Here is a 111,543-nt window from a genome sequence, read left to right as displayed (position 1 = left end):
CCGGATTCTGGCTCTCGAGCTTGAAATAGAGTTCGCAGGGGCCCGCGTCGAGGCGGCGCGCACGCACGATGGGCGTGTCGGCGATCAGGTCGAGAACGGAGTCGGCGATCGGCATTGCGGGTCCGGGTTGCAACGAGACAGGCGATGATTATCGCATCCGCGGACAACATCCGCGGGCGATGGCGACCGACGAGGATAGCCGCCACCGCCCGCGACAGCCGGAACCTAGTGTTTCTGCATCTGGTCGTACATCTGGGTCAGGCGATCCTTGGCCGCGAGCTTCTCGCGCTTCATCTGCGACAGCGTGGTCTCATCGACGGCGAGCACGCCGAGCTCCGCGTTCAGCACTTTCTTGTCCAGCTCCTTGTGCCGGTAGTAGAGCTGCCGGAACTCGACGTTTCCTTTCATGATCTCTTCGAGTTCGGTCTGCGATTGCGCTTCGAACATGGAATCCTCCTGACTGGAAATACGAACGCCCCGACCGGCGACGGACGGGGCGCTACGTGGGCTGCATCCAGGGACGCGGCGCGGACAATCCGATCAGCTCTCCGTCGCCATCGTATGGACGGACTGCGGGGACCTGTCGCGGGATCATCTCGGTCATCGGCCTGGCTCAGTGACCGGATGGCGGAAGGAATCGGTGCCACCCGGATCACCGACCCTACTCCTCGGCCCGGAGGCCTACAAGCGCCGCCACTCCGAACACGGCATGCGGCACGGAAACGCTTACAAACCAGACGGCCGCAAACCGCGCAGCAGCGCGGCCGGGACGATCAAAATCGGATAAGCAATTGATTTCAAATGGGTTCAGCCTGACGAAAAACTAACAGACCGTCTCAGGCGAGCACGCTGCCACGCGAACTGGCGTGTAACCCCGGCAGGCCGACCACCGCCGGCCCGCCACCGTCACGGCTGCTCGAGGCTCTTGAGCAGCTCGGCCTCCCGGCGGCGCAATTCGGCGTCGCGCTGGCGTGCGGCGCGCAGCTTGGCCGCTTCACCGCTGGCCACGCCCTGCAGCACCGTCTCTGCCTGTTGGCGCGCGGCGCCCTCTTCCTCGGCAGCCAGACGCAGACGCGCGGCCTCCTCGGTCTGGATCTGGGCCTGGATGCGCAGGCGCTCGGCTTCCTGACGGGCGCGCACGGCGTCCTGCCGACTGGCTTCCACGATCAATGCGCTGCGCTCGCGCTCGAGCTGGGTCAGCTCCCGGCGCGTCGCTTCCGTGCGCGCGGCGAGCTCGGCCGTCTCGACACGCCACTGGGCGATTTGCAGCGCGGCGGCCCGCTGGTTGCTGCGGGCAGTCGCGAGCGCTGCCAGCGACTGGCGCGCCTGCAGACGCTCGTAGGCCGCGGTGCCGGCCGTGTCCGGATTCGCATCGATCGCCTGCAGCCGCTGCTGGAGGATCGCCGGCTCACCCTCGGGCCCGCTCTGGGCAGCGGCCGCGAACGGGACCAGCAGGGCCAGGATCAGGCCATACGTCATCTTCGATTGCATCGTGCTCATTCCTCCGCCTGCAGGCGTTGGCGCAGATTGGTGATCTCGGCCCGGCGGGCGGCCAGCTCGGATTCGGTCTCCGCCTGCCGCGCACGGGCATGAGCGAGATCGGCGAGCGCGCTGGCCGACAAGGCCAGCGTACGGGCCTCGTCCGCGCGGCCCGTGCCCATCGCGGCCTGGGCCTGCGACAGCGCGCGGCGGGCCTGCTCGATGTCGCCGGGTGCGTACTGGTCCGCGTCTGCATCGCCCGCGCGGGCGATCGACAACTGCGCGGCCGCGAGCTCTTCGGTGGGCGGCGGCGTGGTCGCGCAACCAGCGAGACCCAAAGTGCCTGCAAGGGCGAGCCCGTACAGGATTGGACGGATGTATGCGAAGCTTGTGTTCATCGAAAATCGTGCCCGGACGCCTGATCGGGTCATTGTGGTCAGCCGCCACCGGATGCGCAACGCAGACCGGTCGCACCTGGGGAGTTCGTACATGGATATCGGCTACTTCCTGAAGCTGATGACCGACAAGAATGCGTCCGACATGTTCCTGAGCACCGGCGCGCCGGTGTACATCAAGGTCGAAGGCACGCTCTACCCGCTCGGCAGTACGGGCCTGCCGCCGGGCATGGTCCGCAAGATCGCCTATTCGCTGATGGATGAGAGCCAGATCCAGCAGTTCGAGCGCGATTTCGAGCTCAACATGGCCTACTCGCTGCAGGACGCCGGGCGCTTTCGCGTCAATGTGTTCAAACAGCGCGGCGAGACCGGCATGGTCATCCGCGCGATCCGCAGCAATATTCCGAGCATCGAGGAACTGCAGCTGCCGCAGGTGCTCAAGGACATCATCATGGCGCCGCGCGGCCTGGTGCTGATCGTCGGCTCCACGGGTTCGGGCAAGTCGACCACGCTGGCCTCGATGATCGACCACCGCAACGCGAACACCTCGGGCCACATCCTCACCATCGAGGATCCCATCGAATACCTGCACCGGCACAAGAAGTCGCTGGTCAACCAGCGCGAGGTCGGGCTCGACACGCTGACCTTCCACAACGCGCTCAAGAACGCGATGCGTGAGGCGCCTGACGTCATCCTGATCGGCGAGATTCTGGACGCGACGACCATGGAAGCGGCGATCTCCTTCGCCGAGACCGGCCACATCTGCCTGGCGACGCTGCACTCCAACAACGCCGACCAGACGATTGAGCGCATCCTCAACTTCTTCCCCGAGGCCGCGCACAAGAACGTGCTGATGAATCTCGCGCTGAACCTGCGCGCGGTGGTCTCGCAGCGCCTGGTCGCCGGCAATGACGGTCGCCGCATGCCGGCGACCGAGGTCCTGCTCAACACGCCGATGATCCGCGACCTGCTGCGCCGCGGTCAGGTGCACGAGATCAAGCAGGCGATGGAGGATTCGCTGGAGGACGGCATGGAGACCTTCGACCAGTGTCTGTTCCGGCTGTACAAGGAGGGCCGGATCGAGCGCGAGACCGCGTTGCGGGCGGCAGATTCGCGCGATGGCCTGGACCTGAAGTTCCGTCTGTCGGAAGGCGGCTCCGGTAGTCACGACCCCTACGCTGACGTGTTCGCCACCGACCACTGACGCGCGTCAGGCGGGCGGCGCGTCTGCCTGCCGTTCTGGCGCCGCCGCATCGAAAGCGGGTAACGCGGCGCAGGCCGTCTCGATGCGACGGATCGTCGGATACGGCGCCAGATCGATGCCGAAGCGACGCGCATTGTAGAGCTGTGGCAAGAGTGCACAGTCGGCGATCGTCGGCGCATCGCCGACGCAAAATTCGCCCTGGCCGTACTGCACAAGCAGGGCCTCGAACGCCTCCAGTCCATCCTGCACCCAGCGCGCGACCCAGCGCGTGCGCGCGTCCTGCGGCACCTGCAGCGCATGCTCGAGATACTGCAGCACGCGCAGGTTGCCGAGCGGATGGATGTCGCACGCCACCAACTGCGCGAGGGCGCGGGCACGCTGACGCAACAGCGCGTCGCGCGGCAGCAATGGCACGTCCGGAAACACCTCATCGAGGTATTCGATGATCGCCAGCGACTGGGTCAGCACCGCATCCCCGTGCTGCAGCGTCGGCACCAGCTTCTGCGGATTACGCACGGCGAATGACGGCAACCGCTGCTCGCCGCCGCCCTGCACCAGATGCACCGGCACGCTGTCGAAGGCCAGTCCCTTGAGATGCAGGGCGATGCGCACGCGATAGGCCGCGCTGGAGCGCCAGTAGGTGTGCAGCGTCAGCGCGACCGTCATCGGCTTACTCCGGCAGTGCCTGGCGTTCGATCACCTGCTCGATCGCACCGAAGATGCTCGCGCCATTGGCGTCGAGCATCTCGATGCGAACGGTGTCGCCGAACGCCATGAACGGCGTCTTCGGTGCGCCCTGCTCCAGCGTCTCGACGGTGCGCTTCTCGGCAAAGCACGAGGCGCCCTTCGACGTATCCTCGTTGGCGATCGTGCCCGAGCCAACGATCGTGCCGGCGACCAGCGGTCGCGTCTTCGCCGCATGCGCGACCAGCTGCGAGAAGTCGAACTGCATGTCGACACCCGCTTCCGGCGCGCCGAACCATTCGCCGTTGATGTGCGTGAGCAGCGGCAGGTGCAGTTTGTTGCCCCGCCAGGCATCGCCCAGCTCGTCCGGCGTGACGAACACCGGGCTCAGCGCAGAACGCGGCTTGGCCTGCAGGAAGCCGAAGCCCTTGGCCAGCTCGCCTGGAATCAGGTTGCGCAGGCTGACGTCGTTGACCAGACCGATCAACTGGATATGTCCCGCGGCCTGCTCGGACGTGACCGCCATCGGCACGTCATCGGTGATCACGACGATCTCGGCCTCGAGATCGATCCCGTGATCTTCGCTGGTCACCTTGACGGTGTCGCGCGGGCCGTAGAATCCGGCGCTGGTCGCCTGGTACATCAGCGGATCGGTGTAGAAGCTCTCCGGCACTTCGGCGCCACGCGCGCGGCGCACGCGCTCGACGTGCGGCAGATAGGCGCTGCCGTCGACGAACTCATAGGCCCGGGGCAGTGGCGCGGCCAGGCGCGCCACATCCAGATCGAACACGCCGTCGGCGTCGCCGGCATTGAGCGATTCGTACAGCGCGTTGAGACGCGGCGCGGCGTTCGACCAGTCGTCGAGCGCCTGCTGCAGCGTCGCGGCGATGCCGGTCGCGCGCACCGCGCGGCCCAGGTCGCGCGAGACAACGATCAGGGTGCCGTCGCGGCCGCCCTCCTTCAAAGAACCCAGCTTCATGGCAACTCCGGTTGGCGTCGGCTATCTGTTGCGATTGTAACGAACCCGGGCGCGGCGACGCGTCAGTCTTCGCCCTGGAACGCGCCAGCGCGATAAGTCAGCACCAGCGTGTCGCGGTGACCCGCGTCGTCGGCCGGCTGGATGGGCGTGGATTCGTGGATCACGCGATGGTCGTCCAACAGCAGCACCGCCCAGGGCTCGGTCAGCGTGAATCGTTGGCCCGCGGGGCCGTCGGCTTCGAACACGCGCGTCTCGCCACCCTTGATGCCGGCGCGCCCGACCAGCAGCACTGCGACGAAGTCGACGCCGTCGCGATGCGCGCCCTCGGGGGTCGGTCTGCCGATGCCATCGGTCGTGTCGATGCGGAACTGGTGCGCCTCGACATGCCAGTCACCATCGCCGCGCACGCTCGCGAACACGCGTCCGAGTCCGGCAAGGAGTCGGGACCAGGCCGGATCCACGACCAACTCCGGCGCCAGCGGCTCGAACCAGCGATGCATGCCGCCGTGCAGCGCGTTGTAGTCCTCGGACTGCCAGTGCGCGCGATGCGCGACCTGCGCGAGCGCATCCTCACGTTGCACGAAGCAGCCATGACGGCGCCGACGATAGCGTCCACCGTCCTTGAGATAGGCGTCGGGCGGCAGATCGTCCCACCCGGCCCGCCAGGCTTCGAGATCGTCGATGCGTACACCGCACAGGGCGGCGAGCGTCGACGGCGCGAGCACCGCGCAGCCGTGGGTGCGCAGAGCGTCGATCACGGCGTCGGGAGCGGTATACGGCGGCGGGAATGCGTTCATCGCGGAATTCTAGAGCCGCATCGATGCGCGTGCATGGTGTGGCCGTGCGCACGCGTGGAATGCAGTCGCCCTACCGGACGCGCAGCGCCCACACGGCCAACCTTGGTGTCGCGAGCTGCGGCGCCCTGATGCAACGCGACGACGCGCTGGGCGGCAGCAGTCGAAGCGGGCCATGCGCGCTGAGGGAGCGCGATCACGGGCGTCGCATCTGAAGCCAATGGCGCCGCCTGCATCATGGATGCACCTGACCACCGCACGGCGCGATGCTCTGACGGCAAAAAGCGGCGAGTTGTCCATGTGGCCATGGACGCCGCCCACAAAAAAACCCACCTTTCGGCGGGCTTTTTCGTTTTCAATGTGGCAGCCCCGGAAGGATTCGAACCTCCGAATGCCTGAGTCAGAGTCAGGTGCCTTACCGCTTGGCGACGGGGCTATGAACATATTGTAACGCCGAAACCGCGATGCTCCGCAAGCTTCGGCAACACCGGATCCACGCATTCGCGCGGATCCGGCACAGCGCGATCAGCGCTTCGAGAACTGCGTGGCGCGGCGTGCCTTGTGCAGGCCGACCTTCTTGCGCTCGACTTCGCGTGCGTCGCGGGTCATGAAGCCCGCCTTGCGCAGCTCGACCTTCAGCGTCTCGTCGTATTCGACCAGCGCGCGCGAGATGCCGAGGCGGATCGCACCGGCCTGGCCGGTCGTGCCGCCACCGCTGGTGGTCACCAGGATGTCGAACGTTTCGGTGTTCTGGGTCAGCTCGAGCGGCTGGCGCACGATCATGCGCGCGGTCTCACGGCCGAAGAACTCGTCGAGCGGACGATCGTTGACGGTGATCTTGCCGCTGCCCTTGCGCAGGAACACGCGGGCGACGGAGGACTTGCGACGGCCGGTGCCGTAATTCTGGGTAATTGCCATGACTTAGAGTTCCAGGGGCTGCGGCTGCTGTGCGGCGTGCGGGTGCTCGGCACCCTTGTAGACCTTGAGCTTGCGGTACATGGCGCGGCCGAGGGTGTTCTTCGGCAGCATGCCCTTGACGGCGATCTCGATCACGCGCTCCGGGTGGCGCTCAAGCGCCTGGCCCAGGGTCTCGGTCTTCAGGTTGCCGATGTAGCCCGTGAAACGGTGGTAGAGCTTGTCCGTCATCTTCTTGCCGGTCACGGCGATCTTCTCGGCATTGACCACAATGATGTAGTCGCCGGTGTCGACGTGCGGGGTGTAGACGGGCTTGTGCTTGCCGCGCAGACGGTGGGCGATTTCCGCGCTCAGGCGGCCCAGGGTCTTGCCGGAAGCGTCGACGAGGTACCAGTCGCGCTGGACGGTCTCGTTCTTGGCAATAAAGGTCTTCATGGGAATACTCGGTGGGTGACTGGTCGGGCTGGTTGCGCCGGAAGCCGGCGGAACGTCACCTCGCGTTGTAGAGCGTGCAACACAGAAGCGGAATGATAGCCGCCTGCCCATCCCCACGCAAGCTGGCGGGGGAAGCGCGCTGCCGGACGCTGGCGTGGCACGGGGCTAGCGCCGAGAATGATACGGGACGCGGCCCGCCTGCCGCGCTGCAGGAATCCAACCGATGCCCCTCCCCCGGCCCCGCTTCAATCCCGTCGACCAGCTGCTGGTCGAAACCCAGCGCGCGCTCGACACGGTATTCGGCAATCCGCCGGCCACTCGCCCCAATCCCGCCGTCGAGACGCCCGATGTCGTGCTCAACGGTGCCGAACGCCGCCACGCCGCCGGCCTGATGCGAATCAACCACGTTGGCGAGGTCTGCGCCCAAGGCCTGTACTTCGGCCAGGCCGCAGTGGCCCGCGAGGCCGACACGCGGGCGCACCTACTTGAAGCAGCGCAGGAGGAAACCGACCACCTGGCCTGGTGCGCGCAGCGACTGCGCGAACTCGACAGCCGGCCCAGCGTGTTCAACCCGCTTTGGTACGGCGGCAGTTATGCGCTGGGGGTGGTCGCCGGACTGCGCGGCGATGGCTGGAATCTGGGCTTCGTCGTGGAGACCGAGCGCCAGGTCGAGGCGCACCTCGACGAGCATCTGCAGACCCTGCCCGAAGCCGACCAGCGCAGCCGGGAAATCCTCAAGCAGATGAAGGAAGACGAGGCCCGCCATGCCGAACACGCCGAGCAGGCCGGCGCGCGCGTGCTGCCGTGGCCGGTGCCGTCGCTGATGGCGACCGCGTCGAGCCTGATGAAGGCGGTGGCGTACAGGCTGTGAATGCAGGCCCTGGATTCGTCACGGGTGATGTGATTGCGCAGAGCAAAAACAGCCACCTGCGATGACCCGCCCGCGCATCACCCGCTCAATGAAAACGGCCCCGCTTCAAGCGGGGCCGTTCTTTTTGCATGATCCGCCCAGGCCAAGCACGCATCACGGATGACCCGTCACGCCCGGTCAGTCGACCAGATTGCGGCCGTGATAGAGCTCTTCGATCTCGCGGCGCAGGCGCGCTTCGATCTTCATGCGCTCCTTGAACGAAAGATTGCGGGCCTTCTCTTCGAACAGGTACTGGTCGAGATCGAACTCCTTCAGGTGCATCTTCGTGTGGAAGATATTCTCCTGATAGACGTTCACATCGAGGGCGTCGTAGCGCGACTTGATGTTCTTCGCCAGGTAGTCCTGGATCGAATTGATCTTGTGATCGATGTAGTGCTTCTTGCCCTTGATGTCGCGGGTGAATCCGCGCACGCGATAATCCATCACCACGATGTCCGACTCGAGGCTTTCGATCAGGTAGTTCAACGCCTTCAGCGGCGAGATCACGCCGCAGGTCGCCACGTCGATGTCGGCGCGGAAGGTCGCGATGCCGTTGTCCGGGTGCGTTTCCGGATAGGTGTGCACCGTGATGTGCGACTTGTCGAGGTGGGCGACGACGGCGTCGGAAATCACGCCCTTGGCCTGCGCCTTGTCGATCACCGGTTCCTCTGAAATGAGGATGGTCACCGACGCGCCCTGCGGCTCGTAGTCCTGGCGGGCGACGTTGAGGATGTTCGCGCCGATGATCTCGGCCACATCGGTCAGGATCTGGGTCAGCCTGTCGGCGTTGTAGACCTCGTCGATGTACGCGATATAGCGCTGGCGCTCATCCTCGGACGCGGCGTAGCACACGTCATAGATGTTGAACGACAGCGCCTTGGTCAGGTTGTTGAAACCCTGGAGCTTCAGGCGCGGGAGCGGTTTGACCACAGCGGTCGACCCTCGGGGGTTGGGCGAAACGACGATTATGCGGCAAAGCACCCGCGCGCCGCGACCTCGGGGGCAAGCGGGTTTGCCCCGGGCAGCAGGAGCGCCTACTCTGCGCCATTCCCCCGATCCGAAGCCCATGACTCCGACACCTGTGGCCCTGATCAATCCCCATGCCCGCCCGCCGCATCCGATGGCGCCCACGCCTGCCGCCATCGAGCGTTTTCTGGCGCACTGTCATCGCCGCCGCTATCCGCCGCGCAGCGAAGTCTTCCGCCCCGGGGATCCGGCCGGCACGCTGTACTACGTCGTCAGCGGATCGGTCAGCATCATCACCGAGGAAGACGACGGTCGCGAACTGATCCTGGGATACTTCGGCAACGGTGAACTGGTCGGCGAGATGGGTCTGTTCATAGAATCCGACGTGCGCGAAGTCATCCTGCGCACCCGCACCCAGTGTGAGCTGGCCGAAATCAGCTACGAGCGGCTTTACCAGCTGTTCGACGGCGTGCTGGCCAATGACGCCACTTCGATCATGTACGCGATCGGTGCGCAGCTCTCCCGTCGCCTGCTCGACACCAGCCGCAAGGCCGGGCGTCTCGCGTTTCTCGACGTCACCGACCGCATCATCCGCACGCTGCACGACCTGACCCGCGAGCCGGAGGCGATGAGCCATCCGCAGGGCACCCAGCTGCGGATCTCGCGGCAGGAGCTGGCGCGCCTGGTCGGCTGCTCGCGCGAGATGGCCGGCCGCGTGCTCAAGAAGCTGCAGGCCGAGAACAAGCTCACCGCACGCGGCAAGACCGTCGTGCTGTTCGGCACCCGCTAGGACCGGCCGCGTGAGCCTCGGACACTTCGGCCCGCGGGGTGACCTGCCCGACGCCGACCTGCGCAGCGCGTCGCTGATCGATGCCGACGACGTGGCCGCGCTGCTGTCCGAAATGGGCTATCCGTGCACCGAGCACGAGGCCCGCGAGCGCATCCGCCTGATCAGCGACAACGACCGCCAGGCGCTGGTGGTCGCGCGCAGCGGCGGCCGGGTCTGCGGCCTGATCGCCCTCGACTTCATGTATTACCTGCCGCTGGGCTCGACGACCTGCCGCATCACCGCGCTGGTCGTGACCAGCGATTCCCAGGGCAAGGGACTCGGGCGGGAACTGCTGAAGGAAGCCGACCGCAGGGCCCGTTTCGCCGGCGCCGCGCGCCTCGAACTGGTCAGTGGCTCGCAGCGCGCCGACGCACACGCCTTCTACAAGGCCTGCGGCTTCTCCGACGGCACCTTGCGCTTCATCAAGCGGCTCGGCGACGCCTGAAGCCGCGCGCCGGTGGCGGCACACGCCCCGGTCACGCATCCACTGCACACTGCGCTGGCCTTCGGAGCCTCCGGCATGGAACTCGGCGATCAATTCCTGTTCTTCGTGCTAGTCGGACTGGCCGCGCAGCTGGTCGACGGCGCGCTCGGCATGGCCTTCGGGCTGGTGTCGTCGTCGGTGCTGCTGAGCATGGGCGTGCCGCCGGCGGCGGTCAGTGCCAGCGTGCATACCGCCGAGGTGTTCACGACCGGCGCTTCGGGCGCCTCGCACCTGGCGATGCGCAATGTCGACAAGCGCCTGTTTCTGCAGTTGGCCCTGCCCGGCATGGTGGGCGGTGCGATCGGCGCCTACGTGCTGACCCGGCTTCCGGGTGACGTGATCCGACCCTTCATCTATGCCTATCTGCTGATTCTGTCGATCGTGATCCTGCTGCGCGCGGCCGGCCGGCTGAGGCCGAAAAAGGAAGTCCGCCGGGTGTCACTGCTCGGTTTCTTCGCCGGTCTCCTCGATGCCAGCGGCGGTGGCGGCTGGGGGCCGGTCGCCACGTCCACCCTGCTGGCCCGTGGCGGCGCCGCGCGCACCACGATCGGCACGGTCAACGCCGCCGAATTCCTGGTCACCGTCTCGATCTCGGTGACGTTCTTCCTGACGATGGGCCTGCAGCACCTGGACGTGATCCTCGGCCTCCTGGTCGGCGGCATGATCGCCGCGCCGCTGGCCGCGCTGTTCGTCCGGCACGTCCGCGAGCGCTGGGTGCTGCTCGCGGTGGGCGTGCTGGTGATGGCGATCAGCCTCTACCAGATCGGCCGCACGCTGCTGGCTTGAGGCCGGGGCGCGACTCGGGCCTGCGCATGGTCGACATCTGTAGGAGCGCGCTGGCGCGCGATGCGGCTTGACCGGGAAAGCCGCATCGCGCGCAAGCGCGCTCCTACACAGGGCCGGAGCGCTTCCCCCTGACCGTTGTCTAAGGCGCGGCGACCGGATCGCCGCCGCGGTCGGCACAGCCCCAGTTGAGCACCGGTGTGCCCGGCGGCAGCGCGCGGCGGAACATGTCGACATTGGACGCCTTCGGGTTCACCACCACCGGCGCCTTCGCGGCCCTGAGCAGCGGCAGGTCGGCGGAGGAATCGGAATAGGCGATGTCGATCTCGTCATAGCCCCGCTCGCGCAGCATGCGCATCTTCTCTTCGGCGTGGCAGTGGCGGGTGGCAACGACCGCACCAAATCGCGGCCCGACCGCAGTACCGATCACCGGCACCGCCTCGTACGCAACGAACGCGAGAATCGCGCGGGCAAGCTCCGGCGGCGCGCCGGTCGCGATGACCACGTTGTCGCCGGCCACGCGATGCGCGTGCAGCACGTCGAGCGCGATCGGCAGCAGTTTGGGCTTGATCTGCGCCGCGTTGTCGGCGACGTAGCGGTCGATCAACCGGTCCAGCACGCCGCGGCTGTGCAGGCCGACAGTGCCGATCCAGACGAAACCGGAGATGCCGTAGCGGCGCGTAGGCAGGCACGCGATCATCGGGCCGAGCACCGGCGCGGCCAGACACGCCAACGCGGTGCGCCAGACGCTGCGGGTGATCAGCCAGCGGAACAGGTGGGTACCGGAGTCGCCGTCGTAGAGCGTGTGGTCGAAATCGAAGACGACAGTGCGCACCGTGTCGTTCGCCGCCGTGTCCTTGAGCAGCTGGGCCACGACCGGCGTGCCCGAGTCGGCGCTGGCGGTGTCCGTTTCCACGGGCGCCGGCGTGGTCGCCGCGGCGATCGCGATCGCGGAGATGTCAGCATGCGGCGCGCGTTCGGGCGCCTGCGCGCCCGGTACCGCGAACAGTGTGCGCAGCGCGGCGCCCGGATCGGGCTCGCGCATGAAAGCTTCGCCGACGAGAAATGCATCGATCCCCGCCTCGCGCATGCGCGCGACATCGGCGGCGGTGTGGATGCCGCTCTCGGTGACCAGGCGGCGATCACGCGGCACCGCGCTGCGCAGTTCCAGCGTGGTGTCGAGCGAGACCTCGAACGAACGCAAGCTGCGGTTGTTGATGCCCAGCAACGGCGCCGGCACCTGCAGCGCACGCTCGAGTTCATCAATGTCGTGCACTTCCACCAGCACGTCGAGATCGATCGACATCGCCAGTTCCGCGATCTCGACCAGCTGGCGGTCGTCGAGCGCGGCGACGATCAGCAGCACGCAGTCCGCGCCCAACGCACGCGCCTCGTACACCTGCCAGGGATCGACAATGAAATCCTTGCGCAGCACCGGCAGCGCACAGGCTTCGCGCGCCTGCACGAGATAGTCGTCAGCGCCCTGGAAGAAATCGATGTCGGTCAGCACCGACAGGCAGGCCGCGCCGCCGGCTGCATAACTGCGCGCGATCTCGGCGGGCTGGAAGTCGGCGCGGATCACGCCCTTCGACGGGCTGGCCTTCTTGACCTCGGCGATGACCGCGGCCTGACCGGCGGCGATCTTCGCCTCGATTGCGGCCGCGAACCCGCGCACCGGCGGCGCGGACGCCGCGCGCGCGGCGATGTCGGCCAATGGCCGCGCGGCACGACGCGCCGCGACTTCTTCGTGTTTGCGCGCAAGGATGCGCTGCAGGACGTCGTTCAAGATCTGCACCATGGGCCAGCGCAGGCGCCGGTCTGGAAAGGCCGCACACGATAACGCAGGCGACGGCGCGCCGGACCCTCAGCCGGGCAACACGGCGTCCGGGGCCTCCGCGGTTTCGTCGCGTGCCCAGTCATACGCGCGTTCGACGCGGGCGACCTGCACCGCGTACTGGTCGTACCAGCCGCGCTGGCTCTTGTCGGATGTCGCGCCCTGTGCGCTGTGCGCACGCCAGGCGCGAAGCGAGGCTTCGTCGGTCCAGTAACTCAGGGTCACACCCTCGCCGCCAGTGTCCTCGATCGATTCGACGCCGAGACAACCGGGCTGGCGTGTCGCCATCTCCAGCAGATCCCGACGCGATTCCACAAAGCCGGCCGCGTCCTCGCCGTTGCGGCGATAGCGGAAAATCGCAACGTGATACGGCGGGCGGAGCAACACGGGAGAGGGCATGCAGGGATCGCTTCTTGAATCACGAAAGGTCAGCATCCTTGCACCGCATTCAGCATACCTGCGCACTCCATTGCAGGGAACCCGGATGTGCCGTCAGGACGTCGAACGCTGCGTCTGCGTGACGAAGGTCTCCAAACGGCGCAACGCCTCGCCTGAAGCGATGGCATCGCGCGCGCGCTCGACACCCGCACCGATCGAAGCCGCTACACCGGCAACGTACAGCGCCGCGCCCGCATTGAGGCTCACGATGTCCTGGGCCAGACCCGGCGTGCCGTCGAGCGCCTGTCGCACCAGCGCCTTCGACTCGTCGGCGTTTTCGACACGCAGATTGCGGCTGGCCGCCATCGCGATGCCGAAATCCTCGGGGTGGATCTCGTACTCGCGCACCTCGCCGTCGCGCAGCTCGCCGACCAGCGTGCCCGCGCCGAGCGAGATCTCGTCCATGCCGTCGCGGCCCCAGACGACCAGGGCCCGCTGCGCGCCGAGCTCGCGCAGCACACGCACCTGGATACCGACGAGATCGGGATGGAATACGCCCATCAGGATGTTCGGCGCACCGGCCGGGTTGGTCAGCGGTCCCAAGATGTTGAAGATCGTGCGCACGCCCATTTCGCGTCGCACCGGTGCGACCGCCTGCATCGCCGGGTGATGCACCGGCGCGAACATGAAGCCGATGCCGGTTTCGGCGATGCACCGCGCCACCGCGTCCGGCTGCAGATCGATGCGCGCGCCGAGCGCTTCGAGCACATCCGCGCTGCCCGACTTCGACGACACGCTGCGGTTGCCGTGCTTGGCCACTTTCGCGCCGGCCGCGGCGACGACGAACATGCTCGCCGTCGAGATGTTGAAGGTGTGGGCGCCATCGCCGCCGGTGCCGACGATGTCCACCAGATGCGCGCGATCCGCGTCTGCGACCGGCACCGGCAGCGCGAACTCGCGCATCACCTGCGCGGCGCCGGCGATCTCGTCGACCGTTTCCTTTTTGACCCGCAGGCCGGAGAGGATGGCCGCGGTCATCAGCGGCGACACCTCGCCACGCATGATCTGGCGCATCAGTTCGACCATCTCGTCGCGAAAGATTTCGCGGTGCTCGATGGTGCGTTGCAGGGCTTCGTGGGGCGTGATGGGCATTGGGGTGGCCGGTAGTTCGTGAGAGGTCATGCGTTGTTCTCGTCATCCCGGCATTCGCCGGGATGACGGCGCTTGCGCGGTACCGGCGTCAGCGCTCGAGAAAATTCTTCAGCAATGCATGTCCGTGCTCGGTCAGGATCGACTCGGGATGGAACTGCACGCCTTCGACCGGGTGCGTGCGATGACGCAGGCCCATGATCTCCTCGCGGCTGCCGTCGTCGTTCTCGGTCCACGCCGTGACTTCGAGGCACTCGGGCAACGAGGACTGCTCGACCACCAGCGAGTGGTAGCGCGTGGCCTCGTACCCGTCCGGCAAACCAGCGAATACACCGCGGCCTGCGTGGCGGATTGCCGAGGTCTTCCCATGCATGATGCGCTGCGCGCGGACGACCTTGCCGCCGTAGGCTTGGCCGATGCCCTGATGACCCAGGCACACGCCGAGGATCGGCGTCGTCGCGCCGAGGCGTTCGATCAGTTCCAGCGACACGCCTGCTTCGTTCGGCGTGCACGGACCGGGTGAGATCACGATGCGCTCGGGTGCGAGCTTCTGGATCTCGTCGACCGACAGCGCATCGTTGCGCTCCACCCGCACCTCGGCGCCCAGCGCCTGCAGGTACTGCACGAGGTTCCAGGTGAAGCTGTCGTAGTTGTCGAGCATCAACAGCATGGGGTGGTTCCGGCGGAGCGAACTGCTAAGGAGGAATCGGCGCGATGCATCACAAACCCTTCGCCGCTTGCGCGACCGCGCGGAACAATGCGCGACCCTTGTTCATGGTCTCGGCCCATTCCATTTCCGGATCCGAGTCGTAGACGATGCCGGCGCCGGCCTGTACGTAGAGGCGGCCGTCTTGGATCACCGCGGTGCGGATCGCGATCGCGGTGTCGGCGTCGCCGTGCCAGCCGATGTAGCCGACCGCGCCCGAATAGACGTTGCGCTTGACCGGCTCGAGGCTGCGGATGATCTCCAGCGCGCGCACCTTCGGTGCGCCGCTGACGGTGCCGGCCGGGAACGTCGCGCGCAGCACGTCGGCGTAGCTCAGGCCGTCCTTCAGCCGGCCGGTCACTTCGCTGACGATGTGCATGACGTGGCTGTAGCGCTCGATGACGAAGCGCTCGCCCAGTTCGACCGTGCCCGGCGCCGAGACGTGGCCCACGTCGTTGCGGCCGAGGTCGATCAGCATCAGGTGCTCGGCACGCTCCTTGGGATCGGCCAGCAGCTCGGCTTCGAGCGCCTGGTCCTGCGCCGGCGTCGCGCCGCGCGGCCGCGTGCCGGCGATCGGGCGCACGGTGACTTCGCCATCCTTCAGTCGCACCAGGATTTCGGGCGAGGAACCGACGACCTGGGTGCCGCCGACGTCGAGAAAATACATGTACGGCGACGGGTTCAACGCGCGCAGTGCACGGTAGACGTCGACCGGTCGTGCATTGAACGGCACCGACATGCGCTGCGACAGCACGACCTGGAAGGCGTCGCCTGCGGCGATGAATTCCTTCGTCTTCGCGACTGCGTCGAGAAAACCCTCGCGGGTGAAGCCGGACACGAAATCGGATTCGTCGAGCGCGGCCGGCTGCAACGTTTCCGGGTACCCGGCGCCGCCCTGGCGCAGGCGATGGGTCAGCGCATCGAGCCGGCGGTTCGCGCGCAGCCAGGCCTGCGGTTCGCCCGTGTAGGCGTGGACCACGAGATACAGCCGGCCCTTGAGGTTGTCGAACACCGCGACCTCGGTGCTCAGCATCAGCAGGATGTCGGGCGTACCGAGCTCGTCGCGCACGTCGACGCGCCGGGCGTCACGCAGGCGCGGTTCGATGTACTCGACGCATTCGAAGCCGAACCAGCCGACGAGGCCGCCGGTGAAGTCCGGCAGGCCGTCGATCTGCGGCACCGAATGCGCGGTGCGCAGACGCTCGACCTCGGCGAACGGGTCTTCGACCTCGCGCGTCTCGATGACCTCGCCGTGCTCGCGCACCGTCAGCGTGTGGCCGTGGAATGCGTACACACGTTCGGCCGGCAGACCGATGATCGAGTAGCGGCCGAAGCGTTCGCCGCCTTCCACCGATTCGAACAGATAGGTATGCGGACCGTCGGCGAGTTTGAGGTAGACCGAGAGCGGCGTATCGAGATCGCTCAGGACCTCGCGGACCACGGGAACGTGGGTGTGGCCGTCAGCGGCGTAGTGCTGGAACTCGGTGTGCGTGATCACGCGGCATTTCCTGGTCAGTCGGACGAACGGGGGCAACGGAGGCGGTACGCCACCATCGCCAGCCGGCGTCGGGCAAACGGAAATGCGGGAGTGCGGACGCGTGCATGGCGGCTACTGTAGCGGCTCGGCCGGAAACGCGCGACAGCTTCAGGCCGTGGTACCGCGCGGGGACCCGACGAGCAGCGGGCAGTCGTCCGGCAGGTGCAGCCGCAGACGTCCGGGCTTGCAGGTGATCGCGAACCGCCGCGCGCGTGCGGGTTCGCCATCGAGATTGAGCACCAGCGGCGTGTCGGACTCGACGACGAGTTCGGTCAGCTGCGCGCGGACGGCGACCTGGTCGAGCGCGGCGACCTTGCCCTCGGTCAATGCGGTGCGCAAGGTGTTGACCAGTTCGCCTTCGAGTTCGGGAACGATGGTGACGTCGATCAGGCCATCGTCGATGCAGGCATCGGGACACAACGCCTGCCCGCCGCCGGCCTGACGGCCGTTGCCGATGCCCAGTGCGATGAAATCGCCCGCCCAAGCGAAATCCGGCCCGGTGATCCGCGCCTGCAGCGGCTCGATCCGGCCGAGGCGCGACAGGCCGGTGATGAAGTACGCGAGTCCGCCGAGCACCTTCTTCAAGCCGGCATGCGTCTCCACGGTCACCTGCGTGCCGAAGCCGCCGGACCCGAGATTCGCGCACCAGTGCACGCCGTCCTCGGTTTCGATGCGCAACACGTCGACCGGCACGGCCGGCCTGTCGAGCGCGAGCGCCAGTGCCTCTTCCGGCAGTTCGGGCAGTTCGGCAGCGGTCGCGAAATCGTTGGCGGTGCCGAGCGGCAGCAGCGCCAGCGAAGGCAGGTCGCCGGCATCGGCAGACTGCGCCGCGAGCACCGAGACCACGGCATTGAGCGTGCCGTCGCCGCCGGCCGCGATGATCGTGTCCACCGATTCCGCCAGCGCCTCGGCGGCGTAACGCTCCGCGTCGCCGGCTTCCCAGGTCACCCGGACGTCGATGTGGACCCCGCGCGCGCGAAGGGCCGTCACAGCCGTGCGCACGGCCTCGTCGCCCGCGGATTTGCCATTGAGGATCAGGCGCCAAAGCGGGTCAGGCATGCGGAGGGTCGTGCGGGTGGTGGAGGTGGCGCGGAGCGTAGCGGAAGCCCGGGGCATCGCTGTTAACCGGCCCTCACGCGTGTCATCGGCACGTCATCGAACGCCCGGAGCATGGAAGGCCATCGCAGGGACGACGGGCGGAGGCAGGATCAGCCTCCAGCGAGAACGCGCTTCCGCGCAGCGGAAGCCGCCGAGGCCCCTCTCCCGCGTGTGCGGGAGAGGGGGAACCGTCCGCAGCGCGGACGGTGGGGTGAGGACCGAACCCGGCAACGCCCCGATGCTCGAACAACGCGCAGACGCGCAGCCTCAGCCCAGCGGCCGATCCGCGACCAGCACGCCATCCGCATCCGCGGCCAGCCAGTCCCCGGGCCGGATCGTCACGCCGCCAAAGGTCACCGGCACATCGCGCACACCCTGGCCGCGCTTCTCGGTCTTCAGCGGCACCGTGCCCAGCGCCTTGACGCCCAGATCGAGCTGGCCGATCGCGACGCTGTCGCGGATCGCGCCATGCACCAGCACACCGGCCCAGCCGTTGGCGACCGCCTGTTCGGCCAGCAGGTCGCCGAGCATCGAGCGCCGCGTCGAACCACCCCCGTCGATCACCAGCACGCGGCCCGCGCCGGCTTCCGCCACCGCCTCACGCACGCGCGAGTTGTCTTCCAGCGCGCACACGGTGCTGACGATACCGGAGAAGGCGCGACGCCCGCCGAAATCGCGCAGCGGCAGATCGAGCACGCGCACCACATCCGGGTGCGCGTCGCAGAGGTCGCAGGTGACGACGTCCGCGTTCACGCGCGCAGCGAAGTGGCGCGTGCGATCTCGGCGCGCATCGCCTCGACCACCGCGCGATAGTCCGGCTTGCCGAAGATCGCCGAGCCGGCGACGAAGGTGTCGGCGCCCGCCGCGGCGATCTCGCCGATGTTGTCGGGCTTGACCCCGCCATCGATCTCCAGCCGGATCGGCTTGCCGCACGCGTCGATGCGCGCGCGCACCTGGCGCAGCTTGTCGAGCGTCGAGGGAATGAACGCCTGGCCGCCGAAGCCGGGGTTGACCGACATCAGCAGCACCATGTCGAGATCCTCCAGCACGTAGTCGAGCACTTCGAGCGGCGTCGCCGGATTGAGCACCAGACCGGCCTGGCAGCCCTCGGCCTTGATCAGCTGGATCGTGCGGTGCACGTGGCGGCTGGCCTCGGGATGGAAGCTGATCAGCGACGCGCCGGCCTTGGCGAAGTCGGGCACGATGCGGTCGACCGGCTCGACCATCAGGTGCACGTCGATCGGCGCGGTCACGCCGTGCTTGCGCAGCGCCTCGCAGATCATCGGGCCGATCGTCAGGTTCGGCACGTAATGGTTGTCCATCACGTCGAAATGCACCCAGTCCGTGCCGGCGGCGAGCACGTTGTCGACCTCTTCGCCGAGACGGGCGAAGTTCGCGGAGAGGATCGAGGGGGCGATGACGGCGGGCTGCATGGGCGCTTCCAGAGTGGGCGGGGGCGCGGCCTGCGGACCGCATACGCATTCTAAAGCGCATGACGCGGTGACAAACGCCGTGGTGTCGCGTCCGGTGCAGCGCAGCCTGAACTGCGTTTCCAAATTCATTCACGTCCCGGGCCGGTGCATGCCTCCGTCGTCACGCATGCCTGCGTATCTCTTTCGCCCCGCCGCTTCCCGGCGGCGGTGCCCCCGCACCGTGCCGAGTTCACCCGGCCGGCAAAAACAAGAATGGAGATGTCCCCGATGAAAATGATCCACGCCGCATCCGCCAGCCTCGCGCTGCTCGCCGCCAGCACCGGCGCCGCATTTGCCCAGACCGCCAACGACACCTGGACCGGCGGCTACGTCGGCCTCTATGGCGGCGTGGTGGACAGCCCCGAAGACAGCAGCAGCGACCGTTTCGTGTTCGACACCAACCTCGACCGCGTCTACGGCGACACCGTGCGCACCGCGCCCGGCGCTGACGGCACCCCCGGCGTGAATGCGTTCTCGCCCGGGTTCTGCAATGGCGCGGCCCAGGGCGCGACGCCGGCCGCCGGCTGCAGCAAGAACCGCGGCGGCGCCGACTATGGCGTGCGCGGTGGTTACGACTGGCAGATGGGCAGCTGGGTGTTCGGTGTCGTCGGCGAATACGGCGCCAACGACGTCCGCGATGCCGTGAGCGCCTTCAGCACCACGCCCGCCTACTACACGATGTTCCGCAAGGTCGATCGCGTCGCTGCCCTGCGTCTGCGCTCGGGCTACGCTTTCGGCGCGGATTCCGCGAACCTGGTTTATCTCACCGGCGGCATGGCGCACGCCAAGATCGACAACGAGTTCACCACCAGCAACGGCGCGAATGCGTTCACCAGCAATGGCGATACCACCGGCTTCGGCTGGCAGGCGGGCGTGGGTTACGAGCGCAAGCTCGGCGAGAACGTGTCGGTCGGTCTGGAATACCTGTTCACGAGCCTGGAAGCCGACGACCAGCGCGTGCGCACGGGTCCGGGCACCGCGCCGGCGAGCAACCCCTTCCTGATCGCCAACCCGGCCGGGACCGACATGCGCCGCAGCGACAAGGACTTCGACTACGGCGCCGCGCGCGCCACGGTCAACTGGCGCTTCTGATCCATCGCGCCAGCGTCATCGAGTCATGAAGGAGCCGGCGCAAGCCGGCTTCTTCTTTTTGTGTCTGTCGCAGGTAGAGCGCAGCGACACCCATCGCTTCTGCGCTCCACGGACTTCGTGCGCGACTGGATGAGGCATGCAGCGTGCTCTGTCGACCGCCCGGAACCCCACGTTGCACACACCGCATTACTCCGCGAACCGCTATCGCGGGCGGCGAGATGGCGACGCTGGGTTTCGCTGCGCTCTGCCCATCCTGCGATCGGGCGGCTCGCGCGAATCCGCGATCGGCGCGTCAGTGGCGCGTCTTGCGTCCGTCGCGACCGCGGCGCAGGCGGTCGTAGGCGGCGTTGAGTTCCGCGGCGCGCGCCTCGGCCTGGGCGCGCAGTTCTGGCGCGGCGCCTGCAACACGATCGGGGTGGTACTGCGAAATCAACCTGCGATAGGCCTGGTCGATCTCCTCGCGCGTCGCCTCGGGGCCCAGGCCGAACACCTGGTGATCCTTGTAGCGGCGGGGCGCCAGCCAGCCGGCATCGAAGGCGTGGCCGATGACGGCACCGATCACGCCGCCGGCCGGGTGGCGCAGCAGCAGCCATCCGGCGATGAAGCCCAGCAGTTTTCCGTACCAGCGTTGCATGGCCGGCAGTGTAGCCGGCCGCCGTGACGCCAGTGGTTGCGGCTCACTGCAAGGCGCTGCGGTTCGCACTACACTTGCCGGCCGCTTGCGATCCACCCGGACTGTCAACCGTGTCGACGACCCTGCTCGAAGCGAATCTCCCCGGCCTCCACCTGCGTCACCGCGGCAAGGTCCGCGACGTGTTCGAGCTCGGCGACGAGCGTCTGCTGATCGTCGCCACCGACCGCCTGAGCGCATTCGACGTGGTGCTGCCCGACCCCATTCCCGGCAAAGGCGAGATGCTCTGCCAGATCAGCAATTTTTGGTTCGAACAGACCGCGGCGCTGATGCCCAACCACCTGACCGGCATTGATGTCGCCAGTGTGCTGCCGGAGGGCGTCGACCCGGCGCTGTATGCGAAGCGCGCGGTGGTGACGAAGAAGCTCAAGCCGGTGCCGGTCGAGGCGATCGCGCGCGGCTATCTGATCGGCAGCGGCTGGAAGGACTATCAGCGCACCGGCCGCGTCAGCGGCATCGCCCTGCCCGACGGCCTGCGCCAGGCCGAGCGCCTGCCCCAGCCGATCTTCACCCCGTCGACCAAGGCCGCCGTGGGCGACCATGACGAGAACATCGATTTCGACACGATGGTCCGCCTCATCGGCGCCGACCTCGCCGAACAGGTGCGCGAGGCCACGTTGCGCCTGTACACGTTCGCGGCCGCCTACGCCGCCGAGCGCGGCATCATCCTCGCCGACACCAAGTTCGAGTTCGGCACCGATGCCGACGGGCGTCTCTATGTCATGGACGAAGTGCTGACCCCGGATTCGTCGCGCTACTGGCCGGCCGATGCGTACGAGGTGGGCACCAGCCCGCCGAGCTACGACAAGCAGATCGTCCGCGACTACCTGGAAACCACGGACTGGGACAAGACCGCGCCCGGCCCGACGTTGCCGGCCGAAGTCGTCGAACGCACCCGCGCGCGCTACGCCGAAGCGTTGCAGAAGCTGGCGGACATCTCGATCGACTGAGCGCGCGTCGCGCGCCTGGTTGCCGGTATTCTCGGAAGCCCGCGCATCCCGTGAATCGGACGCCCATGCAGATCGAATCCGTGTCACCCATTTTTTCGGTGGACGATCTGGCCGCCTCGCTCGACTTCTATCTGCAGACGCTCGGGTTCGAACTGGCCTGGTCTTGGGGTGAACCACCTCACATTGCGTCCGTCTGTCGCGACGGCATCGAAATCATGCTCAGTCAACGCAGCGACATCAGCGCTCCGGGCGCCGCACAGATCTATCTCGGCGTTTCGGCTATCGACGCGTGGCATGACGCGTTGAAGTCTGCGGGCGTGCACATGCGCGTTCCGATTGGCGACCGCCCCTACGGCATGCGCGATTTCAGGATTGCCGACCCCAGCGGCAACGAAATCAGCTTCGGGCAGCCGATCGCAGGCGCACCCTAGTCACCGACACGACCGGATCGACCCTCGGGAGGGGCGGATGGACGCAACACAAGACGACGCACAGCTGCGTCCGATCGACCGCTGGTTCGCCAGCTACTCGGCCGACCATCGAAACGACACCAACCAGTGGATCCACGTGTTCGCCGTTCCGGCGATCCTGTGGAGCGTGATCGCGTTGTTGTGGTGCATTCCCGGCGGCACGATCTTCAAGCCTGGCATCTGGGCGGCGCTGGCGATGTTCGCCGCGTGGCGGTTCTACCAGCGCGCATCGCCGCGGCTGGGGTTCGGCATGTTCGCGGTGTTCCTGCTGCTGGCGGCGTTGACCTGGGCGCTGCATCAGGCGCTGGGCACGCGCGGCCTGCTGACGGCCGCCATCGCGGTGTTCGTCGTGGCGTGGATCGCGCAGTTCGTCGGCCACAAGGTGGAAGGCCAGAAGCCGAGCTTCCTGACGGATCTGACGTATCTGCTGATCGGCCCGGCCTGGGTGCTGGCCAAGCTGTATCGCAGGCTCGGCTGGCGTTACTGAGCCCGGCTCGCGCCTGCGCCAGGCGCCGCGCCGCTGACGTGAGATGCTTGCGCGCCGCCCCCGGTATCCGCCGTGTCGCCCCGCGATCTTGTTCTCGTGCTCGTCGTCTGTCTCGCCTGGGCCATGAATTTCCTCGTCTCGGCCAATGCGCTGCGCGAGATTCCGCCATTCCTGTTCACCGCACTGCGCTTCGCCCTGCTGGCGCTGCCGCTGGTGTGGCTGCTGCGCCCGCCCGCCCCCGGGCAATGGCCGCGGCTGATCGCGGTGTGCCTGTGCATCGGGGTGCTGCATTTCGGCCTGAGCTTTCTCGCGCTGCGGCTGTCGAGCGACCTGTCGTCACCAGCGATCGTCATGCAGAGCTACATCCCGATGACCGCGCTGCTGGCGTGGCTGGTGCTGGGCGAACGTTTTGCCTGGCGCACGGGCCTCGCGATCGGGGTGAGTTTCGGTGGCGTGCTGGTGCTGGGGTTCGATCCGGTGGTGCTGGCCAATCCGGCCGCGCTGCTGACGATGCTCGCCTCGGCGTTGCTGCTGGCGATCGGCACGGTGCTGATGAAGCCGCTGGGCGGGGTCGACGTCTGGAACATGCAGGGCTGGACCGCGGTGATCGCCGTGCTGCCGCTGCTGGGCCTGAGCCTGCTGTTCGAACCCGGCGGCATCGCGCAACTGCGGGAGGCAAGCTGGATCGGCTGGAGCGGCGCGATCTACGCGGCCTTCGTGTCCTCGCTGCTCGGCCACGGGCTGTACTACGTGCTGGTGCGGCGCTATCCGGTCGCGATGTTGACCCCATGGCTGCTGCTGGTGCCGGTGCTCGCCATCGGGCTGGGCATCGCGTTCTGGGGCGATCGCCCGGGCCCGCGCCTGTGGATCGGCGGCGCCATGGTGCTGGGGGGCGTACTGGCGATCGCCCTGCGCGCGCTGCGCAAGTCGCGGCGGCTGGTCGACAAGCCGATGGCCGGCCCGTGAGCGGCGCTCAGCCGACAGCGAACATGCCGGCGTCGGGCGCGAATGCGCGCGGGGCATAGCCGAAGGCCTCGCGCGCCGGGCCGACATCGAACACCAGGTCCTCGCGCATCCGCGCAACCGCACCGGGCGGCAGACCCTGCAGGCGACCGCTCGCGCGGGCCAGCGCATATGCGCCGGCGAACACCGGCGATGGCACGACGACCAGCCGCGGCGGCGGCGTGAGCACGGCCAGCGTGCGCGCGACCATCGCGCGGTAGGGCAGCGTCTCGCCACCGGGCAGGGCGAACTCGCGGTCCATCGCCGCCTCGGCATCGACCGCAGCCTGCGCCGCGCCGGCGAGATCCTCAACATGCACCGGCTGCCGCCGCCCGACCGCATGTCCCGGCAGCACGAAGAAGCCGGTGCGGCGCGCGAGCTGGACGATGCGGCTGAGGTTGCGGTCGCGGCCGCTGCCGTAGATCAGCGTCGGCCGTAGCAGAGTGGCTGCGGCTCCGCGCGCGCGCGCTGCGGCGAGCACGCGGTCGGCGGAGGCGCGCAGTCTGCCGGCGAGCTCGCGCTCGCCAGGATCGTTCGCGTCGCGCTTGGTCGCGTCGCTGGTCGAGCCGAACGCGACGACGCGCGGGCACTCCAGCGTCGTCGCGGCGTACCAGTGCGAGAACAGGTCCAGGGGGCCGCAGCTGAAGACCGCATCACAGCGCGTGGGCAGCTCGGGCAGCGCGGCGAACTCGCCGGGCCACCAGCGCAACCCGGGCTGCGCGGGGCGCGCTTCGCGCGACAGCGCGTCGACCTGCCAGCCGGCCGTCCGCAACCGGGCGATCAGCGCGGCGCCGATCGCACCGCTGCCGCCGAACACCAGCGCATGCCGGGTCAAATCAGGGCTCCGCGCAGAACCGGGCAGGTGGCTGCGGACTGCTTGCGCAGTAATAAGTATCGGCTCGGCATGGGACACAGCATACCCAGCCGCGGCGACGCATCGTCCACATTCATCGGGTAAACTGCCCGGCCCTTGCGTGACCGTCGGCGCCTGCCGGCACACCTCCACAAGGAGCCCGATGCTCGAACTTCTGTTGGCCCTGCCCTTCGTGCTGGCCCTGGTCATTGCGCTGTCGCGCAATGCGTCCCGCCGCACCATCGCCGTGCTCGCCGGTCTTGCACCGCTGCTGGGTCTGGCGATCCTGGCACTGTTGGCCGGCAGCGTGTTCGATGGCGAGATCGTCCGGGCCAGCTACGCCTGGATTCCCGAGGCGGGACTCGATTTCAGCCTGCGCGTCGATGGCCTTGCCTGGACCTTCGGGCTGCTGGTGCTCGGCATCGGCGGCCTGGTCGTGCTGTACGGGCATTACTACCTGTCGGCCAAGGACAGTCCGCGGCGGTTCTTCGCCTATCTGATGCTCTTCATGGGCGCGATGGTTGGCATGGTCACCGCCGGCAACCTCCTGCTGCTGGCGGTGTTCTGGGAACTGACCTCGATCAGCTCCTTCCTGCTGATCGGCTTCTGGTCGCATCGCCAGGATGCCCGCCAAGGCGCGCGCATGGCCCTGACCATCACCGGCATGGGCGGCCTGGCCCTGCTCGGCGGCGTGCTGCTGATCGGTCGCATCGTCGGCAGCTACGACCTCGATGTGGTGCTGGCGTCGGGCGATCTGATCCGCGGCAGCCATCTGTATCCGTGGGCGCTGGCGCTGGTGCTGCTGGGCATCTTCACCAAGAGCGCGCAGTTCCCGTTCCACTTCTGGCTGCCGCACGCGATGGCCGCGCCCACCCCGGTGTCGGCCTACCTGCATTCGGCGACGATGGTGAAGGCCGGCGTGTTCCTGCTGGCGCGCCTGCACCCGGCGCTGGCCGGCACGGACCTGTTCTTCTACGTGGTCACCAGTGTCGGCGCGACGACGCTGCTGGTCGGCGCCTGGTTCGCGATCTTCCAGCACGACCTCAAGGGCCTGCTGGCGTATTCGACGATCTCTCACCTGGGCCTGATCACATTGCTGTTCGGCATCTCGACCGAGATGGCGGTGGTCGCGGGCCTGTTCCACATCCTCAACCACGCGACGTTCAAGGCCTCGCTGTTCATGGCCGCGGGCATCATCGACCACGAGTGCGGCACGCGCGACATGCGCCGGCTGGGCAACCTCAGACGCTACATGCCGATGACCAGCCTGCTGGCGATCGTCGCGTCACTGGCGATGGCCGGCATCCCGCTGCTCAACGGCTTCCTGTCGAAGGAGATGTTCTTCGCCGAGGCGCTGGAGATCGGCGGCCACGGCACGATGCGGATCATCATCAGCATCGCCGCGCTGCTGGCCGGCATCTTCGGCATCGCCTACAGCCTGCGTTTCGTGCACGACACGTTCTTCGGCAACGGCCCGCGCGCGCTCGACGTGGTGCCGCACGAGCCGCCGCGCTGGATGCGCATTCCGGTCGGCGTGCTGGCGATCCTGTGCGTGATCGTCGGCATGATCCCGGCGCTGACCATCGGGCCGCTGCTGCACACGATGGTCCGCGGCACGCTGGGCGATGCCGCGCCGGAATTCAGCCTGTCGGTCTGGCACGGCTTCAACCTGCCGCTGATGATGAGCATCGCCAGCCTGGTGCTCGGCGTGGCGCTGTACTTCGGCCTGCGCCGGCTGCTGGATTTCCATGCGGTGGTCACCCGCTCGATCGGTCGCAACGCGTTCCACGTCAACGTCGAGGCGCTGTTCGCGCTGGCCCGCCGGTTCACCGCGCGCGTCGCCAACGGCAGCCTGCAGCGCAGCCTGTTCCTGATGATCCTGGTCGGCGTGGTGCTGACCGGCGTGCCGATGCTGGGCCGCACCCTGCCCCTGCTCGCGGGCCTGGGTACGCCGCAGCCGTTGCCGGTGATCGGCTGGGTGCTGTGGGGCCTGCTGATCGCCGCGACCGTCGGCACCGTGGTCGTCCATGCCAAGCGCCTGACGGCGCTGATCGTCATCGGCGCGGTCGGTCTGGCGGTCAGCCTGGTGTTCGTCTATCTCTCGGCGCCGGATCTGGCGCTGACCCAGCTGCTGGTCGAGATGGTGACCATCGCGCTGATGATGATGGCGCTGAACTACCTGCCCAAGCAGTCCAAGGTCTCGCATCGCCCGCTGCGCAAGGCGCGCGACCTCACGCTGGCGATCGTCGCCGGCGGCGGCCTGGCCGTGCTGGCCTACGCGATGATGCTGTCGCCGGCCGACACGATCTCCAGCGAGCTGCTGGTGCGTGCGCTGCCCGAGGCCTACGGCCGCAACGTGGTCAACGTGACCCTGGTCGACTTCCGCGGCTTCGATACCTTCGGCGAGATCGTCGTGTTCGGCGTCGCGGCGCTGGTGGTGCATGCGCTGCTGCGCTGGTCGCGTCTGAAGCCGGACGAGATCATGCCCGGCCCGCCGGTCCAGTTGCCCATCGCGACCGACCTGACCCAGCTGCTGTTCCCGCTGGCGCTGACCGTTTCGATCTACCTGTTCCTGCGCGGCCACAACGCGCCGGGCGGCGGCTTCATCGCCGGCCTGGTGTTCGCGGTGCCGGTGCTGGTGATGTACGTGCTGCAGGGCGCCCGCGCGGTCGAGGCCACGTTCGGCTTCGACTATCTGCGCGGCATCGCGATCGGCCTGCTGCTGGCGGTGCTGGGCGGCGTGGGCTCGTGGTGGTTCGGCCTGCCGTACATGACCAGTGGCCATGTCGACCTCGAGCTGCCGCTGATCGGCACGCTGCCGCTGGCCAGCGCCCTGGTGTTCGATACCGGCGTCTACTTCGTGGTGTTCTCCGGCACCCTGCTGATGCTCGCCACCCTGGGCACGGTCAAACATCGCCAGGCCCACGAGGAGGCGCACTGATGGAATTCGCGATCGCCACCGCCATCGGCGTGCTGGCCGCATCGGGTCTGTACCTGATGCTGCGCGCCCGTACCTTCGACGTGATTCTCGGCCTGACGCTGCTGTCGTACGCGACCAACCTGATGATCTTCGCCGCCGGCCGCCCGGTCGTCGGCAAGCCGCCGGTGCTGCGCGACGGCGTGGAGTTCACGCTCGCCAACTATGCCGACCCACTGCCCCAGGCACTGGTGCTGACCGCGATCGTCATCGCGTTCGCGATGACCGCGGTGGCGGTGGTGATCGCGATGCGTGAGCACGCGGACCTGCACACCGACCACGTCGACGGCGAAGAGCCGGACGAACAGCAGCGGGGAGGCGCGCGATGAATCATCTGCCCGTGCTTCCGGTGCTGGTGCCCATCGTCACCGGCGCGCTGCTCTTGCTGCTTGAGCGGCGCCATCGCACCTCGGTGCTGCGGACCTGGGCCTGGATCGGCATGCTCGCGCTGCTGGCGGTCAACGTCGCGCTGCTGGTGCAGGTGCAGCGCGAGGACATGCTGGTTTATCTGCTCGGCGACTGGCCGGCGCGGCTGGGCATCACCCTGGTGGCCGACCGGCTGTCGGCGCTGATGGTGTTGACCACGACGCTGCTGGCGATTCCCTGCCTGCTGTATGCCTGCGCCGGCTGGGACAAGCGTGCGCTGCACTTCCACGCTCTATTCCAGATGCAGCTGGCCGGTCTCAACGGTGCGTTCCTGACCGGCGACCTGTTCAACCTGTTCGTGTTCTTCGAAGTGATGCTGATCGCGTCCTACGGCCTGCTGCTCAGCGGCGCCCGCGGTGCACGGATCAAGGCCGGCATGCACTACGTGGTGTTCAACATCGCGGCATCGGTGGTGTTCCTGCTGGCGCTCGGCCTGCTCTACGGCATGCTCGGCACGCTCAACATGACCGAGATGGCGGCGCGCATCGCGATCGCGCCACCCGAGCGGACGATGCTGATCCACGCCGCTGCCGGCCTGCTGCTGCTCGTGTTCTGCGCCAAGGCGGCGCTGCTGCCCCTGTACCTGTGGCTGCCCGAGGCCTATGCGCGCGCGCCTGCCGCGGTCGCCGCGCTGTTCACGGTGATGACCAAGGTCGGCCTCTACGCGATCCTGCGCGTCTACACGCTGATGTTCGGCGAGGCTGCGGGCCCGCTGGCGAACATCGCCTGGGACTGGCTGCTGCCCGCCGGCGCGGCCACCGTCGTCCTCGCCGCGCTCGGCGTGATCGGTGCGCCGCGGCTGCGCATCGGCGTGGCCTATCTGGTGCTGCTGTCGGCCGGCACGCTGTTCGTCGCGTTCTCGCTGGGCAATGCCGGTGCGATCTCGGCAGGTCTCTATTACCTGGCGCACAGCGTGTTCGTCAGCGCCGCGCTGTTCCTACTGGCCGACATCATCCAGCGCCACCGCGGCAGCAACGGCGACTACCTGCTGCCGATCGCCTCGATGCCGAACAAAACGCTGCCGGCCACGCTGTTCCTGATCGCCGCGGTGTCGATCGCGGGACTGCCGCCGCTGTCGGGATTCATCGGCAAGCTGCAACTGCTCAACTCGGTGCCGGAAGCGCAGATGGGCTGGATCTGGACCGTGATCCTCGGCAGCAGCCTGATGACCATCATCGGCCTGTCGCGCAGCGGGACCCGGCTGTTCTGGCGCGTCGATCCTGCGCCCGAGACGACGCCGGGGCCGCCGCTGCGCCGCACTGAAATCGCTGCAACGGTGCTGCTGCTGGGCTACGGCGTGGCGATGACCTTGTTCGCGGGCCCGGTGCTCCGCTACACCGACGCCACGGCCGCGCAGCTGCTCGATGTGGACACCTACATCCAGGTCCTGCGCGACACCGCGCCGCTGATCCGGGAGCCCGCACGATGAAGCGCCGCATGCTGCCTTCGATCCCGCAGAGCCTGACGGTCTTCGCGTTCTGGCTGCTGATGGCCCAGGACGTGAGCGCGGGCAACGTCCTCCTCGCGCTGCTGCTGGCCTGGTTGATGCCGCTGCTGGCCGCGCGCCTGGAGCGCGAGTTCGCGCGCCTGGGCCGGCTGCGCGGCGGCTTCCGCCTGATGGGCGTCGTGCTCCGCGACATCGTCGTCGCCAACGTCACGGTCGCGCGCCAGGTGCTGGGCCCGGAGTCGCGCCTGAAATCGCAGTTCGTCTGGGTGCCGCTGGACCTGACCAACATCCACGGCATTTCCGCGCTCGCCAGTGTCTGCACGCTGACGCCCGGCACCGTGTCGGCCGAGCTGTCCGAAGACCGGCGGTACCTGCTGCTGCATTGCCTGAGCGTCGATGATCCCGACGCGCTGGTGATGCAGATCAAGAGCCGGTACGAAGCGCCGTTGAGGGAGATCTTTCCATGATCGACATCGTCATCGTCGCCGGCATGCATCTGGTCGGCCTCGCCATGATCTTCGCGCTGTGGCGCCTGCTGCGCGGCCCCACCGCACCCGACCGCATCCTCGCGCTGGATACGCTGTACATCAGCGCGATCGCGCAGCTCATCCTGTTCGGCATGCTGCTCGACACCGAGGTCTATTTCGAGGCCGCGCTGATCATCGCGATGCTCGGCTTCGTCGGCACCGTGGTGCTGAGCAAGTACGTGATCCGGAGGGACATCGTCGAATGAGCACGCTCTTCGAGATCGTCGTCGTCACGCTGCTGGTGGTGGGCTGCTTCTTCACCCTGCTCGGCGGGGTGGCGATGGTGAAGCTGTCGGACTTCTTCCGTCGCCTGCACGGGCCGGCGAAGGCCAGCACGCTGGGCGTGGGCTGCATCCTGTTCGCGTCCATCGTCTACCACTGGGTCAACGGCAGCGGCGTGCATCCGCGCGAGCTGCTGATCACCGTGTTTCTGTTTCTGACCGCGCCGATCAGCGCGCATCTGATGTCGCGCGCCGCGCTGTCGCTGATGGACGACCGCCCCCCGCATCCCGATCGCACGCCCGACCCGGATGGCGCCACCGTCGATCGCGACGATCCGGCGCCCCCGGAGCGCTGATCGCCGTCAGGCGGTCAGCGGCTCGCGCCCTGCCTTCCGCGTCCCGGCGATGAAGCGCGGACGTTGGAAGGCGGCCTCAGCCGCAGCGTTCGACGTAGTCGACCTGCGGCGGCACGCCGATCCGCCAAGCGGTGACGCGGCCCTCCGCATCGGTCTCGAACACAAGCACGGACGCGCCGCCTTCCGGATCCGTGACCCGCAGCGTCTGCGCGCCCTCGACGTACTTGTGCGGGGCCGCTTCGACGCGATCCGCGTACAGCTGCTCGATCTCGGCGCGCGACATGCCGACCTTGCCGCCGCCCGGCGCGGTGTAGCCCGGATTGCCCACGTCGATGCGCGCGAACCGGTCGCCCTCGATCATGAAACCCGGCGTGCCATCGTCTGTGCGCGGGGGCTGTGGGCTCAGGTAGTAACAGCCGCCCGGTTCGCTGGGCTGCGCGTCGCCCAGATCGTGGCCCCAGGCAATTCTCACCTGCTCCTGATCGGTGCCAAACCGGGCCGGCCCGAAGCCTTCGAAGGTCACCACGCCATCGACGACCTGCGGCGCACGGGTGCCGGTCGCATGCGCATCGGGCTGATCGAGAACGACGGACGCCGATCCGGCTGGTAGCGCAGGGGCGGCCGTCGGCGGCGCGGCCGATGGTGCATCCCGCTGGCATGCAGCAAGCGCGAGGGACAGGACGGCGATGGCCGGCAACGCGGTCAGACGAAGCATGCGGCAGCTCCTGGTGAGTGGTGGGAGTCGGAGACTAGCGCGGCTGCGTGAACAGGACGTTCTGCGCGACGCCCTGCCTGTCATGGTCGTTTCATCGCCGGTTCCCATGCTGCAGGCCCCACGCCGATGCTGCAGACCGTGACCGTCCGCAAGACCGAACTCGCCCGCCAGGCGCTGGCCCGTCATGGCCCGACGCTGGACCTGCGACAGCGCCGCGCGCTGATCCTGTGCGACGGCCGGCGCACGCCCGCGGAGCTCGCGCGCCTGCTGGGCGCGGATACGCCGGCCCTGCTGCGGCAGCTCTGCGATGACGGCTATCTGGAGGGACTGCACACGCCGGGGCCCGCCACCTCGCCTTTATCCGCAGCAGACACCGCTGCGCCGGCGGACGCCACGCCCGTGGCGCAGATTGCGCCGGCGCGACGCCGCTCGCTGAGTGCGGCACGCATCTATGTGCAGGGCATGCTGGAGCTGCAGCGCGCGCCGGCCGCGTTCGAATTACGCACGCGGCTCGTCGGCAGTGGCGATGAAGCTGCAACCGTCGCCGCACTGCTCGCCGCGATCGCCGGACTGCCGGCCTTCACCAAGCCCGGCTTTGCCGAACGCGTGCGCGAGCGCGTGGCCGAGGTATTGCCCGAACCGCATCTGCCTGCACTCGCCGCCCTTGTGCTCGGCGGTGAACTCGACGCGATGGCCTGAGCGGCCACCGCATCGCCATCAGCCGCGCGGCGGCACGAAGTTGCGCTGCAGGCCGGCCCAGCAACTCTGGTAGTCGCCCTGGCGATGGACGGCGTCCATGGCCTGGCGCGTCGGCCGGATCACCGCGCGCGTCTCGAACATGAAGGCCATCGTGCCGGTGATCACGTCAGGCTTGGACAGATCGGCGGCACTGGCTTTCTCGAACGTCGCCGCATCCGGGCCGTGGCCGCTCATGCAGTTGTGCAGCGAGCACGCCCCGGGCGAGAAACCGTCGGCCTTGGCGTCGTACTGGCCATGCACCAGGCCCATGAACTCGCTGGCGACGTTGCGGTGGAACCACGGCGGCCGGAACGTGTCCTGCGCCACCAGCCAGCGCGGCGGGAAGATCGCGAAATCCATGTTCGCGGTGCCCGGTGTGTCGCTGGGCGAGGTGAGCACGGTGAAGATGCTCGGATCGGGATGGTCGAAGCTGATCGAGCCGATCGCGTTGAAGCGGCGCAGATCGTATTTGTACGGCGCGTAGTTGCCGTGCCAGCCCACGACGTCGAGCGGCGAGTGGTCGATCGGCGCCTGCCACAGATGGCCCTGGAACTTGGCGATCAGGGTGAAGTCGCCTTCGATGTCTTCGTACGCGGCCACGGGCGCGAGGAAGTCGCGCGGATTGGCCAGGCCGTTCGCACCGATCGGCCCGAGATCGGGCAGCCGCAACGCGTGGCCCTGGTTCTCGCAGACGTAGCCGCGGCTCGGGCCATCCGGCAGTTCGACGCGGAAGCGCACGCCGCGCGGGATCACCGCGATTTCCTGCGGTTCGAGCTCGAGTACGCCGAACTCGGTCGCCAGCAGCAGCCGGCCCTGTTGCGGCACGATGAGCAGTTCGCCATCGGCGCTGTAGAAGAAGCGATCGGTCATCGACGTGTTCGCCGCATAGACGTGGATGCCCACGCCCTCATGCGCACCGGGGCCGCCGGTACCGGCCATCGAGAACAGGCCATCGATGAAATCGACCGGCGTTTCCGGTATCGGCAACGGGCTCCAGCGCATCTGGTCCGGCGGCACCGGGCCACGATCGAAGCCGTCGTGGAAGCGTGGCTGCTGGTACGGCGAGAACGTACCGTGCATCGCCGCCGGGCGGATGCGGTAGAACCAGCTGCGGCGGTTCTCGCCGCGGGGCGCGGTGAATGCCGTGCCCGACAGCTGCTCGGCATACAGACCATGCGCCACGCGCTGCGGCGAGTTGCGGCCGATCGGCAAGGTGCCGGATTCCGCCTCGGTCGCGAACTCGTTGCCGAAACCGGACATGTACGCACGCGGCGCAGGCGCCCGCGCATCGTTGCGCGGCAGCGGAATGACGGTGTCGTCGGTCGATGCGTTCATCACTTCACCCGGGAAAATGTTGTCGCCGCGCATGCCCGCGTGCGCAGGCACCACGGCTGCAGACCTGCCGCCTGCGTCGCCCCGCGCCTCATCGACGCGGGATGCGACGCGTGGTTGACTTCAGAGCACGCCGCGCTGCATCTGGTCGCGTTCGATGCTTTCGAACAGCGCCTGGAAGTTGCCTTCGCCGAAGCCTTCGTTGCCCTTGCGCTGGATGATCTCGAAGAAGATCGGGCCAAAGGCGTTCTTGGTGAAGATCTGCAGCAGCTTGCGCTGCTTGGTCTCGGGATCGGCGTCGATCAGGATCTTGTTGCGACGCAGGCGCTCGACGTCCTCGTTGTGCTCGGGGATGCGCTGATCGATGACATCGAAGTAGGTCTCCGGCGTATCGAGGAAATCGATGCCCTTCTCGCGCATCTGCTCGATCGACGCATAGATGTCGTCGGTGAAGCAGGCGATGTGCTGGATCCCCTCGCCCTTGTAGGAATCGAGGTACTCGTTGATCTGCGACTTCGGATCGTTGGACTCGTTGAGCGGGATACGCACGACGCCGTCCGGCGCGGTCATCGCCTTCGACTTCAGGCCGGTCTTGGCGCCCTTGATGTCGAAGTAGCGGATCTCGCGGAAGTTGAACAGCTTCTCGTAGTAGTCCGACCACTTCTGCATGTTGCCGAAGTAGAGGTTGTGGGTGAGGTGGTCGATGAAGGTCAGGCCGAACCCGGTCGGGTTCTGGTCGGCACCTTCAATGGCGACATAGTCATCGCCGTAGATCGAGCCCGACGCGCCGTAGCGGTCGACCAGATACAGCATGCAGTCGCCGATGCCCTTGACCACCGGCGCATCGACGGCCTTGGTCGACTCGCGCTCGCCGATCGCTTCGCCGCCGTTGCCGAGCACCTTGCCGTAGACCTCGTTCGCCGGCTGCTTGAAGCGGATCGCGAAGCCGCAGGCCGAGGGACCGTGGGCCTTGGCGAACTCCGCGGCGAAGGAATCGGGATCTTCATTGAGCAGGAAATTCACCCCGCCCTGCCGGTAGACGGTGATCGCCCGGGACTTGTGCTTCAGAACCGCGGCGAAGCCCATGTTGCGGAAATAGCCGTGCATGTACTCGGCCTGGTCTGCCGGCGCGGCGAACTCGACGAATTCGAAGCCGTCGATGCCCATCGGATTCTCGAACGTGGTCACTTCCATGCCGAGGTTGGGGGCGGTGTGTGCTTGGACGCTCATGGGATACTCCGTCGCGTTGGGCCGGGCGGACAGGCCGGCGTCAGACATTCTTTATAGTTACGTATGCAACCTACCGCAAGGCGCATCGCACCATGACCCGACCCGCAGTCTCCGAGCCCGCCGCCGATCACGAGGGTCATGCGCACCGCAGCCTCGATCTGGAGCAGTTCCTGCCCTACCGGCTGAGCGTGCTGACCAACCGCATCAGTCGCGGCCTGGCCGACATCTACAGCGAACGGTTCGGGATCAGCGTGACCGAATGGCGGGTGATCGCGGTGCTGGGGCGCTATCCGGGCCTGTCGGCGAACGGCGTGGCTGAGCGCACCGCGATGGACAAGGTGGCGGTGAGCCGCGCGGTTGCGCGCCTGCTGGAGCGCGCGCTGATCGAACGCGAGATGCACGACAGTGACCGCCGCCGTTCGGTGCTCGAACTCAGCGAAGCCGGCCACGCGGTCTACGACGTCATCGTGCCGCTGGCGCTTGAATACCAGCGCAGCGTGCTGGCGCCGCTGGACGAGGCCGAGCGCGCGACGTTCGCCGCGATGATGGCCAAGCTCGAGGCACCGCTGAAGGAATGAATCCGCGCGCTGCGCGCTTCCTTCGAGCCAAACGAAAACAGCGCCCGAGGGCGCTGTTTTCGTGCCGGGAGACCCATCCGCTTAAGGGCGGCGTTCTTCGTCGAGCCGGGTGCCGGCCGCGATCGGTTCGCCGATCACATCCTGGCCGGCGAGCGAGGGCTCGTCGTCCTGGAGCGTGTCGAGATGCATCAGGCGCCGGATCAGCGGCGCGATGAAGATCATCACCACGCCGACCCCGACCGCGAGCCAACCCACATTGCTGTAGACCTCGAGCACACGCCCCGGACCCGCGCCTTCGCCACCGGTTGCCGCCGAGATCAGGCCCGCGGCGAAGTTGCCGGTCGCCGAGGCGAAGAACCAGGCGCCCATGATGAGGCTGGCCATATGCGCCGGCGCCAGGCGGTTCATCGCCGACAGACCGACCGGCGACAGGCACAGCTCGCCCATGGTGTGGATCAGATAGATCAGGAAGATGAAGAGCACGGGGGTCATGCCATCGGGGCCTGCGCTGTTGGCGCCCCAGACCAGGACCAGGAAGCCGAGACCGACCTGGATCACGGCCAGCGCGAACTTCAGCGGTGTCGACGGCTCCCAGCCGCGGCGGCCGAGCCACAGCCACATCATCGCGAATACCGGCGCGAGCAGGATGATGTAGATCGAGTTCAGCGACTGGAACATCGACGCCGGCACTTCCCAGCCGAAGATCTCGCGGTCCACCGAGCGGTCGGTGAACAGGTTCAGCGACGCGCCGGCCTGTTCGAACAGCGCCCAGAACAGGATCGAACCGATGATCAGGATCAGCGCAGCGAAGATGCGATTGCGCGCCTCGCGTTCGAGCTTGAACACGGCCGTGTACAGCACATAGCCGATCAGCAGCGCACCGGTGCCCATCAGCAGGCCACCGACGAGCTTCTGGTACTGGATCAGGAACCAGACCACGCCGACCGCGAGCACGCCGAGCACATACAGCAGCCATTCGAAACGGATGCCCATGACCGGCGCCGCCAAACGCTCTGGCATCTTCGACTCGCCGCGGCCCATCAGCAGCGGCTTGCCGAGCACGAACACGACCAGGCCCAGCAACATGCCGACGCCCGCGGCGCCGAAGCCCCAGGCCCAGCCGTAGGTCTGGCCCAGGTAGCCGGCGATCAAGGAGCCCAGCGCGGCGCCAAGATTGATACCCATGTAGAAGATCGTGTACGCCGGATCGCGACGGATGTCGGTCCGCGGATACAGCTGGCCGACCATGACCGAGATATTGGCCTTGAGGAAGCCCGAGCCGACGATGATGAAGGCCAGCGCCAGCCAGAAGATGTTGATCTCGGCCGCGCTCTGCCCGCCGTCGCCCTCGAACGCCATCAGGAAATGGCCGAAGGTCAGCAGCACCGCGCCGAACACCACCGCCTTGCGTTGGCCCAGATACCGGTCGGCGAGATAGCCGCCGACCACCGGCGCGATGTAGACGAGCGCCGTATAGGCGCCGTAGATCACCGAGGCCTCGGAATCCGAGTACATCCAGTGCTGCACGAGATAGAAGATCAGCAGCGCGCGCATGCCGTAGTAGGAGAACCGCTCCCACATTTCGGCGAAGAACAGCACGAACAGGCCGCGCGGATGCCCGAGGATGGTTTTCTGTTCCTCGGCGGCGTACGGATTCATTGACACGTAGGGCGACTCCTGACGTTGATCGAGTGCCCCGGGCCTGGCCCGGGCGACGCGCTAACTTAGCGGCGCCCGGACCACATGGAAAGTGACCATTGCCACCCCTGCAGGCCGACGCGCGTCGCAACACGTCGGCCCAGCAATGTCATCCGCGCATTCAGCCCGCCGGGTAGACATAGCTCGCGCCCACCCCGAGCGGAATGCCCAAGGCCCAGAAGCCGAGTAGGAACGCCGACCACACGATCAGCAGCGTGATCGAGAACGGCAGCATCAGTGCCAGCAGCGTGCCGATGCCGCTTGCCTTCACGTAGCGCTGGCAGAACACCACGATCAACGGGAAATACGGCAGCAGCGGGGTGATGATGTTGGTGCTCGAATCGCCGACGCGATACGCCGCCTGGGTGAGGTCCGGCGAGATGCCCAACTGCATCAGCATCGGCACCATGATCGCGCCGATCAGCGCCCACTTGGCCGAGGCCGAACCCACCAGCAGGTTGACGAAGCCCGACAGCAGCACGATGCCGACCAGGGTCACGCCGGTCGGCAGGCCCAGCGCCTGCAGGCCGTTGGCGCCCTTGATCGCCAGCAGCGCGCCGAGGTTGCTCTGGCCGAAGGCATAGATGAACTGCGCGGCGAAGAACGCCATGACGATGTAGTAACCCATGCCGCTCATCGCCTTGCTCATGCCGGCGATGATGTCGCGGTGGCTCTTGACCACGCCGGACGCGTAGCCGTAGACGATGCCGGGCACCACGAACAGGATGAAGATCAGCGGCACGATGGACTGCATCAGCGGGGCGGTGGCGACCAGCAGTTCGCCAGCGCCCGACGGCGCGTCAGCCGGCGCGCGCCAGGCCGAGCCGGCGGCCATCGCCGTAGCCGCCACGGCTACGGGTACGGCAATCATCGCCAACACCGCCAGCCACAGGCCACGACGCTCGGGCGCAGTCAGCGTTTCCATCTTCGGCATGTCGGCAGCATCGCCATCGACCGGCGTACCGCGCAGGCGTGGCTCGATCACGCGATCGGTGAGGAACCAGCCAACCGCAATCACCAGCGGGGTCGATGCGGTGGTGAAGTAGTAGTTGTTGAGCGGATTGATGACCACTGCCGGATCAATGAGGCGCGCTGCCTCTTGAGTTAGGCCGGCCAGCATCGGGTCTAGACTTGAGATCATGAACGTGGCAGAAAAACCGCCCGACACACCCGCGAACGCCGCCGCGATGCCGGCCAGCGGATGCCGCCCGGCGGCGTAGAAGATCACCGCGCCCAGCGGGATTACCAGCACGTAGCCGGCATCGACCGCGACGTGGCTGAAGACGCCGACCGCGATCAGCATCGGGGTGAGCAGCATCTTCGGCGTCACCGACAGCACCGCGCGCAACGCCGCATTGATGAAACCGGTGTGCTCGGCGACGCCCAGGCCCAGCATCGCCACCAGCACCACGCCCAGCGGCGCGAACGTCACGAAGGTGCGGACCATGTCCGCCATGAAGGTGGTGAAGCTCGTGCCCGCAAGCAGGTTGCGGATCTGGATCGGATCGCCGCTGCGCGGATCGATCTCGGCGAAGCTGACGTTGGCCAGCAGCGCCGACACCACCCAGACCACCAGCATCAGGCCGAGGAACAACACCGCCGGATCCGGCAGCTTGTTGCCGACCCGTTCGACGGCATCGAGGAAACGGGCGACGACACCGCGCGGCGCGGCGATCTCGGGACTGGGCTGGCTCATTCGGCGGACTCCCCTGCTGGCATGCGACCCGGCATCCTAGCAGCCCAACTGCGCGTGTCGCCGCGCCGGCTGGAGACCCCTCAACGAAAAACCCCGGCACGTGGCCGGGGTTTTCCACTGCAGTTGCGGCAACGATCAGGGCGTATAGCTGGCCCGCACCGTCAGGCGACCGAAGGCGCGCTCGCCGACGACGCGCACGTACCACGTGCCCGCCTGCGGCACCGCGAGCGTCACGGTCTCGTTGTTGCCGGGACGCTGCGAACGCAGCTGCCAGGCATCGACCGTCGGCAGCGCGTCGTGACTCGCATACAGCGACACGTCGCCGGTCCCGCCGGCGGTGAGGATGCGCAGGTTGCGCGCACCGGCCGGTACGTCGATGCGGAACAGGCGCGATTCGCCCGCAGCACCTTCGATGCCGCCGACCTGCACGCCATTGACCAGCGGCTGCGCGGCCGTCGCCGGATCCTCGATGATGGATACCGCGGCCACGGCACTGTCGTTGGTCGCGTCCGGATCCTGCGTCTGCGAGGTCGCGGCGACCGTCAGCGTCACGGTCTCGTCGATCAGCGCCTCGGGTGCGACCGCCGACAGGGCGAACACCGCCTGCGCGGCGCTTGCCAGCGTCTCGCTGCTGCACGACAGCGTGGTCTTGCCATCAGCCAGTGCCGGCGCATCGCAGCTCCAGTCGGCGGGCGGCGTGACCAGCAGGTCGTCGAGCTCGGCATCCAGTACCGCGCCGAAGCCCGGGAACTGCGCGGCATCCGGACCGGCGTTGACCAGCGTGGCGGTGAACGCGAGCGTGTCGCCTGCGAACACTTCCGCATTCGCGGCCTCGACCGTGAGGCCCAGATCAGCGACCGTCGCGGGCTGCAGGCGCACCAGCAGCACGGTCGGATCGTGGTCGGACAGACGCGTCGGCGTGGCGGCATCGTTGCGCGCGACTTCGGGGAAGTCGGCATTGATGCGCGCGTGGCTGATGTCGAGACCGACGACCATCGGCGAATCCACCAGCGCCTGGTTCACCAGCACATGGTCGAGCGACTGCGCCTGGTAGTCGAACACGAAGGAGTAGCGTTCTTCGTTGGCCGCTTCCAGGGTCATGTTGAGCAGCGACGGTGCAATCAGCACCGCGCCGTCGTTGTCGACCGCGGTCTCGCCATCGGGCGACGGCAGGCCGGTGACCGTGCCCATCGCGTCGACGTAGCCGTCGTTGAACTCGAACGCGTTGAAGTCACCGAGCACCACGATCTGGCGCGTCGCATCGTCCTTCTGCATACCGTCGATCAGCGTGGCCAGATACTCGGCCTGCTTCTGGCGCTTGTCGCGCACGCGCTGGCCGCCGGTGGCCCAGCCGTTGCTGCCGGCGGTATCGGCTTCGATGCCGCTCAGCGAACGCTGGTGCACGACGATCGCGGTGAACGGATAGCTGCGGCCGTCGGCAAAGTGCGCCACTGCGTCGAGCACCAGCGGCGGACGGTCGTTGAGCACGCTGGTCGAACCGTTCGGATTGGTCAGCACTGCCTCGGTGCCGACCTGCTCGACCGCGCCCACCGCGATGCGGGCGACGCTGCCGACCGAGGCGGTCTTGACCAGGAAGCCGACGTCGATGCCGCCCACGTCGAAGCCTTCTTCCAGATACGCGACGTAGGCCGGATCCGGCTGGCCGGCGGTGACCGCATCGGCATTGATGCGGTTGGCCAGCGTGGTGAGCACCGAGAGGTTCTCGACCTCGGTCACCCCCACGACGTCCGGCGCATGCAGATACGCGCGGATGCCGATCGAGGCCTTCGACAGGCGACGCTCCAGCGCATCGGCGGTCAGCGTGGGTCCGCTGTTGCCATCGTTCACCGTGTCGAAGAAGCGCTCCAGATTGTAGGTGGCGAACGTCACGTGGTCGGGGCCAGGCAACATCGACGGCCGCGGTTCGCCGGCACCGCTGCAGTCGCTGGTGAGCGCGCCTTCCGGATAGATCGTGTAGCGACGGAAGGTGTAGTCGAGGGGGCCGGTCAGCGAGCCGTCTGTGATGCGGCAGCCGGCCGCGAGATCCGCGGTCGGTGCACCGATCGTCGTGCTGTTGACCGCGATCAGTTCGGGGTTGTAGTCCCAGCGGGGGATGTTCGGCGCGCTGCTGCCCACCGGATCGGGATTGGGGATCTGGATGCCCGGCTCGCGAAACGGACGCGCCGTGCCGGTGACGACGACGGCGAAGCGGCCATTGCTGCTGCCGGTCGCCTGCGCTTCGTTGGTATTGCCCGTGGTCGGCGCGACGACGGTGAAGCTCGGCGCAGTGACGCGCATGCCTTCCAGATGTTCCAGCTGGCCGAGGCCGCCGCTGGCATTGGGCATGTCGTTGGTCAGTGCGATCGCGGCGGGTAACGGATGGCCTTCCGACAGTTTGACCACCGAGGCATTGGTGATCTGGGTCAGCGGCAACTGCAGTGGATCGGCGGCCGGCACGTATTCGGTCACCGTGCCCTGCACCAGCACCTTGTTGCCGACCACGACATCGGCCGACGGCGGGCTGCTGGTGAACACGAACAGGCCTTCCGATGTCGCCGGATTGCCATCGTCCTCGCCATCCGGCGTCTGGATGAAGAAGCCGTTGTTCTTGCGGCCGGTGACGATGCCCGTGGTCGCGACCGGCTGGCCCTCGACCGGCGAGCGTTCGCCGCTGCCCTGGATCGCGTGGATCGGCAGCGTGGTCACGTCGTCGTTGAGGATCGTGACGATGGCCTGGGCCTTCGCCACTTCCGCGCCCGACACCTCGCTGAGGTTGATGTAGAAGATCTCGTCGAGCTCGACGGTCTCATCGCCGACGACATCAACGCTTAAGGTCAGTTCGCGCTCGCCCTCGGCGAAGCGGATCGTGCCCGAACGTGCGGCGTAGTCGTTGTCGGCAACGGTCGCCGTGCCATCGGCCGTCGTGTAGCTGAAGCTGACGCCCTCCGGGCCCGCCGGCTGGTTCAGCGAGACGGTCACGAAGAACGGCGTGGTGCCGCTGTCACCCTCGGCGCCGCTGGCGTCTGTGATGCTCAGATAGAGCGTCCCGCCACCGCTGCAGATGTTCGGAATGCTGGCCGCGTTGCGCGGCGCCGGTGCGCCGGTCGCGAAGTCGGCGACGTTGTTATTGGTGTCCGTGCAGCCATCGCCAGCGCGGAGGATCGACGTGCTGTTGCTCGGCGCCGGTGCGGGCGCGCTGCCTTCGAAGAAATTCGCGCTGCCGAATCCGACCAAGTCGAGGATCAGCGCCTGCTGCGCCGGCGTGCAGGGGGTGCTGCCGCCGTTGCAGCCCAGGCTGGTGGTGGTGTTCGCCAACACGACCTTGCCGGCCGTGCCGGACATGTTAATCGTGCCGCTGGCATCGGGTGTCGGCAGCGGACCGCCGGTCGCGCCGCCGGCCAGGCCGACGAGGAAGTAGCCGCCGGCCGGAATCTCGACATCCGGCAGGACCACGATCTGGCCTGCGCCCGAACCGAAATTGCCGGTGCCGGTGGCGCTGGCGTACTGCACCGACTTGCCGCCCAGCGAGACCGGCAGATCGCCGGTGTTGAACAGCTCGATGAAGTCCGCGTTGTAGGGCGCGCCGCTATTACCGCCGCCGCCATAGGCCTGGCTGACAACGACATCTGCCTGCGCAGCGCCCGCGGCGCCACACAGCAACAAGGCCGACAGCAGCCGGCGGGTGTTTCGAGTCATGCGTGAATCCCCTGGAGTCCCCGGGCGACAGCGCCTCGGGTCCGATTGTGCCGCGGATGGATGTCGATTGCATGACGCAGCCCGGCACTTCCCGCCGCAAAGCGTCAGGTCCACCCACTGGGTTAATCTGCGGCGATGACGATCGAACGCAACCAGCGCCCCCTCGAAGACGGCATCCACCGCGACCTCTCGGGCCGCATCACCTATGGCGGCTACCTGCGCCTGGACCTGCTGCTGGCCGCCCAGCAGCCGCTGTCGCAGCCGCCGCACCACGACGAGATGCTGTTCGTCGTCCAGCATCAGGTCTCGGAGCTGTGGCTCAAGCTGATGATCCACGAGCTGTCGGCCGCCATCGGCCACCTGCGCCGCGACGAGGTCTGGCGCTGCCGCAAGGTGCTGGCGCGCTGCAAGCAGGTGCTGCGACAGCTGACCGAGCAGTGGTCGGTGCTCGAGACTATGACGCCGGCCGAATACATGGAATTCCGCGACGTACTCGGCCCCTCGTCCGGTTTCCAGTCGCTGCAGTACCGCACGGTCGAGTTCCTGCTGGGCAACAAGAACGCGGCGATGCTGGATGTGTTCGCCCACGATCCCGATGGTCAGACCGGCCTTGCAGCTGCCCTCGATGCGCCCGGCCTGTATGACGAATTCCTGTGCTACCTCGCCCGCTGGGGCCATCCGGTCGATCCGCGGCATCTGCAGCGCGACTGGCGCCAGCCGCACACCTTCGATGGCACGCTGGTGCCGGTGTTCGAGACGATCTACGAAGACACCGATCGCTATTGGCGCGAATACGCGCTCTGCGAGGACCTGGTGGATCTGGAAACCCAGTTCCAGCTGTGGCGCTTCCGGCACATGCGTACGGTCATGCGCATCATCGGTTTCAAGCGCGGCACCGGCGGCTCTAGCGGTGTCGGCTTCCTGAAGCAGGCGCTGGAACTGACCTTCTTCCCCGAACTGTTCGAGGTGCGGACGCACGTCGGACCGGGGCGCGGCAGCGACGCCTGACGGACGACCAAGGGCCTGCTGCAACATTTTTTAACATCTTGCCGTTTACAGTTCGCGCCCATTCACCAACATAAAGGCGGCACGATGTCATTTCTGGTCTGGGGATTTGCCGGGGCACTCGTTGGATTCGGCGCGCTGGTATTGATGGCGCACCTGTCGAAGAATGCGAACAACCCCTGGGACGAGCGGACGTTCACGTCGGACGGCGATGCCCTTGGCCGTATCGACGCGTGGGCGTCGACGAACGGCTACAAGCTGCGCAGCGATGACGGTCGCCGCCGCGTCTACCAGAAGGGCGTCAACTTCCTGACCGCGCCAATGCGCTTCGAAGTGGACCGCGATGGCGACCGCTACACCACGCGCAGCTATGTGCACGTCGACGCGCTGGTGCTCAAGGGCGATCTCGCGCTGACGCATCCCGGCGTGATGGCCAAGGTGCCGCGTGCGAACGCGCTCAAGGCCCAGAACCTGCTGTTCGCCGACCTGGGTCAGCCGCCACTGGCCTGATCACAGCGACTGCGCCGTCGGCGCGCGATCCTCCGGTGCATCCGCATCGGAGGATCGAAGATGCCGCACCGCAGCCGTCTCTCCACATTCGTACTCGACTGTGAGGTCGAGGATCTCGCACCGCACGTCGAATTCTGGCGCCAGGCGCTCGGCAAGCCGGTCAGGCCGCTGCCGCCCGATGACGATGACGGGCGCTACGCGACGCTCGACACCGCCGACGACGAACCGGTGCTGATGCTGCAGAAGGTCGACCACGCCTCGCGCATCCATCTCGACATCGAAACCGACGACATCGATGCCGAAGTCGCGCGACTGGAAGCACTCGGCGCCGTGCGCGTCGAGCAGGTGCGCACCTGGTGGGTCATGCAGGCGCCAAGCGGACATCGCTTCTGCGTCGTGCGCCCGCAGCGCACGCCGATGGGGCCGCACCTCAACACCTGGGACTGACGGGCGACCTCAGCCGGCGCGGGCCTGCCGGTCCAGCCACACGCCGAGGCCCTGCGCGTTGATCGCGATGTCGCCACCGAGAATCGTCTGCACACGGGCATCTGCCTCCCGGATGCCGTGCGCGACCGCGCGCGCGGTGTAGAGCCGCGTCAGGCCGTCGACGATGCGGTCGTGGCGATCGGCGTGGCCGTGTGCATCGCGGGCGATTCCGACCATCGCGTCGATCTGCGTGTGCAGATCGACCGCGAGTCGCGTGCACTCGGTGACCTCGCCGTAATGCGCGATACGGATCGACTCGGGCGACTTCGCGAGTAACTTCTCGATCGACGCGTGCATCTGGTCGGGATCGAACTGCACCGGCGAGGTCGTCGGCAACGCGAACGCGCCGTTCGCGGTGTCGAGTTCGCGATACGACAGGCCGAAGGTATCGCCGGCGAACCAGCTGCGCGTCGCCGCGTCCCAGACGCTGTAGTGATGCAGCGCGTGGCCCGGTGTGTCGATGCACAGCAGCGGACGACCGGCGAGTTCGACGACATGGCCGTCGTCGGCGATGACCACGCGTTCCTCGGCGACCGGCAGCATGCCGGCGTGGTCGCGCTCGAACATCGCCTCGCCGTAGACCGCTTTCGCGCCGGCGATCAGCCTGGTCGGATCGATCATGTGCGGCGCGCCGCGCGGATGCACCACCAGTTGCGCGTTCGGCAGCGCGCGAATCAGCGGGCCCGCTGCGCCGGCGTGATCGAGATGCACGTGCGTGACCATCAGCCAGTCGACCGCGTCACGTGGGACGCCGGCCGCATCGATCGCGTCGAGTACCGTCTGCGCGCAGGTCGCGGTACCGCAGTCGATCAACGCCGCGCGGCCGCCGGATTCGACGAGGTAGGCCGCGCACAGACCGGGGCGGACGTAGCCGGTGTCGATGATCGTGATCGCATGATCCTGCATCGCGCGTCTCCCGTTGGACAGAACCGACAGTCTAGGACGGGCAGTGTCGACGCTCGATCCGGCCTGGATCGAAGCCGCTCAGCCGCGCGGTCGCAGCACCCGCGTGCGCAGCGCGAATGCGGCGCCGAGCACCGCGAGAAACACGCCGTAGCCCACGGCGGTGGCGAGAATCTGCGCCCACATCGAGCCGTGGTCGCGGTCGGCGACCGCGTGTGCCCAGTGGATCGACAGCAGGAACGCGATCACCGACGCCGCCAGGCTGACGAGATCGAATACGACCCGCCGCGCGCCGCGCGGCTGGCGCGGATACACCCAGAACAACACACCGAGGATCAGGAACCACGGCAGAAACAGCAGCAGCGCCAGATTCTGGGCAACGGCCGGGCTCACGAGGCGGCCTTCTCGGCATCCGCGGCAGCAAGCGCATCGAGCGCCGCCTGCACCGTGGTGGCTTCGACGCCCTCACCCGGCGACGCCGGCGCATCGGCGAGCGCAAGTTCGCCATTGCGCAGGCGTGCGATCGTCTGGCCCGCATCGCGCGGCACATCGAAGGCATGGCTCTGCAGCAGCACGCGTTCGCCGTCGACAAGCTTGAAGTAGAACTTGCCGTCCGGTTCGCGGTACTGCTTGAACACCGCCAGCGGCCGCACGGCGGGCGCGATGTCTGTGGAGTCCCCGGTTGCGACCGCCACCTTGCCCAGATCGCGCAGGCCCACCGCATCGCGCAAGTCGCGCAGCAGCGGAATGGCGTAGCGCTCGCGCAGGCGCTGGCCGCCGTCACGCAGGGTGTCCTCGATGTCGCCCGGCTTCGCGATCAGGGCCTCGTAGCGTTCGCGCATCGGCGCGATCTCGCGCTCGACGACATCGAACAGCTGCTGCTTGGCATCGCCCCAGCCGATGCCGTCACTGAAGGCCGTGGCGAAACCCGCGGTCTCGTCCGTCGTCGCGAACGCCTGGTAGAGCTGGAACAGCGCCGAGCCCTCGGTCGCCTTCGCTTCGCCGGGCATCTTCGAATCGGTGAGGATCGAGAACACGAGTTTCTTCAGCTGCGCCTGCGGCACGAACAACGGAATGGTGTTGTCGTAGCTCTTGCTCATCTTGCGGCCGTCGAGACCCGGCAGCGTCGCCACGTTGTCGTCGATCGCCGCTTCCGGCAGGTTGAACCAGTCGTGGCCGTAGACGTGATTGAAGCGCTGGGCGAAATCGCGCGCCATCTCGATGTGCTGGATCTGGTCGCGGCCCACCGGCACGCGGTCGGCATTGAAGATCAGGATGTCGGCGGCCATCAGCACCGGGTACATGAAGAGGCCGGCGGTGACTGCGGCATCGTCGTCCTCGCCGTCGGCGCGGTTTTTGTCGACCGCCGCCTTGTAGGCGTGCGCGCGGTTGAGGATGCCCTTACCGGCCACGCAGGTCAGCAGCCACATCAGCTCGGTCGTCTCCGGCACGTCGCTCTGCCGGTAGAACCACACTTTGGCCGGATCGAGCCCGGCGGCAAGCCACGTCGCCGCGATCTCCAGCGTCGAGCGCTGGGTGCGGGCCGGGTCCTGCGCCTTGATCAGGCTGTGCAGGTCGGCAAGGAAATAGAAGCTCTCGGTGTTCGGCGCACGGCTGGCGGTGATCGCCGGCCGCACGGCGCCGACGTAGTTGCCGAGGTGCGGCGTGCCGGACGTGGTGATGCCGGTGAGGACGCGCAGGGGACGCTGGGACATGGGCTGCAGGCTGCGGAAAACAGGCCGCCAGTCTAACCGCTGCCCAGCGCGCGACCGGCCGTAACCCCATTGGTGACGCGGGGCCGTTCGTCATGGCACCACCTGCGAGAGACCCGCCATGCACGCATCCCGTTTCTTCCGCCCTGCCATCGCTTGGCTGCTGCTGGGCAGCCTGCTGGCGACGCCCGCCGCGCATGCGGCCCGCGCCTACAAGGCGCCCGAGCGTGTGCGCATCGAGGTCGTCGACCGCGACACCGGCAGCGCTGCCCAGCCCGTGTCACACCGCGGCGACAGCTGGATCGCCGGGACACCAGGCGCGCCGTACGCGATCCGCCTGACCAACACGACCGGCGCGCGCGTCCTCGTCGTGCTGTCGGTCGACGGCGTCAACGCGATCAGCGGCGAGACCGCCGCGCCGTCCCAGACCGGGTATGTGCTGGCGCCGTGGCAGACCACGGAGATCACCGGGTGGCGCAAGTCGCACGACGACGTGGCGCGTTTCGAATTTGCCGCGCTCGGCGACAGCTACGCGGCGCGGACAGGACGACCGGACAATGTGGGGACCATCGGCATCGCGGTGTTCGGCGAGCGCGTCGTGCCGCAGATCGCGGTGCCGCGGCCGACCTTTCCGCCGGCCGCCCCGGCGCCGGCAGCGGCAAGGTCACGCCCCTCTTCGGCCGAGGCAGTTGCCTCCGAATCCCCCAGCCCGGACATGCGTGCCCAGACCCAGCGCATCGGGACTGCGCACGGCGCACGAGAATGGGCGCCCGTGTCGTCCACTGCATTCGAACGGGCGACCCGAAGCCCGATCCAGGTCACCACCCTGCGCTATGACAGCATCGACGCACTGGTGTCGCGAGGCGTCCTGCCTCGGCAGCGCGCATGGGCGCAGGCGCGCCGACCGGAAGCCTTCCCGGGCGGCTTCGTGCCGGATCCCTGAGCGGGCCTTTCCGATACCGCGTATGAAAACGGATCGGCGCAAGCCGATCCGTTCGTGTGAATCGCCGGTGCGTGAGTCGGGCCGGTGGATGGGTCAGTCGCCGAGCGTCTTCTCGAAATCCTTGACTTCCTGCTCGGCGCGGTCGCGCTCCCAGCCGTATTTCTCCTGCAGCTTGCCTGCGAGGTACTTGCTGTCGCCGGCCGCGACATCGAACACGTCATCGGTCAGGTCGCCCCACTTGGCCTGCGCCTTGCCCTTCACCTGGGTCCACTTGCCGGCAATGATGTCTTTGTTCATGGCGGTTGATCCTGTTGTTCGGGTGGTTGCGACTCGGGCGCATGGCGCATGCAGATCCCGTATCGCGAGTTCACATTCGCATCCCGCGCATCAACTCGCAGTCGAGGATTCGTGAGCCTCCCCGTCACCTCGCTGAGCGGGGCCAGGTCACGCCGGGTGCACGCGGTCCACGGCCACTCGGGCGGGGACACCTGGCACAGAACAAAAAAAAGGCCGGCAATTGCCGGCCTCTTCGTGCGATGGACTGCGTGGATCAGGGACGCGTGGTGGTGCCGCCGGTGTTGTTGGCGCTCTCTTCCACCTTCTCGCCCACCTTCTGCACGTCCTGACCCGCACCCTTCATGGTGTTGCAGGCGGACAGGGTGCCAACGGTGAACATGGCGAGCAGCATCAGTGCGGTCAAACGCTTCATGGGATTCTCCAGGGATTCCGGTTTCGTTGCGAACAGCTGCGGACTTCCGCAACCATGGCGCGACTATAGGAACCTGCGCCGTGAAAGCCGTGTGCATCCATCCGGACGCCTGCCCCGCGCGTTCAATGATGCGCGCGTAGCGTGAAGGACGTGAATTCAGTCACGCATCAAGGTGGACTTGCCGAACAGGCTTTCCACCAGGTCCACCGCCAGCTCGGCGGTCGTATTGCCCTGATCGAGTGCGGTGTTGACCTCGACGATGTCCAGCGAACCCAGGCGTCCGCTGTCGGCGATCATCTCCATCACCAGCTGCGCCTCGCGATAGTTGATGCCCCCCGGCACCGGCGTGCCTGTGCCGGGGGCGATGGTGGGGTCGAGCACGTCGACATCGAAGCTCACGTGCAGATGGGTGTCGCCGTCGAGGCCGTCCAGCGCTTCCTCGACCACGCGGCGCATGCCGACCTCGTCGATGTAGCGCATGTCGTAGATGTCGAGCCCGTGCTCCTTGACCAAGCGTTTCTCGTCGGGATCGACCGAGCGGATGCCGATCTGGCGGAACTGCGCGACCTGCATCGACGGCGACACGCCGCCGAGGCCGGTCAACGCATCCGGGCCGATGCCGCACAGGCAGGCCACCGGCATGCCGTGCACGTTGCCCGACGGGGTGATCTGCGAGGTATTGAAGTCGGTGTGCGCGTCGAGCCACAGCACGCGCAGCTTGCGACCCGTTGCGCGGCAGTGGTTGGCGACCGCGGCGATCGAACCGATCGCCAAGCAATGGTCGCCGCCGAGCATGATCGGCATGCGCCCGCGCGCGAGCTCCGCGCTGGACGCCTCGAGCACGGCGCGGTTCCATGCGACCACTTGGTCGAGATGGCGGTAGCCCTCGTGCGGTCCGGTCCACGGGTTTTTCGGACCCTTGAGATCGCCGAGGTCGTCGACGTCGACGCCGCGCGCGATCAACGCCTCGACCAAGCCGGCGACGCGCAGGCCCTCGGGACCCATCGAAGCGCCACGACGGCCGGCCCCTACATCGGTGGGCACGCCGAAGATCGACACCTGGGAATTCGTCTGCTGCATGACCTCTCCTGAGCGAATGCGCAGCCATCACGCACACGGCGAAGGCTGGGTATGGCATCGACGCCGGGGTGGCCGTGGGGAGGCGCCGGGCAGGCGCGGGCGCACGCGGAACGACATCGGAACTGGTGCCGGCACCCGGATTCGAACTGGGGACCTACCGCTTACAAGGCGGTTGCTCTACCAACTGAGCTATGCCGGCATGGCATGCGGCGGGGCCGCGGCGGAATTCTAACCTGCAACCTGCTGTGCGTTGCAGTCGCGCGTCTCGATGCGTGCCGCGCCGGTGCGGGACCGCAGGGATTCGCCGGTGGACCCTTCGGCGAGCGTGGCATCGATCCAGTGGCGTGTGAGCAGGCTGCCGAGCGGCTCGGCATCGGCTTCGAAACCGGCCGCGCGCAGGGCCTGTGCACGGTTGCGGGCCGAGGCCTCACTGCCGAAGCGGCCCAGCGCGATGCCATGGGCCTCGGCGCCATCGGCGATGACGTAGTAATCGTTGAAGCCCGAGGCAAGCAGGCGCGTGACCATTGCGTCGGCCGCGGCGCGGTCCGGCAGGGGCGCCATCCAGACGCGCCAACCGCGCGGCGTTTCACCCACATCGCGCGCGGTGGCGCGAACGACCGCCGGCGACAGCTGCGCCAGGGCCGCGTCACGCGTCTCGGCATCGGCAAACGGTCCCAGCGCGACGCATTGCGCGGGCTCGGCCGCGCGCAGCGCAGTCCCGGCGGCAGCGTCTTCGTCCACGTCGTCCACTCCGGCAGGCACAGGGCCCTCGTCGGCCGCGTCGGCGGCGGAATCGGGGGGCGCGGGCGTCGCGCCATCCTCTGCAGAGGCCTCGCCGACCAGCTGCAGCGTCGACGGCCCTGGATCGACCAGCGCGGCGGCATCGCCCGGTTCGCCGCGCAAGGCCCACCACGCCGCAACGCCGAAGTTGAGGATCACCAGCAAGACGACGGTCGCGCGCAGCAGCATGGAATGATCCTAACCTTCCGGTGAGGCGATACCGGCACTGGCGTGGTGCCAGCGCGCCAGTCCGTGCAGCACCAGATCCGCGCGCCATTGCGCGTCGGGCAGTCGGTTGCGCAAGGCGTCTGCGCCGCCCCCGTGCAGCAACAACCGTGGCCGGGCGCCGAGCCGCGCGGTCGCTTCCAGCAGGCTGCGCTCGATCAGGCCCAGGGCGGCGCCTTCGCAGCCCGACACCAGCGCGTCGTCGGTGTCGTCGGCGAATTCCGCGTAGGCACCACCACTCGGCGCAAGCTGGGCCACGCGCCGGTGCAAGGCCTCTCGCATCAGCGTTGGCGACGGTGCGATCCGGCCGCCGAGATGGCGCCCGTCGCCATCGATCAGATCGACGGTCAGGGCGGTGCCGACGCCGACCACGAGCGCGGGCGCGCCATCGGCGTGCGCGGACAGCAATGCGAGAAAACGGTCGACCCCGAAGCGCGACGGATCGGCGTAGGCAATGGTCAGGCCGTCGAGTGCGGGCAAGGTATGCGCCAGCTGCACCTGCGCACCGCGTGCAGCCAATGCGTCGAGCAGGATCATCCGCAGCGCCGGCGACGCGACGCTGGCAACGATGGCGACATCGATACGCGCGGGCAACTGCTCGAGCCATTCGGGATCGAAACCGCCCTCGACATGGGCGGTGCCCTGCACGGCCCCGATGCGGCCATCGTCATCGAGCGGCGCGAACTTCAGCCGGGTATTGCCCAGATCGAACAGCCAGGTGCTCATTCGGTGCCCGCCCTGCGCAGGCTGACTTCGCCCGCATGGAAGGCGCGCAGCACGCCATCCACGCGAACGCGCAGCGCGCCGTCGTCCGCGATGCCTTCGGCCATGCCGTGCAGCATGCCGCTGCCGGTATCGACCGTCACCGGCGCGCCCTGCAGCGCATCGACGGCTGCGTAGCGCGCCCGGAAGGGTGCGAGGCCTCTCCGGTCGAACAGGTCCAGTGCCTGCAGCCACGCCGCCAGCAAGGCCGCGGCCAGCGCATCGCGCGTGGGCGGCGCGTCGGCGCAACACATCGCCAGATCGGTCCATGGCTGGTCGATCATGGCGGCCTGCGCCGAGGGCATGCGCACATTGACGCCGATGCCGAGCACCGCGCGGACCGGCCCTGCGTGCTCGCCGCCGCCCTCGACGAGAATGCCGCCGAGCTTGCGCAGGCCCGCCGCATCGACGACGACCAGATCGTTCGGCCATTTCAGGCGCACGGCCTCGATGCCCAGCGCGCGCAGGGCCTCGACGGCGGCCACGCCCGCGACCAGGCTCAGCCCGCCCAGTCGCGCGAGGCCGCCGTCGAAACCACGCTGCAGCGACAAGTACAGGTGCGCCGCCAGCGGCGACTGCCAATGGCGTCCGCGACGGCCGCGACCACCGGTCTGGCGCTCGGCCAGCAGCACTTCGGCGTTCGCGCCCGGCATCGGCCGGCGCAGCAGCTCGGCGTTGGTCGAATCGATGCTCCAGGCGATCTCCAGCGACGCCATCCGCGCGCGATCTGCCGCACTGAGCGCGTCGAGAATCGCGTCGGCATCGAGCAACGCCAGCGGCTGCGCGAGCGTGTAGCCCAGGCCCGGCCGCGCGACGATGGGCACGCCCGCCTCTCGCAGCAGGCCGATCCGCTTCCACACCGCGGCCCGGGTCTGACCGGATTCGCGGGCCAGCGTATCGCCCGAGACCGGGCCGGCGATCAACCGCTGCAGCAGCGCCCGTTCGGACGGCTGCGCGGGCGGGAGAGTGGGAGATGGCGTGGAGGGCATCGTCCGATTATCGGCGAGCCGGGCGTCGGGTGTCGCCCGCTGCTGCGGCGCAGCGTCGGCGCCGCAGCAGCTGCGCTATCATCGACGGGCTGTGCGTCCTGCTTCCTTCCGGGGTATTCCGATGTCCGCACGTCTGATGGTCTGCTTGCTGTTGCTGGGCGCGAGCCTGCCGGTCGTCGCGCGTGACGCGATCACCGACACGGCGGCCGACACGCCCTGTCCGCCTGCGACCAACGCGCCGCAGAGCGAGCCGTCTCTGGACACTGCCAATGTGCGCCGCGTGCCCGCAGCAGGCAGCGCGTCCAAGGTGCGCCCGTCCGTCACCGGCGGCGGCGAGGCCGAAAGCCCGATCCGTGGCCCGCGCTGGCACAGCTTCCTGCCGGGCATGTTCCGCTGACGGATTTGCCAGGCTCGTGCGTTCGCTGATCCGCCGCCTGTTCGCAGGCGCGCCGCCCCCGATTTCCGAGACCGACTGGTCGGCCACCGTCGACCGCCTGCCGTGGGTACGCGCGCTCGACGCACCGGCGCAGTCGAGACTGCGCACGCTGGCCGCGCTGTTCCTGCATCGCAAGACGATCACACCGGTCGCCGGCCTGACGCTGGATGACCGCGCCCGCCTCGCACTGGCCACGCTGTGTTGCCTGCCACTGCTCGAATACGGCGAGGAAGGCCTGCATGGCTGGTCGCAGCTGATCGTCTATCCCGAAGCTTTCCGGGTGAACCGCAGCCACGTCGATGCCGCCGGGGTGATGCACGAATGGGACGACGAACTGATCGGCGAGTCGTGGGAGAGCGGCCCGCTGGTGCTGTCCTGGGCCGATGTCGAATCCGACATCGCCGAGCCCGACGCCGGCTTCTGCGTCGCGGTGCATGAGATGGCGCACAAGATCGACGCACTCGACGGGGTGCTCGATGGCACGCCGCCGCTGCCACGCGACTGGCAGCGCGCGTGGGCCTCGGATTTCCAGCGCAGCTTCGATGCGTTCGTCGAGCGCGTGGATGCCGGCGAGGCGATGCCGATCGATCCGTATGCCGCCGAAGCACCGGAAGAATTCTTCGCCGTCTGCAGCGAATACCACTTCAGCGCGCCGGCGCTGCTACGCGAGATATTGCCGGACGTGGCCACGCATCTGGCGCGGTTCTACGGGCGCTCCCCGTTCGAAGCGAAGGCTTAGAAGCCCGGCGGCAGGCGCACCGAGAAACACGCGCCGCCAAGTTCCTCTGAGCGCCCCACATGCAGTTCGCCGCGGTAGCTGTGGACGATGTCCTGCACGATCGACAGGCCGATGCCGTGGCCCTGTACGCGCTCGTCGCCGCGCACGCCGCGCTGCAGGATCGAGGCGACGCGATCGGGCGGAATGCCAGGGCCATCGTCCTCGACGATCAGCACCAGGCCCGGACGTCGATTCGGCGCGGTGTCACCCGGCCGCACGGTCAGCAGCACACGGGACTGCGCCCACTTGAACGCGTTTTCCAGCAGGTTGCCCAGCAATTCCTGCAGATCGCCCTGCTCGCCGTGGAAACGCGCGCTCGGGTCGATCTCGAACTCGCAAACCGCGCCCTTGGCCGCATAGATCTTCTCCAGCCCGCGCACGATCTGCTCGGCACTGGGTTCGATCTCGATCGCCGCGGAGAACAGCTGATGGCCGCTCGAAGCCGCGCGCGCGAGCTGATAGGTCACCAGATCGTTCATGCGCTGCAGCTGGGTTTCCACTTCCTCACGCAGTTCCGCATCGCCACTGCCCGCGTCGAGACGCGAGCGCAGTACCGCGAGCGGCGTCTTCAGGCTGTGGGCGAGGTCGGACATCGTGTTGCGCTGACGCGCGAGGTGCTCGCGCTCGCTGTCGATCAACGCGTTGATGCTTTCGGTCAGCGGCTGCAGCTCATGCGGATGCTGTACCCCCATGCGCTCGGACTGGCCGCGTTGCACGCGCACCAGCTCCTGCTCCACCCGGCGCAGTGGCCACAGGCTCCAGCGCACGATCAGCCCCTGCAGCAGTAGCAGGATCACGCCGGCCACGCCGAGATTCACCCACAACGCCGCTCGGAAGATGCGCACCTGGCGCGGCACGATACCGGCGTCTTCCATGACATAGATGGTGTAGGCGAACTCGGTGTCGCTGCGCCCATCGGGCGACCAGACCAGGCCGAGACCATACCGGTAGGCCTCGCCCGGCGTGCCGTCGCTGCGGACCATCGGCAACGGGCCGTCGAACTTCTCCTCGCGTGCCGAAAGCATCGTCGCTTCCGGCAACTGCGGCCCGGAGGCCGAAGGCGAGGTCCAGGAATCTCCGGAGGGCAGCACGACTTCGGCGTACAGCCCGCTGCCCGGACGCAGAAAACGGTCATCCGGCGGGGATTCGGACGGATAGATGTCGCCACCGCGCAGGAACTCGATGTCACCCGCATAGGCATAGACATAGTTGCGCAGACGCTCACGCTGGCCTTCACTGGCGACATCGATGAACGCGCGGTCGAGTGCGTAGCCGGCAAGCGCCAGAAACGCGAGCAGGCCGATACTCGCGGCGAGCAGCTGTCGCGCGCGCAGGGAGCGCGGCCGCAGCCGCGCACTAAGTCGGGTATCCGCCATACGTCAGATCGTAAACGCAGTCCGCCGGCCGTGTTGCGCGACGCACATACACATCGCCAGCGCGGACATCCGCGACCGGCGTTGCCCGCTCATCCCTCGCCGTTGCGCGGGATCGCGAAGCGGTAACCACGGCCGCGCACGGTCTCGATCGGCTTGAGCGCGCCTTCCGGATCGAGCTTCTTGCGCAAGCGGCCGATGAAGACTTCCAGCACGTTCGAATCGCGGTCGAAGTCCTGCTGGTAGATGTGCTCGGTCAGATCCGCCTTCGAGACGAGTTCGCCGGCGTGCATCATCAGGTACTCGAGCACCTTGTACTCGTAGCTGGTCAGATCGACGTTCTTGCCGTCGACGCTGACGGTCTGCGCGGCCAGATCGAGGGTGACCGTGCCGCATTCCAGCGTCGGCTTGCTCCAGCCCGCGGCGCGGCGGACCAGCGCGTTGATGCGCGCGAGCAGTTCTTCGACGTGGAACGGCTTGACCAAGTAGTCGTCGGCGCCCTGCTTGAGGCCGTCGACCTTGTCCTGCCAGCTCGAACGCGCGGTCAGGATCAGCACCGGGAACTGCTTGCCCTCTTCGCGCAGGGCCTTGATCAGTTCCATGCCCGACATCTTCGGCAGGCCCAGATCGATGATGCCGACGTCGAACGGAACCTCGCGCCCCATGTACAGGCCTTCCTCACCATCCTGGGCGGCATCGACGGCGAAGCCTTCGCGCTTCAGGCGCGCGGCAAGGGTCTCACGCAGGGGAGCTTCGTCTTCGACGAGCAGGATTCGCATGGGTCAACTCCGGTCTGACGGCCGGCCCGGCCGTGAATGGGGGCGAGGATGCAGGATCAATCGTCGTCGCCGCGTGCACGGGGCGCACGGCCACGCTGGGCGGGATCGTCGACATAGACGCGGACGCGACCGCTGTCGTCCATCACCTTGACCCGGTTGAGATCGCGTCCGTCGGAATGCATCTGCTCGATGCTGAGCACCCGGCCGCGGGTATTGCGTTCGATCCGCCGGACCGATTCGGTCATTGAATCCTGCGCACGACGACGCCCGTTTTCCGGCCGCTGCACCGCCGCGCGCATATCCGGACCGCGTACCGCGGGACCCTGTTGCGGTGACGGCGGATCCTGCGCGGCCACGATCGTCGGCGCCGCGCACAGCAGCAGGACGAACAGGATGCAGCAGGGACGACGGTACGACGGGACGGACACGGCCACTCCAGGCGGGACGGGCGATCAGGCAGGGAACCGATGGTCGGGCCGGGGCAGTGAATCCGTCCTTAACTTTTCGTTGACAAGGCTGTATCTGTTCAGCTTCAGACCCTTTGCAACGCCATTTCTGCTGCCATCACACGCGGGATCAGGCCGCGCGCCGCGCGGCGGCTGCATCGGTCGCCGCCAAGGCCTGTTCCACCAAGGCCCAGTCCGCGCCCGGCAGATGCGCGCCCTCGCTGAGCACCTGCCGGTACAGGCGCCCGCCGGGCTGGCCGTGGAACAGGCCAAGCACGTGGCGGACGATGTGCTTGAGCGCCACGCCCTCCGCCATGCGCGCCTCGACATAAGGCCGCAGCGCGCGTAGCAGCTCGGCCCGCGGGCGCAGCGGTGCGCCCGACAGCGCCGCGTCCAGCTGATGCAGCAGATAGGGGTCGTGGTACGCGGCGCGCCCCAGCATCACGCCGTCGACGTGCGCCAGCTGCTCGAACGCAAGCGCTTGCGCGGCAATACCGCCATTGAGCACGACCGGCAACGCCGGCCGTTCGCGCTTGAGCCGGTGCGCCCAGTCGTAGCGCAGCGGCGGGATGTCGCGATTCTCCTTTGGCGACAACCCGTTGAGCCAGGCGTTGCGGGCATGCACCACGATCATCGAGGCCCCCGCAGCCACGGCGCCGTCGACGAAGCGCGCGAACGCGTCGTAGTCGTCGTCGTCGTCCACGCCCAGCCGGCACTTCACCGTTACCGGGACATCGCTGGCCTGCGCCATGGCCGCGACGCAGTCGGCGACCAGTGTCGGCTCCCGCATCAGGCACGCACCGAAGCGCCCGGCCTGCACGCGATCGGACGGGCAACCGCAATTGAGATTGACCTCGTCGAAACCATGGTCGGCGGCGATGCGCGCAGCCTGCGCGAGTGCGTCGGGTTCGCTGCCACCCAGCTGCAGGGCCAATGGCGACTGCAACGCCGTCTTCGCGAGCAAGCGCGTGCGATCGCCATGGATCACCGCCTTCGCATGCACCATTTCCGTGTACAGCCGCGCGCCCGGCGCCAGTAGCCGATGGAACTCGCGGCAGTGCGCGTCCGTCCAGTCCATCATCGGTGCAACGGACAGACGCAGCGACGCCGTGTAGGCATCGGCATGTGCGTCGTAGGACGGAAGCGTGGATCCGGTCATCGTGTCTGTGGGCTGGAAGGTGCGAGTCACGAGGGTTGCACCGGGCCTTCTGCACACGTGCTGCCCGCTGCGACGGGGCGTCAGGATACACGCCGCCCCGCGGCTTCATGCCGCAACCGGAGTGCAGCGGTCATCCTGTGGCGTCCAACCGCGGCGCGCAGGAATTCATCCATGGTGTTTGTCCAGGTGTCCGCGCTGCTTCTGATCGCGTGGTCGTTCGGTGCGATCCAGCTGGTACCACGCGTGCGCGTGCTGCACGGCGCGCCGGTGTGGCTCGCAGTCGCGTGGGCATTGGCGGTCGTCGCCTGCATCGGGCTCGGCGTTTCAGGCCTGGTGCGCCATGGCGACTGGCAGTCGCTGTCGACCGGGCAGGCCCTGCACCGCATGTTCGGGGAGGGCAGTCTGGCCATGCGCCGCTCGGAATGGTCCGCCCTGAACCGCGCGGCGGGCGTCTATCTCAATCTCGGGATCGTCTGGACGCTGCTCGCGCTGTGCGTCGCGCAGTTCCACTCGGCGATGTTCTGGGCCGACGTCGCCGAGCGGCGGCGCCACGCGCGGGCGGTGCGGAACCGCGCAGCCCGGGCCGCCCCTACTCCGTGACCGGAGCCGCAGTGCGCGGCACGACCGAGACCGGCACCACCTGCAGTTCGGCCTGCGCGCCGCCCAGCAGTGGCGCAGCCTCGATCTGGCTGCCGTCCACCGGTACGGCGCCATGCGGGGTCGACTGGCTGACGATGCGCACCAGTTCGGTCGATCCATCCGGCCACACCACGCGGAAGGTGCTGCCCGGCGGCAGCGCAAGGAATGGTGTGGCGCTCTGGGCACGATAGAGCGCGGCAATCTGGGCGGCGCCGAGCTGACGCTGCTCGAGTGGCGCAGCGGTGTTGGTGGCCGCAACCTGGGACAGGCGGCGGTAGTTCTCGCCGACCGCATCGACGACGACACCGGCAACCGCTACCGAATAGCCGACGAAGACGGCGGCCCAGAGCCAGAAGCGGAGCTTGCGGGGGAACATGGGTTTCATGGTGTCACCATTCCGAGCAGTTGGCGGAACGCGGGGGCGTCCTCGACAAGGGTGTCCTTCATCCGGTCGATCTCTTCCGCGCCCTGGGGCGGCACTGCCGCATCCCGGACGAACGCGGAGAAGTCCTGGCGTGCATCTCGCGCGCAGATGCCACCGTTCGCGCAGTATTCGGTCATCAACGCACCGTTGGCGCTACAGTCGTGACCGAGATCGCAGCCGGCGAGCTGCCAGGCCAGTTCGCTGGCCTGGGTGCCGGCAACGGTGTCGGCCAGCGCCACATCACCGCTCGCTGCAACGCCCATCGCCGGCGCCAGCGCAACGAATGCACCCGGATTGCGGGACGCCTGCACACGCGCGACAAGATCGCGCCGGTAGTCCATGTCGTCCTGCAGTGGCGCGCCCATGGCCAGCAATGCCGCTTCGGCGGCGAGGCTGCCGGCTTCGGCCGCCGCCCGACGGCGCTCGACCAGTTGCACGAACGTCGGCGCGTCGCCGGGGGCGAACCGGCCGCAGCGTGTCCCGATCCGGGCGCGGGCGGCGCCCAGCGCGCGCGCCGCATCCAGCCGCAGGCCGTCGATCAAGGCACTGTCGCGCGCGAAGCCGGCGGGGTCGCGTGCGAAGCCTGCGCAGTATTCGTCGACGCGGCTGATCACCCACCGCGCCTCGGCGTCACCGGCGTCGGCCAGGGGCCGCAGTTGCTGGCGGAACGCGAAGAGGTCGTCGGCCTGCTCGAACGCACGCTGCAGCGGATGGGTTGCGTCCGCCGACCAGGCGGCCCGGTCCAGCGTCGCGAGCAGCGGCGCAGTCGATGCGGACGGCTCGACCGGAGCACGCGCATGCACATCGGCGCCAGGCTTCGGAACCGGGTGGGCACTGTCCGCTCCGGCCACGTCCACGCGCCACGCCGTCGCGAGTGCGGCGATGAGCACTCCCAGCAAGGCGATGGCGGCGAACATTCGGATGGTCACGTCGGATCCTGCTGGGGCCGGCCGCCGCGGGGGCGGCGGACCGATCTGGGGCGCGCCCGGGCGAAGCGGCGCCAGACGCGCAATTCTAGCCGAGCGCAGCGGCAGACACCCATGGCGGACCGGCGCCGCCGGGGCACGTCTCGCGCTGCGCGGCAGCACTGCAGGCTGCGCGGCAGCGATGCGCCCGGTGACCTTTGCCGGCTTCAGGGCGTTCGCGGCCGACGATCTGCGCGAGGCGCGGCCCGGCTGAAACGCGCCAAGGGCATCGGCGGTGGCGGCCAGCACGGGGTGCGTGATCTTCGCGCCGGCGGCGGCGCGCGGCCCCGGCCCGCGCGATTCCCGTTCCATGCCGTCCGCCCTTTACGCGCCACCGCCCGGGCACCAAGATGCCCGACCCCGCCCTCCCCCGGACCCGCCGATGCCTTTCCTCGAACTGAGCCTGCGCTGCACCGAAGCCGAGCAGCCGCGCTACGCCCATGCCCTGGAGGACATCGGCGCCTTGGCCGTGACGATGATCGATGCCGACGCCGACACCACCGACGAGCAGGCGATCCTCGAACCCGGCGTCGGCGAAACGCCGCTGTGGCATGCGATCGTGCTGACCGCGCTGTTCGAGGACGACACCGACGCGCTGCGGGTGTTGTCCGCGCTCGAGTCCTTCGACGCCGGCCTGGACTGGAGCCGCGCCAGCTTCCGCAAGGTCGAGGACCAGGACTGGGAACGCGCCTGGATGGACCAGTACGCGCCGCTGCAGTTCGGCGCGCGCACCTGGATCGTGCCGTGGAATGCGGAACTGCCCGAGTCCGCCGGCAACGATGCCGTCGTGATCCGCCTCGACCCGGGCCTGGCCTTCGGCTCGGGCACGCATCCGACCACGTCCCTGTGCCTGCAATGGCTGGATGCGCTCGCGGCCGAGGGCGCGCTCGCCGATGCCGACGTGCTCGATTACGGTTGCGGCAGCGGCATCCTCGCACTGGCCGCGCTGAAGCTCGGCGCGGCCAGTGCAGTCGGCATCGACAACGATCCCCAGGCCTTGATCGCTTCGCGCGACAACGCGGACCGCAACGAGGTCGGCGCCGCACTCGACGTGTATCTGCCGGCCGACGCGCCGCAGGGCGCCTTCCCCGTCGTCGTTGCCAACATCCTCGCGACTGCGCTCGATGCGCTGGCTGAAACGCTGGCCGAACGCGTGGCCGTCGGCGGTCGCATCGCGCTGTCGGGCATCCTCGACGGCCAGGAAGAAGACTTGCTGCGTCGCTACCGTCCCTGGTTCGAGCAGTTGGCAGTCACGCGCGAAGGCGACTGGGTCCGCATCGACGGCGTCCGCAAACCGCTCTGACGCGCCGCGTGCGACACGACGGCGGCGTGATTCAATAGCCGCATGTTCATCAACTGCAAGCACTGCGGTTCGCTGGTCGCCACCGATCCTGCGACCGACCAACCGCCGGAGCGCTGCCCGCGTTGCCGCGGCGTGCTGCGCAGCGCCGCGCCGGCGGTATCAGTGGCCGCGCTGCTGAAGACAACGTCCACCGTCGACGCGGCAGCAAGTGGCTCCGTGACGCCGTCAGGATCCGACGCCGTGACGCGTGGGGCGCCCGAATCGGAGGTGCCGACGCCTGCGCCGCCATTGCCGCCCGAGCCGACCGCATCGCCGAGCCCATCGCAGCCAGCCGCCGCGACATTCCGGCCGGCCGATCCTCCGGCCGGGATCCAATCCATCGATACGTCCGCAGCGACCGCGACGGTGTCCGCCGATCCGCCAGCGGCTGCACCAGGCATTGCCGAAGCCGGCGCGGCGAAGCCTGCCCCGGCGCGCGCATCGCCGAGTTTCGCCCGGCGCGGCCCATCGGGCGCGCTCGACGCACGCATGCGTCGGCAACAGCGCATCCTGGCGTGCGCCGTCCTCGCACTGTGCCTGCTGCTCGGGCTGCAGGTCCTGCTGGCCGATCGCGCGCGGCTCGCCGCCGATCCGGGCTGGCGTCCGACCCTCGCACGCCTGTGCGCTGTGTTGCGTTGCGGCCTGCCGCCGTGGCGCGAACCCAGCGCGCTGACCGTGCTCGCGCGCGACGTGCGTCCCGACGCCGCGCGCCCAGGCGCGCTGTTGGCGACTACGACGTTTCGCAACGACGCCCGCTGGGCGCAGGCGTGGCCGCGGCTGCGGCTGACGCTTTCCGACATCGATGGACGCATCGTCGGCGCACGCGTGTTCACGCCGCAGGAGTATCTCGCCAGCGCGCCGCCGCAACCGACGCTCGACGCCGGCGCCAGCGTGGAGGCACGCCTGCAGCTCGTCGAACCCGATGCGCGGGCGGTCTCGTTCGCCTTCGATTTTCTCTGAAACCACGCTGACAGCGGCCGGGGGGCCGCGCTAGACTGACCCGCCCTTCCGCCGTCCGCACGCGCCGTGGTCACCGACCGGACGCTGCGACAGCGACGCCGCATTCTGAGAGTCGACTTGAACGCAGACCGCACCGACAGCAGCACGCGCGAAGCACCGCGCACGCCCCTGCGCGAACATGTTGCGACCTCGATCCAGCGCTACCTCGGCGATCTCAACGGCAACGACACCGACAATCTCTACGAGGTCGCGCTGCGCGAACTCGAGATTCCGTTGTTCGTCGAAGTGCTGAACTTCTGCGACGGCAACCAGAGCCGCGCCGCGGCGATGCTCGGCATCCATCGCGCCACGCTGCGCAAGAAACTGCGCGAATACGCGCTGGTGTAATCGCCTCCCGCGCGGGGGCGTCAACCCCACCAGTAGCGGGTGACGTGGAAGAATACCGGTGCCGCGAAGCACACCGAATCCAGCCGGTCGAGCATGCCGCCGTGGCCTTCGATCATGTGGCCCCAGTCCTTGATGCCGCGGTCGCGCTTGATCGCCGACATCACCAGCCCGCCGAAGAAGCCCATCAGGTTGATCACCAGCGCCAGCAGGCCCGCCTGCCAAGGCGAGAACGGGGTGATCCACCATAGTGCGGCGCCGAGCAGCGTGGCCGAGGCCACACCGCCCACCAGGCCTTCCCAGGTCTTCGATGGCGAGAGCCGCGGCGCGACGAGACGGCGGCCGCACAACTTGCCCCACACGTACTGCAGCACGTCCGACGACTGCACGACGATCACCAGGAACGCGATCAGCAGCAGGTTGCGGCCTTCGTCGCGGCTGCCGTCGATGTGCAGGTTCATCAGCGCCGGCACATGCGAGATGCAGAACACGCTGATCATCAGGCCCCACTGGATCTTCGCCGTGCGCTCCAGGTAGCCGGTGGTATCGCCACCCGCGAGCGCGAGGATCGGCAGCAGCAGGAAGGCATAGACCGGTATCAGCAACGTCGCCATGCCGTACCAGTCGCTGTAGACCAGCCAGTACTGGTACGGCAGCACGACGTAGAACGCCGCGACCAGCGCCCAGTAATCGCCACGCCGCGTCGGCGTGAGCGTGATGAACTCGCGCAATGCGAACAGCGACACCAGCAGAAACAGCACGATCACGCCGAGCCGGCCGCACAGGAACGCGAGGCCCACGACCGCAGCCATCACCCACCACGCCCGGATCCGCGACACCAGATTGGCGATGACCGGCGTCGCCACGCCGCCCTGGCGCCAGCGCAGCGTTTCGGCGATCAGCGTTGCCAGCGCCAGCACGCCGCCGATACCGAGGAACAGCACGACGGAATCGGGCTGGGACTGCAGCCAGGCGATCATGGTGCGCGCTCCGACCCGCCGCTGGCATCGAGCGCGCGCAAGGCATCGCGGCTGCGGGCGAGAAACGCCGCCTTGTCCTCGCCCGGCCGCAGGCCGATTGGCGCACCGAAACGCGCGGTGCACAGCAGCGGCAACGGCAGCAAGCGCCCCTTGGGCATGACCCGGCGCAGGTTGTCGAGCCACACCGGCACAAATTCCAGCTCCGGACGCTGCCGCGCGAGGTGGTACATGCCGCTTTTGAACGGCAGCAGGTCATCGCCAGTGTTGCGCGTGCCTTCGGGAAACAGGATCAGCGAGGCGCCGTGGTCCACCGCCTTGCAGAGAGTCGCGATGGGATCCTCTTGGCGCGCGGCGGGATCGCGCTCGATCAGCACACCGTTGAAGACGCTACGGATCAGGTAACGCCGCAGCGGATCACGATTCCAGTAATCGGCGCCGGCCACCGGGCGCACGTTGCGACGCAAGGCCACGGGCAGGGCCGACCAGATCATCACGAAGTCGCCGTGGCTGGCGTGGTTGCCGAAATAGACGCGGCGCTGGTCGGAGGGCGCGCAGCCCTCCCAGAGTGCACGCGCGCCGGTCAGACCCCGGATGGCGCCACTGAAACCACGCGCGAGCAAGGCGTCGATCATGCGAGCGTCCATGCGTACACGCAGGCGAACAGCTGCAAGGCCAGTGCGATGCCCTGCCGGCGCAGCAATGCGCGCATTCCCCGCCATCGCGTCGGCCAGTCGCGTCCGGGCCCGGGTGTCCGCTGGCCCAGGCTGACGAACGCGGCGTCGAGGCGCGCGGCCGCGCGCTCGGGCGCGTCGGCCGTCAGCGCCTGCAGCAACCGCGCATCCACATCGACGCGCGCCGCCCAGTAGACCTGCGCAAAAAAGGCCATCAGGCTCGCGGCCAGCGCGATACGGGCCGGCGCGCCCATCGCATTGCCGAACACCGCCGCCAGCAGAAGGCCTGCGCCCGCCAGCGCGGCGAACAGCGTCGACACGCCATGCAGGCGTCGCCCCTGATGCAGGATCGCGGCCATCACCACGAAGGTCGGCGGTGCGTCGGTCTGCGGCCCCGGTGTGGTCATCGCGCCCCCCGGGACGTCAGTGTTCCCAGCGCTGCGATCGCATGCAGCACCCCTGCGTGACGTGGCCGCAACACGATGCCGGGCCGGGCCGCGCGCACGCGCGCGATCGCAGCGTCGACCGAATCCGCGCGCCCGGAACGCAGCAGCCACGCGGCAATCGTCAGGGCACTGCGCGAGTAACCGAGCGCGCAGCACACCAGCACCCGCTCGTCCGCGCGGCGCAAGGTCTCGATCACATCGGCCGCAGCGAGCACCGACGGCAACGAAGGCGTGGCGAGATCGAGCATCGGCACGATCGCATCGCCCGGCTGCGCGCCGCCGGGCAACGAAAGTTCGGCGCAGACATCGACGACCGCGAACCCGTCACGCCCGCCCTTCGACTGCAGGCCGCCCAGCCAGACGCCGTCGACGACCTTGACCGGGGCCGGGGCGCGCCGCGTCCACCACCAGGCATTGATCCGCGCGCCCAGCAGATAGGGCGCGTGCAGCCAGCGCGATGCCATCGACAGACGGCCATCGGCGCGCTTCTGGAAGCCCGCAGCGCCTGTGAACGCGTAATGGCAGGCCACCAGCAGCAGCGACAGCGCGGACCACCATGCCCACAGCAGCACGCCACCCAAGTGAGCGGCCAACGCTGCGCAGGCCAATGCGCCGAGCAGATACAACGCGGCGAGGCGCCGACGCTCGGGCGCATCGGTCCAGCGGGCATTGCGCCACGGCGCGTCGGCCCGCTCGGGCCACAACCAGACGCAGAGCCAGCCCGCGGCGATGCCGGTCGGCAAGTCGATGAAATGGTGCTGGAACGTGGTCAGGATCGACACGCAGACGAGTGCGAACCACACATCCAGCACGCGACGCCAAAACCCATGCAGGAATTTGGCGTAGTGCGCCCACAGCACCACGGTCAGTGCGATATGCAGCGACGGCGCCTGGTTGTAGGGGCGGTCGAAGCTGGTCAGCGCATCGAACATCGCACCGAAGAACCCGTCCGTGGCCGGCCGCTCGAAACTGAAGGCCAGCGGCCACAGCAGGAAGCAGGCGACGGCGAGCAACTGGACCGACAGCAGACGCAGGCCGAGCGTGTCCAACTCCCGGCGGTCGCGGGCCAGGAATGGCGAGACGGCGTAGAACGCGTTGGTCGTCCAGTACGGCAGGATCGTCCAGGCCAGGAACGGCACCGCGTGCTCCCAGTCGAACACGATGCTCGGCACATCCGCGCGTCGTCCCGCCATCGCGTTGGCGAAGCCATAGCTCAGGTAGAAAAACGGGCCCAGGAACGCGAGCCAGCCGATCGCGCGCTTCCAGGGCCGCGGCGCGCGCGCGGCGACCGCGTCCTCAGCGTGCGGCGTCATCGACGCGCTGTGCGAGCGAGACGGTAAAGATGCCCCAGGCATCGATGCGTTGCGCCACCTTGCGGAAGCCTGCATCGGCAACGAGCTGGTCCATTTCGGCCTGGGTGCGGCGACGCATCACCCAGGCCGCACCATCGCGATGGCTGGTGAGCGCGCGTGCGATGAATTCCAGCTGCGGATGCCAGGGCTGGCCGGTGTAAGCGAGAAATCCGCCGGGCGGCACGGCCTCCGCCAGCCCGGCGAGCGAGGCCTGCAGCAGCGCGTTGTCGGGGAACAGTTCGTAGAGCCCCGACACGATCGCCAGCGTCGGCTTCGGCTCCAGCGCCGCCAGTGCGGCGCGATCGAAGGCATCGCCGGTGTCGAAACGGGCGAAGCCTTCCGCACCGAACGCGCGGATCAGCGCCCGACCATGCTCGACGTTGCGCGCGCTGTAGTCGCGCAGCGCGATCGCATCGGCCCGCACATCGCCCTGGGCGAGGGCTTCGAGCACATAGCGTCCATGTCCGGCGGCGATATCCAACGCGCGCACCGGCAGGCCCGCCGCACGCAGCCGCTGGGCCGCCTCACGCAGCAGGGCGTGCAGGTGGAGTCGCCGTTGGCGGATGCCGCGCCAGCCGATCGACTCGATGTAGTTGCGGTCCACGAAGCGGCCGACGGGCCCGCTGCCACGCGGCTGGTGTTCGTAGACGTAGTCGAGCGTGCTGCCGGAATCGAAACCGGTCTCGAGCCCCAGCCGGATGCCGTCCGACAGATGGCCGCCCAGGCGCAGGCCCGCGCGCACCCCGCGCCAGCGCAGGTCCTGCAGCGAGCCGCGCGGATGCGGCCATGCGAGACGCTGCGCCTCGTCGAACGTCGCGCCGTAGCGATGGGCTTCGCGCAGCGACGGCAGCGCAGGCGCCGCGTCGAAACGCGCGCGCAGGAAGCTCCGCACCTTGGCCACCGCCGGCGCGCGATCGCGCTCGCCGAGCGTGTCGTGGAAGAAGCCGGGCAGCAGATGCCGTTCGCGCACGTGCGATCCCAGCCGCTCGAAGAAGCGGTCCTGCGGGCCACGATGCACGACGAAATCCGAGCCCGACACCAGCAGTTGCGTCGGCACGCCGATCGCCTGCGCGTCAGCGACCACGCGCTCGGCGGCGCGGTAGAGCCCCAGCAGCACGCGCACCGAGATCGGTCGCGTGATCAACGGGTCCTGCCGGTAGCTCGCGACGCGCGCCGCGTCGTGGGTCAGCCACTGCGGCTTGACGTAACTGTTGACGAAGAAATTGCCACGCAACTTCTCCATCAGCGCCAGCCCAGCCCGCGCGAACGGCACGTAGAGCTTGACCCGGAACGCCGGCGACGCGAGCACCAGCGCACGCAGCCTGGGCGCGTAGTCGTGCACCCAGGTCGCGGCCACCACCGCACCGACACTTTGCGCGACCACTGCCACCTGTTCGACGGGGATGTCGTGATGGCGCCCGATCCAGGCGACGAATGTGTCCAGGTCCCGGACGAGCGCCTCGAAGCCCGGCGCATCGCCGCGGGTACCCGGCGATTGGCCGTTGCCGCGCGCATCCCAGGCGAACACGTCGAAATCCGGAAGGTCGAGCTCGTCAGCCAGATGCGCGACCCGGCCCGAATGCTCGTGGCCGCGATGCAGCAGCACGATGGCACCACGCGAGGCACCGCGCGCGGGCCAGTGCCGATAGAACAACGCGGCGCCGTCGAACGTCGCGAACGTCGAGGTGGTGAACTCGCGTCGAGTGGCGTAGTCGACAGCCATCGCCGATGTCGCATCCATCGTGTCGGTCTTCCCTGTCATGCATGTCCCTGTGTGGCGCTTTCAGCGCGCTTCGGCGAGCCCGGCGCGTACCCTGCGCAGGACTGTCAGTGCACAGGCCAACGCCGTCAAGGCAAACAGCAGCGACAGCCAAGGCGCCGGCAGCCAGCCGAAGGCGAGCAGCAGGCCGACCACGCCAACCACGAACGCGCGATCGCTCTTGCCCATCGGCCCGTCGTAGCGACGCGAGGCGCCGACCATCAGGCCGAGCACCCCGGCGTACTCGGTCAGCGCGGCCAGCCAGACCATCAGCCAGACCAGCCAGGCCGACACGCCCGGCACGGAGAGCAGCGCCAGGTACAGGGCCGCGTCGGCGACCACGTCGCACAGTTCGTTGAGGTAGGCCCCCAGGCGCGACTGCTGCTTGAATTCGCGCGCCAGCATGCCGTCGATCGCGTTGAGACCCATGCGTACCAGCATCCAGACCGGCAACAACAGGTAGAGCAACGGCAGCCCCGGCGCACGCACGTAGACGATGGCGGCGACCAGCAGGGAAATCAGCGCGGCGATCACGGTCACCTGGTTCGCGGTCGCGCCCGCGCCGTGCAGCGCGCGGACCAAGGGACGCAACAGCGCCTGGAAGCGTCCTTTCAAGGCATAGATCGACACGGCGCGCATCCCCCCGGGGCACCGCGGCGGAGCGGCCGCCCTACAATATCCGCCCGCCCCGCTTCCCCGCCATGCCCATGCCTTCCAATCCCACCCACGGCGCGACCACTCCGATCCGCCGCGCGCTGCTGTCGGTGTCCGACAAGACCGGCCTGCTCGATCTCGCCCGCGCGCTTGCAGCACGCAACGTCGAACTGCTGTCGACCGGGGGCACCGCGAAGGCCCTGCGCGAGGCCGGCCTGCCGGTACGCGACGTCAGCGACGTGACCGGATTCCCGGAAATCATGGACGGCCGGGTCAAGACCCTGCACCCGAAGGTGCATGGTGGCCTGCTCGGGCGCCGCGGGACCGACGATGCGGTGATGGCCGAACACGGCATCGACGCGATCGACCTGCTGGTGCTCAACCTCTATCCCTTCGAGCGCGTGGCCTACGCGCCGGATGCGAAGTTCGACGACATCATCGAGAACATCGACATCGGCGGCCCGGCGATGCTGCGCGCGGCGGCGAAAAACTTTGCGCACGTCGCGGTGGCGACCGATCCGTCGCAGTACGACGCGTTGCTGGCCGAGCTCGAGGCGAACGACGGTGCGCTCACCGGCAGCACCCGCTTCGCCCTGTCGATCGCCGCGTTCAATCGCGTGGCGCAGTACGACGCGCGCATCAGTGACGTGCTGTCGTCGATCGCCGAGGTGTCCGATGCAGGCGCGGTCTGTCGCGGCCCGTTCCCGGGCCAGAGCAACGGCAACTTCGTCAAGGTCGCCGACCTGCGCTACGGCGAGAATCCGCACCAGCGCGCGGCGTTCTACCGCGACCTGTATCCAGTGGCCGGCACGCTGGCCACGTTCACCCAGTTGCAGGGCAAGGAACTGTCGTACAACAACATTGCCGACGCCGATGCAGCGTGGGAATGCGTGCGCCAGTTCGATGCACCGGCCTGCGTGATCGTCAAGCACGCCAACCCCTGCGGCGTCGCCATGGGCGTGGCCTGCGGCGATGCGTACGAACTCGCCTACGCGACCGATCCGACGTCTGCATTCGGCGGCATCATCGCGTTCAACCGCACGCTGGACGCCGCGACGGCGAAGGTGATTCTCGACCGCCAGTTCGTGGAGGTCCTCATTGCGCCGGACTTCGCGCCCGAAGCGCTGGACTACGCGAAGAAGAAAGCCAACGTGCGCGTGCTGCGCATTCCGCACGGCGACGGCCGCAACACCGTCGACGTCAAGCGTGTGGGCTCGGGCCTGCTGATGCAGGACGCCGACAACCACGTGGTCGCCCGTGACCAGCTCCAGGTCGTCACCCGGCGCGCGCCGACCGACGCCCAGCTCGATGATCTGCTGTTCGCGTGGAAGGTCGCCAAGTTCGTGAAGTCCAATGCCATCGTCTATGCGAAGGACCAGCGCACGATCGGTGTCGGCGCAGGCCAGATGAGCCGGGTGTACTCGGCGCGCATCGCCGGCATCAAGGCCGGCGATGCCGGGCTGGTGGTGCCGGGTTCGGTGATGGCGTCGGATGCGTTTTTCCCGTTCCGCGACGGCATTGATGCAGCCGCCGAAGCCGGCATCCAGGCGGTGATCCAGCCGGGCGGCTCGATGCGCGATGCCGAGGTGATCGCCGCTGCCGACGCACACGACATCGCGATGGTGTTCACCGGCGTGCGCCATTTCCGCCACTGACAGGTGCACCGCGCCGGCATGTCGGCGTCACTGGATCTCGCCGACCCCGCTGCTAGCGTCCGGCGCATCGTTTTCGCAGGATGCGCCGATGTCGTGGCCCCGTCTCAGCTTCGCGCGCCTTGCTTGCGCCGCCTGCCTGCTGGTGCTGGCCGCCTGCAGTGAATCGCCCAAGCCCGGGGCGGTGAGCGCGACACCGACATTGCCGCCCGACGTAGCCGCAACGCCCAGCGAACCACCGCAGGCAGCCGCCGCGCCGGTCACCGGCCTCGATGGCGGCGCGGTCCGCGCCTATCTCGTCAGCCAGTACGGCGAACTCGCCCAGTTGCAGGGCGACTGGCCCGGCACGCCCGCGGCCGATGGCCTCGGCCGCGACGCGGCCTCCCGCGAGGTCTGCGCACGCGAGGCGATCGGCACGCCGGAGGTACCGGCGGAGCTCGTCGCCGTGTGCGGCGTGCCTGACGGCGCCGGCCATGCGACCACCGCGCGCATCGATGTCTTCCTGCTGCAGCTGGGCACGGACGGCGTCACCGCTACTGCGCGCCAGCACATGGACGGCTTCGGCGACAACGGCGATGTCGCCGAGCTCGCCGTGCGCAGGTTCGGCCCGCGTCTGCATGGCTTCGTGGTGGACGATGGATTCACCGGCCAGGGCATCACGATCGGCACCAGCCATCTCGTGCTGCCGCACGCGGGCGGCTTCGCAGTGGCGGCGACGCTGCGCAGCAGTCTCGACAATCTCGGTGCGATGGCTGGGTGCGGCGAGCGCGACGACTGCACGCCGGATGCGGCCTTCGATCTGATGTTCGATCTGGCGATCGACGATCGCGACGCCACTGCAGTCGCGTGGCCGCTGCGCGTGCGCGAACGTGGCGAGGCCTGCGGGCGGCGCATTGACCGCACACATCTGGTGCCGTTCGATCCGACGACCGGCGCGTGGGCCGTGCCCGCCGAGCTGCAGCGCGACGGATGCGATTGAAGCCATCCTGACGCATGCGCTGCCGCGTCGGCGTTGCGCTAACCTCAGCGGCGCTCGGGGACCGGCGCCACCGTCTTCTGCGCGGTCCAGATGCTGCGGTCGATCGTGTCACCGAGCTCGGGGAAATCCGCCGCGTCCAGACGCGGTGAGCTCTCGCCCGCGCGAATCTTGCGGTCGTAATCGCGGGTCAGCCTGATCGCCACGCCTGACAGCAGCATCACCGCGATCAGGTTCACCATCGCCATCAGCCCCATCGCCGCATCGGCGGTGTCCCAGACGAGATCGAGCTTGGCGAACGCGCCCCAGGCCACCATCGACAGACAGCCCAGGCGCAGCAACAGGATGCCGGTGCGCCCGCCGCGCAGGAAGACGACCGCGCTTTCGGCATAGGCGTAATTGCCCAGGATCGACGTGAGCGCGAAGAACGACAGCGCCACGGCGATGAACACCGGGCCCCAGCCGCCGAAGTGAATCGCCATGGCCTGCTGCGTGAGCACCACGCCGTCACCGCCGGCGGTGTCGAGCGCGCCCGAGAGCAGGATCATCAGCGCCGTCGCCGTGCAGATCACCAGCGTGTCGACGAACACGCCGAACGCCTGCACCAGACCCTGACTGGCCGGATGGTGCGGCGCCGGCGTGGCCGAGGCCGCGATATTCGGCGCGCTGCCCATGCCGGCCTCGTTGGAAAACAGACCACGCTTGACGCCATTGAGCAGCGCGACCGCAAGGCCGCCCAGCACGCCGCCTGCGGCCTGGTCGAGGCCGAACGCACTGCGCACGATCAGCGCCAGCATCGCCGGCACATCGGTGAGGTTGCTGATGATCACCCAGCCCGCCAGCGCCAGGTACGCCAGCGCCATTGCCGGGACGATCACCTCCGACAGCTTCGCCACCCGTCGCAGCCCGCCGAAAATCACCGGCGCTGCGAGAGCGACCAAGATGGCGGCAGTCCACACCGGCTCGATGCCCCAGGCGCCGCGCGCCGCCTCGGAAATCGAATTGGCCTGCACCGCGCTGAACACCAGCCCGAACGCGAGGATCAGGCACACCGAGAAGATCGCGCCCAGCCAGGGCTTGCGCAGGCCGTGGGCCATGTACAACGCGGGGCCGCCCCGGTACTGGCCCTCGGCGTCGCGGCGCTTGTACAACTGCGCCAGCGCGCTTTCGACGTAGGCCGTCGCCATGCCGAAACAGGCGACCAGCCACATCCAGAAGATCGCACCGGGGCCGCCGACCGTCAGCGCAATCGCCACACCGACGAGATTGCCGGTGCCCACGCGCGAGGCCAGGCTCGTGCACAGCGACTGCAGCGGCGAGATGCCCGCGTTGTCGTCGCCGGTGCCGCGCACGAGGCCGGAGATCATCTTCGGAAACCGGCGGAACTGGATGAAGCCCAGCCGCACGCTGAACCAGATGCCGACCAGCGGCAGCACGCCGACCAGCAGGTAATTCCACAACACGCCGTTGATGCCGCCGACGATGGGTGACAGCACGTTTTCGATCAGCTGGACCAGATCCATCGGCGGTGGGGGTTCCAGTGCGGCGAAGCGATCGAGCCTAGCATCCGGGTCCGCGACGCCCGGTCGACAGTGCCGCGCGGCCACGGCCCGCGCGCAGCGAGGGGCGCTGCGACGCCGTAAACTGGTCTCCCCTTTGCATCCGGTCTGCTGCGCATGAAGAAGGTCCTCGTCATCGGTTCCGGCGGTCGCGAACACGCGCTGGCGTGGAAGCTCGCGCAATCACCGCGGGTCGGCGAGGTGCTGGTCGCGCCGGGCAATGCAGGCACCGCGCGCGAGGCGGGCTGCCGCAACGTGGACGTCGCGGCAACCGATCTCGATGCGCTGCTGGCGCTGGCGAAATCCGAAAATGTCGACGTGACCGTCGTCGGCCCCGAGGCGCCTCTGGTCGCTGGTGTCGTCGATCGCTTCCGTGAGGCAGGCCTGCGCATCTTCGGACCCACCGCGGCCGCCGCGCAGCTCGAAGGCAGCAAGGCCTTCGCCAAGGATTTTCTCGCGCGGCACGCGATTCCCACCGCGGGCTATTCGGTATTCACCGATGCCGACACCGCGATCGAGTACGTGCGTCAGCACGGCGCGCCCATCGTCATCAAGGCCGATGGCCTTGCTGCAGGCAAGGGCGTGATCGTCGCGATGTCGCTGGAAGAGGCGGAAGCCGCGATCACAGACATGCTGTCGGGCAACGCCTTCGGCGCGGCCGGTGCGCGCGTGGTGATCGAAGAATTCCTCGACGGCGAGGAGGCGAGCTTCATCTCGATCGTCGACGGCAAGACCGCACTGCCGATGGCGACCAGCCAGGACCACAAGCGCGTCGGCGATGGCGACACCGGCCCCAACACCGGCGGCATGGGTGCGTATTCGCCGGCGCCGGTGGTCACGCCCGAGGTGCACGCGCGGGTCATGCGCGAGGTCGTCGAGCCGACCGTGCGCGGCATGATCGCCGACGGCGTGCCGTTCACCGGCTTCCTCTATGCCGGGTTGATGATCGACCCGCAGGGCGCGCCGAAGGTCATCGAATTCAACGTGCGCTTCGGCGATCCGGAAACCCAGCCGGTGATGCTGCGCCTGCAGTCCGATCTGCTGGATCTGGTCGAAGCCGCGATCGACGGCACGCTCGATGGCGTGGAGGCGCAGTGGGATCCCCGCCCCTCGCTCGGCGTCGTCATGGCCGCCGAGCACTATCCGGGCACGCCGCGCACCGGCGACGTCATCAACACCTGGGACACCCCCTCGCTGGAGGACACCAAGGTGTTCCATGCGGGCACGAAGCTCGACGCGCACGGCCAGGCCGTCACCGCCGGCGGCCGCGTACTCTGCGTGGCTGCGCTGGGCGAGACCGTCGCCCATGCGCAGACACGCGCCTACGGCGAGCTCGCCGGCATCTCGTGGCCGGGCGAGTTCCACCGCCACGACATCGGCTGGCGCGCGATCGAACGCGAACGCGGCAACGCCTGATGCCTTCCCCAACGCCGAGGCTTAGATCGTGATCCCAGGCAATGCCCAGCTCAGCATGACCGTGCTGATGACACCGGACATGGCGAACTTCTCCGGCAACGTGCACGGTGGCACGCTGCTGAAGTATCTCGACGAAGTGGCCTACGCCTGCGCCAGCCGCTATGCCGGCCGTTACGTGGTCACGCTGTCGGTGGACCAGGTGACCTTCCGCGAGCCGATCCACGTCGGCGAGCTGGTGACCTTCCTCGCGTCGGTGAATTACACCGGGCGCACGTCGATGGAAGTCGGCATCAAGGTCATCACCGAGGACATCCGCAACCGCGCGGTGCGCCACACCAACAGCTGCTTCTTCACGATGGTGGCGATGGACGAGGACGGCCGCTCGACGCCGGTGCCGGCGCTCGAGCCGGCCAGTGCCGAGGAACGCCGCCGCTTCGAGCAGGGCCGGCAGCGGCGCGAGATCCGCCAGGAACTCGAACAGCGATACCGCGCGGTTCGCGAAGACCCCGCGTCCGCCGGCTGAGCGCGGCCCAGCGCCCGGACTGGACGATGCAGACCTGCCGGCGTGGCGCCCGATCGCAGGCGCAACTGCCGGCAGGTCCCGCCCCGCCTCAGAACGTGTAGCCGACGCGGACCCCGTACAGCCGCGGGCTGCCGGGCACGAAGGTCGGCGTGCCGAACAGCGCGCCGGTATTGCCGGCATCGACGAGGTAGGTCTCATCCGTGAGGTTCTGCACGTAGGCCTGCAGGTCCCAGCCACCGGCCAGGCGCACGCCGGCGTTGAGGTTCAGCAGCCCGAACGCGTCCTGCGAAATCGCCGGGCTATTGTCGTCCTCGAAGAAGACCTTCGCGCGCCAGCTGTAGTTGGGCCGCACATAGAACGCGTGGCCGGCACCGAACGGAAGTTGCCAATCGAGGCCCAGCGCGACCGTGTGCTCCGGGGTCAGGCGGAAGCGGTTGCCGGCCAGTGACTGCGGATTGTCGTCGTCGTCGAGCGCGTTGAACTTCGCGTCGATCCAGCCGTAGTTGAGAAAGCCGCTGAGGCGATCGGTGAAGCGGTTGGTCAGCGCCGCCTCGAAGCCGACCGCGCGCGCATTGCCACCATTGGCGGTGATGAAGAACGGCGTTCCTGACGGATTCTCCACCTGCGCCTGGAAGTTGCTGTAGTCGTAGTAGAACGCGGCCAGGTCGTAGACGAAGCGGCCGTCGCTGGCCGCGCCCTTGAGGCCGACTTCGTAGTTCCCCACGATTTCGGCGTCGACCTGTTCGATCGCCCCGTCGTTGAACTGCAGCAGATCCGGACGCCGGCCGCGCGACACGCTTGCATAGCCGTTGAGATCGTCCGCGAACCGATAGGCCGCCACAGCGCGCCCGACCGCCGACGAGAACGTATCCGATGCCTGCAGGCGCCCGGCCGTGGGCGCGGACAGCGCGTTGGGGAACGCCACGTTGTCAGGGAACGACGGCAAGAACAGGCCGAGCACGCTGGGCGTGCCGTAGTACAGCGCCTCATAGCCCGACGTGATCTCCTCGCGGGTGTAGCGCAGGCCCAGGGTCAGGTCGAAACGATCGGTCATCGACCAGGTGCCGTCGGCGAACGCTTCCAGCGCGCGCACGTCGCCGAAGTTCGCGTATTCCTCGGTGTGCCTCGCCTTCAGCGGCAGCAGCGGCGGCAGGCCCAGCATCTGCTGCAACGCCGGATGCACGTTGATGACCGACAGGCTGGTGTTCGGCGTGCCGTCGGGGTTGAGCAGTGGCACCACCGGCAGCAGCCCGCCGGCAGCCGCGGTCAGTGTCGGCGACAGCAGCGCGTACAGACTGCGCTCGTCGGTGCTGAAGGGCACGCGCTGCGAGCCGGATTCGTCGAACGCGCTGACACCCGCGAAGCCGCGGAAGGCACCGCCTGCATCGTAGTTGAAGCGGATCTCCTGGCTGAACTGGCGGCCTTCAGCGATTTCGGCGAATTCCAGCAGGTCGACCTGCGAGCCGTCACCGTCGAACTGCTCGGTAGAGTCGAAGCGGCGCCAGCCGGTGATCGACGACAGCGTCCAGTCGTCGCTGAGGCGGAACTCCCCGAGTAGCGTCGCGCTGTCGACGGTGCGATCCAGGCCCAGCGCCTCGCCGCGGTTGAGGTCGGCGGCGCTGTCCCAGAATGCGATGCGGCCCTCGCGTGTCGGAATGCTGCCGCTGCGGAACGCGGTGCCCGGCGGCGTGTCGCGCTGGTGGTTGAGGATCAGATCCAGCGTGCCGGTGTCACCGAGATCCCAGCGCAGCGCGCCGCGAATCGCCTGGGTGTCCCGGCCGTTGAGATCGCCACCCGCGAGATTGTCGATCGTGCCGTCACGCTGCTGGTGGAAGACGGCGATGCGTCCGTACAGCGCGTCGTCCACCAGCGGCGTGTTGAGGTGGCCGGTGAAGTAAGTCTCGCCGAAGTTGCCGAAGCCCGCGCGGAACGCGCCGCCGAAAGTGTCGCGCGCCTTGTTCTGGATCAGGTGCACCGCGCCGATCTGCGCGCCGCGTCCGAACAGCGTGCCCTGCGGGCCGCGCAATACCTCGACGCGCTCCATGTCGAACAGTTCGACCACCGAGCCGCGTGAGCGGCTGATCGACACGCCGTCCTGGAACACAGAGACGCGCGGTTCGCTGGTGGCGTCGCCGCTGTCGGAGGTGATGCCGCGGATCACGAAGCCCGGATTGTTGGGGCTCTGCACCTGGGTCTGCAGGCCGGGCACGTAATTGCCCAACTGCTCGAAGCCGTCGATGCCGAGCGCATCGAGAAACTCGCCCGAATAGGCTGTGATCGCGATCGGCACGTCCTGCACCTGCTGCTCGCGCTTCTGCGCGGTGACGACGATCTTGTCCAGCTCCTGCAGCGCCGAAGACGTGGACTGCGCGATCGCCGGCGTGGCGGCGAGCAATGCAAGGCCGGCGAGCAACGGTGGCACGAGTGGATGGACACGGACAGGCATGACGTCGATTCCCCGGTGGTGAACAGCAAACGACCACGATCGACGGTCCGTATTGCGGCAGCTTGATCCGGCGATGACACCCGCATGACGGACACAGTGACAGGTCGCGCAATCGAAGCGTCATGCGCGCGTCGCAGGATGCCCGCTTCGTCCGCTGCCCAATTCCCCATGCATTCGCCCACACGCCGCCGCTTCCTGTCCGCGCTTGTCGTCATCGCGTCGAGCACCGCACTGCCTGCACTCGGCGCCACGCGCGACGTACCGGGGAACGTCTCGCGCACGTTGTTCCCCCAGTCGGTGGCCTCCGGCGATCCGCGCCCGGACCGCGTGCTGTTGTGGACCCGCGTCGCCTCGCCAGTGACGGGGCTCCGCGTGCAGGTCGCCGAGGACGCCGCATTCGAGCGCCTGCGCGTGGACCGCGTGCTCCAGGCGCCGACGGACAGCGACGGCTGCATCAAGGTCCGGGTCGAAGGTCTGACGCCCGCGACCACATATCACTACCGCTTCGTCGTCGAGGACGACGGCACCGCACCGCGCACCTCGCCGCATGGCCGCACGCGCACCGCGCCCGCGCCGGATGCCGACGTACCGCTGCGCTTCGCCTTCATGAGCTGCCAGGACTACGGTGGCCGCTGGTACAACAGCCTGCTGCCGCTGCTCGACGAGGAGCTCGACTTCGTGCTGCATCTCGGCGATTTCATCTACGAGACCGCCGGCGATCCGCAGTTCCAGCAGCAGGACGACACGCGCGCGATCACCTTCGATGATGTCGACGGCGCGATCCGGCTCGAGCGTGGCGGGCGCGCATATTTCGCCGCGCGCAGCCTGCACAACTACCGCCAGCTGCACCGGACGTTCCGCGACGATCCCGTGCTGCAGGCCCTGCTGGAACGCGCGCCGCTGGTCGCGATCTGGGACGACCACGAATTCTCTGACGACTGCTGGCAGGACGTGGGCACCTATCACGACGGCGCCCGCGACGAACGCGATCTCGAGCGCCGGCGCAATGCCGAGCAGGCCTACTTCGAATACCTGCCGGTGGATCTGGAGCTCGCCGACGGCGCGCAGCTGCCGGTCACCCGCGAGCGGTTGTTTCCGAACCTGCAGATCTGGCGCGGCCTGCGCTTCGGCCGCGCACTGGATCTGCTGGTCACCGACTACCGCAGCACGCGTCCGGATCATCCGATTCCCGAAGACGCCTTCCCCGGCGCGCTGGCGTTCGACGAGCCGGCATTGCGTGCGCGCCTGCCGCGCCTCGGCCTCGACCCCGAGCAGGTGCTGGCGACGCTGGTGCCCTACGTGCCACTCGACACGCCGGAGCGCGCACCGCTGCGCGCCGCGGCGCATGCCGGCCTGCTGCACACCGCGCGCTCGGCCGGACTTGCCGACGACGCGGCGCAGCGCTACGCCGATGCCGCGCTGGCGGGCGGCATCGCCTTGCCGGCGCTGGCGCCGCTCCTCGAAGGCTGGAACGCGGCTGCACCGCCCGAAGCGCGCCTGACGCTGCCGGACGCGGCCGGCCTGCCGCGCGGGCTGCCGTGGCTGGCGATGGGAAAGACCGGCGCCTTCAGCGATCTGGGCGCGCGCTACGTGGTCGTGCAGGATGCCTTTGACCTGTTCGCCGCGCTGCACGCGCTCGACGGCGCGGCCTCGCCCTACGGGCCTGCGCAGCGCGACTGGCTGGCGACGCGGATGCGCGACAGCGATGCGCGCTTCAAGGTCGTGGCCAGCTCGGTGTCGTTCACTTCGCTGGTGCTGGACCTGTCGAATCCGGCCCTCGACGCGCCGGCGCCGATGCGCCGACGCTTCTATCTCAACCTCGATCATTGGGACGGCTTTCCGGTCGAGCGCCGACGCCTGTTCGAGGAGGTCTTCGATCCGGCCGGCGGCACCATCCTGCTGTCGGGCGACATCCACGCCAGCTTCGCCACACAGCACAGCGCGGCGACCGTGGAATTCACCGCGCCGGCGGTGTCGTCGGAGACGCTGGCCAGCATCATCGAGCGCAGCGCGTCCGGCGACAGCCCGCAGGCCGACGCTACGCGACGGCTGGCGGCAGCACTCGACGCGGTGGTCCGGCACGGCAATCCGGGCATCCAGCACGCGCGTACGCGGCGCCATGGCGTGGGCCTGGTGCGCATCGCCGGCGATGCGGTCGAAGCCGGATTCATCGAACTGCCCGAGGCGACCAGCCGCAGCCGGCACTACGACGCGCCTGGCCTGATCGACGCGCAGGCCGAACATCACCGCTTCGCATTCTCGCGCGACGACATGCGCCTGCGGCGGACAAGCGGCTCGGCCGATTAGCCAGGCGCATTCCGGCGGCCGGTGCACATCACGCCGGCCTTGTGCATCGGTTGCGGCCTGCTAGGCTCCGCGCAATCGCACAGGAGCCCGCATGTCCGGCCAATCCCAGTTCGCACTGCTGAAGCAGCGCCGTTTCCTGCCCTATTTCACCGTCCAGGCCCTGGGCGCGTTCAACGACAACGTCTACCGCCAGTCGATCATCGCGCTGCTGTTCTTCCTCGGCATCGGCATGTCCGAGCGCACGCTCTACACCAACCTCGCGCCGGCGCTCTTCATCCTGCCCTACTTCCTGTTCTCGGCGATCGCCGGGCAGATCGCCGAAAAAGTGGAGAAGCAGAAGCTCATCGTCATCACGACGGCGATGGAGATCGCGATCATGTCGATCGCGGCCGCGGGCTTTCTGCTCGAGAGCATGCCGGTGCTGCTGGTCGCGCTGTTTTTGACCGGCACGCAGTCCACGCTGTTCGGTCCGGTGAAGTATTCGATCCTGCCATCGGTGCTGCGCCCCGAGGAGCTCACCGGCGGCAACGGCCTGGTCGAGATGGGCACGTCGATCGCGATCCTCGCCGGCATGATCTACGGCGGCCTGGTGTTCAAGATCGCCGGCAGCTTTGGTCCCGAGGCGGCGGCGCTGTCGGTGGTCGCGCTGGCAGTGGCGGGCAACCTGGTCGCGCGGCTGATCCCGAAGGTCGACGCCGGCGCACCCGAACTCAAGGTCAACTGGAATCCGATTCCCGAATCACGCGCGATCATGCGTCTGGCCAAGCGCCAGCTCGCGGTGCGCAACGCGATCCTCGGCGTGTCGTGGTTCTGGTTCGTCGGCACGGTGCTGACCGCGCAGTTGCCGACCTATGCCGAGCTGCATCTGGGCGGCGTGGCCAACGACACCGCGTTGTACATCTTCGCGTTGGCACTGTTCTCGGTCGGCGTCGGCGTCGGATCGCTGCTGTGCGAAAAGCTGTCGGGCCGCTCGGTCGAGATCGGCCTGGTGCCGGTCGGCGCATTCGGCATCACCGCCTTCCTGCTGGACCTGTATTTCGCGCGGCCCGGCGCGCCGCCGTCAACCGGCCTGACGATCGCCCAGTTCCTCGGCGACTGGGCCGGTTGGCGCATCGTCATCGATCTGACCGGCATCGGCATGTTCACCGGCTTCTTCGTCGTGCCGTTGTTCGCACTGATCCAGAGCCGCACGCCGAAGTCGGAGCTCTCGCGCGTGATCGCCGGGCTCAACATCCAGAACTCGCTCTTCATCGTGACCGCCGCGATCCTGGGCGTGCTGTTGCAGATGGACGGTTTCAATATTGGCGGCGTGCGGATTCCGTTGCCGGGCCTGAGCATTCCGCAAGTGTTCCTGGCGCTGGCGATCGCCAACGGCCTCGTCGCGTTGTGGATCTTCACGATCGTGCCCGAGTTCCTGATGCGCTTCGTCAGCATGCTGCTGGTGCGCGTGCTGTACCGGTTGCGCCTGCGCGATATCGAATCTTCGGTGCCGGCCGATGGCCCCGCGCTGATCGTCTGCAACCACGTCAGCTACATGGACGCGCTGATCCTGTCGGCGGCGATTCCGCGACCGGTGCGCTTCGTCATGTACTACCGCATCTTCAAGGTGCCGGGCATGCACTGGATCTTCCGGCATGCGAAGGCGATTCCGATCGCAGGCGCGAAAGAAGACCCCGAGCTGATGCAGCGCGCGTTCGACGCGGTGGATGCGGCGCTGGCGGAGGGCGAGCTGGTGGGCATCTTCCCGGAAGGGAAATTGACCCGCGACGGTGAGATCGCCGCGTTCAAATCAGGTGTCGAGCGCATCCTCGAACGCGCCGCCGCCCGCGGTCAGCGCGTGCCGGTCGTACCGATGGCACTGCGTGGCATGTGGTCGAGCATGTGGAGCCATCGCGATTCACGCATGGGCCGCATGCGCGTGCCCCGCCGCGCGCGCGCGCATGTCGATGTCGTCGCCGGACCGCGGATCGAAGACGGCGCGTCGATCGATGCCGGCACGCTCGAAGCGCAGGTCCGGATGTTGCGCGGCGACGCCGCCTGAGGCGCGCCGCGCCGCCGCAGTCGCCACCTCTGGCGCTACAGTATGGCGTCCCCGTCCACGGACGGCGGTCACCGACAGTTCCCATCCGTCGCAGCACAAAGGAGTTTTTTGATGAGTTCGATTCCGCCGCCGCCACCCGGCACCTACGGCACGCCGGAGGCGCCGCTGCCCGGCTCCCCGATCGCCCCTGGCACCGTGCCCAACTATCTCGCCTGGTCGATCGTCGTGACCGTGCTGTCGCTGTGCCTGTGCTGCATCGTCGGCACGATTCCGGGCATCGTCGCCATCGTGTTCTCGGCGAAGGTCAACACGCTGCTCGGCCAGGGCGATCTGGCCGGCGCCCAGCGCGCGTCGAATACCGCCAAGGTCTGGTGCTGGGTCACGACCGGCCTGTGCATCGTCGGTCTGCTGTGGACGATCTACTCGCTGACCCTCGGCGGCGGCATGGCGCAGTACCAGATGATTCTCGACCAGATGCAGGCCGGCGGCTGATGTCGCTGGCCGGCAGCCACGCGCCGCGCCGCATCCGTGCCTCGACCGTCGCCCTCGCAGGCGGCGGCGTGGCACTGGCGGCGACCGGCGCGTGGCTGCTGCGCACCTTCGATCCGAACGCGCCCGGCAATCCGTTTCCGCCGTGCATGTTCTACAGCGCCACCGGCTGGCACTGCCCGGCCTGTGGCCTGACGCGTTGCCTGCACGCGCTGGCCCATGGCGATCTGCCGCGTGCGTTCTCGATGAACCCGCTGCTGTTCGCGCTGCTCGCGCTGGCACCTCTGTTCGCCGCCTGGCATCTGGGCTGGCGACCTCACTGGCTGCAGCGGCTCGCGCGCGCCGCCTCCGACCCCAAACCCTGGATCGCGCTCGTGCTCGTCTACTGGGTCGCGCGCAACCTGCCGTGGTTTCCGTTCACCCTGCTCGCCCCCGGCTGAGCACGCGCGAGCGTCCCGCTATGCTTGCGGGCCCAGCGGGCCGTTGCGGCCTCTCATCGATCAAGGGAATGCGCGATGTCCTCGGAGCCCGCGTCACCGCAGGTGCAACACGTCCACCACCACTACGTGCCGGTCAAATCCGGTGGCACCGCCGCAGTGCTAGAGCTGCTGCCTGGCATTTTCCTGCAGACCTTCGGTATCGGACATCTCTACGCGGGCAATGTGGGAACCGGCCTGCTCTTCATGTTCGGCTACTGGTGCGTCGCCTTCATCAACCTGCTGCTGTGCTTCGTGGTGATCGGTTTCTTCACCTGGCCGATCTGCTGGGCGGTGACAGCGATCGTCTCGACCGTCATCGCGTCCAACTCGGTCAAGACCCGACGCGCCTGAAGCGCATGGGTCCGCAGCGGGATGTCAGCCTGTCCGGCCGGCATGCCAGTGCGCGATCAGCCAGCGCGAGATTGACGACCTCGGCGAGAGCTTCAATTCCGGGTGCGCATCGCGCAGCGCGGCGCCGACGGTCTCGACGTCGAACCAGCGCGCGTCCTCCAGCTCGTCGGTGACCTGCGGCACATCGGGACCGGCATCGGCGATGAAGCCGAGCATCAGCGAGGCCGGGAATGGCCACGGCTGCGACGCGAGATAGCGACAACCGGTCACGCGCACCGCGCTTTCTTCGAACACTTCGCGCACGACGGTCTGCTCGAGCGTCTCGCCGGGCTCGACGAAACCGGCCAAGGTCGAATAGCGCCCCGGCGGCCACGCCGCCTGGCGCCCCAGCAACAGACGCGACCCGTCGGTGACCGCGACGATCACTGCCGGGTCGGTACGCGGGTAATGCTCGATGCCGCAGCCGGTGCAGCGCCCCAGCCAGCCGGCACGCGCATATTCGAGCGGCGCACCGCAGGCGCCGCAGAAGCGGTGGCGATCGCGCCAGTGCAGCACGGCGCGCGCCTGCGCGAAGGCGGTTGCCTCGCGGACCGGCCATTGCGCGGCCGCCGCGCGCAGGTCGATCGTCGCGTGCACATCCAGCGTGGCGGGCGCATCGACGGCCGGGAGTGCGAACCAGCCCTGCGCATCGTGCAGGCCGAGGAACACCGCCGATGCGGGCCGCGTGCCGACCACGGTGCCGTCCAGCGCAGGCGGCATGCCGTGCGCATCGACGCGGGCGTCGCCCTTCGCATCGAGCACCAGCACGCGCGCTTCCGGCCACAGGCGGGCCAGCGCACGGGAATCGGTCCGGAGATGTTCTGCGCGATCGAGCGGCGCGTCGACGAAGCTGAAGTCCATGCGTCGATTATCGCCCCGGGCGGTGTCGCAGTGGCGACACGCGCGCGGCGCGGCTCAGACGTTGAAGCTGCTGCCGCAGCCGCAGGTCGACTTGGCGTTCGGGTTGCGGATCGTGAACTGCGCGCCGTGCAGACTTTCGACGTAATCGACGGAGGCGCCCATGAGGTACTGCAGACTGAGCGGGTCGACCACCAGGGTCACATCGTCGGTGACCACGGCCAGATCGTCCTCGGTGCGCTGCTCGTCGAACTCGAAACCGTACTGGAACCCCGAGCAGCCACCGCCCTGGATATACACGCGCAGGTTGAGCGCACTGTTGCCCTCGCCTTCGATCAGCTCGCGCACCTTGGCCGCCGCCGCCGGCGTGAAATCGAGCGGGCGCTCGAGCGACTGGTAGCCGGGGCCTTCGATGGTGAGCACGTCATTCATGGCACACAGGATGGGGCTGCGCACCCCCCGCTTCAAGCGCCGGGCGCGGAACGCGGCGTCACGTCGGCCCAGCTGAACGGACGCTCGACCGCGCTGCCGCGCTCCGGCTCGAGCCGGACGACCACACGCAGCGGCTGGAAGCCCGGCGGCAGCACGATGTCGCCCTCGACCTGCTGGAAGTACTTGAACGAGTACGCCACGCGATCGGCATCGTCGCGCTGGCGCAACTGATCCCAGTCCAGCGTCTCCAGGCGTCCGTCGCGGGTCCCTTCGACCGACAAGCGCATCGTGCCAACGCTGGCTTCCTCGCGGCTCAGGCTCTGGGTCAGCGTCGCGGTGTAGTGCCAGCCCTGGTCGGTGCGCGGCTGCATGCGCAGTTCGTGCACGGTCAGCCCCCTGCGCTGCGCGGTCGCGCCGACGAAACGTTCGTAGAACGCGACATCGGCCCGCAGCGCGGCGATCTCCTCGTCACGTTCGGCCAGCGTGCCCTGCAGTTCCCGATTCGCATCGCGGCTGATCTGGTCGGAGCGGGTCAGCGTGGACACCTGCTGCTGCAGGGCTTCGAGTTCGGCCTGTTGCGCGGCGAGCGCGCGCTGCGGATTGTCCGAACTCGGCGAGAACGCCTGCCACGCGCCCCAGATGCCGAACAGCAACGCGAGCGCCACGACAACCCCGAGCGTCATCACGATGCGCGGACCACGCAGGCGGCGGCTGGCGGTCGAGGGCTTGGTGGCAGGAGGCGGGGCGTCGGTCATCGCCACGGTATAGCCAGCGCCGTCGCGCCACGTCAAGGTAAAGCCGGTCCTATACTCGCCGGCGTTGTGTACCCGTTGTCGTTCGCCACGGAGCGTCGCGATGTCCGAAGCCCACCTGTTCGCTGCCGGCGTGCTGCTCGCCTGGCTGGCCGGCGTGCGCGCTTACCTGACGGTGTTCGGTGTGGGCCTGGCCGGCATGTGCGGCTGGCTGGATCTGCCTCCGGCGCTCGAAGCCGCCGCCTCGCCGTGGGTGCTGGGCGTATCGGGCGTGCTGGCGCTGGTGGAGTTTTTCGCCGACAAGATTCCGGGTGTCGATTCGGGCTGGGACCTGCTGCAGACGCTGGCGCGCGTGCCCGCCGGCGCGTTTCTCGCCGCCGCGACGTTGTCGCCCGATGGCGACCTCGGCGCCGGCATGCTCGCCACCGGCGCCGGTGTGGCCCTGACCAGTCATGTACTCAAGGCCGGCGGCCGTTTGCTGCTCAATGCCTCGCCCGAGCCGGTGAGCAACGTGGCCGCGTCGACAACCGAGGACGTCGTCACCCTCGGCGCGCTGTCGCTCGCACTCGTGTCGCCGTGGCTCGCGCTCGCGCTGGTGGCTGCGTTCGCCGTGCCTGGCGCGTTGGCGGTGTGGTGGCTGTGGCGACGCCTCGCGCGCCGCGCGCCGCGGCCTGCGCGCGGCTGATCGGCGCCCGTGCGGACGCCCGCGCCCAGCCGTTTGACGCCGCGGCGCAGACGCGGCCGGTAGAGTTGCCTCCGCCCCCGCATCGCGTCACAGTGCCGCTCCTATGTCCGAAGCCGACAGCAAGCAACGCGCCGAGTTTCCGCCGACCGCCTATTGGCGGCGCTGGGTCGCCGACGCCGGTCAACCCATGTTGCCGGGCGCTCCCGATGAGCCTGCCGCGACCCGCTCCCCATCCGCCGGCGCGCAGCCGGGCGATGCGATCGAAGTGCCGCACCGCGTGCTGGTGGTCGAGGACGATCCCAGCCAGGCCCTGTTTGCCGAGAGCGTGCTCAACGGCGCCGGCCTGCAGGCGCGCGTGGTGTCGGTGGCCACCGGGTTCATGGCGGCGCTGGCCGAGTTCCAGCCCGATCTGGTGCTGATGGATCTGCACATGCCGGGCATGGACGGTTCCGAATTGACTGCGCAGCTGCGTGGCCAGGCGGCGTTCTCGCATATCCCGGTGGTGTTCCTGACCGGCGACGCCGATCCCGAACGGCAGTTCGAAGCGCTCGAGGTCGGCGCCGATGATTTCCTGACCAAACCGGTCCGCCCGCGCCATCTGATCGCCGCGGTGCAGAACCGCATCCGCCGCGCCCGCGCGCTGCAGCAGATGCCCGACCCTGGTCGCCACGCGGTGACCGGGCTCAACAGCCGCCTGCAGCTGCTGCAGCAACTGGCCGACGCGATTCCCGCCACACCACGTGGCGCGCTCGGGTTCGTCGAGATCGAAGGCATCACCGCACTGCGTGACCGCTACGGCTATGCGTGCCTGGAAACCATCCTGACCGATGCCGGACGTCATCTGCGCACGTTGGTGGGCGACGCATCGGCGACACGCCTCAACGACAACACCTTCCTGGTGTTCGCGCCGGATGTGGCACGGATCGACCTCGACGCCTGGGCACGCGGCTTGCGCGACGGCATCGGCAGTCATCCGTTTCCGCTCGCCGACCAGACCATCCGCCTGCGCGCGCTGGTCGGCTATGCGGATCTGGTGAATGGCTATGACGAGCCCGGCAGCGCCCTGGCCGCGGCCGAGCAGGCATTGCGCGAATCGCGCGGCACGCCGGTCGGCATTGCCGTGCACATGCCGGCGCCGCGCGTGGCGCCGGGCGAGGCCCAGGGTGGCCTGGGCGACGATTTGCGCGACGCCCTTGACGAGCAGCGCATCGAGCTCGCATTCCAGCCGATCGTGGCCGTCGCCGGTGGTGACGAAGCCCAGTACCAGACGCTGCTGCGATTGCGCGGTCGCGATGGCGAACTGCATTCGGCCGCGCGCGTGCTGCCGGCCGCGGAACTGGCCGGCCTGCTGCTCGAGATCGATCGCCGGGTCATCGAACTGGCGCTGGCCACACAGGTCGAGCGGCAGCGGCTCGGCAGTCCCATGCGGCTGTTCGTGTCGCAGTCTTCGCGCAGCCTGATCCAGGCGGGCTATGCCGACTGGCTGGTGCAGCAGATCGAGGCCGCCGGCGTACCGGGCGCGTCGCTGGTCATCGACGTACGTCAGGACGACGCGCTGATCCACGCCCTGTCGCTGCAGGATTTCTGCGCCCGTATGGGACCTGCAGGCGTGCAGCTGTGCCTCGGCCAGTACAGCGCGAGCGAGGAGGCGGACGCGCTGCTGGCGCAGCTGCCGCTGGGCTTCGTCCGCCTTGCTGCGCGCTACTCACGCCAGCTCGACGAACCCCGCATCCGCGACGAGATGCGCGCGGCGGTGGAACGCGCGCACCGGCTCGGGCTGCAGGTGATCGGCCAGCAGGTCGAGGATCCCCAGGCCGCAGCAACACTGTGGATGAGCGGCATCGACTTCATCCAGGGCAACCTCGTCCAGCGCGTGGCGAACGTGCTGGACTTCGACTTCCACCACTCCGTGCTCTAGCACGCCGTGACTCCATGATCGCGCGCCGTCGCCCTTCTGCCGTGGTGCTGCGCTGGCTCGCGCTCGGAGCCGCCGCCAGCGCCGCTTTGACGATGGCGCTGGCCGCGTTGGGGGTGCCGGGCCCGTGGCAACTGCTCGCGCTGGGGTGCTCGCTGATCGCGGTCGGGGCTTCGATCGGGGTCAGCGTGCATATGCACCAGAGCGTGCGCGAGCTCGAGGCCGCCGACGAGCGTCTGCGCCAGGATGAACTCGCACTCGGCGAGCTGCACCGCGAGCTCGAAGAGCGCACCGAACTCGAACAGGAGCTGCGACGGGCCAAGCAGGCGGCCGAATCGGCGGTGATGGCGAAAGGCGAATTTCTCGCCACGATGAGCCACGAGATCCGCACGCCGCTCAATGGCATCACGCCGATGCTCGACCTGCTGATGCATGCAAAGCTCGCGCCCGACCACGCCGAGCTGGTGCGCACGGCCTTCCTGTCGTCGCAGCAGATGCAGCGCATCGTCGACGACATCCTCGACTATTCCAAGCTCGAGTCGAACAAGCTCGAACTCGAGGTCACCGGTTTCAACCTGCGCGAGTTGATGGACGGCGTGATCCAGGTCATGGAGCGCGCCGCGCAGAGCAAGGGTCTGCGGCTGGGCCTGCAGATCGATCCGGCCGTGCGCCTGCCGGTGCGCGGCGATCCGGTCCGCCTGCGCCAGGTACTGGGCAACCTGATCAGCAATGCGGTGAAGTTCACCGAGCGCGGCAGCGTGTCGGTGCACGTGCGCAGGCTGGGCGAAACCGCGGCGCTGCATCAGCTGCGCTTCGAGGTCCGCGATACCGGCATCGGCATCAGCACCGAGGGCCGCGTGCGTCTGTTCAAGGCCTTCAGTCAGGCCGATGCGTCGACGACGCGCCTCTACGGCGGCACCGGCCTCGGCTTGGCGATCTCGCGCCGCATCGTCGAACTGATGGATGGGCGCATCGGCGTGGACTCTGAACCGGGCGCCGGCTCGACGTTCTGGTTCGAGGTTCCGCTGCGCAAGGCGCAAGGCGACATGCCGGTTGCGGATGCCACCCCACGGGAGGGTCGCGCGCTGCTGCTGAGTGCGGATCCGCGCCTGCGACTGCGCCTGAGCATGCTGCTGCCCAACTGGGGGCTCCGCGTGAGTTCGGTGGAAACCACCCAGGAAGCCCTCGACCGTTTGCGCACGGCCGCGGGCCAAGGGGCGCCCTGGGCCTACTCGGTGGTCGTCGCCGACCTCGCCGGCATGCGTAACACCGCGGTCGCGCTGTATCGCAACGTGACCCGGCAGGCGGCATATGGCGAGCTGCGCCTGGTGTGCCTGTATGGCGACGAGCCGGTGGCCGGGGAACTGCGCCAGGGCGCGACGCTGCTGAGTCGGCAGTCGCCCGATGCCGACCTGCGCGAAGCAGTGCTCGGGATCGACGGCCCACCGGCGCCGGTGGATATGCCCGGCAGCGGATCAGTCGAAGCGCCGCCGAGCCTGCACGCCTCCGACATCGGGCAGCGGATGCCCGACGTGCCGCCGCCCTCGATCCCCGTGCCCGGGTCCACATCCGCGACCACGCCGGTCTCCGAAGGCGCATCCGAGGTCGGCCGCGGCAACGGGCCACGCAAGCCGCGCGTGCTGCTGGTCGAAGACAATCCGGTCAACCTGATGGTCGGCCAGCGGCTGCTGTCGGTGCTCGGCATCACCTGCGACACCGCCAGCAACGGCGAGGCCGCGCTGCTGCGCATCGCCGCATCGCGCTACGACATCGTGCTGATGGACTGCCAGATGCCGGTCATGGACGGCTACACCGCCACCCGGCGCTGGCGCGAGCACGAGGCCAGCGAACGCAGCGCGCGCCGACTGCCGATCATCGCGATGACCGCAAACGCGATGGCAGGCGACCGCCAGAAATGCCTGGATGCAGGCATGGACGACTATCTCGCCAAGCCGGTCACACGCAGCGAGCTCGAACGCGCGCTCTACCGATGGTGGAATCAGGAGACCGCAGCCACCTCCGAGCCCGAGGCACCCGCCGCGGTGATGATCAGCGAGCCGATGTCGCCTGCGGAGTGGACCGCGCCATCACAGCCGGTGGCCGAGCCATCGGACGCGGTGGACGCTGAGCCGATGCCGATCGTCTCCCTCACGGCTACGCCGGTTGCGGACCGCGTGCCGTTGCCGCCGGTGATCGACCACGAAGTCCTCGATGACCTGCGCAGCGTGCTCGGCGACGAAGTCGACCGCTTGGTCGACATGTTCCTCGACGACACGCCACGGCTGCTCACGGCGCTGGAAAACGCGGTCGATGGCCCGGATTACGATGGGCTGCGCGAGGCCGCGCATTCGTTGAAATCGTCGAGTGCGAATCTGGGCGCCATGTCGCTGTCGGCCGCGGCGCGCAGGATCGAGGCCGGGGCCCGCGAGGGCAATCTGGAACGTCCAGCCGTGGCCGTGGCGCTGGTGTCCAACGAGTTCGCACGCGCGCGGCGCATGCTGCGCGAAGGCCGCGTGTCGGGCACGGCCTGAGACCGGCGTGCGCCGCAGGCGGGCGCACGCCTTCGAGACAGCTCAATCTTCTTCGAGCTGGCTCTGCAGGTAGTTCTCCACGCCGATGCGCGAGACGAGATCGAGCTGGGTTTCCAGCCAATCGACGTGTTCCTCTTCCGATTCGAGGATGTCGACCAGCAGCTTGCGGCTGACGAAATCACCGGCGCTCTCGCAGTGGGCGATGCCCTCGCGCAGCGTCGGCAGGCCGTCCATCTCCAGCGCCAGATCGCATTCGAGCGTTTCGACCGGCGCCTCACCGATGCGCAGCTTGCCCAGCGCCTGGAAGTTCGGCAGGCCTTCGAGAAACAGGATCCGCTCCGACAATTTGTCGGCATGCTTCATCTCGTCGATCGACGCCTTGTAGGCGCGCTTGCCAAGCTCGCCCAGGCCCCAGTTCTTCAGCATCTTGGCGTGCAGAAAGTACTGGTTGATCGCCGTGAGCTCGTTGTAGAGCGCCTGGTTGAGAAAACGAATGACCTGCGCGTCGCCCTTCATCGAGGGATGCTCCTGATATCGCGGAATGCGCACACTCTAACGATCCGTCACCGGCGATGACGGAACGCGAATCGTGATCATTATTCGGCGCTACGCGGCGCCGCGCGAATCAAGCGGCCGATGCGATCAGCGGCAGATCGATGACCGGCGCGCGGCGCGCGGTGTGGAAATCGTCGAGCAGGCCCGATGCCATGTCCAGGCAGCTGCCGCAGGTGGCGCCACAACCGGTACGCATCGTCAGCTCACTCACTTCCCGGCAACCATTGGCAGCCGCCTGACGGATCTGGGAGTCGGTGACGCCGTTGCAGATGCACACGTACAAGGCTGTGGTCCTGGCGGAGAGCTGGAGTCGCCATTCCGCCATAAACGAGAATCAGTGTCAAATAAGAACTGTTCAGCCCGCACCGCTGTCATCGCGCCCACGGACTGCGGCCTCCGGCGCCCGACGCGGGCCCCGCCGCTGCGGGCGACGACTGCGCGCCCGGAGCTCGATCGCAGGCTGCGGGATGGCCTGCGCGCCGGCCACCTGGCGGGCGTACTTGGCCAGATGGCTCAGCGCGCTGGTATAGACGCCACGCTTGAACATCACCACGTGCTCGAGCGGATACCAGAAATCCACCCAGCGCCAGTGATCGAATTCAGGCGTCTCGGTGAGATCCAGACGCAGATGCGCTTCTTCGCCGACGAACTTGAGCAGGAACCACACCTGCTTCTGGCCGACGCAGACGATGCGGTCGTTGCGGCGGATTGCGCGCTGCGGCAACCGGTAGCGCAACCAGCCGGGCGTTGCGCCGAGCACGGCGACGTGTTCCGGCAACAGCCCGGTTTCCTCGTGCAGCTCGCGGTACATGGCCTCGAGCGGCGTCTCGTCGGTGTTCATCCCGCCCTGCGGGAACTGCCAGCCATCACGCCGGACCCGACGCGCCCAGAAGACACGGCCGTCCGGGTGCATCAGCACGATGCCGACATTGGGCCTGAACCCGTCCGGATCGATCACGATGCGGACTCCTAATGCGATTGACTTGCGTCACTGGCATCGACTCTGCCACGCGCCGCCCCAGTGAACAAGCTGGAACTGAACCCCGGCAATTGCGCACAAAAAACCCGCCTTCCGGCGGGTTCTTCTCGACGCTTTCGCGTTGGTGGCTATGGGTGGACTCGAACCACCGACCCCGTCATTATGAGTGACGTGCTCTAACCGGCTGAGCTACATAGCCATCTGTCGTGCGGAAGATCCCGCGACGAGCCGCGCATTCTGCCCAAGCCTCGGGCCTGCGTCAATCGGCGCGGCCGGACATGCTGATCGCACCAGGTCACTTCACCTCGCCGACGGCGCGGCCGGGAGGCCCAGCTGATCGAGCATGAACGCGTACATCTCCGCCGACTCGCGGTAGCGACGGAAGCGGCCCGACTTGCCGCCGTGGCCGGCCTCCATGTTGGTGCGGAACACCACCGGCCCTGCGCCCGTATTGAGGTCGCGCAGCTTGGCCACGTACTTCGCCGGCTCCCAGTACTGCACCTGTGAATCCCACAGGCCGGTGCCGACGAACATCGCCGGATAAGCCTTGGCTTCGAGATTGTCGTAGGGCGAATACGTGAGCATGTAGTCGTAGTAGCGCTTCTGCTCTGGGTTGCCCCACTCGTCGTACTCGTTGGTGGTCAGGGGGATGCTCGGGTCGAGCATCGTCGTGACCACGTCGACAAACGGCACCTGCGACAGGATCACGTTGTACTTCTCCGGCGCCATGTTCGAGATCGCGCCCATCAGCAAACCGCCGGCGCTGCCGCCATAGGCCGCGACGCGATCGGGTGCAGCAAAGCCCTGCTTGACCAGATCGTCGGTGACGTCGATGAAGTCGGTGAAGGTGTTGATCTTGTTGAGCAGCTTGCCGTCGTCGTACCAGGCGCGGCCCATCTCCTCGCCGCCGCGGATGTGCGCGATGGCGTAGACCATGCCACGGTCGAGCAGGCTGACGTTGGTGACCGAGAAGCCTGGATCCATTGAGGAGCCGTAGCTGCCGTAGCCGTACTGCAGCAGCGCCGCGGTGCCGTTTTTCTCGAAGCCCTTGCGATAGACCAGCGATACCGGAATGCGCTTGCCGTCGCGCGCCGTCGTCCACACGCGCTCGGTGACGTAGTTCGACGGCTCATAGCCGATCACCGCCTGCTGCTTGAGCTGGCGACGCTCGCCGGTCTTCGTGTTGACCTCGAAGGTCGTCGCCGGCGTGGTCAGCGAGGTGTAGCCGTAGCGCAGCCAGTCGGTGTCGGGCTCGGAGTTCACCGCCAGGCCCATCGCGTAGGCCGGCTCGTCGGCCTGCACGAATTCGTCGCTGCCATCACGCTTGAGCACGCGCACGCGGGTCAGCGCTTCGGCACGCTCCTCGATCGCGGTGAAACCATCGAACAGTTCATAGCCTTCGATGTAGACATCGTCGCGGTGCGGCACGAGGTCGGTCCACTGCCGGCGCGAGGTCGCATCGCTGGGCGCGGTGACGAGCTTGAAGTTGGTCGCCTTGTCGGCGTTGGTGCGGATCACCCAGCGGCCGCCGTAATGATCGGCGTCGTATTCGACGTCGCGCGCGCGCGGCGCGAGCACGGTGAAGCTGTCCGGATTGTCGGCCGGGGCGTAGCGCGTCTCGCTGGACACGGTGCTGCCGACGCCGATGACGATGTAGCGGTCGTCGCGCGTGCGGTCGATGCCCATGTAGAAGCTGTCGTCCTTCTCTTCGTAGACCAGCACGTCCTCAGTGACCGGCGTGCCGAGCACGTGCTTCTTCACCCGCACCGTCAGCAGGGTTTCCGGATCGTTCTCGACGTAGAACAGCGTACGGTTGTCGTCAGCCCAGACGAGGTTCGCCGACACGCCCGGGATCGATTCTGGATAGATCTCACCCGTTTCGAGATTCTTGAAGCGGATCGTGTACTGGCGACGGCCGTTGGTGTCGTCGGCGTAGGCGAGGATGCGGTTGTCGCGCGTCACGTCCCAGTCGCCGACCGCGTAATAGTCCTTGCCGTCGGCGAGCTGGTTGACGTCGAGCATCACCTGCTCGCCGCTGAAATCGCCACGTGCGTTCGCAGCCTGGATCGACAGCGCATCGACGCCGGCGCCATCGGCGCGGCGCGCGTGCACCGGATAGTCCTTGCCGGTTTCAAAGCGCGAGTAGTACCAGAAGCCGCGGTCGCGGTACGGCACCGAGCTGTCGTCCTGCTGGATGCGGCCCACGATCTCGTCGTACAGCGTGTCCTCGACCGGCTTCAGCGACGCGAGCATCGCGTCGGCGTAGGCGTTCTCTGCGTTGAGATAGGCCAGCATCTCCGAGTCTTCACGCTTGTCGTCGCGCAGCCAGTAGTAGACGTCCTCGCGCGTCGCGCCGTGCGGCGCCTTGACGGTATGCGGACGCTGCTCGGCGTCGGGCGGCACCGGCGCGGCGGCACGTGTAGCGGGGGAAACGCTCATCAGGCTCAGGCTCGTCAGGATCGGCGCGGCCAGCAACAGGGCGGCGCGGGGAAAAGGTGTCTTCATCGTTGGGTCCATTCGTCGCGATTGCAACGCCAGATAAGACACCGGCCGCGAATGCGGCCGGTGCGGGATCGAATCACTTGCCCAGTTGCTGCCACAGGAACGTCAGGTAGAGCGCGTCCATGTGCGCCTGCTGCCGGTTGTTGGCAGCGCCGCCGTGGCCGCCTTCGATGTTCTCGTAATAGCGCACGTCCTTGCCGGCTTCGGACATCAGCGCGTGCATCTTGCGCGCGTGGCCGGGGTGGACACGGTCGTCGCGGGTCGAGGTCAGGATCAGCGTCGGCGGGTAGTCCTTCGCCGGATCGAACAGGTGGTAGGGCGAGAAGCTGCGGATGAATTCCCACTCTTCCGGCTTGTCGGGATTGCCGTACTCGGCCATCCACGACGCCCCCGCCAACAGCTTGTGATAGCGCTGCATGTCGAGCAACGGCACCTGGATCACGACCGCGCCGAACAGTTCCGGATACTGGGTGAGCATGTTGCCGGTCAGCAGTCCGCCGTTGCTGCCGCCGCGGATGCCCAGATGCGCGGGCGACGTGATCTTGCGGTCGATCATGTCCTGCGCGACCGCGGCGAAATCCTCGTAGGCCTTGTGGCGGTTGGCCTTGAGCGCCGCCTGGTGCCAGCGCGGGCCGTACTCGCCACCGCCGCGGATGTTGGCGACCGCGTACACGCCGCCCTTCTCCAGCCAGCCCTTGCCGACGCCGCCGGAGTAACCGGGCGTCAGCGAGATCTCGAAGCCACCGTAGCCGTAGAGCAGCGTCGGATTGCTGCCGTCGAGCGGCATGTTCTTCGGACGCACGAGGAAGTACGGCACGCGCGTGCCGTCCTTGGACGTGGCGAAATGCTGTTCGACTTCATGCGTGCTGGCGTCGAAGAACGCCGGCATGGTCTTGAGCGTTTCCGGCGCGGCATTGCCGCCCACCTCGGCCAGCATCAGCGTGCTCGGAGTGAGGTAGTCGGTGACCGTCATCCACACCGCGTCGGACTCGTCGCTGTCGACGGCGCTGACCGCGACCGTGCCGAGCTCGGGCACGCCGGCCAAAGCGCTGCGCGCCCAGCCATCCGCACCCGGCGTCAGCACGGTGAGCTTGTTCTTGACGTCCTCGAGCACGTTGAGCACGAGGTGGTTCTTGGTCCAGGTCGCGCCGGCGAGCGAGGTTGTATCGGTGGGCTCGAACAGCACGTCGAACTCGCGTTTGCCGGCCATGAAGTCGTCGAACTTCGTCACCAGCAACGAGCCCGCCTTGTAGGTCCTGCCACCGACTTCCCACGGTTCGCGCAGCTCCAGCCCGAGCCATTCGCGCTGTACCGACTTCTGCGCCGAATTGGGCGCGTCGATCTTGGTCAGCTCGCCATCGGCGCTACGCACATACAGCTCGGCGTTGTAGAAGGCCAGCGTGCGGCTGACGAAATCACGCTCGAAGCCCGGCGTGTCGTCACGCATCGCGGCGATGTACATGTCGTCCGGCTGGCCTTCGTAAACCAGCGTGGCCTGGTCCATCGACTGGCCGCGCGCGAGTTGCTTGACGATGCGCGGGTAGCCCGAGGAGGTCAGCGAGCCATCGCCGAAATCGGTGTAGACGTAGACGTTGTCCTGGTCGATCCAGCCCAGCGCGCCCTTGGCTTCCTCGCGGAAGAAACCGCCGTCGACCCAGGACTTCGATGCGACATCGAACTCGCGGGTGACATCGGCATCGGCGCCGCCGCGCGACAGCGCGATCAGGCAGCGCGTGTACGCCGGACGCAGGCAATTGGCGCCATGCCACACCCAGTTCTCGCCCTCGGCCTTGTTGAGCGCGTCGAGGTCGAGCACGGTCTCCCACTTCGGCTGCGGCTTGCGGTATTCCTCGAGCGTGGTGCGACGCCAGATGCCGCGCTCGTGGTTCCGGTCGCGCCAGAAGTTGTAGTACCACTCGCCCTGCTTGTAGACGGCGGGAATCTTGTCGTCGGAGTCGTAGATGCCCAGCAGGTCGGATTCGAGCTGCTTGAATTCGGGCGTCGCCGCCAGTTCGGCTTCCGACTTGGCGTTCTGCGCGCGGACCCAGTCCAGCGCTTTTTCATCGGTGACGGCTTCGAGCCACTGGTGGGGATCGGACACGGCGGCCTCCTGGGCAGATGCGGCGCCCATCGACAGGCCGGCGGCGACAGCCGCGGCGAGGCAGAGCTTGGACAATTGGGACATGACGACTCCGGTGGCGCATGGACAGACAGCCGCCAACGCTAGCACGCAGCCTGGTCCCGGGCCGCATGACCAAAGTCACGATGCGGCGGCTTCGGGCGCCGCCGCCGTCCGTCAGCGCAGCAGCGGCAACAGCCCGGCCGCGGCCAGGGCCGCACGCACCGAAACCCGCCCGCGACGACGTGGTGCCGGCTGGCGCCGGGCCTGGGCAAGGCCTGGCCGACGCCGCCGCAAGACCGCTGACGAGGCCAGCTTGCGGCGGCGCGGCAGGCGACGCAGGAACAGGGTGAGCCAGGCGACCGCCGGCATGCCAATCAGCCACAGCGGCGGCCAGCCGATCGCAGTGGCGCCGGAACGCAGACCGGGGAAGGACAGCAGCGCGACCGCGCCGAGCAACAGCGCACCGACCAGCATCGCGCGCAGGGTGGCATCGGCGGACACATCGGCATCGGGCGAGGCATGGGCGATACGGGACATCTCGGCAGCTCCTGGACGCGGTGATCGATGGCCCGGCTGGGCATGGCCGCAGTCTGCGCGGCGCGCATCTCATGGGCTGCGACCCTTGGGCTGTCCGAGGAAAGAATTCGAGCGCCGACCTGGAGCCGGACCGCCGAGACCACTTGAAAGCCCACCCCTCACCCGACGCGCGATGCGCGTCGACCCCGGATCGAGTCCGGGGCAGGCTCTCTCCCGGAAGGAGAGGTGCTTACCGTTTTTCGTTCGGCTGGGCAGCCGCTCAGTACCCGGCTTCGTCCAGTGCGCGCGTCGCCTGGTGGCGACCGATATCGATCAATTCCGCGGCCCGCCAGAACTCGTAGAACTGGCAGACATCACGCGGAATGCGGATCACCAGTTCCGGCGGATCCAGCGCCAGCTGCACGCGCGAGATCTGTGCCTGCATGGTGTCGAGCGAACGCGACATCACCTGGACCAGACCGCGCGGCGCGGCATCGGTGTCCTCCTGCGCTTCGCCTTGCCACGCCGGGGTGCCCGGCGGCTGGGTCGGCCAGCCGTGCATGTCGACGGCGATCAGTCGCGTCGCATCCGACAGCCGCGTGGCGGCGATCGGCAACGGCGCCAGCAGGCCGCCGTCGACCAGCGGCCGCCCGTTGACGACATGCGGGGTGAACACGCCGGGGATCGCGAACGATGCGCGCAGCGCATCCCACAGCGGACCGGCCTGGATCCAGACTTCGCGCTGCCGCTGCAGATCGACCGCGACCGCGGTGAACTCGATCGGCAGATTCTCGATCAGCGGATCGCCCACCACCTCGCGCATCGACTCGACAAGCCGCTTGCCGGCGAGCACGCCCGCACGACGGAAACCCGGATCGAGCAGGCGGATGAAATCGCGCCGCGACATCGCACGGATGCGCGCATCGAACTCGCGCAGGCGCCCGGCCGCATAGACACCACCGACCAGCGCGCCACTGGAGGCGCCGGAGATCGTGACGATCGGAAAACCGCGCTCCTCAAGCACTTCGATGACGCCGATCTGCGCCAGACCGCGCGCACCGCCGGCGCCCAGCGCCAGTGCGACAGGCTCACGCATCGTCATCGTGGCGGTCTCAGCCCTCGTACTTCTGCAGCGCCATCATCAGCAGCGAACGGGCCTGCTCGCGCAGGGCGACCGGCTCGATCACTTCGGCATCGGCGCCGTAATGCAGCACGTCCATCAACAACTCGCGCGCGCCGCTGTAGGGCACCTTCAACTCGAAGCGACCGTCGGGCAGGAACCGGCCCTGCTGCTGCGAATGCCAGTGCTCATCGGCGACCCAGCGCGCGGCCTTGGCGCTGAACAGGATCGTCGCGATGCCCTTGGGCGGACCGGAGAAGATGCCGTAGCTACCGGCCAGATGCGTGTCGAGTTCGGCGTCCTCGATATCGCGCGCATCGGCGGTCAGCACGCGGGCATTGGTGATCCGGTCGACCGAAAAGCTGCGCAGCGCGTCGCGGTCCTGGTCCCAGGCATCGAGATACCAGTTGTCGCGGTAATGGGTGATGCGCTGGGGTGACACCGTGCGGCGGGTGCGCTCGTCGGTCGAGCGCGCGCGATATTCGAACGACAGCTGCTTGCGCTGCAGCACCGCCGAACAGACGTTGCGGAACGCGTGCTCGTCCATGCGCCGGCCGCGATGCGGAATCACCCGCACCCGCTGTACCGGCCACTGCTTGCCGGCCGAGTGTTCGTCGAGCAGCTTCTCGATACGCGACTGCAGCGGCGCCAGCGCGCTCGACAGCACCCCGCCGCTGCTGCGCGACATCAGCTGCTGCGCGGCGAGCAGTGCGTGCAGTTCCTCGGAACTGAGCCACAGGCCCGGCAACTCGAAACGGCCGCCCTCGTCGGTGTCGTAGCGGAAGCCCGCGTCGCCGTCGCCGACGATCGGCGCCATCAAGGCGTCGCGGAGAAAGGCCAGATCGCGATAGACCGTTGCCCGCGAGCATTCGAGCTCGTCCTGCAGCTTGGCCACCGTCACCGGATAGCGCGAGGTCTTGAGGATGCGATGCAGCGAGAGAATGCGTTCGTATCGGTCCATGCGGCCGATTATGGCGCCAGTCCGCCGCGACGGCGTGACCGTCGACCGGATAACCGCTGGTTAACGCGTGCGGCGGCCGCGGCCGCCTAGACTCGCGCATCGGAGTGCGAGCGGATCGACATGACGCAGGGAACGCGGAACAGGACCGTCGGCATCGCGCTGGGCGCGACGGTGCTGGTGCACGCAGGCATCGCCTGGTGGCTGATGGGCCTGCGGCATGCAGCGCCCGAGCGCGAGGACGCCGCGCTGGCGGTGACCTTCATCGAGCGGCCGCCGCCCGCGATCCCGCCAGACCCGCTGCCCCCGGCACCCGCACGCGCCGCCACAACCGACACGCCGCCGCCTTCGCCGCGCGTGCGCACGCCGCGCAGTGCGCTGCAGGCCGTGGACGTTGCGAGCCCACCGGACAACGCGCAAGCCCCGGTGCCGACTGCCACGGCGCTGCTGGAGCAGGCCGGAGACTGGGCGCGCCAGCAGGCGCCGGCGGCGGACTTCGCGCACGACCCGCTGCAACATCGGCCACCACCCGCTGCGGACGGCCGCTTCGCGATGCGGGGCCCGATCACACCCGCAGACATCGCAAAGGGCATCGGTCAGCTGTTCGGCGGGCCCGGCTATACGCAGGATCCCTGCCCGCAGATCCGGCGCAACATCGGCAACCTCGGCACCGGCGGCGATGCGGAGCTGACCCGCGAGGAGATCCGTCGCCTGCAGCAGTTCTGCCTGTAAGGCTCAGCTGACGGCGCGCGCCTGCCGCACGCCGGCGGCCACGCGTTCGGCCTGCCCGCGCAGTTCGGGCATCGCGATGGTCTCCCACAGATCACCGATGCGCGTCGCGCCGAGCGTCCACAGTCCGGGCACGACGTCGCCGTTCGCGTCGAGGAGTTGGCCGTCGCCGCGCGTCGCGAGCCCCAGATCGAGCGGGCCGGGCGCGACCAGGCCGCGCGCATGCAATGCGGGTAGCAGCGGCCCCGGCGCACGTGCCAGCCGCTTCTCCATGCCGGTCGCGTTGACCACGACATCGACGATCGTCGATGTCGGCGCGCCGCCTCGCGGTGTCCAGTCGATGCCCACGCGAACATCGCGCGCCTCGATGCGGAACAGGCGCCCTGCCTGCAACGAGAACCGGCCCGACGCCTGCATATCATCGACGACCGCCGCAACGCCAGGCGCGATGCGATGGCGATGGATGTCCCACTGCCGCACTGCGTGGCGCAGGAAGCGGCGACGCTCGGTCTCGGGCCACGCCTGCCACAGCGCGCGCACCTGCGGACGCAGACGCTCCAGCGCGTCCTGCCAGGGGCGACCCTGCACAACCGCCTCCCTCGCCCATTGCCGCAACAGGCGCATACGGGCGCGCACGCCGAGCGGCATCAGCGCATCCACGCCGCCGGGCTGCGGCACGGTGCCCGGCGCATGCGCCAGCGGCATCAGGCCGTTGCGCGAGATCGCGAGCACACGTCCGCGATGTCCATTCGCCTGCAGGGTCAGCAGCACGTCGACCATGCTCAGCCCCGCACCGACGATGGCGACATCGGCGTCGGCCGCGATCGCGGCGACCGCGTCGTAATCCCAGGCGTCGACCGTGCCCGCGACCTGCGCCCCCCCGGGCAGCGCTGCCGGCTGGTTGCCGATCGCCAGAACCACGGCGCGCGCGTGCAGTTGCGCGCCGGACGCAAGCGTCGCGATGAAACCTGCGCCATCACGCTCCAGATCCACCACGGCCTCCGACCGCAGTGCCAGCGACGCGCGCGACGGATGCCCATCGAGCCGCGCCTGCAGATAGCGGCCGTAGACACGCCGCGGTGCGAACTGCACGGCCAGCGTTGCGGCGTCGATGCCGACGGATTCGGGCTGGGTGCGCAGCCAGGCGACGAAATCGTCAGGCGCCGCATCGAAGGCGCTCATGCGCGCGGCGTTGACGTTGAGCACATGCTCTGCGCGCGGCGTCGAATACGCGGCCCCGCGCGCCGGCGCAGGCCGCGGCTCGGCCAGCGCCACGTGCAGGCCGTCGTGATCCAGCAGATGCAGCGCCACCAGGGCGCCGCTCGCGCCGCCGCCGATCACGAGCACATCGAAATCCTCCATGCCCGTGGCGGATACGTCTAAGGTCATTTGGGGGCCTGCCACATCGGGGAGGCGCAGTATCCCATCCGCTTCCGTACCATGGCGCGCCACGGCGGCCGTGCACCGCCTCACTCCCGGCGCGCGTCCGTGCTGGCACCCTTGCCGCACTGCCGCACGTGGCAGCCGGGGAACACGATGAAGAAGGAGACCGCGTGGATCTGTGGTTGACGCTGGCAGTGATGGCCGGGGCGGTATTCCTGTTCGTGACCGAGAAGCTGCGTGTCGACGTGGTCGCGCTGCTGGTCGCGGTTTCGCTGCTGGTGCTGGGCGTGGTCACCCTGCCCGAGGCGCTGTCGGGATTCAGCAACCAGGCGACGGTGATGGTCGCGGCGATGTTCGTGCTCAGCGGCGCGCTGCAGCGCAATGGCGCGCTGATCGCGGTCGGCGATCTGCTGGCGCGTATCCGCTGGAAGTGGCTGTTCCTGCTGGTGATGATGAGTCTGGTCGCGGGCGTGGCGGCGTTCGTCAACAACACCGCGACGGTCGCGGTGTTCCTGCCGCTGGTGCTGGCGGCGACGACCGCCAACCGCTGGGCACCGTCGAAATTCCTGATCCCGCTGTCCTACATCTCCCAGGCCGCGGGCGTCTGCACGTTGATCGGCACCTCGACCAACCTGCTGGTCGATTCGATGGCCCGCGAAGCGGACACCGCCGGGTTCACCCTGTTTGAATTCGCGCCGCTGGGCATCATCTTCGTCGGCATCTGCATGGTCTATCTGATGACGGTGGGCCGTCTGCTGCTGCCAGACCGCGGTGTGCCGGGCAGCGCCACTGCCGACCACATCGGCCGCTATGTCGCCGAGCTGCTGGTGGCCGAGGGCGCCGCGGTGATCGGTCGCCTGCGCAGCGAGGTGCTGCCCGACGGCAGCAACGATGTGACCGTGCTCCAGATCCTGCGCAACGGCGCGGCGGTGCGTGGAAACGATGTGCGGGTCGAGGCCGGCGATCGCCTGTTGCTGCGTGGCCTGTGGCAGGACATCGACGCGACGCGCAAATCCATGAAACTGAAGTTCGACCATGTGGCGCGCGATCTCGACGGCGATCTCAGCGCCGAGCGCCTGCATGTGGAGGTGATGGTCGCGCCGGGCTCGCACCTGATCGGCCACACGCTGTCGGGCATGCGCTTCGGCCATACCTACCGGGCGCGCGTGCACGGGCTGCACCGGCGCCAGCTCGGCATCCGCCAGCCGCTCGACCAGGTGCCGTTGCATGTCGGCGACGTGTTGCTGCTCGATGCGCCGGTGAAGGCGATCGCCGACCTGCGCATCGATCGGGGCCTGATCGTGATGGGCTCGCGCGCGCAGCGGACGGTCGACACGACCAAGGCGACCCTGTCGGCGATCGTCATGGCTGCAGCAATCGCGGCCGCCGCGCTGGGCTGGATGTCGATCGTGGCCTCGGCCCTGCTCGGCTGTGTCGCACTCGTGGTGCTACGCCTGCTCGACCCGGACGAGGCCTACGAGGCGATCGACTGGCGGGTGATCATGCTGCTGGCCGGCATCATTCCGCTCGGCATCGCGCTGCAGAAGACCGGCGGCGCGGTGCTGGCCGCCGATCAGCTGATCAATCTCGTCGGGCATTACGGCCCGACGGCCACGCTCGCCGCGGTCTATCTGATGACCGCGACGCTGACCGAGTTCATGAGCAACAACGCCTCGGCCGTGCTGCTGGTGCCGATCGCCATCGCCACCGCCGATTCGCTGGGCGTGGATCCCAAGCCCTTTCTGATTGCGGTCGCGTTCGCCGCGTCGACCAGTTTCGCCACGCCGATCAGCTACCAGACCAACACGATGGTCTACACGGCGGGCAACTACCGGTTCAGCGATTTCGTGAAGATCGGCATGCCGCTCAACCTCATCTTCCTGGTTACCGCGACGCTGCTGATCCCTCGCTTCTTCCCGTTCTGACTGTGCAGCGCGCGGGGCGCGTGGCACGCTGGCCGGCGACTCCTCAACCGGACTGCCGGATGCGCCAGATGATGACGATCGCCGCGTGGCCGCTGACCGGCGCCGGCCTGGGCCTGTTGATGTGGAGCGGCATGACGACGGCGCTGCTGCAGCTGCGCCCCGGCCCCCCGTCGACACTGCACCAGCTGCAACTGCTCGGACTGCTGCTGGGCGTGGCGCTCGTGGCAGCCGGCTCGCTGGCGCGGCGTTTCGATTCCCAGCTCGCCTCTCCCGGCACGCGCCGGACCCGTATGCTGCGCCTGATGACGCTCGTGATAGCCGCGCTGCTCCTGGGACTGCTGCTGGCCGGGGTGTGGGCGACGCGCGGCGCGCTGCTGGCCGGCCTGGGGCTGCTGCTGTCGCTCGCGGCGTTCACCACCGTCGCCGCGACTGCCGCTGGATACAGCGCGCCGGAAGCACCCGCGCCCTGGCGGCACCCTCTGGTCCTGCCGGTGCATCTGCTGTTCGCGATGAGCACCGGGCTTGCCCTGCTCTATGCGCTGATGGACCGGCTGTTCGTCTCCGCGAACGATGGCCGAACGATGCTGGCGACCCTCACCGGGCTCGGCGCCTGTCTCGCGCTGTGCAAGGCGCTGTACTGGCGGGCCGTGCATCAAATGCCTGCAGCGGTCGCCCCATCGCGCGTGTTCCATGGCGCGCGCGCGACCGTGCTGGGCCTCGCTGCCGGCGTACCGCTGCTGTGCTGGCTGCTGGCGATGACGCATGCGCTGCCGACCCTGGTTCCGTTGTTGCTGGCGGCTGCGGCGCTGCTCGGCGCGGCGGCGCTGGAGCACCGCCTGTTCCTCCACGAAGGCGATACGCGGCAGGCCCAAGCGGATCCCGGTTTCTGAAGCCTACTTGGATGGCACGCTTGCGGAGGTGGCAACCGCCACGCCTGCTTCGGCATAATCAACCTGGAACCGCTTACATGAATGGCTGACATGCTTGCTGGCTGGTGGCTGGCCGTTGCGGGCCTGCCGATCTACACACAACCGCTTCCTGCCGCACCGGAATTGCCCGCCATCACGGCGGTGGCGACCCGGCAGGTGCCCCTGCGACGCCCCTGCTACCGGCTCTCGTGCCGCGACGTGGAATGGACGGCCGGCGTCGCGCGCCAGCGGATCTGGTCACCGAAGGCGCCCGGTGTGCGCCCGCGCACGGTCGCCCAGCCGCTGGTCAAGCTGCCCGACCGGCGTCTGGCACCCCTGCACTCGCCATTTTCCAGCCGCGCGTTCGTGCGCTCCGGCGGCAACCATGTGAAATGGGATGCCCGCTACGGCCTCGAAGCCATCCGCAGCCCGGAAACCTCGTTGCGGCTGGAGTTCGGCACCGGCGTGCGGATCGAGCCCTATACCGACTTCGGCACTGCCGCGATGGGCCCGATTGCCACCGGCCAGGTGCAGCTGTCGCAGGAGATCGGCACGCGCGCCTCCTTCACCCAGGAGGTGCAGGTGGAAACCGGGCGCGAGAACACCTTTCTGCGCCAGACGCTGGCGTTCGATTACGAGCTGTTCCCGCAGTGGACGCTGCGCTCGGATTTCGAACTGCGCCACGACACGCTGGGCAATGGTGGTCGGGGCAGCACCGACACCGAGGGCTCGGTCAAGCTGCGCCGCGCATTCTGAAGTGGCCGGGAGATGCCGGCGCGGGTCGCGCAGCAGATCCGCCCGATAGCGCGCGGGGCCACTCAGCCCGGCAGGAACGCGCCCGCGCCGGCTTCCAGCAACAGCGATGCGACCCGGGCGCCGAGCGCATCGCCCTCGGCATGCGAGGACTCGCCGCCCGCGCGCACCGCGCGACCATCCAGCGCCGACCCGACCATGCCCTCCAGCCGCAGCCGTTCGCCATCGAGCCAGGCGTAGGCCGCGACCGGCACGTGGCAGCTGCCATGCAGCGCCCGGTTCATCGCGCGCTCGGCTTCGACGCAGCGCCGCGTCGGCGCATCATCGAGCGTGGCCAGCAGCGTGTGCAGCACAGGCGCATCGTCGCGGCATTCGATCGCAATCGCGCCCTGCGCCGGTGCCGGCAGCCAGTCCGGCGCATCGAGCCGCGCGCGGATGCGCGTCTCCAGGCCCAGGCGCTGCAAGCCTGCACAGGCGAGCACGATGGCGTCGTAATCGCCGGCGTCGAGTTTGGCCAGGCGGGTATTGACGTTGCCGCGCAGATCCACGAGCTGCAGATCCGGCCGCCGCGCGCGCAGCTGCGCCTGGCGACGCAGCGAGGAGGTGCCCACGCGTGCGCCGACCGGCAGCGCGTCGATGCCGTCGAACGTGTTGCTGACAAAGCCGTCGGCGTGATCGGCGCGGGCCAGGATCGCGGGCAGTGCGAAGCCCGGTTCGAGTTCCATCGGCACGTCCTTGAGCGAATGCACCGCGCAGTCGGCGTCGCCGGCCTGCATCGCGATTTCGAGCTCCTTGAGGAACAGACCTTTGCCGCCGATCGCGGCCAGCGAACGGTCCAGCACCTCGTCGCCGCGCGTGCTCAGTGGCACCAGCGCGACTTCGAGGCCGGGATGGCGCGCACGCAATGCGGCGGCCACGTGTTCGCTCTGCCATAGGGCGAGCGGACTCTTGCGGGTGGCGATACGCAGTCGATCCATCCGCGCATTATCGGCGATCGACGCCGGCCTCGCTTGCGTGATCAGAGCTGACGCACGGTGTCGCGCAGCTGCGACACGCAGCGGCGGCTGACTTCCAGGGGCCGATCGCCGTGACGCAGCACGGCGTGCACGTGGCCTTCCAGATCGCGCCGCAGTTCGACCAGCTCGTGCCGGGCAACCAGGCAGTTGCGGTGGATGCGCACGAATCGGTCACCGAACTCATCCTCGAGCGACTTCAGTGACTCCTCGACGAGATCCTCGCCGCGGGCGTGATGCACGACAACGTACTTTTCTTCGGCCTGCAGATAGCGGATGTCCTCGACCGGAATCAGCCGCAGGCTGCCGCGCAGGCGCGCACACAGATGCGTGCGCCGCTTGTCGCCATGTGCATCGCCATCCGCGGCCGCCTCGCGTCCGGCGGTGAATGTGCGCGCGCGCTCGACCGCGACCTGCAGGCGCTCGGGCCGGACCGGCTTCACCAGATAGTCGACCGCCGCAGCCTCGAAGGCCTTCAATGCGTGGGCGTCATAGGCGGTGCAGAACACGATGGCGGGGCGCGGCTCGAACGCGCTCAGATGACGCGCGACTTCCAGCCCGTCGATGCCGGGCATCGCGATATCCAGTAATACCAGCGCCGGATCATGCGCGGCGCAGGCCTCCAGTGCGCTGCGCCCATCCCCCACTTCGGCCACGATCTCGATACCGGGCAGTTGCCCCAGCAGCACCCGCAAGCGCTCGCGCGCGAGCGGCTCGTCGTCGGCGATCACGACCTTCATGGCGTGCGTCCTCCCGGGACCGGCGCGGCACCGTCCGTCGGCACCGGTACCTGGATGGTGCACGCATAGCGTCCGCCGTTCCACCCGTAGCGCATGCGCGCCCGCGGCCCGAAGGCGAAGCCGAGCCGCTGGGCGATGCTGCGCTGGGCATGTCCGGCGCCCTGCGCGGGCGCATCATCGGGCGGCAGCGACGGGTTGGCGACCTCGATGCCGAGCACGCCCGCTTCCAGCGTCAGATGCACATCGATCGTGCCGCCTTCGGGGAGCCGCGAGATGCCGTGCAGCACCGCGTTTTCCAGCACCGGCTGCAGCACCAGACGTGGCATCGGCAGGGTCCATGGCAGATCACGCTGGGTGTGCCAGTTCACCTGCAACCGGTCGCCGAGCCGTAGCTGCTCGATCGAAAGATAGCGTTCGGCCAGCGACACCTCCTCGGCCAGCGTGGACGTGCCCTCCCCGGCCCCCAGCGCAGCGCGGAACAGGTCCGACAGATCCAGCACCGCGCGTTCGGCGACGACCGGATCCCGGCGCAGCAGCGTGGCGATCATGTTCATGCTGTTGAACAGGAAATGCGGCCGGATGCGCGCCTGCAACGCATCGGCCTCTGCGCGCGCATGTGCCGCCACCTGGCCCTGCCAGCGATCGATGACGGAGAAATAGCGCAGCGCGATGCCGGTGAGCAGGCCCACGACCGGGCCACTGCCGCCGACGAAACGGCCGAAGCCCGGCAACGCCGCTTCACGGACGCTGGCGAAGAGGCCATGCACGATCGCCGAGGCCATCACCGCAACCGCCATCGCCAGTGCGACCGCCACCACTGCACCGATACGCACGGGGAAGCGCGATAGTGGCCGTCGGCAGGCGCACAACAACACCGACACCGACAGCGCGAGCCACAACGCGTATCCACTCGCGGAGACGAATGCGGACAGGTCCCACAGCGCGGCAGGGTTCGGCGCCAGCAGCACGACCAGCACGGTGAGCTGGGCGAGTCCCAGCATCGTCAGCAGGCGCCGCAGCCGGCACAGGTCCGGCAGCCAGAGACCGTCGACTGCCGGCGCGGCCATGCTCAGCCGGCTGCGAGCCGGGTGTCGAACCAGTCGCCGATGGCGACGATTTCTTCGGCGCAGACCGAATGCGGCATCGGATACTGCTGCCAGTCGACCTCGAAGCCGACCTCGCGCAGCCAGGCCGCACTGCGTTCGCCCGCGCCGAAGGGCACGACGGGATCCTGCGTGCCGTGCGCCATGAAGACCGGCTGGCGTGTCGCGGCGTCGACCAGCGCCGCCGCCGCATTGCGCGGCGCAGGCAGATAGGTCGACAACGCCACCAGGCCGGCCAGCGGCGCGCGACGCCGCAGCCCTGCCGCCAGCGTCACCGCACCACCCTGCGAGAACCCCGCGAGCACCACGCGCTCGGGCGGAACGCCGCGTACGGCCTCGCGCTCGATCAGCGCATCGATCTGCGCCACCGATTCAAGCACGCCGGCCTCGTCCGCACGATTGGCCAGGTCGAAATCCACGATGTCGTACCAGGCGCGCATCCGCACGCCGTTGTTGATCGTCACCGGACGCACAGGCGCATTCGGAAACACGAACCGGATCGCCGGCCAGTGCGGGCGCAAAAGCTCCGGAATCAGCGGCACGAAATCGTTCGCATCAGCGCCCAGACCGTGCAACCAGATCACGCTCCACGCAGGCGCGGGGCCGATCTCGCGTTCGATGCATTCGAGCAGCGCAGGGGTGTTGGAATCCATGTCGAACCGGGCAGCCGTTGGAAGCGCCAGTGTAAGCGCTCCGTCCGATGCGGCTAGCCCTGCAGCGCCGGCGCAGGCGTGGGCGCCCCTGCTTCGGGTGGATGGGCTCGGGCCCGCAACTCGGCGGCGCGCAGCAATACCGCTGGCGGCGAATGCTCCTCCGGCGTGGAGAACAACCCGGCGCGACGCAGCGCGAGGCCGGCGCGACGCGAGGAGGTGAACCGCACGATCGGGATCGATCCGACCAGGCCGATGATCATCGGCGACATCCACAGCGCCAGGCCCGGCGACATCATCCAGGCGCCGGTGCCCATGAGCACGCCCAGCAGTGTCGTGCCGCGATAGTTGCGCCACAGGTCGCCCCAAGTCTGACGGCCGTCGTCACGTCGCTGCGCATCCCAACCCGAGTCGCGCCCCGCCAGGACCTCGGCCACACCACGCGACTGCACATACATCGTGATGGGCGCCATCAACGCGGCCAGCAGATTCTCGATCACCAGACTGATGAAGCCGCGCACGGCGCCGCCGGTCCCGCGCCGCATGCGCGCATCGGCCAGCGTCGCGATGTAGCCGAGAATCTTGGGTGCGAACAGCATCGCCATGGTCAGCAGGAACACACCCAGGAAGCGGCCATCGTCGATCGCCATCCAGTAGCCGGCCGGCGACAGGCCCTCACCGAAGGCGCCGTGCTGCAGCGGTACGGCGAGGCCGATCAGGACCAGCATCGCCCAAAGCGGGGCGGTCAGGTAATGACCGATCCCGATCAGCAGGTGCCAGCGGCTGACCCAGTGCAGGCCGCGTGCGGGCAGCACGCCGCCGTGCTGCAGATTGCCCTGGCACCAGCGACGGTCACGTACCAGCATGTCGGTCAGGGTCGGCGGCCCTTCCTCGTAGCTGCCCTCGAGTGTCGGCACCATATGCAGCGCCCAGCCACCGCGGCGCAGCAGGGCGGCCTCGACGAAATCGTGACTCAGCACCGCGCCGCGGAACGGCGTGGTGCCGTCCAGTTCGGGCAGACCACCATGCGCGGCGAAGGCCTGGGTGCGGATCAACGCGTTGTGACCCCAGTAGTTGCTTTCCGCGCCGTGCCACCAGGCCACGCCGTGCGCGATCACCGGGCCATACATCCGTCCGGAAAACTCCTGCATGCGTGCAAACACCGTCGCGCCATTGACGATGACCGGCAACGTCTGCACGAGCGCGACATCCTCGTTCGCCTCCATCGCCGCCGCTAGACGCACCAGGGTGTCGCCGGTCATCAGGCTGTCGGCGTCGAGGATCAGAAACTGCGGATACGCCCCGCCCCAGCAGCGCACCCAGTCGGCGATGTTGCCGGCCTTGCGTTCGTGATTGTCCTCGCGCAGGCGATAGTAGAGCCGCGCCTGCGGCATCGCCGCGCGCAGGCGTTCGAAGGCGATGACCTCACGCCGCTGGATGTCCGCATCGCGCGTGTCACTGAGGACGAACAGATCGAAATGGTCGCCGCGCCCCGTCGCCTGCAGCGATTCGACGATCGCCTGCAGTCCGGCGAGCAGACGCTCGGGATCCTCGTTGTAGGTCGGCATCAGCAGCGCCGTGCGCACGGCGAGCGTGGGCAAGGAGGCATCCGGATCGATACCGAGCCGCGCGGGCCGCTTCATCAGCACGAGCACGAAGCCCGCGAGTGAACTCGCGAACGACTGCACGATCCAGGCAAACAGCGGCACGAACACCAGCAGCAACAGGCCCTCGAGCAAGCCGATGCCGCCGATGCGGAGCAGCCACCAGATCTGATACGTCGCGAAGATCGTCAACACCGCTGCGGTCGTCACGATGAATCCGCGACGCCAGGCCATGCCGGCCGGCGCGCTGGGCAATGGCCGCGTCACCAATCGCCCTTCCCGCAGCGACTGGATCGGCATCTGTAGCGGCGATGTGTCCGGCATGGCCGGATGTCCCGAGGCGCTCATGCGCTCCACCGGTACACCCAGGTCTCGGCGGCTGCCTTGCCACCGCTATGCAGCCGCGCACGTAGATCACTGCTCTCAGATCCCGCCGGCGCGAACTCGAAGGCCACGCGCCAGCCACCCCCCGGCCGCGTGTGCACCACTGGGTTGGACACGCGCCCAGTGCTCGCCATGACTTCGAGCTGCGGCACCTCTTCCGCCAAGCCACCCTCGAAATCAATGACCACCAGACGGATCGAACGGTCGCCACCCGGTCGCGCGCCGATCCGTGTCGCTGCGACATGCGCGAGTTCCGGCTTCCAGAGTGTGCTCTGGGTCCAGTGCAGCCGATAACGCCACCGGCTCTCGCTGCCTGCCTCGAGTGGTTGGGCTGGCCTCCAGAACGCGACGATGTTGTCCTGGTATTCGTCGGCCGTCGGAATCTCCACCAGATGCACTTCACCGCGCCCCCAGTCGTCGAGCGGCTCGACCCAAGCCGATGGGCGGCGCTCGTAGCCGGCCTCGGCATCCTCGAAATCATCGAAGGCACGCTTGCGTTGCATCAGACCAAAACCGCGTGGGCTGCGGTCCTGGAACCCGCTGTGCTGGATCGACGCAGGATTGTGCAGCGGTCGCCAGACCTGTTCGTCAGTGCCGGTCCACAGACCGAGTCCATCGGAGTCGTGCACGGATGGCCGGTAATCGTCGACACCGACGCGGTCGGCCGCGTCGAACTGGTACATGCTGGTCAGCGGCGCGACGCCCGCATGGGCGAGGTCCACGCGCGGAAACAGGTGTGCATCGATTTCGAAGATGGTGTCGTCGCCCGGCTGGATCCGAAACCGGTAAGCGCCCGCGACGCTCGGCCCGTCCAGCAAGGCATCGACGAGGATGGCGGTATCCCCGGCATCGGGCCGATGCAGCCAGAAGGCGCGGAATGCCGGAAATTCCTCGGGCTCCGGATCGCCGCTGCCCAGTGCAACGCCGCGTGCCGAAAGACCATAGGCGAGTCCCTTGCCCACCGCGCGGAAGTAGCTTGCACCCAGAAACACGCACAGCTCGTCGAAGTAGTCGCGACTGTTGAGCGGCGCGTGCAGCCGGAAGCCGGCAAAGCCGGTCGTCTCATCGAGCGCCGGCGTCGGATTCGGACTGTAATCAAACAGCGCCGTGGAGAACGGCACCTCACGGGCCTGACCGTCCGCCACGACGTGGATCTCGACGCGCGGTTTGAACAGAAACCCGCGATGGAAGAACTGTGCCTGGAACTCGACACCGGGCAACTCGCGCCAAAGCGCCTGCTCTGGCCGATAACGGAAATTCCGGTACTGGTCGTAATCCGCGCCGGCGAGGGCTGCCGGCAAGGACACATCCGGCGCCGCGTGCGCATTTGCTGCGAGGGCGCGGGCCAGACTGACGACGGTCGCCTCATCGAACGGCGCCGACGTCGCGCCTTGCGCAGCTGCGGCGAACGCCGGCCACCACCCACCTAGGAGCGGCGCAGCCATAGCGGTTTTCAGAACATCGCGTCGTCGCACCGTCAGGCCACCGTATCGTATTCAGGTCCGCGGCAATGTAACGATGCGCATGTAAGGATGTTGCGAAACACAAGGAATGTCTGCGTTGCATCAACGCGCCAACGCCGGGTGTGGGGTATCCACTGGGAAGCTTTCACCGGTCAGGCCGGGGCCTGAGGTACCTATCGGCGCATGAGCGAGCGCTCGCCTGTTCGCAACCAGCGTCGCGATCGAATATCCAGTTCGGTACCTCGCTCGCCCGTCATGTATGACGGGGAGACGCAGACGCATGCTGGTGGGCCCACCAGGACTCGAACCTGGAACCAAAGGATTATGAGTCCTCTGCTCTAACCATTGAGCTATAGGCCCGTGGACGACAATCGTAGCAATTCGTTCGACCTACGCGAACGCCGGATCTCGGGTATCCGCGGGATGGTGGCAGTCCAGGTCCGATTAACACGCTCACATTCGACTCAAGAGAGCGCCAGACGAGGCGAAACAGGTATTTCAGAGCGCGCGACGTTCTTGAAGCTCCACGGCATGGCGTCGCCCCTCGGAGCGGGGAATCGCGCCTCGCCGTTAGCCGCAGATGCATTCTGCGCCGCATGCTGGCCGGCGACTAAAACCTTTCCATCCGCATAAATCACGCCGATGGTTTCTCCCCCGTCGCCGGACATTCTCCAAATCCGCCACAAAGAAAAACCCCCGCCGGAATACCGGCGGGGGTTTTGGATAAAAAACCCTGGCGATGACCTACTCTCGCATGCTAGATGCACACTACCATCGGCGCATGTACGTTTCACTTCCGAGTTCGGAATGGGATCGGGTGG

General features: G+C 68.2%; 112 protein-coding genes, 4 tRNA genes, 1 rRNA gene and 1 pseudogene (1 of these 118 only partly in view). 44 read left to right on the top strand and 74 right to left on the bottom strand.

The genetic code is table 11. The features are described 5' to 3' along the window. The 4 genes from J2X52_RS09655 to J2X52_RS09640 all read right to left on the bottom strand — a co-directional run. Positions 1–115, bottom strand: partial view of a pyridoxal-phosphate dependent enzyme gene (locus tag J2X52_RS09655; protein WP_310152185.1) — the 5' portion only. It extends 1,262 nt beyond the left edge of the window; only the first 115 of its 1,377 coding nucleotides appear in the window; it begins with the start codon at positions 113–115; its stop codon lies off the left edge, out of view. Between the two features lie 110 nt (positions 116–225). Next, entirely contained in the window at positions 226–447 is a 222-nt protein-coding gene (locus J2X52_RS09650) for a YdcH family protein (protein WP_310152182.1), read from the bottom strand. Between the two features lie 459 nt (positions 448–906). Beyond that, positions 907–1,491, bottom strand: coding sequence for a hypothetical protein (locus J2X52_RS09645; protein WP_310152180.1), 585 nt, complete (start codon positions 1,489–1,491; stop codon positions 907–909). Positions 1,492–1,496: 5 nt separating this feature from the next. After that, positions 1,497–1,877: a DUF4398 domain-containing protein gene (locus J2X52_RS09640; protein ID WP_310152178.1), complete on the bottom strand. Its 381-nt coding sequence runs from the start codon at positions 1,875–1,877 to the stop codon at positions 1,497–1,499. 91 nt (positions 1,878–1,968) lie between these two features. Between J2X52_RS09640 and J2X52_RS09635 the strand changes: the two genes are divergently transcribed. After that, positions 1,969–3,078 carry a PilT/PilU family type 4a pilus ATPase gene (locus tag J2X52_RS09635; protein ID WP_310152175.1) on the top strand — a complete coding sequence of 370 codons (1,110 nt, stop codon included), beginning with the start codon at positions 1,969–1,971 and terminating at the stop codon, positions 3,076–3,078. A 6-nt stretch (positions 3,079–3,084) separates the two neighbouring features. Here J2X52_RS09635 and maiA read toward each other — a convergent pair whose 3' ends face one another. The 6 genes from maiA to rplM all read right to left on the bottom strand — a co-directional run bounded on the left by maiA (position 3,085) and on the right by rplM (position 6,885). Continuing rightward, positions 3,085–3,744, bottom strand: coding sequence for a maleylacetoacetate isomerase (gene maiA, locus J2X52_RS09630; protein ID WP_310152172.1), 660 nt, complete (start codon positions 3,742–3,744; stop codon positions 3,085–3,087). Positions 3,745–3,748: 4 nt separating this feature from the next. Then, complete coding sequence (locus J2X52_RS09625) at positions 3,749–4,741, bottom strand: fumarylacetoacetate hydrolase family protein (protein WP_310152169.1); 993 nt, start codon at positions 4,739–4,741, stop codon at positions 3,749–3,751. A 62-nt stretch (positions 4,742–4,803) separates the two neighbouring features. Then, a complete protein-coding gene (locus tag J2X52_RS09620; protein ID WP_310152164.1) occupies positions 4,804–5,538 on the bottom strand; it encodes a 2OG-Fe dioxygenase family protein in 735 nt (244 codons plus the stop codon). A gap of 358 nt (positions 5,539–5,896) precedes the next feature. Beyond that, positions 5,897–5,971, bottom strand: a tRNA-Gln gene (locus J2X52_RS09615). A gap of 89 nt (positions 5,972–6,060) precedes the next feature. Then, on the bottom strand, positions 6,061–6,453 hold the full coding sequence (gene rpsI, locus J2X52_RS09610) for a 30S ribosomal protein S9 (protein WP_310152162.1): 393 nt from the start codon (positions 6,451–6,453) through the stop codon (positions 6,061–6,063). A 3-nt stretch (positions 6,454–6,456) separates the two neighbouring features. Beyond that, positions 6,457–6,885 carry a 50S ribosomal protein L13 gene (gene rplM, locus J2X52_RS09605; RefSeq protein WP_159677749.1) on the bottom strand — a complete coding sequence of 143 codons (429 nt, stop codon included), beginning with the start codon at positions 6,883–6,885 and terminating at the stop codon, positions 6,457–6,459. A 223-nt stretch (positions 6,886–7,108) separates the two neighbouring features. Here rplM and coq7 point away from each other — a divergent pair, with 223 nt between their 5' ends. After that, the gene (gene coq7 / locus J2X52_RS09600) at positions 7,109–7,756 is read left to right on the top strand and encodes a 2-polyprenyl-3-methyl-6-methoxy-1,4-benzoquinone monooxygenase (RefSeq protein ID WP_310152158.1); all 648 of its coding nucleotides are present in this window, start codon (positions 7,109–7,111) and stop codon (positions 7,754–7,756) included. A gap of 177 nt (positions 7,757–7,933) precedes the next feature. Here the strand turns inward: coq7 and speD are convergent, their stop codons facing one another. Further along, positions 7,934–8,725 (bottom strand): adenosylmethionine decarboxylase, encoded by a 792-nt coding sequence (speD, locus tag J2X52_RS09595; protein ID WP_096300045.1) that lies wholly within the window; start codon positions 8,723–8,725, stop codon positions 7,934–7,936. Positions 8,726–8,915: 190 nt separating this feature from the next. Here speD and crp point away from each other — a divergent pair, with 190 nt between their 5' ends. The 3 genes from crp (at position 8,916) to J2X52_RS09580 (ending at position 10,860) form a co-directional block, all read left to right on the top strand. Next, positions 8,916–9,551, top strand: coding sequence for a cAMP-activated global transcriptional regulator CRP (gene crp / locus J2X52_RS09590; protein ID WP_310152482.1), 636 nt, complete (start codon positions 8,916–8,918; stop codon positions 9,549–9,551). Positions 9,552–9,561: 10 nt separating this feature from the next. Further along, a complete protein-coding gene (locus tag J2X52_RS09585; protein ID WP_310152150.1) occupies positions 9,562–10,035 on the top strand; it encodes a GNAT family N-acetyltransferase in 474 nt (157 codons plus the stop codon). A gap of 75 nt (positions 10,036–10,110) precedes the next feature. Beyond that, positions 10,111–10,860 (top strand): sulfite exporter TauE/SafE family protein, encoded by a 750-nt coding sequence (locus J2X52_RS09580; RefSeq protein ID WP_310152147.1) that lies wholly within the window; start codon positions 10,111–10,113, stop codon positions 10,858–10,860. Between the two features lie 139 nt (positions 10,861–10,999). On the opposite strand, the gene J2X52_RS09575 is transcribed toward J2X52_RS09580, so the two are convergent. The 9 genes and pseudogenes from J2X52_RS09575 to rpe form a co-directional block, all read right to left on the bottom strand. Further along, positions 11,000–11,722, bottom strand: coding sequence for a haloacid dehalogenase-like hydrolase (locus tag J2X52_RS09575; protein ID WP_310152480.1), 723 nt, complete (start codon positions 11,720–11,722; stop codon positions 11,000–11,002). Between the two features lie 138 nt (positions 11,723–11,860). Continuing rightward, positions 11,861–12,643 (bottom strand): annotated as a pseudogene (gene trpC / locus J2X52_RS09570) (indole-3-glycerol phosphate synthase TrpC); the annotation flags it as partial. Positions 12,644–12,721: 78 nt separating this feature from the next. Then, complete coding sequence (locus J2X52_RS09565) at positions 12,722–13,078, bottom strand: antibiotic biosynthesis monooxygenase family protein (RefSeq protein ID WP_310152144.1); 357 nt, start codon at positions 13,076–13,078, stop codon at positions 12,722–12,724. 105 nt (positions 13,079–13,183) lie between these two features. Continuing rightward, a complete protein-coding gene (gene trpD / locus J2X52_RS09560) occupies positions 13,184–14,221 on the bottom strand; it encodes an anthranilate phosphoribosyltransferase (RefSeq protein ID WP_310152141.1) in 1,038 nt (345 codons plus the stop codon). A gap of 88 nt (positions 14,222–14,309) precedes the next feature. Beyond that, entirely contained in the window at positions 14,310–14,888 is a 579-nt protein-coding gene (locus J2X52_RS09555; protein WP_310152138.1) for an aminodeoxychorismate/anthranilate synthase component II, read from the bottom strand. Between the two features lie 49 nt (positions 14,889–14,937). Then, entirely contained in the window at positions 14,938–16,422 is a 1,485-nt protein-coding gene (trpE, locus tag J2X52_RS09550) for an anthranilate synthase component I (protein WP_310152136.1), read from the bottom strand. Between the two features lie 147 nt (positions 16,423–16,569). Further along, positions 16,570–17,520, bottom strand: a complete 951-nt coding sequence (gene yegS, locus J2X52_RS09545) for a lipid kinase YegS (RefSeq protein WP_310152134.1) — start codon at positions 17,518–17,520, stop codon at positions 16,570–16,572. Positions 17,521–17,826: 306 nt separating this feature from the next. Further along, a complete protein-coding gene (gene rraA, locus J2X52_RS09540) occupies positions 17,827–18,312 on the bottom strand; it encodes a ribonuclease E activity regulator RraA (protein WP_310152132.1) in 486 nt (161 codons plus the stop codon). Then, positions 18,309–18,992 (bottom strand): ribulose-phosphate 3-epimerase, encoded by a 684-nt coding sequence (rpe, locus tag J2X52_RS09535; RefSeq protein ID WP_310152130.1) that lies wholly within the window; start codon positions 18,990–18,992, stop codon positions 18,309–18,311. Before rpe ends, rraA begins: the two co-directional genes overlap by 4 nt. A 267-nt stretch (positions 18,993–19,259) precedes the next feature. Between rpe and J2X52_RS09530 the strand changes: the two genes are divergently transcribed. After that, positions 19,260–20,123, top strand: coding sequence for an outer membrane beta-barrel protein (locus tag J2X52_RS09530; RefSeq protein ID WP_310152127.1), 864 nt, complete (start codon positions 19,260–19,262; stop codon positions 20,121–20,123). 292 nt (positions 20,124–20,415) lie between these two features. Here J2X52_RS09530 and J2X52_RS09525 read toward each other — a convergent pair whose 3' ends face one another. Beyond that, complete coding sequence (locus J2X52_RS09525; RefSeq protein ID WP_310152122.1) at positions 20,416–20,757, bottom strand: DnaJ domain-containing protein; 342 nt, start codon at positions 20,755–20,757, stop codon at positions 20,416–20,418. A 110-nt stretch (positions 20,758–20,867) separates the two neighbouring features. Between J2X52_RS09525 and J2X52_RS09520 the strand changes: the two genes are divergently transcribed. From J2X52_RS09520 to J2X52_RS09505, 4 genes are all read left to right on the top strand, one after another. Then, positions 20,868–21,764 (top strand): phosphoribosylaminoimidazolesuccinocarboxamide synthase, encoded by an 897-nt coding sequence (locus J2X52_RS09520; protein WP_310152120.1) that lies wholly within the window; start codon positions 20,868–20,870, stop codon positions 21,762–21,764. A gap of 65 nt (positions 21,765–21,829) precedes the next feature. Then, positions 21,830–22,195: a VOC family protein gene (locus tag J2X52_RS09515; protein ID WP_310152118.1), complete on the top strand. Its 366-nt coding sequence runs from the start codon at positions 21,830–21,832 to the stop codon at positions 22,193–22,195. 37 nt (positions 22,196–22,232) lie between these two features. Further along, positions 22,233–22,721 (top strand): Mpo1-like protein, encoded by a 489-nt coding sequence (locus J2X52_RS09510; RefSeq protein ID WP_310152115.1) that lies wholly within the window; start codon positions 22,233–22,235, stop codon positions 22,719–22,721. A 72-nt stretch (positions 22,722–22,793) separates the two neighbouring features. Next, entirely contained in the window at positions 22,794–23,687 is an 894-nt protein-coding gene (locus J2X52_RS09505) for a DMT family transporter (protein WP_310152112.1), read from the top strand. A gap of 7 nt (positions 23,688–23,694) precedes the next feature. Here J2X52_RS09505 and J2X52_RS09500 read toward each other — a convergent pair whose 3' ends face one another. Further along, positions 23,695–24,558 (bottom strand): nucleoside-diphosphate sugar epimerase, encoded by an 864-nt coding sequence (locus J2X52_RS09500; protein WP_310152109.1) that lies wholly within the window; start codon positions 24,556–24,558, stop codon positions 23,695–23,697. A gap of 181 nt (positions 24,559–24,739) precedes the next feature. Here J2X52_RS09500 and J2X52_RS09495 point away from each other — a divergent pair, with 181 nt between their 5' ends. From J2X52_RS09495 to J2X52_RS09470, 6 genes are read left to right on the top strand one after another with little or no spacing between them, the layout of a single operon-like run. After that, positions 24,740–27,517: a monovalent cation/H+ antiporter subunit A gene (locus tag J2X52_RS09495; RefSeq protein WP_310152107.1), complete on the top strand. Its 2,778-nt coding sequence runs from the start codon at positions 24,740–24,742 to the stop codon at positions 27,515–27,517. Next, on the top strand, positions 27,517–27,882 hold the full coding sequence (locus J2X52_RS09490) for a Na+/H+ antiporter subunit C (RefSeq protein WP_310152105.1): 366 nt from the start codon (positions 27,517–27,519) through the stop codon (positions 27,880–27,882). Before J2X52_RS09495 ends, J2X52_RS09490 begins: the two co-directional genes overlap by 1 nt. Next, positions 27,879–29,408, top strand: coding sequence for a monovalent cation/H+ antiporter subunit D (locus J2X52_RS09485; protein WP_310152100.1), 1,530 nt, complete (start codon positions 27,879–27,881; stop codon positions 29,406–29,408). The genes J2X52_RS09490 and J2X52_RS09485 overlap by 4 nt, the downstream gene beginning before the upstream one ends. Next, positions 29,405–29,893: a Na+/H+ antiporter subunit E gene (locus J2X52_RS09480; RefSeq protein ID WP_310152097.1), complete on the top strand. Its 489-nt coding sequence runs from the start codon at positions 29,405–29,407 to the stop codon at positions 29,891–29,893. The genes J2X52_RS09485 and J2X52_RS09480 overlap by 4 nt, the downstream gene beginning before the upstream one ends. Then, positions 29,890–30,159, top strand: coding sequence for a K+/H+ antiporter subunit F (locus J2X52_RS09475; protein WP_310152095.1), 270 nt, complete (start codon positions 29,890–29,892; stop codon positions 30,157–30,159). Before J2X52_RS09480 ends, J2X52_RS09475 begins: the two co-directional genes overlap by 4 nt. Further along, a complete protein-coding gene (locus J2X52_RS09470; protein WP_310152092.1) occupies positions 30,156–30,530 on the top strand; it encodes a Na+/H+ antiporter subunit G in 375 nt (124 codons plus the stop codon). Before J2X52_RS09475 ends, J2X52_RS09470 begins: the two co-directional genes overlap by 4 nt. Before the next feature lie 76 nt (positions 30,531–30,606). Here the strand turns inward: J2X52_RS09470 and J2X52_RS09465 are convergent, their stop codons facing one another. After that, positions 30,607–31,245 (bottom strand): lectin, encoded by a 639-nt coding sequence (locus J2X52_RS09465; RefSeq protein WP_310152089.1) that lies wholly within the window; start codon positions 31,243–31,245, stop codon positions 30,607–30,609. 126 nt (positions 31,246–31,371) lie between these two features. Here J2X52_RS09465 and J2X52_RS09460 point away from each other — a divergent pair, with 126 nt between their 5' ends. Continuing rightward, positions 31,372–31,944, top strand: a complete 573-nt coding sequence (locus J2X52_RS09460) for a hypothetical protein (protein ID WP_310152086.1) — start codon at positions 31,372–31,374, stop codon at positions 31,942–31,944. Between the two features lie 18 nt (positions 31,945–31,962). Here the strand turns inward: J2X52_RS09460 and hmgA are convergent, their stop codons facing one another. Together hmgA and hppD are read right to left on the bottom strand one after the other, a co-directional pair. After that, positions 31,963–33,243, bottom strand: a complete 1,281-nt coding sequence (gene hmgA, locus J2X52_RS09455; protein WP_310152477.1) for a homogentisate 1,2-dioxygenase — start codon at positions 33,241–33,243, stop codon at positions 31,963–31,965. A gap of 195 nt (positions 33,244–33,438) precedes the next feature. Beyond that, positions 33,439–34,545, bottom strand: coding sequence for a 4-hydroxyphenylpyruvate dioxygenase (gene hppD, locus J2X52_RS09450; RefSeq protein ID WP_310152083.1), 1,107 nt, complete (start codon positions 34,543–34,545; stop codon positions 33,439–33,441). A 92-nt stretch (positions 34,546–34,637) separates the two neighbouring features. Between hppD and J2X52_RS09445 the strand changes: the two genes are divergently transcribed. Further along, complete coding sequence (locus tag J2X52_RS09445; RefSeq protein ID WP_310152080.1) at positions 34,638–35,123, top strand: MarR family winged helix-turn-helix transcriptional regulator; 486 nt, start codon at positions 34,638–34,640, stop codon at positions 35,121–35,123. Positions 35,124–35,204: 81 nt separating this feature from the next. Here the strand turns inward: J2X52_RS09445 and J2X52_RS09440 are convergent, their stop codons facing one another. The 3 genes from J2X52_RS09440 to J2X52_RS09430 all read right to left on the bottom strand — a co-directional run bounded on the left by J2X52_RS09440 (position 35,205) and on the right by J2X52_RS09430 (position 42,213). Beyond that, a complete protein-coding gene (locus J2X52_RS09440) occupies positions 35,205–36,782 on the bottom strand; it encodes a peptide MFS transporter (protein WP_310152474.1) in 1,578 nt (525 codons plus the stop codon). Between the two features lie 160 nt (positions 36,783–36,942). Further along, a complete protein-coding gene (locus J2X52_RS09435) occupies positions 36,943–38,517 on the bottom strand; it encodes an AbgT family transporter (RefSeq protein WP_310152077.1) in 1,575 nt (524 codons plus the stop codon). A 135-nt stretch (positions 38,518–38,652) separates the two neighbouring features. Then, positions 38,653–42,213 (bottom strand): pre-peptidase C-terminal domain-containing protein, encoded by a 3,561-nt coding sequence (locus J2X52_RS09430; RefSeq protein WP_310152074.1) that lies wholly within the window; start codon positions 42,211–42,213, stop codon positions 38,653–38,655. Between the two features lie 135 nt (positions 42,214–42,348). On the opposite strand from J2X52_RS09430, the gene J2X52_RS09425 reads away from it, so the two are divergent. From J2X52_RS09425 to J2X52_RS09415, 3 genes are all read left to right on the top strand, one after another. After that, the gene (locus J2X52_RS09425; RefSeq protein ID WP_310152072.1) at positions 42,349–43,221 is read left to right on the top strand and encodes a tryptophan 2,3-dioxygenase family protein; all 873 of its coding nucleotides are present in this window, start codon (positions 42,349–42,351) and stop codon (positions 43,219–43,221) included. 84 nt (positions 43,222–43,305) lie between these two features. Beyond that, a complete protein-coding gene (locus J2X52_RS09420; protein WP_310152070.1) occupies positions 43,306–43,728 on the top strand; it encodes a hypothetical protein in 423 nt (140 codons plus the stop codon). Positions 43,729–43,788: 60 nt separating this feature from the next. Beyond that, positions 43,789–44,175 carry a VOC family protein gene (locus J2X52_RS09415; protein WP_310152068.1) on the top strand — a complete coding sequence of 129 codons (387 nt, stop codon included), beginning with the start codon at positions 43,789–43,791 and terminating at the stop codon, positions 44,173–44,175. Between the two features lie 9 nt (positions 44,176–44,184). On the opposite strand, the gene J2X52_RS09410 is transcribed toward J2X52_RS09415, so the two are convergent. The 3 genes from J2X52_RS09410 to J2X52_RS09400 form a co-directional block, all read right to left on the bottom strand. Then, positions 44,185–45,120 carry an MBL fold metallo-hydrolase gene (locus J2X52_RS09410; protein ID WP_310152066.1) on the bottom strand — a complete coding sequence of 312 codons (936 nt, stop codon included), beginning with the start codon at positions 45,118–45,120 and terminating at the stop codon, positions 44,185–44,187. Between the two features lie 78 nt (positions 45,121–45,198). Then, positions 45,199–45,510 carry a hypothetical protein gene (locus J2X52_RS09405; RefSeq protein ID WP_310152064.1) on the bottom strand — a complete coding sequence of 104 codons (312 nt, stop codon included), beginning with the start codon at positions 45,508–45,510 and terminating at the stop codon, positions 45,199–45,201. Next, entirely contained in the window at positions 45,507–46,832 is a 1,326-nt protein-coding gene (locus J2X52_RS09400) for a tryptophan--tRNA ligase (RefSeq protein ID WP_310152062.1), read from the bottom strand. The genes J2X52_RS09405 and J2X52_RS09400 overlap by 4 nt, the downstream gene beginning before the upstream one ends. A gap of 118 nt (positions 46,833–46,950) precedes the next feature. Between J2X52_RS09400 and J2X52_RS09395 the strand changes: the two genes are divergently transcribed. Beyond that, the gene (locus J2X52_RS09395; protein WP_310152061.1) at positions 46,951–47,772 is read left to right on the top strand and encodes a hypothetical protein; all 822 of its coding nucleotides are present in this window, start codon (positions 46,951–46,953) and stop codon (positions 47,770–47,772) included. Positions 47,773–47,865: 93 nt separating this feature from the next. On the opposite strand, the gene J2X52_RS09390 is transcribed toward J2X52_RS09395, so the two are convergent. From J2X52_RS09390 to birA, 7 genes are all read right to left on the bottom strand, one after another. Further along, positions 47,866–48,069 (bottom strand): CsbD family protein, encoded by a 204-nt coding sequence (locus J2X52_RS09390; RefSeq protein WP_310152059.1) that lies wholly within the window; start codon positions 48,067–48,069, stop codon positions 47,866–47,868. A gap of 253 nt (positions 48,070–48,322) precedes the next feature. Beyond that, the gene (locus tag J2X52_RS09385; RefSeq protein WP_310152056.1) at positions 48,323–48,481 is read right to left on the bottom strand and encodes an entericidin A/B family lipoprotein; all 159 of its coding nucleotides are present in this window, start codon (positions 48,479–48,481) and stop codon (positions 48,323–48,325) included. Positions 48,482–48,637: 156 nt separating this feature from the next. Continuing rightward, positions 48,638–49,561, bottom strand: coding sequence for an arginase (gene rocF / locus J2X52_RS09380; RefSeq protein ID WP_310152052.1), 924 nt, complete (start codon positions 49,559–49,561; stop codon positions 48,638–48,640). Between the two features lie 123 nt (positions 49,562–49,684). Continuing rightward, positions 49,685–49,760 (bottom strand) — tRNA-Thr (locus J2X52_RS09375). A gap of 29 nt (positions 49,761–49,789) precedes the next feature. After that, on the bottom strand, positions 49,790–50,530 hold the full coding sequence (locus tag J2X52_RS09370; protein ID WP_310152050.1) for an SPOR domain-containing protein: 741 nt from the start codon (positions 50,528–50,530) through the stop codon (positions 49,790–49,792). 9 nt (positions 50,531–50,539) lie between these two features. After that, on the bottom strand, positions 50,540–51,292 hold the full coding sequence (locus J2X52_RS09365) for a type III pantothenate kinase (RefSeq protein WP_310152047.1): 753 nt from the start codon (positions 51,290–51,292) through the stop codon (positions 50,540–50,542). Then, positions 51,289–52,317, bottom strand: a complete 1,029-nt coding sequence (gene birA / locus J2X52_RS09360; RefSeq protein ID WP_310152044.1) for a bifunctional biotin--[acetyl-CoA-carboxylase] ligase/biotin operon repressor BirA — start codon at positions 52,315–52,317, stop codon at positions 51,289–51,291. The genes J2X52_RS09365 and birA overlap by 4 nt, the downstream gene beginning before the upstream one ends. 121 nt (positions 52,318–52,438) lie before the next feature. On the opposite strand from birA, the gene J2X52_RS09355 reads away from it, so the two are divergent. Then, positions 52,439–52,714, top strand: a complete 276-nt coding sequence (locus J2X52_RS09355) for a hypothetical protein (protein ID WP_310152042.1) — start codon at positions 52,439–52,441, stop codon at positions 52,712–52,714. A gap of 61 nt (positions 52,715–52,775) precedes the next feature. Then, positions 52,776–53,492, top strand: coding sequence for a zinc-dependent peptidase (locus tag J2X52_RS09350; protein ID WP_310152471.1), 717 nt, complete (start codon positions 52,776–52,778; stop codon positions 53,490–53,492). Here the strand turns inward: J2X52_RS09350 and J2X52_RS09345 are convergent. From J2X52_RS09345 to dusA, 4 genes are all read right to left on the bottom strand, one after another. After that, entirely contained in the window at positions 53,489–54,907 is a 1,419-nt protein-coding gene (locus J2X52_RS09345; RefSeq protein WP_310152039.1) for an ATP-binding protein, read from the bottom strand. The genes J2X52_RS09350 and J2X52_RS09345 overlap by 4 nt on opposite strands. 89 nt (positions 54,908–54,996) lie before the next feature. Then, positions 54,997–55,683: a response regulator transcription factor gene (locus tag J2X52_RS09340; RefSeq protein WP_232138017.1), complete on the bottom strand. Its 687-nt coding sequence runs from the start codon at positions 55,681–55,683 to the stop codon at positions 54,997–54,999. Positions 55,684–55,739: 56 nt separating this feature from the next. Then, positions 55,740–56,111: a hypothetical protein gene (locus J2X52_RS09335; RefSeq protein WP_310152033.1), complete on the bottom strand. Its 372-nt coding sequence runs from the start codon at positions 56,109–56,111 to the stop codon at positions 55,740–55,742. A gap of 148 nt (positions 56,112–56,259) precedes the next feature. Further along, the gene (gene dusA, locus J2X52_RS09330) at positions 56,260–57,288 is read right to left on the bottom strand and encodes a tRNA dihydrouridine(20/20a) synthase DusA (protein ID WP_310152030.1); all 1,029 of its coding nucleotides are present in this window, start codon (positions 57,286–57,288) and stop codon (positions 56,260–56,262) included. A gap of 171 nt (positions 57,289–57,459) precedes the next feature. Between dusA and J2X52_RS09325 the strand changes: the two genes are divergently transcribed. Next, a complete protein-coding gene (locus J2X52_RS09325) occupies positions 57,460–57,888 on the top strand; it encodes a hypothetical protein (RefSeq protein ID WP_310152027.1) in 429 nt (142 codons plus the stop codon). Here J2X52_RS09325 and J2X52_RS09320 read toward each other — a convergent pair. Then, positions 57,878–58,312, bottom strand: a complete 435-nt coding sequence (locus J2X52_RS09320) for a hypothetical protein (RefSeq protein ID WP_310152024.1) — start codon at positions 58,310–58,312, stop codon at positions 57,878–57,880. The two genes, J2X52_RS09325 and J2X52_RS09320, sit on opposite strands and share 11 nt — an antisense overlap. Then, a complete protein-coding gene (locus J2X52_RS09315) occupies positions 58,309–59,280 on the bottom strand; it encodes a hypothetical protein (protein ID WP_310152022.1) in 972 nt (323 codons plus the stop codon). The genes J2X52_RS09320 and J2X52_RS09315 overlap by 4 nt, the downstream gene beginning before the upstream one ends. 418 nt (positions 59,281–59,698) lie before the next feature. On the opposite strand from J2X52_RS09315, the gene prmA reads away from it, so the two are divergent. The 3 genes from prmA (at position 59,699) to fis (ending at position 62,005) form a co-directional block, all read left to right on the top strand. Beyond that, complete coding sequence (gene prmA / locus J2X52_RS09310; RefSeq protein ID WP_310152020.1) at positions 59,699–60,619, top strand: 50S ribosomal protein L11 methyltransferase; 921 nt, start codon at positions 59,699–59,701, stop codon at positions 60,617–60,619. 42 nt (positions 60,620–60,661) lie between these two features. Beyond that, a complete protein-coding gene (locus J2X52_RS09305) occupies positions 60,662–61,618 on the top strand; it encodes a DUF3426 domain-containing protein (RefSeq protein WP_310152017.1) in 957 nt (318 codons plus the stop codon). 117 nt (positions 61,619–61,735) lie between these two features. Then, positions 61,736–62,005: a DNA-binding transcriptional regulator Fis gene (gene fis, locus J2X52_RS09300; RefSeq protein ID WP_159677666.1), complete on the top strand. Its 270-nt coding sequence runs from the start codon at positions 61,736–61,738 to the stop codon at positions 62,003–62,005. 20 nt (positions 62,006–62,025) lie between these two features. Here fis and J2X52_RS09295 read toward each other — a convergent pair whose 3' ends face one another. Genes J2X52_RS09295 through J2X52_RS09270 form a run of 6 tightly spaced genes read right to left on the bottom strand, consistent with a single transcriptional unit; the run spans position 62,026 to position 67,840 of the window. Next, the gene (locus J2X52_RS09295; protein WP_310152014.1) at positions 62,026–62,982 is read right to left on the bottom strand and encodes a phosphatidate cytidylyltransferase; all 957 of its coding nucleotides are present in this window, start codon (positions 62,980–62,982) and stop codon (positions 62,026–62,028) included. Beyond that, positions 62,979–63,614, bottom strand: a complete 636-nt coding sequence (locus J2X52_RS09290) for a lysophospholipid acyltransferase family protein (RefSeq protein ID WP_310152012.1) — start codon at positions 63,612–63,614, stop codon at positions 62,979–62,981. The genes J2X52_RS09295 and J2X52_RS09290 overlap by 4 nt, the downstream gene beginning before the upstream one ends. Next, positions 63,611–64,060 carry a hypothetical protein gene (locus J2X52_RS09285; RefSeq protein ID WP_310152010.1) on the bottom strand — a complete coding sequence of 150 codons (450 nt, stop codon included), beginning with the start codon at positions 64,058–64,060 and terminating at the stop codon, positions 63,611–63,613. Before J2X52_RS09285 ends, J2X52_RS09290 begins: the two co-directional genes overlap by 4 nt. Then, positions 64,057–65,412, bottom strand: coding sequence for a phosphatase PAP2/dual specificity phosphatase family protein (locus tag J2X52_RS09280; RefSeq protein WP_310152008.1), 1,356 nt, complete (start codon positions 65,410–65,412; stop codon positions 64,057–64,059). Before J2X52_RS09280 ends, J2X52_RS09285 begins: the two co-directional genes overlap by 4 nt. After that, positions 65,396–67,174, bottom strand: coding sequence for a bifunctional alpha/beta hydrolase/class I SAM-dependent methyltransferase (locus tag J2X52_RS09275; RefSeq protein WP_310152468.1), 1,779 nt, complete (start codon positions 67,172–67,174; stop codon positions 65,396–65,398). The genes J2X52_RS09280 and J2X52_RS09275 overlap by 17 nt, the downstream gene beginning before the upstream one ends. A gap of 60 nt (positions 67,175–67,234) precedes the next feature. Then, the gene (locus J2X52_RS09270) at positions 67,235–67,840 is read right to left on the bottom strand and encodes a CDP-alcohol phosphatidyltransferase family protein (RefSeq protein WP_310152006.1); all 606 of its coding nucleotides are present in this window, start codon (positions 67,838–67,840) and stop codon (positions 67,235–67,237) included. A 77-nt stretch (positions 67,841–67,917) separates the two neighbouring features. On the opposite strand from J2X52_RS09270, the gene purH reads away from it, so the two are divergent. Together purH and J2X52_RS09260 are read left to right on the top strand one after the other, a co-directional pair. Then, entirely contained in the window at positions 67,918–69,519 is a 1,602-nt protein-coding gene (purH, locus tag J2X52_RS09265; RefSeq protein WP_310152003.1) for a bifunctional phosphoribosylaminoimidazolecarboxamide formyltransferase/IMP cyclohydrolase, read from the top strand. Positions 69,520–69,607: 88 nt separating this feature from the next. Next, entirely contained in the window at positions 69,608–70,495 is an 888-nt protein-coding gene (locus J2X52_RS09260; protein WP_310152002.1) for a hypothetical protein, read from the top strand. A 44-nt stretch (positions 70,496–70,539) separates the two neighbouring features. Here J2X52_RS09260 and J2X52_RS09255 read toward each other — a convergent pair whose 3' ends face one another. Beyond that, the gene (locus J2X52_RS09255) at positions 70,540–72,015 is read right to left on the bottom strand and encodes an alanine/glycine:cation symporter family protein (protein WP_310151999.1); all 1,476 of its coding nucleotides are present in this window, start codon (positions 72,013–72,015) and stop codon (positions 70,540–70,542) included. Positions 72,016–72,168: 153 nt separating this feature from the next. Here J2X52_RS09255 and purD point away from each other — a divergent pair, with 153 nt between their 5' ends. After that, positions 72,169–73,467 carry a phosphoribosylamine--glycine ligase gene (gene purD, locus J2X52_RS09250; protein WP_310151995.1) on the top strand — a complete coding sequence of 433 codons (1,299 nt, stop codon included), beginning with the start codon at positions 72,169–72,171 and terminating at the stop codon, positions 73,465–73,467. 28 nt (positions 73,468–73,495) lie between these two features. Beyond that, positions 73,496–73,990 carry an acyl-CoA thioesterase gene (locus J2X52_RS09245; protein WP_310151992.1) on the top strand — a complete coding sequence of 165 codons (495 nt, stop codon included), beginning with the start codon at positions 73,496–73,498 and terminating at the stop codon, positions 73,988–73,990. An 88-nt stretch (positions 73,991–74,078) separates the two neighbouring features. Here the strand turns inward: J2X52_RS09245 and J2X52_RS09240 are convergent, their stop codons facing one another. Then, on the bottom strand, positions 74,079–76,436 hold the full coding sequence (locus J2X52_RS09240; protein ID WP_310151990.1) for a TonB-dependent receptor: 2,358 nt from the start codon (positions 76,434–76,436) through the stop codon (positions 74,079–74,081). Positions 76,437–76,604: 168 nt separating this feature from the next. Between J2X52_RS09240 and J2X52_RS09235 the strand changes: the two genes are divergently transcribed. The 5 genes from J2X52_RS09235 to J2X52_RS09215 all read left to right on the top strand — a co-directional run bounded on the left by J2X52_RS09235 (position 76,605) and on the right by J2X52_RS09215 (position 82,103). Further along, complete coding sequence (locus J2X52_RS09235; RefSeq protein ID WP_310151987.1) at positions 76,605–78,743, top strand: alkaline phosphatase D family protein; 2,139 nt, start codon at positions 76,605–76,607, stop codon at positions 78,741–78,743. Positions 78,744–78,834: 91 nt separating this feature from the next. Then, positions 78,835–80,784 (top strand): MFS transporter, encoded by a 1,950-nt coding sequence (locus tag J2X52_RS09230; RefSeq protein WP_310151985.1) that lies wholly within the window; start codon positions 78,835–78,837, stop codon positions 80,782–80,784. A 111-nt stretch (positions 80,785–80,895) separates the two neighbouring features. After that, positions 80,896–81,276 (top strand): CD225/dispanin family protein, encoded by a 381-nt coding sequence (locus J2X52_RS09225; protein ID WP_310151982.1) that lies wholly within the window; start codon positions 80,896–80,898, stop codon positions 81,274–81,276. Continuing rightward, the gene (locus J2X52_RS09220) at positions 81,276–81,713 is read left to right on the top strand and encodes a DUF2752 domain-containing protein (RefSeq protein ID WP_310151980.1); all 438 of its coding nucleotides are present in this window, start codon (positions 81,276–81,278) and stop codon (positions 81,711–81,713) included. The genes J2X52_RS09225 and J2X52_RS09220 overlap by 1 nt, the downstream gene beginning before the upstream one ends. A 75-nt stretch (positions 81,714–81,788) precedes the next feature. Next, a complete protein-coding gene (locus J2X52_RS09215; protein WP_310151977.1) occupies positions 81,789–82,103 on the top strand; it encodes a hypothetical protein in 315 nt (104 codons plus the stop codon). 24 nt (positions 82,104–82,127) lie between these two features. On the opposite strand, the gene nudC is transcribed toward J2X52_RS09215, so the two are convergent. Genes nudC through J2X52_RS09200 form a run of 3 tightly spaced genes read right to left on the bottom strand, consistent with a single transcriptional unit; the run spans position 82,128 to position 84,187 of the window. Beyond that, entirely contained in the window at positions 82,128–83,003 is an 876-nt protein-coding gene (nudC, locus tag J2X52_RS09210) for an NAD(+) diphosphatase (RefSeq protein WP_310151974.1), read from the bottom strand. Between the two features lie 54 nt (positions 83,004–83,057). After that, the gene (gene erpA, locus J2X52_RS09205; protein WP_310151971.1) at positions 83,058–83,432 is read right to left on the bottom strand and encodes an iron-sulfur cluster insertion protein ErpA; all 375 of its coding nucleotides are present in this window, start codon (positions 83,430–83,432) and stop codon (positions 83,058–83,060) included. A gap of 32 nt (positions 83,433–83,464) precedes the next feature. Next, positions 83,465–84,187, bottom strand: a complete 723-nt coding sequence (locus J2X52_RS09200) for a DUF6776 family protein (RefSeq protein WP_310151968.1) — start codon at positions 84,185–84,187, stop codon at positions 83,465–83,467. 100 nt (positions 84,188–84,287) lie between these two features. On the opposite strand from J2X52_RS09200, the gene J2X52_RS09195 reads away from it, so the two are divergent. From J2X52_RS09195 to J2X52_RS09185, 3 genes are all read left to right on the top strand, one after another. Next, positions 84,288–84,869 (top strand): DUF4126 domain-containing protein, encoded by a 582-nt coding sequence (locus J2X52_RS09195; RefSeq protein WP_310151965.1) that lies wholly within the window; start codon positions 84,288–84,290, stop codon positions 84,867–84,869. 103 nt (positions 84,870–84,972) lie between these two features. Next, complete coding sequence (locus J2X52_RS09190) at positions 84,973–86,787, top strand: EAL domain-containing protein (RefSeq protein ID WP_310151960.1); 1,815 nt, start codon at positions 84,973–84,975, stop codon at positions 86,785–86,787. Between the two features lie 14 nt (positions 86,788–86,801). Then, positions 86,802–89,315, top strand: a complete 2,514-nt coding sequence (locus J2X52_RS09185; RefSeq protein WP_310151957.1) for an ATP-binding protein — start codon at positions 86,802–86,804, stop codon at positions 89,313–89,315. A gap of 42 nt (positions 89,316–89,357) precedes the next feature. Here the strand turns inward: J2X52_RS09185 and bfr are convergent, their stop codons facing one another. The 9 genes from bfr to J2X52_RS09140 form a co-directional block, all read right to left on the bottom strand. Further along, positions 89,358–89,831 carry a bacterioferritin gene (bfr, locus tag J2X52_RS09180; protein WP_310151954.1) on the bottom strand — a complete coding sequence of 158 codons (474 nt, stop codon included), beginning with the start codon at positions 89,829–89,831 and terminating at the stop codon, positions 89,358–89,360. A gap of 109 nt (positions 89,832–89,940) precedes the next feature. Further along, on the bottom strand, positions 89,941–90,153 hold the full coding sequence (locus tag J2X52_RS09175; RefSeq protein WP_310152465.1) for a (2Fe-2S)-binding protein: 213 nt from the start codon (positions 90,151–90,153) through the stop codon (positions 89,941–89,943). A gap of 72 nt (positions 90,154–90,225) precedes the next feature. After that, positions 90,226–90,828, bottom strand: coding sequence for an RNA pyrophosphohydrolase (locus J2X52_RS09170; protein WP_310151947.1), 603 nt, complete (start codon positions 90,826–90,828; stop codon positions 90,226–90,228). Positions 90,829–90,971: 143 nt separating this feature from the next. Next, positions 90,972–91,048 (bottom strand) — tRNA-Met (locus J2X52_RS09165). A 101-nt stretch (positions 91,049–91,149) separates the two neighbouring features. Then, the gene (locus J2X52_RS09160; RefSeq protein WP_310151943.1) at positions 91,150–93,354 is read right to left on the bottom strand and encodes a S9 family peptidase; all 2,205 of its coding nucleotides are present in this window, start codon (positions 93,352–93,354) and stop codon (positions 91,150–91,152) included. Positions 93,355–93,427: 73 nt separating this feature from the next. Beyond that, positions 93,428–95,536, bottom strand: coding sequence for a prolyl oligopeptidase family serine peptidase (locus J2X52_RS09155; protein ID WP_310151941.1), 2,109 nt, complete (start codon positions 95,534–95,536; stop codon positions 93,428–93,430). Between the two features lie 111 nt (positions 95,537–95,647). After that, positions 95,648–96,010 carry a hypothetical protein gene (locus tag J2X52_RS09150; protein ID WP_310151938.1) on the bottom strand — a complete coding sequence of 121 codons (363 nt, stop codon included), beginning with the start codon at positions 96,008–96,010 and terminating at the stop codon, positions 95,648–95,650. 259 nt (positions 96,011–96,269) lie between these two features. Further along, a complete protein-coding gene (locus J2X52_RS09145; RefSeq protein ID WP_310151935.1) occupies positions 96,270–97,085 on the bottom strand; it encodes a patatin-like phospholipase family protein in 816 nt (271 codons plus the stop codon). 16 nt (positions 97,086–97,101) lie between these two features. After that, positions 97,102–98,070 (bottom strand): YafY family protein, encoded by a 969-nt coding sequence (locus J2X52_RS09140; RefSeq protein WP_310151931.1) that lies wholly within the window; start codon positions 98,068–98,070, stop codon positions 97,102–97,104. Between the two features lie 120 nt (positions 98,071–98,190). On the opposite strand from J2X52_RS09140, the gene J2X52_RS09135 reads away from it, so the two are divergent. Next, positions 98,191–98,799 carry a hypothetical protein gene (locus J2X52_RS09135; RefSeq protein ID WP_310151927.1) on the top strand — a complete coding sequence of 203 codons (609 nt, stop codon included), beginning with the start codon at positions 98,191–98,193 and terminating at the stop codon, positions 98,797–98,799. Positions 98,800–98,802: 3 nt separating this feature from the next. Here the strand turns inward: J2X52_RS09135 and J2X52_RS09130 are convergent, their stop codons facing one another. Next, entirely contained in the window at positions 98,803–100,185 is a 1,383-nt protein-coding gene (locus J2X52_RS09130) for an FAD/NAD(P)-binding protein (RefSeq protein WP_310151924.1), read from the bottom strand. 164 nt (positions 100,186–100,349) lie between these two features. Between J2X52_RS09130 and J2X52_RS09125 the strand changes: the two genes are divergently transcribed. The 3 genes from J2X52_RS09125 to J2X52_RS09115 all read left to right on the top strand — a co-directional run bounded on the left by J2X52_RS09125 (position 100,350) and on the right by J2X52_RS09115 (position 103,768). Continuing rightward, complete coding sequence (locus J2X52_RS09125) at positions 100,350–102,104, top strand: SLC13 family permease (RefSeq protein ID WP_310151921.1); 1,755 nt, start codon at positions 100,350–100,352, stop codon at positions 102,102–102,104. 59 nt (positions 102,105–102,163) lie between these two features. Next, on the top strand, positions 102,164–102,994 hold the full coding sequence (locus tag J2X52_RS09120) for a hypothetical protein (protein ID WP_310151918.1): 831 nt from the start codon (positions 102,164–102,166) through the stop codon (positions 102,992–102,994). A 90-nt stretch (positions 102,995–103,084) separates the two neighbouring features. Beyond that, positions 103,085–103,768 carry a DUF481 domain-containing protein gene (locus tag J2X52_RS09115; RefSeq protein WP_310151915.1) on the top strand — a complete coding sequence of 228 codons (684 nt, stop codon included), beginning with the start codon at positions 103,085–103,087 and terminating at the stop codon, positions 103,766–103,768. A 62-nt stretch (positions 103,769–103,830) separates the two neighbouring features. Here the strand turns inward: J2X52_RS09115 and hemC are convergent, their stop codons facing one another. The 9 genes from hemC to rrf form a co-directional block, all read right to left on the bottom strand. Further along, a complete protein-coding gene (hemC, locus tag J2X52_RS09110) occupies positions 103,831–104,742 on the bottom strand; it encodes a hydroxymethylbilane synthase (protein ID WP_310151912.1) in 912 nt (303 codons plus the stop codon). Between the two features lie 41 nt (positions 104,743–104,783). After that, the gene (locus J2X52_RS09105; RefSeq protein WP_310151907.1) at positions 104,784–105,518 is read right to left on the bottom strand and encodes a LytTR family DNA-binding domain-containing protein; all 735 of its coding nucleotides are present in this window, start codon (positions 105,516–105,518) and stop codon (positions 104,784–104,786) included. Next, entirely contained in the window at positions 105,515–106,585 is a 1,071-nt protein-coding gene (locus J2X52_RS09100) for a histidine kinase (protein ID WP_310151905.1), read from the bottom strand. Before J2X52_RS09100 ends, J2X52_RS09105 begins: the two co-directional genes overlap by 4 nt. A gap of 2 nt (positions 106,586–106,587) precedes the next feature. Further along, positions 106,588–107,274, bottom strand: coding sequence for an alpha/beta hydrolase (locus J2X52_RS09095; RefSeq protein ID WP_310151902.1), 687 nt, complete (start codon positions 107,272–107,274; stop codon positions 106,588–106,590). A gap of 53 nt (positions 107,275–107,327) precedes the next feature. Continuing rightward, the gene (gene mdoH, locus J2X52_RS09090) at positions 107,328–109,223 is read right to left on the bottom strand and encodes a glucans biosynthesis glucosyltransferase MdoH (RefSeq protein ID WP_310151901.1); all 1,896 of its coding nucleotides are present in this window, start codon (positions 109,221–109,223) and stop codon (positions 107,328–107,330) included. Further along, on the bottom strand, positions 109,220–110,704 hold the full coding sequence (locus J2X52_RS09085) for a glucan biosynthesis protein (RefSeq protein WP_310151898.1): 1,485 nt from the start codon (positions 110,702–110,704) through the stop codon (positions 109,220–109,222). The genes mdoH and J2X52_RS09085 overlap by 4 nt, the downstream gene beginning before the upstream one ends. A gap of 302 nt (positions 110,705–111,006) precedes the next feature. Then, positions 111,007–111,082, bottom strand: a tRNA-Ile gene (locus tag J2X52_RS09080). 104 nt (positions 111,083–111,186) lie between these two features. After that, a complete protein-coding gene (locus tag J2X52_RS09075; RefSeq protein ID WP_310151895.1) occupies positions 111,187–111,390 on the bottom strand; it encodes a hypothetical protein in 204 nt (67 codons plus the stop codon). 63 nt (positions 111,391–111,453) lie between these two features. After that, positions 111,454–111,543: ribosomal RNA gene (rrf, locus tag J2X52_RS09070) — 5S ribosomal RNA — on the bottom strand; the annotation flags it as partial.

It is taken from the genome of Luteimonas sp. 3794 (genome assembly GCF_031456825.1).
Taxonomy (GTDB): domain Bacteria; phylum Pseudomonadota; class Gammaproteobacteria; order Xanthomonadales; family Xanthomonadaceae; genus Luteimonas.
This window is presented reverse-complemented; position numbering and strand designations above follow the sequence as displayed.

Coding starts and splice junctions, on each gene's coding strand:
- J2X52_RS09650 (WP_310152182.1), bottom strand. CDS start 447: ATGTTCGAAGCGCAATCGCAGACCGAACTCGAAGAGATCATGAAAGGA.
- J2X52_RS09645 (WP_310152180.1), bottom strand. CDS start 1,491: ATGCAATCGAAGATGACGTATGGCCTGATCCTGGCCCTGCTGGTCCCG.
- J2X52_RS09640 (WP_310152178.1), bottom strand. CDS start 1,877: ATGAACACAAGCTTCGCATACATCCGTCCAATCCTGTACGGGCTCGCC.
- J2X52_RS09635 (WP_310152175.1), top strand. CDS start 1,969: ATGGATATCGGCTACTTCCTGAAGCTGATGACCGACAAGAATGCGTCC.
- maiA (WP_310152172.1), bottom strand. CDS start 3,744: ATGACGGTCGCGCTGACGCTGCACACCTACTGGCGCTCCAGCGCGGCC.
- J2X52_RS09625 (WP_310152169.1), bottom strand. CDS start 4,741: ATGAAGCTGGGTTCTTTGAAGGAGGGCGGCCGCGACGGCACCCTGATC.
- J2X52_RS09620 (WP_310152164.1), bottom strand. CDS start 5,538: ATGAACGCATTCCCGCCGCCGTATACCGCTCCCGACGCCGTGATCGAC.
- rpsI (WP_310152162.1), bottom strand. CDS start 6,453: ATGGCAATTACCCAGAATTACGGCACCGGCCGTCGCAAGTCCTCCGTC.
- rplM (WP_159677749.1), bottom strand. CDS start 6,885: ATGAAGACCTTTATTGCCAAGAACGAGACCGTCCAGCGCGACTGGTAC.
- coq7 (WP_310152158.1), top strand. CDS start 7,109: ATGCCCCTCCCCCGGCCCCGCTTCAATCCCGTCGACCAGCTGCTGGTC.
- crp (WP_310152482.1), top strand. CDS start 8,916: ATGGCGCCCACGCCTGCCGCCATCGAGCGTTTTCTGGCGCACTGTCAT.
- J2X52_RS09580 (WP_310152147.1), top strand. CDS start 10,111: ATGGAACTCGGCGATCAATTCCTGTTCTTCGTGCTAGTCGGACTGGCC.
- trpD (WP_310152141.1), bottom strand. CDS start 14,221: ATGCCCATCACGCCCCACGAAGCCCTGCAACGCACCATCGAGCACCGC.
- J2X52_RS09555 (WP_310152138.1), bottom strand. CDS start 14,888: ATGCTGTTGATGCTCGACAACTACGACAGCTTCACCTGGAACCTCGTG.
- yegS (WP_310152134.1), bottom strand. CDS start 17,520: ATGCCTGACCCGCTTTGGCGCCTGATCCTCAATGGCAAATCCGCGGGC.
- rpe (WP_310152130.1), bottom strand. CDS start 18,992: ATGCAGCCCGCCGTCATCGCCCCCTCGATCCTCTCCGCGAACTTCGCC.
- J2X52_RS09530 (WP_310152127.1), top strand. CDS start 19,260: ATGAAAATGATCCACGCCGCATCCGCCAGCCTCGCGCTGCTCGCCGCC.
- J2X52_RS09525 (WP_310152122.1), bottom strand. CDS start 20,757: ATGCAACGCTGGTACGGAAAACTGCTGGGCTTCATCGCCGGATGGCTG.
- J2X52_RS09515 (WP_310152118.1), top strand. CDS start 21,830: ATGCAGATCGAATCCGTGTCACCCATTTTTTCGGTGGACGATCTGGCC.
- J2X52_RS09510 (WP_310152115.1), top strand. CDS start 22,233: ATGGACGCAACACAAGACGACGCACAGCTGCGTCCGATCGACCGCTGG.
- J2X52_RS09495 (WP_310152107.1), top strand. CDS start 24,740: ATGCTCGAACTTCTGTTGGCCCTGCCCTTCGTGCTGGCCCTGGTCATT.
- J2X52_RS09490 (WP_310152105.1), top strand. CDS start 27,517: ATGGAATTCGCGATCGCCACCGCCATCGGCGTGCTGGCCGCATCGGGT.
- J2X52_RS09485 (WP_310152100.1), top strand. CDS start 27,879: ATGAATCATCTGCCCGTGCTTCCGGTGCTGGTGCCCATCGTCACCGGC.
- J2X52_RS09480 (WP_310152097.1), top strand. CDS start 29,405: ATGAAGCGCCGCATGCTGCCTTCGATCCCGCAGAGCCTGACGGTCTTC.
- J2X52_RS09475 (WP_310152095.1), top strand. CDS start 29,890: ATGATCGACATCGTCATCGTCGCCGGCATGCATCTGGTCGGCCTCGCC.
- J2X52_RS09470 (WP_310152092.1), top strand. CDS start 30,156: ATGAGCACGCTCTTCGAGATCGTCGTCGTCACGCTGCTGGTGGTGGGC.
- J2X52_RS09465 (WP_310152089.1), bottom strand. CDS start 31,245: ATGCTTCGTCTGACCGCGTTGCCGGCCATCGCCGTCCTGTCCCTCGCG.
- J2X52_RS09460 (WP_310152086.1), top strand. CDS start 31,372: ATGCTGCAGACCGTGACCGTCCGCAAGACCGAACTCGCCCGCCAGGCG.
- hmgA (WP_310152477.1), bottom strand. CDS start 33,243: ATGTCCGGTTTCGGCAACGAGTTCGCGACCGAGGCGGAATCCGGCACC.
- hppD (WP_310152083.1), bottom strand. CDS start 34,545: ATGAGCGTCCAAGCACACACCGCCCCCAACCTCGGCATGGAAGTGACC.
- J2X52_RS09445 (WP_310152080.1), top strand. CDS start 34,638: ATGACCCGACCCGCAGTCTCCGAGCCCGCCGCCGATCACGAGGGTCAT.
- J2X52_RS09440 (WP_310152474.1), bottom strand. CDS start 36,782: ATGAATCCGTACGCCGCCGAGGAACAGAAAACCATCCTCGGGCATCCG.
- J2X52_RS09435 (WP_310152077.1), bottom strand. CDS start 38,517: ATGAGCCAGCCCAGTCCCGAGATCGCCGCGCCGCGCGGTGTCGTCGCC.
- J2X52_RS09430 (WP_310152074.1), bottom strand. CDS start 42,213: ATGACTCGAAACACCCGCCGGCTGCTGTCGGCCTTGTTGCTGTGTGGC.
- J2X52_RS09425 (WP_310152072.1), top strand. CDS start 42,349: ATGACGATCGAACGCAACCAGCGCCCCCTCGAAGACGGCATCCACCGC.
- J2X52_RS09420 (WP_310152070.1), top strand. CDS start 43,306: ATGTCATTTCTGGTCTGGGGATTTGCCGGGGCACTCGTTGGATTCGGC.
- J2X52_RS09415 (WP_310152068.1), top strand. CDS start 43,789: ATGCCGCACCGCAGCCGTCTCTCCACATTCGTACTCGACTGTGAGGTC.
- J2X52_RS09410 (WP_310152066.1), bottom strand. CDS start 45,120: ATGCAGGATCATGCGATCACGATCATCGACACCGGCTACGTCCGCCCC.
- J2X52_RS09400 (WP_310152062.1), bottom strand. CDS start 46,832: ATGTCCCAGCGTCCCCTGCGCGTCCTCACCGGCATCACCACGTCCGGC.
- J2X52_RS09395 (WP_310152061.1), top strand. CDS start 46,951: ATGCACGCATCCCGTTTCTTCCGCCCTGCCATCGCTTGGCTGCTGCTG.
- J2X52_RS09390 (WP_310152059.1), bottom strand. CDS start 48,069: ATGAACAAAGACATCATTGCCGGCAAGTGGACCCAGGTGAAGGGCAAG.
- J2X52_RS09385 (WP_310152056.1), bottom strand. CDS start 48,481: ATGAAGCGTTTGACCGCACTGATGCTGCTCGCCATGTTCACCGTTGGC.
- rocF (WP_310152052.1), bottom strand. CDS start 49,561: ATGCAGCAGACGAATTCCCAGGTGTCGATCTTCGGCGTGCCCACCGAT.
- J2X52_RS09370 (WP_310152050.1), bottom strand. CDS start 50,530: ATGCTGCTGCGCGCGACCGTCGTCTTGCTGGTGATCCTCAACTTCGGC.
- J2X52_RS09365 (WP_310152047.1), bottom strand. CDS start 51,292: ATGAGCACCTGGCTGTTCGATCTGGGCAATACCCGGCTGAAGTTCGCG.
- birA (WP_310152044.1), bottom strand. CDS start 52,317: ATGCCCTCCACGCCATCTCCCACTCTCCCGCCCGCGCAGCCGTCCGAA.
- J2X52_RS09355 (WP_310152042.1), top strand. CDS start 52,439: ATGTCCGCACGTCTGATGGTCTGCTTGCTGTTGCTGGGCGCGAGCCTG.
- J2X52_RS09345 (WP_310152039.1), bottom strand. CDS start 54,907: ATGGCGGATACCCGACTTAGTGCGCGGCTGCGGCCGCGCTCCCTGCGC.
- J2X52_RS09340 (WP_232138017.1), bottom strand. CDS start 55,683: ATGCGAATCCTGCTCGTCGAAGACGAAGCTCCCCTGCGTGAGACCCTT.
- dusA (WP_310152030.1), bottom strand. CDS start 57,288: ATGACCGGATCCACGCTTCCGTCCTACGACGCACATGCCGATGCCTAC.
- J2X52_RS09325 (WP_310152027.1), top strand. CDS start 57,460: ATGGTGTTTGTCCAGGTGTCCGCGCTGCTTCTGATCGCGTGGTCGTTC.
- J2X52_RS09320 (WP_310152024.1), bottom strand. CDS start 58,312: ATGAAACCCATGTTCCCCCGCAAGCTCCGCTTCTGGCTCTGGGCCGCC.
- prmA (WP_310152020.1), top strand. CDS start 59,699: ATGCCTTTCCTCGAACTGAGCCTGCGCTGCACCGAAGCCGAGCAGCCG.
- J2X52_RS09305 (WP_310152017.1), top strand. CDS start 60,662: ATGTTCATCAACTGCAAGCACTGCGGTTCGCTGGTCGCCACCGATCCT.
- J2X52_RS09295 (WP_310152014.1), bottom strand. CDS start 62,982: ATGATCGCCTGGCTGCAGTCCCAGCCCGATTCCGTCGTGCTGTTCCTC.
- J2X52_RS09290 (WP_310152012.1), bottom strand. CDS start 63,614: ATGATCGACGCCTTGCTCGCGCGTGGTTTCAGTGGCGCCATCCGGGGT.
- J2X52_RS09285 (WP_310152010.1), bottom strand. CDS start 64,060: ATGACCACACCGGGGCCGCAGACCGACGCACCGCCGACCTTCGTGGTG.
- J2X52_RS09280 (WP_310152008.1), bottom strand. CDS start 65,412: ATGACGCCGCACGCTGAGGACGCGGTCGCCGCGCGCGCGCCGCGGCCC.
- J2X52_RS09275 (WP_310152468.1), bottom strand. CDS start 67,174: ATGGCTGTCGACTACGCCACTCGACGCGAGTTCACCACCTCGACGTTC.
- purH (WP_310152003.1), top strand. CDS start 67,918: ATGCCTTCCAATCCCACCCACGGCGCGACCACTCCGATCCGCCGCGCG.
- J2X52_RS09260 (WP_310152002.1), top strand. CDS start 69,608: ATGTCGTGGCCCCGTCTCAGCTTCGCGCGCCTTGCTTGCGCCGCCTGC.
- J2X52_RS09255 (WP_310151999.1), bottom strand. CDS start 72,015: ATGGATCTGGTCCAGCTGATCGAAAACGTGCTGTCACCCATCGTCGGC.
- purD (WP_310151995.1), top strand. CDS start 72,169: ATGAAGAAGGTCCTCGTCATCGGTTCCGGCGGTCGCGAACACGCGCTG.
- J2X52_RS09240 (WP_310151990.1), bottom strand. CDS start 76,436: ATGCCTGTCCGTGTCCATCCACTCGTGCCACCGTTGCTCGCCGGCCTT.
- J2X52_RS09235 (WP_310151987.1), top strand. CDS start 76,605: ATGCATTCGCCCACACGCCGCCGCTTCCTGTCCGCGCTTGTCGTCATC.
- J2X52_RS09230 (WP_310151985.1), top strand. CDS start 78,835: ATGTCCGGCCAATCCCAGTTCGCACTGCTGAAGCAGCGCCGTTTCCTG.
- J2X52_RS09225 (WP_310151982.1), top strand. CDS start 80,896: ATGAGTTCGATTCCGCCGCCGCCACCCGGCACCTACGGCACGCCGGAG.
- J2X52_RS09220 (WP_310151980.1), top strand. CDS start 81,276: ATGTCGCTGGCCGGCAGCCACGCGCCGCGCCGCATCCGTGCCTCGACC.
- J2X52_RS09215 (WP_310151977.1), top strand. CDS start 81,789: ATGTCCTCGGAGCCCGCGTCACCGCAGGTGCAACACGTCCACCACCAC.
- nudC (WP_310151974.1), bottom strand. CDS start 83,003: ATGGACTTCAGCTTCGTCGACGCGCCGCTCGATCGCGCAGAACATCTC.
- erpA (WP_310151971.1), bottom strand. CDS start 83,432: ATGAATGACGTGCTCACCATCGAAGGCCCCGGCTACCAGTCGCTCGAG.
- J2X52_RS09200 (WP_310151968.1), bottom strand. CDS start 84,187: ATGACCGACGCCCCGCCTCCTGCCACCAAGCCCTCGACCGCCAGCCGC.
- J2X52_RS09195 (WP_310151965.1), top strand. CDS start 84,288: ATGTCCGAAGCCCACCTGTTCGCTGCCGGCGTGCTGCTCGCCTGGCTG.
- J2X52_RS09190 (WP_310151960.1), top strand. CDS start 84,973: ATGTCCGAAGCCGACAGCAAGCAACGCGCCGAGTTTCCGCCGACCGCC.
- J2X52_RS09185 (WP_310151957.1), top strand. CDS start 86,802: ATGATCGCGCGCCGTCGCCCTTCTGCCGTGGTGCTGCGCTGGCTCGCG.
- bfr (WP_310151954.1), bottom strand. CDS start 89,831: ATGAAGGGCGACGCGCAGGTCATTCGTTTTCTCAACCAGGCGCTCTAC.
- J2X52_RS09160 (WP_310151943.1), bottom strand. CDS start 93,354: ATGAAGACACCTTTTCCCCGCGCCGCCCTGTTGCTGGCCGCGCCGATC.
- J2X52_RS09155 (WP_310151941.1), bottom strand. CDS start 95,536: ATGTCCCAATTGTCCAAGCTCTGCCTCGCCGCGGCTGTCGCCGCCGGC.
- J2X52_RS09150 (WP_310151938.1), bottom strand. CDS start 96,010: ATGTCCCGTATCGCCCATGCCTCGCCCGATGCCGATGTGTCCGCCGAT.
- J2X52_RS09145 (WP_310151935.1), bottom strand. CDS start 97,085: ATGCGTGAGCCTGTCGCACTGGCGCTGGGCGCCGGCGGTGCGCGCGGT.
- J2X52_RS09140 (WP_310151931.1), bottom strand. CDS start 98,070: ATGGACCGATACGAACGCATTCTCTCGCTGCATCGCATCCTCAAGACC.
- J2X52_RS09135 (WP_310151927.1), top strand. CDS start 98,191: ATGACGCAGGGAACGCGGAACAGGACCGTCGGCATCGCGCTGGGCGCG.
- J2X52_RS09130 (WP_310151924.1), bottom strand. CDS start 100,185: ATGACCTTAGACGTATCCGCCACGGGCATGGAGGATTTCGATGTGCTC.
- J2X52_RS09120 (WP_310151918.1), top strand. CDS start 102,164: ATGCGCCAGATGATGACGATCGCCGCGTGGCCGCTGACCGGCGCCGGC.
- J2X52_RS09115 (WP_310151915.1), top strand. CDS start 103,085: ATGCTTGCTGGCTGGTGGCTGGCCGTTGCGGGCCTGCCGATCTACACA.
- hemC (WP_310151912.1), bottom strand. CDS start 104,742: ATGGATCGACTGCGTATCGCCACCCGCAAGAGTCCGCTCGCCCTATGG.
- J2X52_RS09105 (WP_310151907.1), bottom strand. CDS start 105,518: ATGAAGGTCGTGATCGCCGACGACGAGCCGCTCGCGCGCGAGCGCTTG.
- J2X52_RS09100 (WP_310151905.1), bottom strand. CDS start 106,585: ATGGCCGCGCCGGCAGTCGACGGTCTCTGGCTGCCGGACCTGTGCCGG.
- J2X52_RS09095 (WP_310151902.1), bottom strand. CDS start 107,274: ATGGATTCCAACACCCCTGCGCTGCTCGAATGCATCGAACGCGAGATC.
- mdoH (WP_310151901.1), bottom strand. CDS start 109,223: ATGAGCGCCTCGGGACATCCGGCCATGCCGGACACATCGCCGCTACAG.
- J2X52_RS09085 (WP_310151898.1), bottom strand. CDS start 110,704: ATGGCTGCGCCGCTCCTAGGTGGGTGGTGGCCGGCGTTCGCCGCAGCT.
- J2X52_RS09075 (WP_310151895.1), bottom strand. CDS start 111,390: ATGTCCGGCGACGGGGGAGAAACCATCGGCGTGATTTATGCGGATGGA.